87 protein-coding genes and 3 tRNA genes (1 of these 90 running past the window's edge) are annotated in these 115,343 nt (G+C 66.1%); 30 read left to right on the forward strand and 60 right to left on the reverse strand.

What is annotated here, in order from left to right; genetic code table 11:
- From P7F68_RS01645 to P7F68_RS01660, 4 genes are all read right to left on the reverse strand, one after another.
- The coding region (locus tag P7F68_RS01645; protein ID WP_479683680.1) for a GTP-binding protein at window positions 1-265 on the reverse strand (265 nt) is incomplete at its 3' end.
- Window positions 240-314, reverse strand: a tRNA-Thr gene (locus P7F68_RS01650). The genes P7F68_RS01650 and P7F68_RS01645, both read right to left, overlap by 26 nt.
- 27 nt (window positions 315-341) lie before the next feature.
- Window positions 342-415 (reverse strand) — tRNA-Gly (locus P7F68_RS01655).
- An 88-nt stretch (window positions 416-503) separates the two neighbouring features.
- Window positions 504-588: transfer RNA gene (locus P7F68_RS01660), tRNA-Tyr, on the reverse strand.
- A gap of 180 nt (window positions 589-768) precedes the next feature.
- Between P7F68_RS01660 and P7F68_RS01665 the strand changes: the two genes are divergently transcribed.
- A complete protein-coding gene (locus P7F68_RS01665) occupies window positions 769-1,503 on the forward strand; it encodes a class I SAM-dependent methyltransferase (protein ID WP_277830118.1) in 735 nt (244 codons plus the stop codon).
- Window positions 1,504-1,612: 109 nt separating this feature from the next.
- Window positions 1,613-2,320, forward strand: coding sequence for a P-loop NTPase family protein (locus P7F68_RS01670; protein WP_277830120.1), 708 nt, complete (start codon window positions 1,613-1,615; stop codon window positions 2,318-2,320).
- A gap of 12 nt (window positions 2,321-2,332) precedes the next feature.
- On the opposite strand, the gene P7F68_RS01675 is transcribed toward P7F68_RS01670, so the two are convergent.
- Complete coding sequence (locus P7F68_RS01675; RefSeq protein WP_002931542.1) at window positions 2,333-2,965, reverse strand: response regulator transcription factor; 633 nt, start codon at window positions 2,963-2,965, stop codon at window positions 2,333-2,335.
- 219 nt (window positions 2,966-3,184) lie between these two features.
- Here P7F68_RS01675 and P7F68_RS01680 point away from each other — a divergent pair, with 219 nt between their 5' ends.
- From P7F68_RS01680 to P7F68_RS01690, 3 genes are all read left to right on the forward strand, one after another.
- On the forward strand, window positions 3,185-4,177 hold the full coding sequence (locus P7F68_RS01680; RefSeq protein WP_277830123.1) for an ABC transporter substrate-binding protein: 993 nt from the start codon (window positions 3,185-3,187) through the stop codon (window positions 4,175-4,177).
- Window positions 4,177-6,153: a hybrid sensor histidine kinase/response regulator gene (locus tag P7F68_RS01685; protein ID WP_277830559.1), complete on the forward strand. Its 1,977-nt coding sequence runs from the start codon at window positions 4,177-4,179 to the stop codon at window positions 6,151-6,153. Before P7F68_RS01680 ends, P7F68_RS01685 begins: the two co-directional genes overlap by 1 nt.
- Window positions 6,154-6,354: 201 nt before the next feature.
- Window positions 6,355-6,792 (forward strand): PhaM family polyhydroxyalkanoate granule multifunctional regulatory protein, encoded by a 438-nt coding sequence (locus P7F68_RS01690; protein ID WP_277830125.1) that lies wholly within the window; start codon window positions 6,355-6,357, stop codon window positions 6,790-6,792.
- Window positions 6,793-6,804: 12 nt separating this feature from the next.
- On the opposite strand, the gene P7F68_RS01695 is transcribed toward P7F68_RS01690, so the two are convergent.
- The 9 genes from P7F68_RS01695 to P7F68_RS01735 form a co-directional block, all read right to left on the reverse strand.
- Window positions 6,805-7,995 (reverse strand): CaiB/BaiF CoA transferase family protein, encoded by a 1,191-nt coding sequence (locus P7F68_RS01695; RefSeq protein ID WP_277830127.1) that lies wholly within the window; start codon window positions 7,993-7,995, stop codon window positions 6,805-6,807.
- Window positions 7,996-8,296: 301 nt separating this feature from the next.
- Window positions 8,297-9,532 carry a phenylacetate--CoA ligase family protein gene (locus P7F68_RS01700; protein WP_270068348.1) on the reverse strand — a complete coding sequence of 412 codons (1,236 nt, stop codon included), beginning with the start codon at window positions 9,530-9,532 and terminating at the stop codon, window positions 8,297-8,299.
- Between the two features lie 50 nt (window positions 9,533-9,582).
- Window positions 9,583-10,398, reverse strand: coding sequence for an ABC transporter ATP-binding protein (locus P7F68_RS01705; protein WP_002944813.1), 816 nt, complete (start codon window positions 10,396-10,398; stop codon window positions 9,583-9,585).
- A gap of 54 nt (window positions 10,399-10,452) precedes the next feature.
- A complete protein-coding gene (locus P7F68_RS01710) occupies window positions 10,453-11,784 on the reverse strand; it encodes an ABC transporter substrate-binding protein (protein WP_277830133.1) in 1,332 nt (443 codons plus the stop codon).
- A 51-nt stretch (window positions 11,785-11,835) separates the two neighbouring features.
- On the reverse strand, window positions 11,836-12,912 hold the full coding sequence (locus tag P7F68_RS01715) for a branched-chain amino acid ABC transporter permease (RefSeq protein WP_002944810.1): 1,077 nt from the start codon (window positions 12,910-12,912) through the stop codon (window positions 11,836-11,838).
- Between the two features lie 15 nt (window positions 12,913-12,927).
- Window positions 12,928-13,857: a branched-chain amino acid ABC transporter permease gene (locus P7F68_RS01720; protein ID WP_002944809.1), complete on the reverse strand. Its 930-nt coding sequence runs from the start codon at window positions 13,855-13,857 to the stop codon at window positions 12,928-12,930.
- Between the two features lie 12 nt (window positions 13,858-13,869).
- Window positions 13,870-14,691 (reverse strand): ABC transporter ATP-binding protein, encoded by an 822-nt coding sequence (locus P7F68_RS01725; RefSeq protein ID WP_002932911.1) that lies wholly within the window; start codon window positions 14,689-14,691, stop codon window positions 13,870-13,872.
- Between the two features lie 14 nt (window positions 14,692-14,705).
- On the reverse strand, window positions 14,706-16,697 hold the full coding sequence (locus P7F68_RS01730; protein ID WP_002944808.1) for an AMP-dependent synthetase/ligase: 1,992 nt from the start codon (window positions 16,695-16,697) through the stop codon (window positions 14,706-14,708).
- A 213-nt stretch (window positions 16,698-16,910) separates the two neighbouring features.
- A complete protein-coding gene (locus tag P7F68_RS01735; RefSeq protein WP_083491501.1) occupies window positions 16,911-18,521 on the reverse strand; it encodes a diguanylate cyclase domain-containing protein in 1,611 nt (536 codons plus the stop codon).
- Window positions 18,522-18,705: 184 nt separating this feature from the next.
- On the opposite strand from P7F68_RS01735, the gene P7F68_RS01740 reads away from it, so the two are divergent.
- Entirely contained in the window at window positions 18,706-19,785 is a 1,080-nt protein-coding gene (locus tag P7F68_RS01740) for an FUSC family protein (RefSeq protein WP_002944803.1), read from the forward strand.
- A 4-nt stretch (window positions 19,786-19,789) separates the two neighbouring features.
- The gene (locus P7F68_RS01745) at window positions 19,790-20,917 is read left to right on the forward strand and encodes a peptidoglycan -binding protein (RefSeq protein WP_002932898.1); all 1,128 of its coding nucleotides are present in this window, start codon (window positions 19,790-19,792) and stop codon (window positions 20,915-20,917) included.
- Window positions 20,918-20,956: 39 nt separating this feature from the next.
- Here P7F68_RS01745 and P7F68_RS01750 read toward each other — a convergent pair whose 3' ends face one another.
- The 5 genes from P7F68_RS01750 to icmF form a co-directional block, all read right to left on the reverse strand.
- Entirely contained in the window at window positions 20,957-21,382 is a 426-nt protein-coding gene (locus P7F68_RS01750; RefSeq protein WP_002944800.1) for a hypothetical protein, read from the reverse strand.
- A gap of 8 nt (window positions 21,383-21,390) precedes the next feature.
- Window positions 21,391-22,656 (reverse strand): porin, encoded by a 1,266-nt coding sequence (locus P7F68_RS01755; RefSeq protein ID WP_157384732.1) that lies wholly within the window; start codon window positions 22,654-22,656, stop codon window positions 21,391-21,393.
- 23 nt (window positions 22,657-22,679) lie between these two features.
- Entirely contained in the window at window positions 22,680-23,069 is a 390-nt protein-coding gene (locus tag P7F68_RS01760) for a DUF2721 domain-containing protein (RefSeq protein ID WP_002932894.1), read from the reverse strand.
- Window positions 23,070-23,190: 121 nt separating this feature from the next.
- Window positions 23,191-24,069, reverse strand: a complete 879-nt coding sequence (locus P7F68_RS01765) for a PEP-CTERM sorting domain-containing protein (protein WP_277830157.1) — start codon at window positions 24,067-24,069, stop codon at window positions 23,191-23,193.
- Between the two features lie 255 nt (window positions 24,070-24,324).
- Window positions 24,325-27,591 carry a fused isobutyryl-CoA mutase/GTPase IcmF gene (gene icmF / locus P7F68_RS01770; protein WP_002944786.1) on the reverse strand — a complete coding sequence of 1,089 codons (3,267 nt, stop codon included), beginning with the start codon at window positions 27,589-27,591 and terminating at the stop codon, window positions 24,325-24,327.
- Between the two features lie 242 nt (window positions 27,592-27,833).
- Between icmF and P7F68_RS01775 the strand changes: the two genes are divergently transcribed.
- From P7F68_RS01775 to P7F68_RS01830, 12 genes are all read left to right on the forward strand, one after another.
- Window positions 27,834-28,904, forward strand: coding sequence for an AraC family transcriptional regulator (locus P7F68_RS01775; protein ID WP_277830561.1), 1,071 nt, complete (start codon window positions 27,834-27,836; stop codon window positions 28,902-28,904).
- 432 nt (window positions 28,905-29,336) lie between these two features.
- Window positions 29,337-31,439, forward strand: coding sequence for a PAS-domain containing protein (locus tag P7F68_RS01780; protein ID WP_004249046.1), 2,103 nt, complete (start codon window positions 29,337-29,339; stop codon window positions 31,437-31,439).
- Window positions 31,430-32,158, forward strand: a complete 729-nt coding sequence (locus P7F68_RS01785; RefSeq protein ID WP_002934289.1) for a response regulator transcription factor — start codon at window positions 31,430-31,432, stop codon at window positions 32,156-32,158. The genes P7F68_RS01780 and P7F68_RS01785 overlap by 10 nt, the downstream gene beginning before the upstream one ends.
- A gap of 537 nt (window positions 32,159-32,695) precedes the next feature.
- On the forward strand, window positions 32,696-33,172 hold the full coding sequence (locus tag P7F68_RS01790) for a VOC family protein (protein ID WP_277830164.1): 477 nt from the start codon (window positions 32,696-32,698) through the stop codon (window positions 33,170-33,172).
- Between the two features lie 194 nt (window positions 33,173-33,366).
- Complete coding sequence (locus tag P7F68_RS01795; RefSeq protein ID WP_004248851.1) at window positions 33,367-35,364, forward strand: methyl-accepting chemotaxis protein; 1,998 nt, start codon at window positions 33,367-33,369, stop codon at window positions 35,362-35,364.
- Window positions 35,365-35,592: 228 nt separating this feature from the next.
- Window positions 35,593-36,408 carry a PEP-CTERM sorting domain-containing protein gene (locus P7F68_RS01800; RefSeq protein ID WP_277830168.1) on the forward strand — a complete coding sequence of 272 codons (816 nt, stop codon included), beginning with the start codon at window positions 35,593-35,595 and terminating at the stop codon, window positions 36,406-36,408.
- Window positions 36,409-36,477: 69 nt separating this feature from the next.
- On the forward strand, window positions 36,478-36,915 hold the full coding sequence (locus tag P7F68_RS01805; protein WP_277830170.1) for a low molecular weight protein-tyrosine-phosphatase: 438 nt from the start codon (window positions 36,478-36,480) through the stop codon (window positions 36,913-36,915).
- Between the two features lie 243 nt (window positions 36,916-37,158).
- The gene (locus P7F68_RS01810) at window positions 37,159-38,679 is read left to right on the forward strand and encodes a DUF1538 domain-containing protein (protein WP_277830173.1); all 1,521 of its coding nucleotides are present in this window, start codon (window positions 37,159-37,161) and stop codon (window positions 38,677-38,679) included.
- Complete coding sequence (locus tag P7F68_RS01815; RefSeq protein ID WP_004248848.1) at window positions 38,676-39,023, forward strand: hypothetical protein; 348 nt, start codon at window positions 38,676-38,678, stop codon at window positions 39,021-39,023. Before P7F68_RS01810 ends, P7F68_RS01815 begins: the two co-directional genes overlap by 4 nt.
- 8 nt (window positions 39,024-39,031) lie before the next feature.
- Window positions 39,032-39,427 (forward strand): CBS domain-containing protein, encoded by a 396-nt coding sequence (locus P7F68_RS01820; protein WP_002933939.1) that lies wholly within the window; start codon window positions 39,032-39,034, stop codon window positions 39,425-39,427.
- Window positions 39,428-40,140: 713 nt separating this feature from the next.
- Entirely contained in the window at window positions 40,141-41,967 is a 1,827-nt protein-coding gene (locus tag P7F68_RS01825) for a bifunctional metallophosphatase/5'-nucleotidase (protein ID WP_277830178.1), read from the forward strand.
- A 246-nt stretch (window positions 41,968-42,213) separates the two neighbouring features.
- On the forward strand, window positions 42,214-44,088 hold the full coding sequence (locus tag P7F68_RS01830; protein WP_004249017.1) for a methyl-accepting chemotaxis protein: 1,875 nt from the start codon (window positions 42,214-42,216) through the stop codon (window positions 44,086-44,088).
- 339 nt (window positions 44,089-44,427) lie between these two features.
- Here P7F68_RS01830 and P7F68_RS01835 read toward each other — a convergent pair whose 3' ends face one another.
- Complete coding sequence (locus P7F68_RS01835; RefSeq protein ID WP_277830182.1) at window positions 44,428-46,350, reverse strand: TonB-dependent receptor domain-containing protein; 1,923 nt, start codon at window positions 46,348-46,350, stop codon at window positions 44,428-44,430.
- 209 nt (window positions 46,351-46,559) lie between these two features.
- A complete protein-coding gene (locus P7F68_RS01840) occupies window positions 46,560-47,546 on the reverse strand; it encodes a Bug family tripartite tricarboxylate transporter substrate binding protein (RefSeq protein ID WP_277830184.1) in 987 nt (328 codons plus the stop codon).
- A gap of 124 nt (window positions 47,547-47,670) precedes the next feature.
- Between P7F68_RS01840 and P7F68_RS19930 the strand changes: the two genes are divergently transcribed.
- The 4 genes from P7F68_RS19930 to P7F68_RS01855 all read left to right on the forward strand — a co-directional run bounded on the left by P7F68_RS19930 (window position 47,671) and on the right by P7F68_RS01855 (window position 50,468).
- Window positions 47,671-48,138 (forward strand): tripartite tricarboxylate transporter TctB family protein, encoded by a 468-nt coding sequence (locus P7F68_RS19930; protein ID WP_386039799.1) that lies wholly within the window; start codon window positions 47,671-47,673, stop codon window positions 48,136-48,138.
- On the forward strand, window positions 48,135-49,472 hold the full coding sequence (locus P7F68_RS01845) for a tripartite tricarboxylate transporter permease (protein ID WP_277830186.1): 1,338 nt from the start codon (window positions 48,135-48,137) through the stop codon (window positions 49,470-49,472). Before P7F68_RS19930 ends, P7F68_RS01845 begins: the two co-directional genes overlap by 4 nt.
- A 343-nt stretch (window positions 49,473-49,815) precedes the next feature.
- Window positions 49,816-50,106 (forward strand): nucleotidyltransferase family protein, encoded by a 291-nt coding sequence (locus P7F68_RS01850; protein WP_277830188.1) that lies wholly within the window; start codon window positions 49,816-49,818, stop codon window positions 50,104-50,106.
- Window positions 50,103-50,468: a HepT-like ribonuclease domain-containing protein gene (locus tag P7F68_RS01855; RefSeq protein WP_277830190.1), complete on the forward strand. Its 366-nt coding sequence runs from the start codon at window positions 50,103-50,105 to the stop codon at window positions 50,466-50,468. Before P7F68_RS01850 ends, P7F68_RS01855 begins: the two co-directional genes overlap by 4 nt.
- Window positions 50,469-50,648: 180 nt before the next feature.
- Here the strand turns inward: P7F68_RS01855 and P7F68_RS01860 are convergent, their stop codons facing one another.
- The 3 genes from P7F68_RS01860 to P7F68_RS01870 are packed head-to-tail and all read right to left on the reverse strand — an operon-like array spanning window position 50,649 to window position 52,874.
- Window positions 50,649-51,491: a hypothetical protein gene (locus tag P7F68_RS01860; RefSeq protein ID WP_277830191.1), complete on the reverse strand. Its 843-nt coding sequence runs from the start codon at window positions 51,489-51,491 to the stop codon at window positions 50,649-50,651.
- Window positions 51,492-51,504: 13 nt separating this feature from the next.
- The gene (locus P7F68_RS01865) at window positions 51,505-52,083 is read right to left on the reverse strand and encodes a hypothetical protein (protein WP_277830193.1); all 579 of its coding nucleotides are present in this window, start codon (window positions 52,081-52,083) and stop codon (window positions 51,505-51,507) included.
- Window positions 52,074-52,874, reverse strand: a complete 801-nt coding sequence (locus P7F68_RS01870; protein WP_004248972.1) for a TIGR04255 family protein — start codon at window positions 52,872-52,874, stop codon at window positions 52,074-52,076. Before P7F68_RS01870 ends, P7F68_RS01865 begins: the two co-directional genes overlap by 10 nt.
- Before the next feature lie 776 nt (window positions 52,875-53,650).
- On the opposite strand from P7F68_RS01870, the gene P7F68_RS01875 reads away from it, so the two are divergent.
- On the forward strand, window positions 53,651-53,989 hold the full coding sequence (locus P7F68_RS01875) for a type II toxin-antitoxin system RelE/ParE family toxin (protein ID WP_277830197.1): 339 nt from the start codon (window positions 53,651-53,653) through the stop codon (window positions 53,987-53,989).
- Window positions 53,990-53,992: 3 nt separating this feature from the next.
- The gene (locus P7F68_RS01880; RefSeq protein WP_004249309.1) at window positions 53,993-54,313 is read left to right on the forward strand and encodes a helix-turn-helix domain-containing transcriptional regulator; all 321 of its coding nucleotides are present in this window, start codon (window positions 53,993-53,995) and stop codon (window positions 54,311-54,313) included.
- A gap of 251 nt (window positions 54,314-54,564) precedes the next feature.
- Here P7F68_RS01880 and P7F68_RS01885 read toward each other — a convergent pair whose 3' ends face one another.
- The 20 genes from P7F68_RS01885 to scpA form a co-directional block, all read right to left on the reverse strand.
- Entirely contained in the window at window positions 54,565-55,353 is a 789-nt protein-coding gene (locus P7F68_RS01885; protein ID WP_277830200.1) for a DUF2806 domain-containing protein, read from the reverse strand.
- 677 nt (window positions 55,354-56,030) lie between these two features.
- Complete coding sequence (locus tag P7F68_RS01890) at window positions 56,031-57,359, reverse strand: UDP-glucose dehydrogenase family protein (protein ID WP_277830202.1); 1,329 nt, start codon at window positions 57,357-57,359, stop codon at window positions 56,031-56,033.
- A gap of 419 nt (window positions 57,360-57,778) precedes the next feature.
- Complete coding sequence (locus P7F68_RS01895) at window positions 57,779-58,414, reverse strand: hypothetical protein (protein WP_277830204.1); 636 nt, start codon at window positions 58,412-58,414, stop codon at window positions 57,779-57,781.
- A 138-nt stretch (window positions 58,415-58,552) separates the two neighbouring features.
- Window positions 58,553-59,785 carry a glycosyltransferase family 4 protein gene (locus P7F68_RS01900; protein WP_277830206.1) on the reverse strand — a complete coding sequence of 411 codons (1,233 nt, stop codon included), beginning with the start codon at window positions 59,783-59,785 and terminating at the stop codon, window positions 58,553-58,555.
- A 19-nt stretch (window positions 59,786-59,804) separates the two neighbouring features.
- Window positions 59,805-61,283 (reverse strand): heparinase II/III family protein, encoded by a 1,479-nt coding sequence (locus tag P7F68_RS01905; RefSeq protein WP_277830207.1) that lies wholly within the window; start codon window positions 61,281-61,283, stop codon window positions 59,805-59,807.
- Window positions 61,284-61,466: 183 nt separating this feature from the next.
- Window positions 61,467-62,588 carry a non-hydrolyzing UDP-N-acetylglucosamine 2-epimerase gene (gene wecB, locus P7F68_RS01910; RefSeq protein ID WP_277830209.1) on the reverse strand — a complete coding sequence of 374 codons (1,122 nt, stop codon included), beginning with the start codon at window positions 62,586-62,588 and terminating at the stop codon, window positions 61,467-61,469.
- Between the two features lie 27 nt (window positions 62,589-62,615).
- Window positions 62,616-63,689 carry a glycosyltransferase family 4 protein gene (locus tag P7F68_RS01915; RefSeq protein WP_277830211.1) on the reverse strand — a complete coding sequence of 358 codons (1,074 nt, stop codon included), beginning with the start codon at window positions 63,687-63,689 and terminating at the stop codon, window positions 62,616-62,618.
- Window positions 63,690-63,754: 65 nt separating this feature from the next.
- Entirely contained in the window at window positions 63,755-64,642 is an 888-nt protein-coding gene (locus tag P7F68_RS01920) for an ATP-grasp fold amidoligase family protein (RefSeq protein WP_277830213.1), read from the reverse strand.
- Window positions 64,643-64,728: 86 nt separating this feature from the next.
- Window positions 64,729-65,880 carry a hypothetical protein gene (locus tag P7F68_RS01925; RefSeq protein WP_277830215.1) on the reverse strand — a complete coding sequence of 384 codons (1,152 nt, stop codon included), beginning with the start codon at window positions 65,878-65,880 and terminating at the stop codon, window positions 64,729-64,731.
- Window positions 65,874-67,109, reverse strand: a complete 1,236-nt coding sequence (locus tag P7F68_RS01930; protein ID WP_277830217.1) for an O-antigen ligase family protein — start codon at window positions 67,107-67,109, stop codon at window positions 65,874-65,876. The genes P7F68_RS01925 and P7F68_RS01930 overlap by 7 nt, the downstream gene beginning before the upstream one ends.
- Window positions 67,110-67,192: 83 nt before the next feature.
- Window positions 67,193-68,476 (reverse strand): Vi polysaccharide biosynthesis UDP-N-acetylglucosamine C-6 dehydrogenase TviB, encoded by a 1,284-nt coding sequence (gene tviB / locus P7F68_RS01935; RefSeq protein ID WP_277830219.1) that lies wholly within the window; start codon window positions 68,474-68,476, stop codon window positions 67,193-67,195.
- 101 nt (window positions 68,477-68,577) lie between these two features.
- Window positions 68,578-70,152, reverse strand: coding sequence for an MraY family glycosyltransferase (locus P7F68_RS01940; RefSeq protein WP_277830221.1), 1,575 nt, complete (start codon window positions 70,150-70,152; stop codon window positions 68,578-68,580).
- Window positions 70,153-70,477: 325 nt separating this feature from the next.
- Window positions 70,478-72,724: a polysaccharide biosynthesis tyrosine autokinase gene (locus P7F68_RS01945; protein ID WP_277830223.1), complete on the reverse strand. Its 2,247-nt coding sequence runs from the start codon at window positions 72,722-72,724 to the stop codon at window positions 70,478-70,480.
- A 100-nt stretch (window positions 72,725-72,824) separates the two neighbouring features.
- Window positions 72,825-74,057 carry a polysaccharide export protein gene (locus P7F68_RS01950; RefSeq protein ID WP_277830225.1) on the reverse strand — a complete coding sequence of 411 codons (1,233 nt, stop codon included), beginning with the start codon at window positions 74,055-74,057 and terminating at the stop codon, window positions 72,825-72,827.
- Between the two features lie 1,023 nt (window positions 74,058-75,080).
- Entirely contained in the window at window positions 75,081-75,536 is a 456-nt protein-coding gene (locus P7F68_RS01955) for an REP-associated tyrosine transposase (protein ID WP_277830227.1), read from the reverse strand.
- 251 nt (window positions 75,537-75,787) lie between these two features.
- A complete protein-coding gene (locus P7F68_RS01960; protein ID WP_002934479.1) occupies window positions 75,788-77,164 on the reverse strand; it encodes a KamA family radical SAM protein in 1,377 nt (458 codons plus the stop codon).
- Between the two features lie 404 nt (window positions 77,165-77,568).
- Window positions 77,569-79,557 carry an acetyl-CoA carboxylase biotin carboxylase subunit gene (accC, locus tag P7F68_RS01965; RefSeq protein ID WP_277830230.1) on the reverse strand — a complete coding sequence of 663 codons (1,989 nt, stop codon included), beginning with the start codon at window positions 79,555-79,557 and terminating at the stop codon, window positions 77,569-77,571.
- A 23-nt stretch (window positions 79,558-79,580) separates the two neighbouring features.
- A complete protein-coding gene (locus P7F68_RS01970; protein WP_002934186.1) occupies window positions 79,581-81,113 on the reverse strand; it encodes an acyl-CoA carboxylase subunit beta in 1,533 nt (510 codons plus the stop codon).
- A gap of 105 nt (window positions 81,114-81,218) precedes the next feature.
- Window positions 81,219-82,217 carry a methylmalonyl Co-A mutase-associated GTPase MeaB gene (gene meaB, locus P7F68_RS01975; protein WP_277830233.1) on the reverse strand — a complete coding sequence of 333 codons (999 nt, stop codon included), beginning with the start codon at window positions 82,215-82,217 and terminating at the stop codon, window positions 81,219-81,221.
- A gap of 177 nt (window positions 82,218-82,394) precedes the next feature.
- Window positions 82,395-84,566, reverse strand: coding sequence for a methylmalonyl-CoA mutase (gene scpA, locus P7F68_RS01980; RefSeq protein WP_002934063.1), 2,172 nt, complete (start codon window positions 84,564-84,566; stop codon window positions 82,395-82,397).
- 688 nt (window positions 84,567-85,254) lie between these two features.
- On the opposite strand from scpA, the gene P7F68_RS01985 reads away from it, so the two are divergent.
- Window positions 85,255-85,965, forward strand: coding sequence for a GntR family transcriptional regulator (locus tag P7F68_RS01985; RefSeq protein ID WP_051018607.1), 711 nt, complete (start codon window positions 85,255-85,257; stop codon window positions 85,963-85,965).
- 13 nt (window positions 85,966-85,978) lie between these two features.
- Here the strand turns inward: P7F68_RS01985 and P7F68_RS01990 are convergent, their stop codons facing one another.
- The 6 genes from P7F68_RS01990 to P7F68_RS02015 all read right to left on the reverse strand — a co-directional run bounded on the left by P7F68_RS01990 (window position 85,979) and on the right by P7F68_RS02015 (window position 91,307).
- Window positions 85,979-86,290, reverse strand: coding sequence for a hypothetical protein (locus P7F68_RS01990; RefSeq protein WP_002945527.1), 312 nt, complete (start codon window positions 86,288-86,290; stop codon window positions 85,979-85,981).
- Window positions 86,287-86,964 (reverse strand): helix-turn-helix domain-containing protein, encoded by a 678-nt coding sequence (locus P7F68_RS01995; RefSeq protein WP_277830240.1) that lies wholly within the window; start codon window positions 86,962-86,964, stop codon window positions 86,287-86,289. The genes P7F68_RS01990 and P7F68_RS01995 overlap by 4 nt, the downstream gene beginning before the upstream one ends.
- Window positions 86,965-86,974: 10 nt before the next feature.
- Entirely contained in the window at window positions 86,975-87,388 is a 414-nt protein-coding gene (locus P7F68_RS02000; RefSeq protein WP_277830241.1) for a hypothetical protein, read from the reverse strand.
- A gap of 52 nt (window positions 87,389-87,440) precedes the next feature.
- On the reverse strand, window positions 87,441-88,736 hold the full coding sequence (gene paeA, locus P7F68_RS02005; protein ID WP_277830242.1) for a polyamine export protein PaeA: 1,296 nt from the start codon (window positions 88,734-88,736) through the stop codon (window positions 87,441-87,443).
- Between the two features lie 574 nt (window positions 88,737-89,310).
- Window positions 89,311-90,987, reverse strand: coding sequence for a cation acetate symporter (locus tag P7F68_RS02010; RefSeq protein WP_002944434.1), 1,677 nt, complete (start codon window positions 90,985-90,987; stop codon window positions 89,311-89,313).
- On the reverse strand, window positions 90,987-91,307 hold the full coding sequence (locus tag P7F68_RS02015) for a DUF485 domain-containing protein (protein ID WP_386039804.1): 321 nt from the start codon (window positions 91,305-91,307) through the stop codon (window positions 90,987-90,989). The genes P7F68_RS02010 and P7F68_RS02015 overlap by 1 nt, the downstream gene beginning before the upstream one ends.
- 170 nt (window positions 91,308-91,477) lie before the next feature.
- Here P7F68_RS02015 and P7F68_RS02020 point away from each other — a divergent pair, with 170 nt between their 5' ends.
- Window positions 91,478-92,260: an enoyl-CoA hydratase/isomerase family protein gene (locus P7F68_RS02020; protein WP_002931954.1), complete on the forward strand. Its 783-nt coding sequence runs from the start codon at window positions 91,478-91,480 to the stop codon at window positions 92,258-92,260.
- A gap of 36 nt (window positions 92,261-92,296) precedes the next feature.
- Here P7F68_RS02020 and P7F68_RS02025 read toward each other — a convergent pair whose 3' ends face one another.
- The gene (locus P7F68_RS02025; RefSeq protein WP_002944438.1) at window positions 92,297-93,760 is read right to left on the reverse strand and encodes a TolC family outer membrane protein; all 1,464 of its coding nucleotides are present in this window, start codon (window positions 93,758-93,760) and stop codon (window positions 92,297-92,299) included.
- Window positions 93,761-93,986: 226 nt separating this feature from the next.
- On the opposite strand from P7F68_RS02025, the gene P7F68_RS02030 reads away from it, so the two are divergent.
- Both P7F68_RS02030 and P7F68_RS02035 read left to right on the forward strand, forming a co-directional pair.
- Complete coding sequence (locus tag P7F68_RS02030; RefSeq protein ID WP_002931944.1) at window positions 93,987-94,682, forward strand: transglutaminase-like cysteine peptidase; 696 nt, start codon at window positions 93,987-93,989, stop codon at window positions 94,680-94,682.
- Between the two features lie 25 nt (window positions 94,683-94,707).
- Window positions 94,708-96,627, forward strand: a complete 1,920-nt coding sequence (locus P7F68_RS02035) for an EAL domain-containing protein (protein WP_002944439.1) — start codon at window positions 94,708-94,710, stop codon at window positions 96,625-96,627.
- A gap of 48 nt (window positions 96,628-96,675) precedes the next feature.
- Here the strand turns inward: P7F68_RS02035 and P7F68_RS02040 are convergent, their stop codons facing one another.
- From P7F68_RS02040 to P7F68_RS02080, 9 genes are all read right to left on the reverse strand, one after another.
- Window positions 96,676-97,005: a hypothetical protein gene (locus P7F68_RS02040; protein WP_002944440.1), complete on the reverse strand. Its 330-nt coding sequence runs from the start codon at window positions 97,003-97,005 to the stop codon at window positions 96,676-96,678.
- Window positions 97,006-97,061: 56 nt separating this feature from the next.
- The gene (locus P7F68_RS02045; RefSeq protein ID WP_277830251.1) at window positions 97,062-106,925 is read right to left on the reverse strand and encodes a retention module-containing protein; all 9,864 of its coding nucleotides are present in this window, start codon (window positions 106,923-106,925) and stop codon (window positions 97,062-97,064) included.
- 129 nt (window positions 106,926-107,054) lie between these two features.
- Entirely contained in the window at window positions 107,055-107,672 is a 618-nt protein-coding gene (locus tag P7F68_RS02050; RefSeq protein ID WP_002944445.1) for a response regulator transcription factor, read from the reverse strand.
- Between the two features lie 2 nt (window positions 107,673-107,674).
- Window positions 107,675-109,093: an HlyD family type I secretion periplasmic adaptor subunit gene (locus tag P7F68_RS02055; protein ID WP_002944455.1), complete on the reverse strand. Its 1,419-nt coding sequence runs from the start codon at window positions 109,091-109,093 to the stop codon at window positions 107,675-107,677.
- Entirely contained in the window at window positions 109,093-111,288 is a 2,196-nt protein-coding gene (locus P7F68_RS02060) for a type I secretion system permease/ATPase (RefSeq protein WP_002944457.1), read from the reverse strand. The genes P7F68_RS02055 and P7F68_RS02060 overlap by 1 nt, the downstream gene beginning before the upstream one ends.
- 103 nt (window positions 111,289-111,391) lie before the next feature.
- Complete coding sequence (locus P7F68_RS02065) at window positions 111,392-112,012, reverse strand: DUF3299 domain-containing protein (RefSeq protein WP_002931916.1); 621 nt, start codon at window positions 112,010-112,012, stop codon at window positions 111,392-111,394.
- Between the two features lie 43 nt (window positions 112,013-112,055).
- On the reverse strand, window positions 112,056-113,351 hold the full coding sequence (locus P7F68_RS02070; RefSeq protein ID WP_277830257.1) for an ABC transporter permease: 1,296 nt from the start codon (window positions 113,349-113,351) through the stop codon (window positions 112,056-112,058).
- Window positions 113,348-114,079, reverse strand: a complete 732-nt coding sequence (locus tag P7F68_RS02075; protein ID WP_277830259.1) for an ABC transporter ATP-binding protein — start codon at window positions 114,077-114,079, stop codon at window positions 113,348-113,350. The genes P7F68_RS02070 and P7F68_RS02075 overlap by 4 nt, the downstream gene beginning before the upstream one ends.
- Window positions 114,076-114,669 (reverse strand): DUF2796 domain-containing protein, encoded by a 594-nt coding sequence (locus P7F68_RS02080; protein WP_277830261.1) that lies wholly within the window; start codon window positions 114,667-114,669, stop codon window positions 114,076-114,078. Before P7F68_RS02080 ends, P7F68_RS02075 begins: the two co-directional genes overlap by 4 nt.
- Window positions 114,670-115,005: 336 nt before the next feature.
- Here P7F68_RS02080 and P7F68_RS02085 point away from each other — a divergent pair, with 336 nt between their 5' ends.
- On the forward strand, window positions 115,006-115,343 hold the 5' portion of the coding sequence (locus tag P7F68_RS02085) for a Fur family transcriptional regulator (RefSeq protein ID WP_002931908.1). The gene runs 121 nt beyond the window's last position; 338 of the gene's 459 nt are visible here — the first part of the coding sequence; the start codon lies at window positions 115,006-115,008; its stop codon lies off the right edge, out of view.

Below are 115,343 nucleotides of genomic sequence, written 5' to 3' on the forward strand. Positions count from 1 at the left end.
CGTCGATCTGGTCATAGGCCTTCGCTTCACCACCGAACTTCTTCGACAGAATCGTGGTGATCGCAGCGGTCAGCGTGGTCTTGCCGTGGTCAACGTGGCCAATCGTGCCAACGTTCACGTGCGGCTTCGTCCGCTCAAACTTACCCTTAGCCATATCGCTATCCTTAAAATCAGAACCAGAAAAACCAGTGCGGCAGCCAACAATATTGGCCGCCGCGCCAGGCCAGGCAGAAAATGAGTGGTGCCCTTGACGTGGATTGAACACGTGGCCTCTCCCTTACCAAGGGAGTGCTCTACCACTGAGCTACAAGGGCTCCGAAACAGTACAAACGCAGCACATCTGGAGCGGGTGAAGGGAATCGAACCCTCGTCATAAGCTTGGAAGGCTTCTGCTCTACCATTGAGCTACACCCGCACTTACCACGCCGCAGCAAGCTGCAATCGATTCACTACAACCACTTGTGTTGATCAGGACAGAACTTCACCTGGCAACACGATGCATCTGGTGGAGGGAGAAGGATTCGAACCTTCGAAGGCTGAGCCGTCAGATTTACAGTCTGATCCCGTTGACCGCTTGGGTATCCCTCCGTCGGGAAGCCCCGCACTATAGTGCTCACCCCACGAAGTGTCAAACACTTTCTGAAATTTTTTTACCCCAGGCCAGCTCACCCGATCTCTGCGGGCTATGATCCGCGCTCTACCGCCCGCTACCGGGCGCTCACCCAGCCTGCGATCGTGCCCTTCCCCATCAGACACGCACCAGCCCTAATGGCGCTCGTCGCCCAGCTGGCCGGCTGCGCCGGCGCCTACGCCCTTGCCCGGACTGGACTGGTCACCGGCCTGTGGCCGCTGGTGCTGTCCCAGGCCGGTATCGCCGCGCTGGCCTCGGGCATGCTCGGCAGTGCGCGCTGGTGGCTGCTCATCCACCTGCTCTTCCTGCCGATGGCCGTCATGGCGCATCGACTCGCCCTAGATCCCGCTTGGTATCTCGCCGCGTTCGTCGCACTGCTGCTGATCTACTGGACCAGCTTCCGGACACAGGTGCCGCTTTATCTGAGCAACGCCGCCACCGCAGCGGCCGTGCTGCGCCTGCTGCCCGATGAACCTGCACGCGTGCTCGACATTGGCGCCGGTACCGGCACACTGCTGCGGCCGCTTGCGCGCACACGACCCGACTGCAGCTTCGTCGGCGTCGAGCTCGCACCAGCCCCCTGGCTGCTCGGCAGGGCGCTGTGCGCGGGCATGCCCAACGTCACGCTTGAACGCAGCGACCTCTTCGCACACTCATGGGCGCACTACGACGTCGTGTACGCCTTTCTGTCCCCCGTTCCGATGGCGGCGGTATGGCACAAGGCCTGCGCCGAGATGCGCCCGGGCAGCCTGCTGGTGAGCAACAGCTTCCCGGTGCCCGATTGCGAGGCGGACTTCGTCATCGACGTCGACGACCGGCGGCGCACGCGACTGCATGCCTACCGGATCAGCAGCCGCCCACATGCCTCTTAGGCGGAAATGGGGGTACTAAAGCACGCTTTTTCCGGGCTCGGGGGCTGACAGGCGGGCCGATAATCCTGCTCATCCCTTCGCGGGTACTCCGAGTTCAGGATGGACATTCATGGCTGAGATCATTTGCGTCATCGGCAACAAGGGCGGCACAGGCAAGACCACGCTTTCGCACATGCTGTGCCAGGGCCTCGGGCTGCTGGGCCAACGCGCCGCCTGCGTGCTCACAGACACATCGCGCGAACCCCTCGTACCCACCGGCCGCCGCTATGTGATCGCCGACGCACGCACACGCGACGCACTCACGAAGGTCGTCGACAAGCTACGCGGGCTCGAGGACTGGATCGGAGTCATCGACGGCGGCGGCAACCGCACGGAGATGGACCGCAAGCTCTACGCCCTGTCCGACATCGTACTGCTGCCCTTCCGCGAATCGCACGAGGACATCCGCACCGTCGCGCGCGACCTCGAGATGTTTCCGCGCGCCTACGCGGTGCCCACGCAGTGGCCGCACAATGCCTGGCAACGCGAGGCTGCGGACCGCAGCGTGGCGCAGCTCATGGGCGCCTACAAGCATCGCATCCTGCGCCCGGTCAACGCGCTCTCTTCATCCAAGCTGCTGTTGCAGAAGCAGATCCCCGAGCAGTTGCCGACCCCGCTTGCCAATGCATGCCGCGCAATCGCGCGCCAGGTGCTCGAAGTCCTGGAAATCGACTTCGTTGACGACGCCGGACTCTACGATCTCGAACAAGCGTCCGAGCAACTGCCTGCTGCCGACATGCCGCTGCGCCTCGCGCACAGCGACCGCCGCTCGCACTGAACGCAGTCGACGCTAGAGGCGCGTTCCGCTGCGGGCGATCGCCACCAGCGCCTGCGCCCGATTGACCACCCCCAGAGCGCGGAAGATGGCTGTCATGTGCACCTTGACCGTCCCTTCGGACAGGCCCAGCGAGTCGGCGATCTCCCGGTTCGTCGACCCATTCGCGAGCAACTCGAGCACCCTCGCCTGAGCCGTGGTGAGGCCATATTGCTCTGCCAGCGGGCGGGCGCGCCTGGGCGTCGGCGCCGCCGGCGCGAACCGGGGCGGCGTGGGCACGCCGCCGTCCAGCACCTCGCGCACGGCTTGCAGCAGCGTGTCGCCGGAACTCGATTTCGACACGAAACCCGACGCCCCTGCCTTCATGGCGCGACGGACGGACGCCTCGTCATCCATCGCCGACACGACGATGGCCGGCATGTCCGGAAAGCGCTTGCCGAGGATCGCAAGCAGGGAGAACCCGCTCATTTCCGGCAGCATCAGGTCGACAACCGCCAGGTCCACACTGCCCTCCGCATCCAGGCACGCGAGCGCCTCGTCCGCACTGCCCGCCTCGATACAGCGCACACCGGCTCCAAGCCTGCCCAATCCCTGCACCATCGCTTCGCGCACCAGCGCATGGTCTTCCACAATCAGGATCGCAGTCACTTTCCACCCCACACCAAGCGTTACGCCGGCCACGGCCAAGGGCGCCGAGGATAGCACGCCGCATACCGGCAAACCCTATGCCGAACGCGAGAAACGGAGGACAATCGGGAGCTTGCCACCCTACCTGCACAGCCGTCGCCGCACCATGACAGTTTGCCTCAACGCCCCGTCCTGCCCGCGGCACGTGACACCTGCCGCGGGCTCCGAAGGCGGGCGACGATGACGCAAGGCGCAACTCCAGGCGGCTGCGCCATTGATTCCATTCGCATTGCCGGGCGCCCGCTGATGGCGAGCGTCGTCGTTGCCGCGCTTGTCGTGTGCAGCCTGCTGCTATCGGCGCCTGGCTTCGCCGCGGGGCGCATCCTCGTGATCTCGAGCAGCAACGAAGGCATCCACGCGGAAACGCTCGCCGCCCTGCGGCGCACGCTGGTGGCTGCGCCTGCCGCCGTCGACATCGAGACCCGCCTCTCCACCGCCGACAGCCCCGCCGAAGCGCTCCCGCCAGCCGACCTGGTGATCACGATCGGCAGCCGCGCCGCGCAGACTGCGACCGCGCTCGACCCGCCCGCCCCGCTGCTTCACGTCCTGCTGTCCCAGCAGGCATTCGCAGCCTTGCCGGCACGCCCCAGCATGCTGCCGCGCACGGCCATCGTCCTCGACCAACCTGTCGAACGCCAGCTTGGCCTCGTCCGGCTCGCACTCCCCGACTACGATCGCATCGCCCTCATCGCCAGCCCCGACAGCGCACAACTCGCGAAGGCTATCGAACAAGGCGCCCAGGCGCATGCGCTCTCGGTATCCAGCGCCGTGATCGAGGACGACCGTGGTCTCTACACCGCATTGCGCACGACGATGGCCGAACCCGCCGTCCTCATCACCGTGCCGGACCCCCGCATCTATCACATGCACACTGCGCACAACGTGCTGCTGACCGCCTTCCGCCTGCGCTCGCCCGTACTCGGCTACTCGGCTGCCTTCGTGCGAGCGGGCGCGGTCATCGGCCTGTACACGACCCCGGACCAGGTCGGCACCGAGGCCGCCACCCTGGCCCTGCACACGCTTGCCGGCGCAGCGCTGCCACCGCCTGCCAGGCCTGGCCTGTACGAAGTCGAAGTCAACACCACCGTCGCACGCTCCCTGGGGCTCGACCTGCCAAGTGCCGAGGCCCTGCACCACGGACTGAAAGCCATCGAAGCGGGCAATGTGCCATGATGAAGCGGATGCGCAACTGGGGCGTACGCGCCCGCGTCACCTTCGTCGCCCTGATGCCGACGATCGTGCTCGCCACCCTGATGACCGCCACCCACGTCAGCCTGCGGCTGGCGGACCTCGACGAAGCCCTGCTCGCCCGCGCGCAAGCCCACGCCCGCCAACTCGCGGCAGGAAGCGAGTACGCCGTCTTCTCGGGCGACCTGCAATCACTGCAACAGCTGGGCAACGCCCTGCTCACCGCCGATGACGTGCTCGGCGTCGCGATCCTGGCCGCGGACGGCAGGCTGTTGGCCACGGCGGGCAAACCGGCCACCGAATGGCCGCTGGCGCCGGCCGCGCCGGCCCCCTTGATCCATCACAATGGCGCTGGACGCTGGCTGCGCATCGTAGAGCCGATCGCCTCGAGTGCACTGCCCGCTACCGGTGGCATCACCAGCCTGGAGCTCGAACCGGGTAACGCCAGCAGCTGGCAACCACCCCCGATGGGCACCGTCGTGGTCGACCTCTCGCTCGAACGCCTGCAGAAGCGCCAGATCGAACTCCTGTGGATCGGTGCCGGCTGGCTCCTTGTCGTTGCCCTCGGCAGCCTGCTCCTCGTGCGCAGCATGAGCCGCAGCGTCACCGGGCCAATCCGCAGCGTCGCCGAGACGGTGCAGCGCATTGGCCAGGGCCGGCTGCACGAACGGGTACCCGTACAGGGCGGTGGCAGCCTGCGCAGGCTTGCAGAGGGCGTCAATGAGATGGCCGAACGGCTGGCCAACGTGCATGCATCCATGTCGCAGCGCATCGATGACGCCACCGCACAATTGCGCGCACGCAAGGAAGAGGCCGAGCGCGCCAACCTCGCGAAGTCGCGTTTCCTCGCCGCCGCCAGCCACGACTTGCGCCAGCCATTGCATGCGCTGGGGCTGTTCCTCTCCGAACTCCAGCAGCAGGGCCTGGACCAACGCAGCCGGCGGATCACCGAGCGCATCTCGGCGTCGGCAGAGGCCATGGAAAGCCTGCTCGACAGCCTGCTCGACATTTCCCGCCTCGACGCCGGGGTGCTCAACCCCGCCCCCACGCACTTCGACCTCCATGCCTGCCTCGAACGCATCGCACACGGCTATTCGGCCGCAGCCCAGGCACGCGGCCTGCGACTGCGCCTGCACTGCCCGCCGTGCCGTGCCCACACCGACCCCCACCTGCTCGAGCGCATCGTCTCCAACCTGGTCAGCAATGCCATCCGCTACACCGATCAAGGCAGCGTACTGATCGCCTGCCGCCGACGCGGCACCCGCCTGCGCATCGAAATCCGCGACAGCGGACGAGGGATCGCAGCAGATGAGCAGCACATCATCTTTCAGGAGTTCGTCCAACTCGACAACCCGGAACGCGCGCGCGACAAGGGCCTCGGCCTCGGCCTGGCGATCGTACGCCGGCTGACCGACCTGCTCGGGCTCGTGGTCGAATTGCGCTCCGCCCCCGGCCGCGGATCGGTATTCGCCATCGAGGTCCCTGCGGGCACCGCAGCGGAAGCCACCCGGGCGCATGACGACGCCCGCGCACTCGGCCGCCTCGACGGCCTTGTCGTGCTGCTCGTGAGTGAGGACGTCCCCGCCGAGCGCACCCTGACCGATCTGCTGACGCACTGGGGCTGCGACATGATCACCGCACGCCGCGCGGACGACGCACACGCCCTCATCAACGACGGCGTCGGGCCCAATCTGCTTCTGGTCGACCTCGATGGCGCCGCCAGCGGCCTCCAACTGGTCTCCGACATCCGCACCCGCCCCGGCCTCGAGGCGCTCCCAGCCGTGCTGCTGGGCACGGCAGCCCCCGCCGAGACCCTCGCCCGCATCCAGGCCGAAGGCGCGCAGTTCCTGCACAAGCCGGTACGCCCGGCGCGCCTGCGAGCCCTCATGAACAGGCTGCTGTCGACGGCCGAGCCCCCAGGCCAGACACCACCGCACTCCGACCCCGCGCCACCGGCCTGAAGGCCACGACCTCGGCCATGTCGCCTTCAGCCCCTCGCGGCTGGCGCCGCGCCTACGGCGGGAACAGACACCGCGGCGCCCCCCCCGGTAGGCGCGGCGCAAGCCGCGAGCTTTTCGGGGCGGTTGCGTACGGCCGTGCACAGCGCTCCTCATGCATCGGTTAATATTGCTGCATACCTTCAACCCACAGGGAGTGCCGCAATGTCTCAGGATCAGAACGCGCAGGACCCGCTCGATTTCGTTCGCGGCATGTGGAACAGCATGGGCTTCTCGCTGCCCGGCATGGTCACCCCCACGCTGGATGTCGATGAACTCGACAAGCGCATCGCCGACATGAAGGCGGTCGAGGGCTGGCTGAAGATGAACCTCAACATGCTGCAGATGAGCATCCAGGGCCTCGAGATGCAGCGCGCCGCCATCGCCGCCGTGAAGGCAATGAGCCAGCACGCGGCGGGCAGCGACGCACCGGGCCCGGACAACGCCGCAAACGCAGGCAGCAACCCCTTCGCCGCTGCCGCTGCGATGTGGCCCTGGAACATGATGAACAACGCGCAGGCCGACGACGCCCAGGCCGCGGCCGACAGCGCTGCCAAACCCGCGGCCCGGGGCGGCCGCCGCAAGGCGCCCGCCGACAAGTAAGCCGGAACAGCGTCAGATCACGCCCGCCGCACGCAAGCGGGCGCGCTCATCGGCTCCAAGCCCAAGCCCGGCCAGGATCTCATCGGTGTCGGCACCCGCGCGCGCAGGTGCCGGGCTCGCGGTACCCGGCGGCATGCCACCGAGACGGACAGGTGGGCCGAACTGGCGCACACCACCCACCTCCATCACCATACCCCGCGCGCGCAACTGGGCATTCTCCAGGCTCTCCTCCAGCCTGAGCACCGGCGTCACACAACAATCCACACCGTCGAACAGCGCCACCCAGGCCTGCTGGCTACGACTGCGGAAGATCGCCGCCAGTGCGTCCCGCACCCGCTTGCCGTCTTCGCCGACCGCGAGATGGCCGGGCTTCAGGTCCGGGCGCTCGAGGGCATCGCACAACATGTGCCAGAACTTCTCTTCCAGCGCCCCCACCGCCATGTGGCGGCCGTCCGCAGTCTCATACACGCCATAGCAGGGCACGCCGCCGTCCAGCAGATCCTCGCCGCGCGGCCGCACACGTCCGTTGGCCAGCACCTCGGCAAGCGGGAAGATCGCGTGCGCGAAGGCCGCATCGGTCATCGACACATCGACATGACGCCCCTGGCCACGCTGGCGCGCATCGAACAAGGCCACCATGATACCCATCGCCGCCGCCATCGTACCGCCCAGCAGATCGCCGATCTGCAGGTTCGACAACGCGGGCGGACCGCCCGCAACACCGATCTGGTCGAGCACCCCGGCATAGCCGATGTAATTGATGTCATGCCCGGCGCGCTCGGCATACGGACCGGTCTGGCCGTAGCCCGAGATGCTGCACAGGACGATCGCCGGCTTGCGCTCGGCAAGCACCGCATAGCCGAGGCCGAGGCGCTCCATCACCCCGGGCCGAAACCCCTCGACGACGACATCGGCCTCATCGACCAGCCGCAGGAACAGCGCCCTGCCCTCGGCCTGCTTCAGGTCCAGGCGCAAGCTGCGCTTGTTGCGGTTGACCACCTGGTAGAAGAAGCTTGTCTCGCCCCCCATCGCACCCATGGTACGGGCATAGTCACCAGCGCCGGTGTCCTCCACCTTGATCACCTCGGCACCGTAGTCGGACAGATGCTGAGTCGCGAGCGGGCCAGGCAGCAAGCGCGTGAGATCCAGGATGCGCACGCCGGCGAGGGGCGCATGCGTGGCGGGAGAGTGAGCCGGGTTCATGTATCTATCCGTGATGATGTCTTGACAGGCCGGCATTATGCCAACCGGCGCCGCCCCGACGCCCCCCGCACACGCCTCGCCCCCGTAGGAGCGGCGCAAGCCGCGAGGGGTTGAAGGCGATGAGCGCTGGGCGGTGCGACGAAAAGCTCGCGGCTGGCGCCGCTCCTACGGCACCCCTCACACGCCTCGCCCCCCTGTAGGAGCGGCGCGAGCCGCGAGGGGTTGAAGGCGATGGGCGCTGGGCGGGACGGCGAAAAGCTCGCGGCTGGCGCCGCTCCGACACGGGGGCCAGCCAACCGTGTCAGTTGTAGACGCGCACGTCGTCGATGACCTTGCCGTCGTTGGCGAGCGCGCCGGAGGGCAGGAAGGCGACCTCGCCACGCAGCTTGGTGAGCTCGCGAATGCTGCTGGCCACGGCGGCTGCGAGCGCTTCGCTGCCACCACCGGCCACCTCGCACATGAGGGTCATGCGGTCGTTGAGATCGGGGTTGTCCACCACCAGGCGGGCACGGCGAATCTCGGCGTGGCGGCGCACCACATCGGCGATCTGCCCCGGATGGACGAACATGCCCTTGACCTTGGTCGTCTGGTCGGCGCGCCCCATCCAGCCCTTGATGCGCAGATTGGTGCGTCCGCAAGGGGACGCACCCGGCAGCACGGCCGAAAGGTCGCCGGTACCAAAACGGATCAGCGGGTAATCGGGGTTGAAGGTGGTCACAACGACCTCGCCAACCTCGCCCTCGGGCACCGGATCCCCCGTCCCCGGACGCACGATCTCGAGCAGGATGTCCTCGTCGACCACCAGGCCCTCGCGTGCCGGCGTCTCGTAGGCGATCAGGCCGATGTCGGCGGTCGCATACGCCTGGTAGGCCTGGATGCCACGCGCTGCGAAAGCGTCGCGCACGCTCGGCGGAAAGGCTTCACCCGACACGAAGGCCTTGGTGAAGGACGGCCGCAGGCCGGCCTCGTCCGCCTTCTCGAGCAGGATGCGCAGGAAGGACGGCGTACCCACGTAGGCATTGGGCTGCAGGTCGACAATCGCTGCCAGTTGCTGCTCGGTCTGCCCCACCCCGGCCGGAAACACCGTGCACCCCAGCGCATGGGCGGCCGTCTCCATCATCGAACCGGCAGGCGTGAAGTGGTACGAGAAGGTGTTATGCACCAGGTCGCCCGCGCGGAAACCCGCCGCGTGCAATGCGCGCGCGAGCCGATAGTAGTCGGGCCGGGCGCCTTCGGGCTCGTACAAAGGGCCGGGCGAGGCAAACACGCGTCGGCACGCCGCGCCCCAGCCAACCGCCGCAAAGCCGCCGAAGGGCCGCGCCGCCTTCTGCTGCTCCAGCAGTTCGGACTTGCGCGTCACCGGCAGCGTCGCCAGGGCCTCGCGGCTGATGATGGTGTCCGGGTCAACATCCTCGAGCAGGCGGGAAAAGGCGGGCGCGCTCGCCCGCGCGTGGGCGATCTGGCCGGGGAGGCGTGCGAGCAGCGCACGCTCGCGAGCGTCCGCGGGCAGCGTTTCGCGATCGTCGTAAAAAGTCATGTCGGCATCCTTGCGCGATCCGGTATGGAGGAAGTGCGTCGCCCGCAGGCTCAGCTCAGCCAGCGCTTGCGGCGGCGATAGTGCTTGATGTCGCGGAAGCTCTTGCGTCCCTCGCCGGACAGGCCGAGGTAGAACTCCTTGACGTCCTCGTTGGTCGCCAGGTCCTTGGCTGCGCCTTCCATCACGATGCGGCCGTTCTCCATGATGTAGCCGAAGTCCGCATAGCGCAGGGCCACCATGGTGTTCTGTTCGGCGAGCAGGAAGCTCACCCTTTCCTTGGTGTTGAGATCCTTCACGATCTCGAACACTTCTTCCACGATCAGCGGCGCAAGGCCCATCGACGGCTCGTCGAGCAGCACCAGCTTGGGCTTGGCCATCAGCGCACGACCGATCGCGCACATCTGCTGTTCGCCGCCCGAGGTATAGGCCGCCTGGCTGTTGCGGCGCGTCTTCAGGCGTGGGAAATAGTTGTAGACCTTTTCCAGGGTCTCCTCGACCGCGGCCTTGCCGTCGGTGCGGGTATAGGCGCCGGTACGCAGGTTCTCCTCGATGGTCAGGTGGCCGAAGCAGTGGCGACCCTCCATGACCTGCACCACCCCACGCTTGACGAGATCGGCCGGGGTCAGGGCCTCGACGCGCTCGCCCTTGTACTCCACCGAACCCTTGGTCACGTCGCCGCGCTCGCCCTTGAGCAGGTTGCTGACCGCACGCAACGTGGTCGTCTTGCCGGCGCCGTTGCCACCCAGGAGCGCAACGATGCTGCCCTCCTGCACCGACAGCGAGACACCCTTCAGGACGAGGATCACGTGGTTGTAGATCACCTCGATGTTGTTGACGCTGAGGAAGGCTGAATTGGGAGCGTTCATCTTCGATTCCACGGAAAGGCCTCCGCACCCGCGGGTGCGGAGGCACGTTTCAACTTACTGCGCGCACTGCTCGGCGGTACGGCGCTGGATGTTCTTCTCCGCGGCGTACTTGCTCGCCGCGTCGAGCACCATCGGGCGCAGGACCTTGTCGTCGGCCTGGTACCAGTCGGAGCTGAACTCCCACTTGTTGCCGTCCCAGGTGTGGACGCGAACCCACGACGCACCCATGTGGTCGGTGCAGGAGGTCTGCACCGGGCGCATCACGCCGGCAAAGCCCATGCCGTCGAGCTTGTCCTGGTCGAGATTGAGGTTCTCCAGGCCCCAGCGCACCTGCTCGCCGGTCATGACCTTGCCCTTGCCGTAGCGCTCCTGGGCGGCGGCGACGCCTTCGACCCCCAACATGGCCGAGATCAGGCCGCGCATGTACAGCACGGAACCGACTTCGTCCTTCGGACCGGTGCCCTGGCCCTTGTCATGCACCATGGCGAGGATGTCCTTGACCACCTTGGAGTTCGGCTCGGCACCGTGCTGCAGGGTGAGCGCGCTGTAGCCCTTGGCGCCGGCGCCGACGTCCTTGACGTCCGGCTCGGCACCCGCCCACCACACGCCGAGCATCTTCTCGCGCGGATAGCCAGTGGCCTGCGCTTCCTTGAGCGAGGTCGAGTTCATCACGCCCCAGCCCCACAGCAGCACGTGGTCCGGACGGTCGCGGCGGATCTGCAGCCAGGTCGCCTTCTGCTCCACGCCCGGGTGGGCAACCGGCAGCAGTTGCAGGTCGAAGCCGTGCATCTTGGCGCGCTCCTGCAGCAAGGGGATCGGCTCCTTGCCGAACGGGCTGTCGTGATAGACCAGCGCGATCTTCTTGCCCTTCAGGTTATCGACGCCGCCGTAGGACTTGCCGATGTGCTGGATGGCGACGTCGGCCGCAACCCAGTAGGTGCCCAGCAGCGGGAAGTTCCAGGTGAACACCGAGCCGTCCTGCGACTCGCTGCGGCCGTAGCCGGCGGTGATCAGCGGGATCTTGTCCACCGGGGCCTTCTCGGTGAGCGCGAAGGTGATGCCGGTCGACAGCGGCTGGAACACCGTCGCGCCCTTGCCCTTCAGGCGCTCGTAGCACTCCACGCCGCGGTCGGTGGCGTAACCCGTCTCGCACTCCTCGAACGACACCTTGACGCCGTTGATGCCGCCCTTGGCGTTGACCAGCTTCAGGTAATCGACGTAGCCGTTTGCCCACGGGTTGCCGTTGGCGGCATAGGCGCCGGTGCGATACACCAGGATCGGGAAGTACTGCTCGGCTGCCTGGGCGTGGGCCGCGGGGGTGAACACGGCGGACGACAGGCCCACCGAGGCGATGGCGGCCGCGAGGGCCAGGGAACGGAATTTCATGAGTCTCCTCCTTATTTATGCTTCATGGGCACTGCGAAAAGGTGTGCTGCATCAGTGCGGGAACGGCCACAGGCGCAGCTTCTGCTTGGCGATCGACCACAGGCGGGCGAGGCCATGGGGCTCGACGATCAGGAAGAAGATGATCAGCGAACCGAAGATGATGAACTCGGCGTGCGAGATACCGGCAGTCGACACCGTCACCCCCACCAGGCCGCCGAGGAAGGGCAGGAACTGGTTGAGGAAGATCGGCAGGATCACGATGAAGGCGGCGCCGAAGAAGCTGCCCATGATCGAGCCCATGCCGCCGATGATGACCATGAACAGCAGCTGGAACGAGCGATCGACCGAGAACGCCGCCGGCTCCCACGAACCCAGGTGCACGAAGCCCCACAGCGCGCCGGCCACGCCGATGAAGAACGAGCTCACCGCGAACGCCGACAGCTTGGCGTACATCGGGCGGATGCCGATCACCTCCGCGGCCACGTCCATGTCGCGGATCGCCATCCACTGGCGGCCGATGCTGGCGCGGGTCATGTTCTTGGCCAGCAGCGCGAAGAACACCACGAAGATCAGGCAGAACAGGTACTTCTCCACCGGCGTGTTGATCACCCAGCCGAAAGCTTCCAGCTTGGCCACCGACACCGAGCCCGAGGCCGAGTTGTTGGTAAACCAGCCGATGCGCAGGAAGGCCCAGTCGCACAGGAACTGCGCGGCCAGCGTCGCCACTGCCAGGTACAGGCCGCGCACCCGCAGGCTGGGGATGCCGAACAGGATGCCGAAGCCCGCTGCCGCCACACCGCCGAGCAGCATCGCCAGCACCAGCGGCATGCCATCGACCCGCACCATGAAGTTATAGGCTGCGTAGGCACCGATCGCCATGAAGGCACCCGCCCCCAGGGTGATCTGGCCGCAGTAACCCACCAGCAGGTTCACCCCCAGCGCCGCCAGTGCCAGCACCAGGAAGGGGATGAGCACCGCGCGGAACAGGTACTCGTCGGCGAGGAAAGGCACGCCGATGGCTGCGAAGGCGATCAGACCGAGGACGAACCACTTGTCCTGGGCGATCGTGAAGATCTGCTGGTCGGCCAGGTAGCTCGTCTTGAACTGGCCATTCTCACGATAAATCACTGTTCTATCTCCCCGTCAGACGCGGTTGATGATCTTTTCGCCGAACAGACCCTGGGGCCGGAACAGCAGCACGATGAGTGCCATCACGTAGGCGAACCAGATTTCGATGCCGCCGCCGACGTAGGGTCCGAGATAGACCTCGGACAGCTTCTCGCCGACACCGATGATCAGGCCACCGACGATCGCACCCGGCACCGAAGTCAGGCCGCCGAGGATCACCACCGGCAGCGCACGCAGCGCCACGGTGACGAGGGAGAACTGCACGCCCATCTTCGAGCCCCAGATGATGCCCGCCACCAGCGCCACCAGGCCGGCCACGCACCACACGATCACCCAGGTCTTGTTGAGCGGGATGCCCACCGACTGCGCCGCCTGGTGGTCATCGGCCACCGCACGCAGCGCCCGGCCCACCGAGGTCTTCTGGAAGAAGACGGTCAGGCCGCCGACCAGCACCGCCGCCAGCAGCGCAGCGATGAAGTCTTCCTTGTTGATCATGACGCCGCCCTCGATGAGGCCCTCGAACATGATCACCGGGTCCTTCGGCATGCCGACGTTGATCGAGTAGATCTCGCTGCCGAAGAAGGTCTGACCCAGACCCTCGAGCACGTAGGCGATACCCAGGGTCACCATCAGCAGGGTCGCCCCTTCCTGGTTGACCAGCTTGCGCAGCACGAAGCGCTCGACCGTCCACGCCACCACGAACATCACGATACCCGCACCGATGATGCCGATCACGTTGGCCAGGAACAGGCTGTCGCCGCCCAGCGCCGCGTTCGACCACTCGGAAAAGCGCGCCATCGCCAGCGCGGCGACCAGCACCATCGCCCCCTGGGCAAAGTTGAACACCCCGGAAGCCTTGAAGATGAGCACGAAGCCCAGCGCGACCAGCGAATACAGCATGCCGGTCATCAGGCCGCCCAACATCGTTTCGATAAAGAATCCCATGTCCCGCTCCGCTCAGTGACCGCTGCCCAGATAGGCGTTGATGACGTCCTGGTTGTTGCGCACCTCGTCGGGCGTGCCGTCACCGATCTTCTTGCCGTAGTCGAGGACGACCACGCGGTCCGAAATGTCCATCACCACCCCCATGTCGTGCTCGATGAGCACGATCGTGGTGCCGAACTGGTCGCTGATGTCGAGGATGAAGCGGCACATGTCCTGCTTCTCCTCCACGTTCATGCCCGCCATCGGCTCATCCAGGAGCAGGATCTCCGGCTCCATCGCCAGCGCGCGGCCGAGGTCGACGCGCTTTTGCAGGCCGTAGGGCAGCGCCCCCACCGCGGTCTTGCGGATGTGCTGGATCTCGAGGAAGTCGACGATCTCCTCGACCTTCTCGCGGTGTGCGATCTCCTCGTTGCGCGCTGCGCCGATCCACAGCGCCTGCTGGAAGAGGTTGCACTTCATGCGCAGGTTGCGCCCGGTCATGATGTTGTCGAGCACGCTCATGCCCTTGAACAACGCAATGTTCTGGAAGGTGCGCGCGATACCCTGCTTGGCCGCCATGTGCGGCTCCATCTTCTTGCGCTCCTGGCCGCGGAACATGATCTTGCCTTCCTGGGGGTGGTACACCCCGTTGATCACGTTCAGCATCGAGCTCTTGCCCGCGCCGTTGGGGCCGATGATGGCGCGGACCTCGTGCTCGCGGATGTTGAAGCTGATGTCGGTCAGCGCCTTCACCCCCCCGAAGCGCAGCGAGATGTTCTGCAGGTCGAGGATCACGTCGCCGAACTTGCGGCCGCCCTGGGCGGCGGCAGGTGCGGCATTGCTGGCATTCGTCATTATCTCGTCTCTCCTCACGCGGCCCGCTTGCCTGCCTGCTGCGCGAAGGTCTTGACCTCCTCGATGCGCAGATCGGCAGACACCTTGGCCGTGCGGCCGTCTTCGTACTTGACCTGGGTCTCGATGAACTGGCTCTTCCTGCCTTCGAACATGGCTTCGATCAGCTCACCGTACTTCTCGGCGATGAAGTTGCGCCGCACCTTGCGCGTGCGCGTGAGTTCGCCGTCATCCGCATCGAGCTCCTTGTGCAGGATCAGGAAACGCTTGATCTGCGAGCCGCTCATGTTGGGGTCGCTCGCCAGGTCGGCATTGACCTTCTCGATACCGTCGCGGATCAGGTCGTACACCGCCGACTGCTGGGCAAGGTCGGCGTAACCCGAGTAGGCCATGCCCTTCTTCTCGGCCCAGTTGCCCACCGCCTCGAGGTCGATGTTGATGAAGGCGGTGACGAACTCCTTACCGTTACCGAAGGTGACCGCCTCCTTGATGTGCTGGAAGAACTTGAGCTTGTTCTCGATGTAGTTGGGCGCGAACATCGAGCCGTCGGCCATCTTGCCCACGTCCTTGGCACGGTCGATGATCTTGAGGTGGCCGTCCTCGTCGAAGAAGCCGGCATCGCCGGTCATGAAGTAGCCTTCGGCGTTGATCGACTCGGCCGTAGCGTCCGGGCGCTTGTAGTAGGCCTTGAGCAGCATCGGCCCCTTCACCAGGATCTCGCCGTTGTCGGCGAGCTTGACCTCGACGAAGGGCGCCGGCTTGCCCACCGAGTCCAGCTTGATCTGGCCGTCGGGCTGCAGGCACACGTAGGCGCAGGTCTCGGTCTGGCCGTAGAGCTGCTTCAGGTTGATGCCGATCGAACGGTAGAAGCGGAACAGGTCCGGACCGATCGCCGCGCCCGCGGTATAGGCCACGCGGATGCGGCTCATGCCGAGCACGTTCTTGAGCGGGCCGTACACCAGCAGGTTGCCCAGCCAGTACTGGAAGCGGTCGCCGCCCGACACCGGTTTGCCGTCGAGGATGTCGGCACCGCAGCGGCGGGCCACGTCCATGAAATGGTTGAAGACCTTGCGCTTGAGCGCGCTGGCATCCTCCATGCGGATCATCACCTGGGTGAGCAGGTTCTCGAACACGCGCGGCGGTGCGAAATAGTAGGTGGGCCCGATCTCGCGCAGGTCGTTCATGACCGTCTCGCCCGACTCCGGGCAGTTGATCGTGAAGCCCGCCACCATCGCCTGCGCGAACGAGAACAGGTGGTCGCCCACCCACGCCATCGGCAGGTAGGACAGGATGTCCTCGCGATCGGTGAGCTGATCGAACTGCATGCCACCACGCGCCGCGGCAATGAAGGCGCCATGGGTCTGGCACACGCCCTTGGGCTTGCCCGTGGTACCCGAGGTGTACAGCATGATCGAGATGTCGTCGGACGCCCCCTTGTCGATCTCCCCGTTCAGGAAGTCCGACTGGTTGCGGTCGTGGATACGCCCCATTTCCTGCAGCTCATCCAGGCCCATCAGCAGGGTCTGGGTGTAGTGGCGCATGCCGCGCGCATCGTCATAGATCACATGCTCGAGCAGCGGCGCCTCGGGCTGGATCTCGAGCATCTTGTCGACCTGCTCCTGATCCTCGACGATGGCGAACTTGATCTCGGCGTCCTGCAGCACGTAGACCATCTCCTGCGCCACCGCATCCTGGTACATCATCACCGGGATGCCGCCCAGGCACTGGCAGGCCGCAACCGACCAGTACAGACGCGGACGGTTATCGCCAACGATGGCGAGACGGTCGCCACGCTTGAAACCGAGCTGCGCCAGACCGCAGGCGATCGCCCGCACATTCTCGGCCACCTGCGCCCAACTATAGGTCTGCCAGATTCCGTAGGCCTTCTCGCGCATCGCCGGCTGCTGCGGCCGAGCCTTCGCGTGATGCATCAGGTAGCGCGGAAACGTATCCAGCCCACCTGTCGCACCCTGCCCGTGGATATCGGAGCTGCCATTGCCTGCGTCCATTCCACACTCCTCCTTCGGTTTTTGTCCTGTCTGATCCGGCCGCGGGCACCTTGTTATGGTGTATTGCCCGCGGGGCGCGAAGCCGCACCCGTGTCAGTTCAGGATGGAGTGTGACAAGCCACCTTTGCGCAACTGTTTGTGGAATGTACTGAATTGTTGCAGTCGGCCGCCGCCGTGTACAAGCGCCGGCCGCGGCGCCGCGGCCAGTGCTGCTCAGCCCGGCAAGGCCAGGCGGTACTGTGACTTGCCGGCGCGCTTGGCTTCGTACATCGCCCCGTCGGCGCGGCGCAGCAGTTCGCCGATCTGCGCCGGCGGGCAGTGCGTGAAGGCCACCCCGACGCTGACCCCGATCGTCACCCGCGAGACCCCATCGAGCGCGAAGGGCTGGCCCAGCGCCTCCACCAGCTTGCTGGCGATCAGCCGCGCGGTCGAGATCGCATCGAGCCGCGTCAGCAGCACCACGAACTCGTCGCCGCCCAGGCGCGCCACCACATCGGTCCTGCGCACCACCGCCTCCACGCGTCGCGCCACCAGGGCCAGCAAGGCATCGCCGGCGTGGTGGCCGTGCTCGTCGTTGACCGCCTTGAAGCCATCGAGGTCCAGCATCAGCAGGGCAAGGCCGGAGCAATCCTCCTGCCGCGTCACCAGCTCGCCATAGGCCTTGTCGACGCCGCGGCGATTGAGCAACCCGGTCAGCACGTCGCGCTCGGCCTGGGCCTGGGCCAGCGCCTCGGCCCGCCTGCGCTCGGTAACATCGTTCATGATCCCCTGCAGCATGCCGGCCCGGCCCTCGAGCGGATGCAGGACCACATTCACCCAGCGCACACCGCCCAGCGCAACACGGCACTCGAAGTCGCCGCCCTGCACCGGCTCGCCGAGCGCAATCTGGCGCCGCATCTCATCGAAGCGCCGCTCCGGGTCGGCCAGCTGGTCGCCCAGCAGATAGCACTCGGCATGGTCGTCATGGAGCGGCAGGTCGAACATGCGTGCAAGCCACGGATTCCAGTCCGACAGACGGCCATCGGCATCGAGCGTAAACAGACCGGTCTCGGCGTTCTCGAAGATCAGGTGCCACTTGTGCTCCGCCGCCTCATGCAGCGCGCGCGTACGGCGCTCGCTGGCGATCATCGCGCCCATGCGCTCGATCAAGGCATTGATGTCGCCCGCCAGGCGGCCGATCTCATCTCGCCCATGCCCCGTCGGTGTCACCAGACAGGCGCCATGCTCGGCGTCGAGCCGGTGCAGGTCGTCCGACAAGGTACGGATCGGCCGCGTGACGTGGCGGCTCACCACCCAGGCCACACCGCAGGTGATCACGACGACCATGCCCGCCAGCAGCAGGGCGATGAAACGCGAATAGGCACGTGCATCGGCACGCATCGCCGCGTGCTCGGGATGCACCCGCAGCACGCCGACGAGCTCGGCCTCATCAAAGGGCGAGCGCAGCGGCCGGCTCAGCCCGGGCTCGGCCGCCGGCACCTCGCCCCCGGCGGCGGCAAGCTCGCCAGCCTCGCCCTCGATCGCCGCACGAGCGATGCTGCGATTGTGCAAGAGCCCGCTGACCACCTCGCGCGCCAAGTGTTCGTCATGTGCAAAGGCCGCCACGCTGGCCGCGCGCTCCACGGTCAGGAGCTGCTCGCCCAGCTTCGCGTCCAGTCGCGCACGCTCCTCGTTCTCCACCAGGAGTGCGCCGGCCGCACCGACGAGCACGCCGACCAGGGCCCCCAGGACGAGGATCAGCACCGTGGCCCGCGAGGCGATGCTGCGCCGCCAGCCCACGGACTGGAACGGCACACTCGAACCTGAGTTATTTGGCGTTTTCATCAAAATGAAGCCATAACGGCAAACTTAATGATCATTGTCCTGCCGCTCGCGACAGACGAAAATGACCCATGTCACAAGCGGGCACGCAAACCTCAAATTCTGCAGGATTCGCGCTAGACTCACCCGCACCCGATTACCCGAACCGGGCGCCTGCGCGGCGCCCTGCATCCAGGAAAAGCCCTCGATGGAACGCAAGGCCTTCACCAAACCCGTCCATGTCACGACCTGGATGGGCATCTTTCTCGCCCTCGTCGCCGCGCTGGCCGCCGTGCTCGTGCCCCAGCTCAAGCACGCCTTCGTCGCCAACGCCGCCTTCAACGGCGTCATCCTGTTCGTGCTCGCGGTCGGCATCGCGGTCAACCTGCGCCAGGTCTGGCGCCTGCAGCGCGAGGTGCTGTGGATCGAGGACTTCCAGCACGGCGAGGCCGGCCCCGCGCCGGGCGGCCTCAAGCCGGTGCTGCTCGCCCCCATGGCGCGCCTGCTGTCGACCCGCAAGCGCGGCCAGTTCCACCTGTCGCCCACCTCCACCCGCTCCATCCTCGACAGCGTGCAGATCCGCCTCGAGGAACAACGCGACCTGTCGCGCTACCTCATCGGCCTGCTCATCTTCCTCGGCCTGCTCGGCACCTTCTGGGGCCTGCTCGTCACCATCCGCTCGATCGGCGAGATCATCGGCAACATGAGCGTCGGCACCGACCCGGTCGCCATGTTCGAAGCCCTCAAGACCAAGCTCGACGAACCCCTGGGCGGCATGGCGACAAGCTTCTCGACCTCGCTGTTCGGCCTCGCCGGCTCGCTCGTCGTCGGCTTCCTCGACCTGCAGTCCGGCCACGCCCAGAACCGCTTCTACAACGAGCTCGAGGAATGGCTGTCGCACATGACCAAGCTGCCCTCCGGCGTCGGCGCCGAAGGCGAAGGCAACGTGCCCGCCTACGTGCAGGCCTTGCTCGAACAGACCGCCGAGAGCATCGAACGCATGCAGCGCTCGGCGGCGGAGTCCGAACGCGAGCGCCGCGCCACGGCCGAGCACCTGGGCGAGCTCAACAACCAGCTCACCCGCCTCGCCGACCTCATCACCCGCGAATCGCGCGACCTCTCCAACCTGTCGGCCAGCCAGGACGACCTGCGCGCGCTGATCCGCCAGGTGGCCCAGCAACCGGCGCAGGGCGCGCAGTTCTCCGAAGATCTGCGCGCCGAGCTGCGCCTGCTGTCGCGCACCATCGGCGCCGCCCTCGGCGGCCAGGGCGGCAACCGGGCGGAATGACGACATGGCCTTGCTGACCCGCCGCCGCCGGCCGATGGACTTCTGGCCCGGCTTCGTAGATGCCCTCGCCTCGCTGCTGATGGTGATGGTGTTCGTGATCCTGATCTTCGTGATCGGCCAGTTCGTGCTCGCCGACGCCGTCAGCGGCCGCGACCGCGCGCTCGAACGCCTCAACGCAGAACTCGCCACCCTTGCCCAGACCTTGAGCCTGGAGCAATCGGCGCGCGCGCGCGCCGATCTCAAGGTAGGCGAGCTCAGCGCCTCGCTCGCCAGCACCGAAGCCGAGCGCGAAGCCCTGTCCACCGAGCTGTTCGCCGCGCGCGACGAGCTTCATGCGGCCCAGGACGACGCCAAGGCCCAGCGCGAGGAGGCCGCCCGCCTCAGCACCGACATTGCCGCCCTGCAGCGTCTCAAGGCCGAGCTCGAAGCCGAGGCCGCACGCCTTGCCAGCGCGCTCGACACTTCCGAGCGCGGCCTCAAGGAACAGCAGGAGATGTCCGCCGCCGCGATCGCCCAGGTCGAACTGCTCAACCGCCAGCTTGTCGCCGTGCGCGAGCAGCTCGAACAGCTCAATGCCGCACTCGCCTCGGCCGAGGCCGCCACTCGCGACAAGGATCTCAAGATCGAGGAACTCGGCCGCGAGCTCAACCTGGCCCTGGCTGCACGCGTGCAGGAACTGGCACGCTACCGCTCGGAGTTCTTCGGCCGCCTGCAGGCCGTGCTCGGCAGCCGCAAGGACATCCAGATCGTCGGCGACCGTTTCGTGTTCTCCAGCGAGGTGCTGTTCCCCAGCGCCTCCGACGAGGTCAGCGCCGACGGCATGATCCAGCTCACCCGCCTGGCCGAAACGCTCAAGACCCTCGCCAGCGAGATTCCCACCGACCTGCCCTGGGTGTTGCAGGTCGACGGCCACACCGACCGTCGTCCGATCGCCACTGCCCGCTTCCCGTCGAACTGGGAGCTGTCCACCGCGCGTGCGCTCGCCATCGTGAAGTTCCTGCGCAGCCAGGGCATTCCACCGGAACGCCTGGCCGCCACCGGCTACGGCGAGTTCCACCCGCTCGACGCCCGCAGCACCGACGAAGCCTACGCCCGCAACCGCCGCATCGAGCTCAAGCTCACCAGCCGCTGAACCTGCACCGACGGGCAAGGGGCCACGCCCCCTTGCCCGTCACGGCAGCGGCAGGCGGAACACCACCCTGACGCGCTCATCGATATCGGCGCTCGCCACCGCGGCGAGCGCATGCGGCTCAGCGGCCACACGGTCGACCGCGGCCGCCCCATCCTCGAGCAGTTGCGGCGGCTGGGTACGGCCGGAAAAGCGCAGCCGAGCCCAATAGGCATCGACCTCGGCGATCTCCTGGCGCACCAGCTGGCGGTAGAAAGGCGCGCGATACGCATCCACCTCGTAGATCGTGGCACGCTCGCCAAAAGGCAGCGCCCGCGTGCGCCCGAGAAAGAGGTGCACGACCTGGGTACGCTCGAGCGCCACCACCCCGCTCGCCGGATGTGCGATCACGACCAGTTCGTCCGCGAGCACCGCCCCGGCCAGGGCAAGCGATCCGAACAGCATGGACACAAGACGCCGCGTGATCATGCCGGCGCTCAAAAGACGAAATCCAGCGCGGCGGTAAACACGCTCACGCCGCGCGGCCCGACGCTGGTACCGCTGCCATCGAGCAGCATCGACGAGCGTTTGGCCTCGATGCGGTCAAGCTGCAGCTTCAGTGCCGCATTCGGCATCAGGTCGTAGCGCACGCCCACGCCCCAGGAGTACTGGTCGCTGGCGATCAGTCCGGTGGCCCGCCCATACCCATCGCGGACCAGCAAGAGCTCGGCACGGTCCACAGGCAGGTCGAGCGGCCGCGCCTGCGGCGTGAGCTTGCCTCGTGAAGTCGTGACGAATGGCTTCCACGAGCCCGCCCGATAAGCCAGCATCGCGCCCAGTCCCTGGCCCTTGAAGCCAGGAAAGCGATTCATCCGCACATCCACACCGATCAACTGGGCCGACCATGGGCCCTGCCGCCAGTTCAGTGCAAGCCCCAGGTACTTCAGGTCGCTATTGCCGCCCTCCATCTCCGCGGCGCGCTGACGCGCCTGCGCCGCAACCTCAGGTGACAGTGCAGGTGCGACCTCACGCAGCGCTCCGGCCAGGGGCGCAAGCAAGCCATCATCGGGGGTACGCACCTGGCCCCAAGCGAGCCGCACCCCCAGCGCGCTGGACTCCCACTGCAGCGTCGCCCCAAGGGTGCTCGAGCCTTCGCGCTGGAACAGGTGCGCCCCCCGATAGTCCTCGCCACGCGTCCGTCCACCGTATAGCTTCAGGCTCAGTTCGCCCTCGCCCACCAGGGTGCTGGCGCGCAGATCCACGCCATCGAAGTGGTCGAAGGTGAATTGCCCGTACAGGTCGGTATAAGGGCGCACCGTGGTGTAGGCATAGCCGACATGGGGCGAGTCGCCATCCATATAGATGTCCACCCCAAGTCGGCCGGCGCGCAACTCCAGGGCGGGTGTCGGCGAATACTTGACGAAGCCCCAGCTCAGGCGCGGCGCCCACTCCCCTTTGCCGTCCTTGCGCACCACGACCTGCGCCATCGATGACCAGCGTGCGTCGACCTGTACATCGGCCTGCACCCCCAGCACGGAATCGATCCCGGTCTCGAGCCGTCCGGCCTGCGCACCCTCGCGCTGGTCTGCGCGGGCGCGGAACTGGGTGTCCTGCGCATCGTGATAGCTCGCTGCCAGGGTGCCAAAGCCGCTGAAGCGCAAGCCCGTTCCGGCTCCTGTCGCGCCCTCCTGTGCGGCCGGGCTCGCCGCCCCCCAGCACAACAGGCCCGCCGCCACCCAGGCCCGCGCCCCGCGTCCGCGCATGAATGCTCCGCGCTCGAGCCCCCTCATTTGCCCGCCGCCTCCAGATCCTTCACCACCACCGACAAGGCCTCGGTCGAGATCAGCACTTCGACGAGCGAGAGCACCAGCGATAGCGCCAGGGTAAGGATGCTGGCGCCGAACAGCAGCTTGCCCGGCACCTGCGCGTCGAGGAACAGCGCGAACATCGACAATGCACACAGCAAGAAGCTGAACACGCCGAAACCCTGCATGTACTGGGTCAGCGCAATGCGGCGCTTGAGCCCTGGCAACTGGCGCTGCACCAATTCCGCCCCGCGGTCGGCCGAGGCACCGAGCTGGCGCACGACCTGGGCAAGCGTCAGAAAACGGTTGGTATAGGCCAGCAGGAGCAGCGAAATGGCAGGAAACAGCAAGGCGGGTGTCGTGAGGTTCATGCTTGGTCTGGTAAACGTGACTGCGACAGGGATCCAAGCCCCATTCTAGCCCTCGCACACGCCCCAAAAGCAGATCGCCGCGGCATTGCTGCCGCGGCGATCTGCCTTGATGCAATTGGGATCAGCGCATGCGCCGACGGTTCACCGCGCCCAGAGCGAACAGCGCCATGCCCATCAGCAACAGGGTGGGGGGTGCAGGCACCGGAGTCGGTTCGTCGCCGCAACCGCTCGTGCAACCGCCCGCGTAGGCTTCGGTCACGATGGTCACATAACGCCCCTGGAAGCTCCCGGAGTCGTTGATCGACAGATAGCCCGTCGGCACCGAGGTGAAGCCGCTGTGCGACGACGTGCCCCAGTTGCTCAGGCCCGCGGTGGTCAGGCCTTCATTGACCGGGAAGCCGGCCGTCGCCGCCGGGATGACCACCGATTCTTCCTGGAAGTACGCCGTCGTACCGGCCAGTTCGGCCGCCAGGAAGGAGTTGGCGTTCGACCACCACTGGCTGCCCGAGCCGGCCCAGCCGTCGGCCAGCGACACGATGCCCAGACCGGTGCCGCTGCCGGCCCAGTTGACCGCATTGATCAGGAAGCCGCGCGGGCCGTCATCAACTGCGCCCGGGCCGTTGATGTAGTGCCAGTCGGCATCCTGGCCCGACAGGAAGGTGCGCGTGCCGCGCGCCGCCTCGATCTCGGACTTGGCGCCAAGCAGGCGGGTGGCATCGAAGCCCATCCCGAAAGTCTGGCTGGAGCCGATGACCAGCACGTCATACGCGCTGAAGGTGGGCGTGGGGTCGGACGAGTTCCACAGGGTGAAATTCCAGCTCAGGCTGCCATCACCGGCCGGGTCGTAGCTTGCGGCACCCGCGGCCAGATTGGTCATCTGCGTGTTGTAGGCCGAACCCTGGCCGTACCACAGGACGTTGATGGAGGCCGAATGCGCGATGGGCGCAACGCCGATTGCAGCGACGCAGGCCGCGGCGGAAAGAAGATGCTTCAGGGACATGATAGGACCTCATGGGCGTGTTCAAGGAGCTGCTGCACCCCTCCAAGCAAGCCGCATGCCAACACCACAAGCCACTGTTTTATTGCGACTTCCTTACCAGCACCAGGACTGCCTGTAAAAAGAGCCGACACCTTGCCCCCCGGCGGCAGCGCTACCGGCCCCACTCCGACCCCACTCCGGCTCATCCTGCCGGCGCAAAAAAAACGGCGCCGAAGCGCCGGATCCCACAAAGGGAGAGGGAGGGAGCGGGTTGCCTTACATGCTGCGGCGGTACTGGCCGCCGACCTTGTAGAGGGCATCGGTGATCTGGCCCAGCGAGCAGTAGCGCACCGCGTCGACCAGCACCTCGAACACGTTGGTGTTGGCGATCACGGCCTGCTGCAGCTTGGCCTGCCACTTCGGCGCCTCGGCCTTGTTGCGGGCATGGAAGTCGGCCAGACGCTTCAACTGGCCCTGCTTTTCTTCCTCGGTCGAGCGCGCGAGCTCGATCTCCTGCTGGGCCTGACCCTTCGGGTTGAGGAAGGTGTTCACGCCGATGATCGGGTAGGAGCCGTCGTGCTTCTTGTGCTCGTAATAGAGCGACTCCTCCTGGATCTTGCCGCGCTGGTAGCCGGTCTCCATCGCGCCCAGCACGCCGCCGCGGCTGGCGATGGCCTCGAACTCCTTGAGCACCGCCTCCTCGACGAGGTCGGTGAGCTCGTCGATGATGAAGGCGCCCTGGTTCGGGTTCTCGTTCTTGGCCAGGCCCCACTCGCGGTTGATGATGAGCTGGATCGCCATCGCGCGGCGCACGGACTCTTCGGTCGGCGTGGTGATCGCCTCGTCGTAGGCGTTGGTGTGCAGCGAGTTGCAGTTGTCGTAGATCGCGATCAGCGCCTGCAGCGTGGTACGGATGTCGTTGAAGTCCATTTCCTGCGCGTGCAGCGAGCGGCCCGAGGTCTGCACGTGGTACTTCAGCTTCTGGCTGCGCTCATTGGCGCCGTACTTGTTCTTCATCGCCACCGCCCAGATGCGGCGGGCGACGCGGCCGATCACCGAGTATTCCGGGTCCATGCCGTTGCTGAAGAAGAAGGACAGGTTGGGCGCGAAGTCGTCGATGTGCATGCCGCGCGCGAGGTACGACTCCACGTAGGTGAAGCCGTTCGACAGCGTGAAGGCGAGCTGGCTGATCGGGTTCGCGCCGGCCTCGGCGATGTGGTAGCCCGAGATCGACACCGAATAGAAGTTCTGCACCTTGTTATGGACGAAGTACTCCTGGATGTCGCCCATCATCTTGAGCGCGAACTCGGTACTGAAGATGCAGGTGTTCTGGCCCTGGTCTTCCTTCAGGATGTCGGCCTGCACGGTGCCGCGCACGGTCGACAGCGTCCAGGCCTTGATCTTGGCGTACTCGTCCTCGGTCGGGTCGCGGCCGTTGTCGGCCTTGAACTTGGCGACCTGCTGGTCGAGCGCGGTATTGAAGAAGAAAGCCAGAATGATCGGCGCCGGGCCGTTGATCGTCATCGACACCGAGGTCGTCGGCGCGCACAGGTCGAAGCCGTCGTACAGCACCTTCATGTCGTCGAGCGTGGCGATGGACACGCCCGAGTTGCCGATCTTGCCGTAGATGTCCGGACGCGGGTCGGGGTCGCAGCCGTACAGCGTCACCGAGTCGAAGGCGGTCGACAGGCGGTGCGCCGGCATGCCCTCGGAGACCCGCTTGAAGCGGCGGTTGGTACGGAAGGCGTCGCCCTCGCCCGCGAACATGCGGGTCGGGTCCTCGCCCTCGCGCTTGAACGCGAACACACCGGCGGTGTAGGGGAAGGAGCCGGGAACGTTCTCCTTCATCAGGAACTTGAGCGTCTCGCCCTCGTCCTCGAAGTTGGGCAGCGCCACCTTGCGGATCTTGCTGCCGGCCAGCGAGGTGTGGGTGAGCTGGGTGCGGATCTCCTTGTCGCGGATCTTCACCACGTACTCGTCGGCGGCGTACAGCGCCTTCTCGGTCGGCCACTGCTCGAGCAGCTTCTTCGCCTGCGGGGTGAGCTCGCCGTCCTTCCAGTTGATGAGTTCGTCAAACGAACCCGCGTCCTTGCCGCACTGCTCGAACAGCCCCTTGGCGATCTTCAGCGACTGGCGCTCACGCGCCACGCGGGCCTGCTGCTCGACGTGCTTGTGGTAGCCACGGACGGTATCGGCGATTTCGGCCAGGTAGCGGGTGCGGTCGGCGGGGACGATGGCACGGCCTTCCGAGGACGCCTTCACGCTCACCACCGGCAGCTTGCTCTTGGCGACTTTCAGGCCCTTGCCCACCAGCGCCGGCAGCATGGCCTGGTAGAGCGCGGTGACGCCGTCGTCGTTGAAGCGCGCCGCCATGGTGCCGAACACCGGCATCTCTTCCGGGCGCTGGCCGAACAACTCGCGGTTGCGCTGGTATTGCTTGGCGACGTCGCGCAGCGCGTCGAGCGCGCCCTTGCGGTCGAACTTGTTGATGGCGACGAAATCGGCGAAGTCGAGCATGTCGATCTTCTCGAGCTGGCTGGCGGCGCCGAACTCGGGGGTCATCACGTACAGCGACAGGTCGACGAAGGGCACGATCGCGGCATTGCCCTGGCCGATGCCCGAGGTCTCGACCACCACCAGGTCGAAGCCCGCCAGCTTGCACGCGGCGATGACTTCGGGCAGCGCGGCCGACACTTCCGAGCCGGTGTCGCGGGTGGCGAGCGAGCGCATGTAGATGTTGTCGTGCTCGATCGCGTTCATGCGGATACGGTCGCCCAGCAGCGCGCCGCCGGTACGCTTGCGCGAGGGGTCGATCGACACGATCGCGAGCTTGAGCTTGTCGTCCTGGTCGAGACGGAAGCGGCGCACCAGTTCGTCGGTGAGCGAGGACTTGCCCGCGCCGCCGGTGCCGGTGATACCCAGCGTCGGCACCTTGGTCTTGGCCGCAGCCTCGATCAGCGCCTTCCTGACGTCGTCGCCGTAGCCGCCGTTCTCCAGCGCGGTGATGATCTGCGCCAGCGCACGGCGATCGCCGGCGGCCAGCGCCTTCAGCACGGCGTCGGCCTTCTGCGGCGCGGCCTTGGTGATGTCCATGTCGCAGCGCTCGACCACGCTGTTGATCATGCCCTGCAGGCCCATCTTGGCGCCGTCTTCGGGCGAGAAGATGTGGGTGACGCCGTACTCGTGCAGCTCCTTGATCTCGGCCGGCACGATCACGCCGCCGCCGCCGCCGAACACCTTGATGTGCTCGCCGCCGTTGGCCTTGAGCAGGTCGATCATGTACTTGAAGAACTCGACGTGGCCGCCCTGGTAGCTGGTGATGGCGATGCCCTGCACGTCTTCCTGCAGCGCAGCATTGACGATCTCGCCCACCGAGCGGTTATGCCCCAGGTGGATGACCTCGGAGCCGGTCGACTGCAGGATGCGGCGCATGATGTTGATCGAGGCATCGTGGCCGTCGAACAGGGCCGCGGCGGTGACGAAGCGCACCTTGTTCTTCGGCTTGTAGGGCGACAGCTTGTGCGCAACGCTGAGGTCGGTCATTTCGGTCATCTCCAGGTTGGATGAGATCTAACCCTGCAATCTTAGAAGCCCGACACCGCCATTGCCATTGCGCTTGCCGACGCTAATCGTGCAAAATCCGCCAACAACACCCCCGCCGCGCACCGCCCCCCGTAGGCGCGGCGCCCGGCACGCATCGCCCCTCCCCGTAGGAGCGGCGCAAGCCGCGAGGGTTTGAAGGCGACTCGCCCATGGCAATAACGATTCTGTGCGCTCGAACAACCATGCCCGACACCGCCCCCCACTCCACGCTGCCCCCACGCCTGCGCCGCGGCCGCGCCACGGTAGCGCCCGGCTTCGTCAGCGGCATGCTTGCCGGCTACGTGCGCCGCGGCCACGACCCGGCGCCCCTGCTCTCCCGTGCCGGCATCGACCTTGCAGATACAGCCAGCCGCATTCCCGTCGAGCGCTACGCGCTGCTCTACAACCTGTGCATCGAAGCGCTCGACGACGAAGCCTTCGGCCTGCTGCCACAGCCGATGCCGCCGGGCAGCTTCGAATTCCTCTGCCGCGCCATGCTCGGCGCACCAACGCTCGACAAGGCGCTCGGGCGGGCAATCCGCTTTCTGCGCATCGTACTGCCGGGCTTTCGCGTCGAACTGCAGCGTGACGGCGCGCAGGCAAGGCTCCTGATCGACGATGAAGGCCGGCTCGGCCCCCTGGCCGACGACCCCGCCCGCGTGTTCGCGTACGAATGGCTGCTGCGCCTGCTGCATGGCGTGGCAAGCTGGTTCGTCGGCCGCGGCCTCGCCCTCGACGCCGTTCGCTTTCCCTACCCGCGACCAGCGCACGCCGACGACTACGCGCTGGTCTACACCGAACACTCCAGCTTCGACGCGGAACACCTGGTCGCCGAACTGCAGGCCAACCTGCTCGACCTCCCCCTGCGCCGCGACGAGGCCGCGCTCGCCAGCTTCCTCGACGGCGCGCCGGGCAAGATCACCACCCTCTATCGCCGCGACCGCGAGATGGTGTTCCGCGTCCGCGACCTGCTGCGCGACGCCCTGCCCCACAGCCTGTCGCTGGAAAAAGCGGCCGCCCGCCTGCACCTGTCGCCGCGCACGCTGCACCGTCGCCTCGAGGAAGAGGGCTCGAGCTTCCGCGCCATCAAGGACGCCACCCGGCGCGACATCGCCTATGCGCGGCTGACCAAGACCGCCCAGCCCATCGCCCACATCGCCGCCGAACTCGGCTACGCCGACCCCTCCACCTTCTACCGCGCCTTCGTATCGTGGTCGGGCGTGTCACCCGAGCGGTTCCGGCTGCAGCTTGCGCAGGCGGAAAAGACAACGTGACGTTGACGTAAGCGTCAATTCTTGGCCAAACTGCAGGGCTGTGCGCCATGCGGGGGCGGCAAACAAAAAGCTCGCGGCTGGCGCCGCTCCTACGGCAAACCCAACGCGCATCTCCCCCTGTAGGAGCGGCGCCAGCCGCGAGGGGTTGAAGGCGACGTGGGCAGGTGTGGGCCGCAGACCAAAAGCTCGCGGCTGGCGCCGCTCCTACGGCAAACCCAACGCGCATCTCCCCCCTGTAGGAGCGGCGCCAGCCGCGAGGGGTTGAAGGCGATGTGGGCAGGTGGGCGGCCGACGAAAAGCTCGCGGCTGGCGCCGCTCCTACGGCGGCACCGGACAGGGCGCACGGGCACGCGCCATGCAGCAGCCTGTCGCGGCGCACGGCCGATTGTGCAAACATCGCGTGACAGCAACCACGACGGAGAGCGACACAGCATGGCGAAGGCCGACGAGGAGAGCATCACCTATTCCGCGCTGTCGCCCGAACAGCGCCGGCGCTACGACCTGCTGCTCGCCGGCCTCGACCTGCTCGACCAGGCGATCGCGGTGTTCGACGCCACCCCAAAGCTCGTCACCTGGAACAAGGCGCTGCTGCGCCTGCTCGACTTCCCCGAGTCCATGGTGCGCGTGGGCACGCCCTTCGAAGACTTCGTGCGCTTCAATGCCGAGCGCGGCGAGTACGGCCAGGGCGACATCGACACCCTCATCCGCGAACGCGTCGCCGCTGCACGCAGCTTCCAGCCGCACTACGTCGAGCGCGCACGACCCAACGGCCGCATCCTCGCCGTCCGCGGCGTCCCCATCCCCAACCTCGGCTTCGTGTCGCTGTGGACCGACATCACCGAGCAACGCCGCTACGAAGGCGTGATGGAGCAGCAGAACGTACGCCTCGAGGAGCGCGTGCGCGAGCGCACCGCCGAACTCGAGGCCGCCAACAAACGCCTCGCCCGCGCCAACATCGAGATCGACGATATCGCCGAGGCCCTGCGCCGCAGCGAAAACCGCCTGCAGCTCATCATCGACTCCATCCCCGCCCTCATCGCCTACGTCGACCGCGGCGAGATCTACCGCTTCGCCAACAAGGGCTACGCCGACTGGTTCGGCCTGGGCAAGGACGAGATCATCGGCCGCAGCATCCACGAGGTCTTCGGCGAGGACAGCTATACCCAGATCGTCCCCCACCTCGCCCGCGCCCTCGACGGCGAGCGCGTCACCTACGAGTACGCCCGCCGCCTCGCCGATGGCCGCACCGTGCACGCGCGCAGCGTGGTCGTCCCCGAAGCCGACGCCGACGGCACCACGGTCGGCTTCTTCGTGCTGTCGATCGACATCACCGAACAGAAAGCCCACCAGGCCGCACTCATCCAGGCGCAGAAGATGGAAGCCGTCGGCCAACTCACGGGCGGGCTCGCGCACGACTTCAACAACCTGCTCACCATCATCATCGGCAACCTGTCGGTGCTCAACGAGCGCATCGGCGGCGGCGCCGGCTCCGAGTACGTCGCCCCCTCGCTGCAGGCCGCGCGCCGGGGCGCCGAACTCATCCGCCGCCTGCTCACCTTCTCGCGCCGCCAGTCGCTCGAACCGACCTCGGTCGAGGTCAGCGCCCTCGTGCACAACATGACCCACCTGCTGGTGCGCACCCTCGGCGAAACCGTGCGGGTGCGCCTGCGCCTGCCCAGCGACCCGCTGTACGCCCTGGTCGACCCGCACCAGCTCGAGAACGCCATCCTCAACCTCGCCATCAATGCGCGCGACGCCATGCCCGAAGGCGGCGAGCTCACCATCACCGTCAAGCGCCGCACCCTCGAAGGCACCCTCGCCCAGGTCGGCGAGCTCGCCCCCGGCGCCTACGTGCAGATCGACGTCTCCGACACCGGCGCCGGTATCGAGCCCGCCGTGCTGCAGCGCGTGTTCGAGCCCTTCTTCACCACGAAACCTTTTGGTGGCGGCAGCGGTCTCGGCTTGTCGATGGTGTATGGCTTTGTCCGCCAGTCCGGCGGCAACATCCGCATCCGCAGCACCCCTGGCGCGGGCACGCATGTGCGCTTCGTGCTGCCCACGGCCGAGGCCACCCCGGCCGAGAACCGCAAGGCAGCCGAGCCGCCGGCCGCGCGACCGATGCTCGACGGTCCGGTGCTGCTGGTCGAAGACGAACCCGAAGTGCGCAAGGTGATCCGCATGCAACTCACCGCCAACGGCTATCCGGTGATCGAAGCCAGCAATGGCGTCGAGGCCCTGGAGCTGCTGGAGAACATCGACGACATTGCCCTGCTCGTCAGCGACACCGTCATGCCCGGCGGCATCGGCGGGCGCGAGCTCGCCCAGCGCGCCCGCGCGCTGCGCCCCGGGCTGCCGATCCTGCTCGTCACCGGCTACGCCAGCGAACGCGCCATCACCGGTGTCGCCCCCGCCGACGTACCCACGCTGCGCAAGCCTTTCGACCAGGCTACCCTGGCCGCAGCACTCGCCAACCTGCTCGCACCGCAGCCCGCCCCCACAGCGCCCCAACCGGAGCACGGCCAAACATGCCCCTGACCGCGACCGACGCCAACACGCCCGTCATCATGGTGCTCGAGGACGACCCCGAGATCGCCCGCCTCATCTGCATGAGCCTGGGCGAATACGGGTTCCGCTGCGAACACGTCAGCACCGGCCAGCAGTTGCTGGCGCGCGCACGCCGCAGCGCCCCCGACCTGTGCATCGTCGACCTCGGCCTGCCCGACATGGACGGCATGCAGGTCGTGCGCGAACTGCAGGACGGCAGCCCATGCGCGGTGCTCATCCTCACCGGCCGCAACGACGTCACCGACCGCGTGCTCGGACTCGAGCTCGGTGCTGACGACTACATCGTCAAGCCTTTCGAACCGCGTGAGCTGGTCGCCCGCGTGCGTTCTATCCTGCGCCGCTACCAACGCGCAGCCGCCCCCGAGACCCCCACCGAGCGCACCATCGCCCGCTTCGCCGACTGGACCTTCGACGCCAGCCGCCACGCCCTCAGCGCCCCGGACGGGCGCGAGATCAGCCTCTCCGCCGCCGAAGCCAGCCTGCTCGCCACCCTGCTGCGGCGGCCCAACAAGATCCTGTCGCGCGAGCAACTGCTCGGCGAACGCGACGTCGACCCTTTCGACCGCAGCATCGACGTGCGCATCTCCCGCCTGCGCCGCAAGCTCGACGACGACCCGCACAACCCGCGCCTCATCAAGACCGTGTACGGCGCCGGCTACCTCTTCTCCGCCCAGGTCGCCTGGTCCTGATGCAGGCACCGCGGCCTGCTGTAGGCGCGGCCTGCTGTAGGCGCGGCGCAAGCCGCGAGCTCTTCCGGGCGGCTGCGATGAGCCGCGTCGCCTTCAACCCCTCGCGGCTGGCGCCGCTCCTACGGGGGCCGCAACGCGCGTTGGGTTTGCTGTAGGAGCGGCGCAAGCCGCGAGCTTTTCGGGTCCCACCCAACCCCATCGCCTTCAACCCCTCGCGGCTGGCGCCGCTCCTACGGGGGCCGCAACGCGCGTTGGGTTTGCTGTAGGAGCGGCGCAAGCCGCGAGCTTTTCGGGTCCCACCCAGCCCCATCGCCTTCAACCCCTCGCGGCTGGCGCCGCTCCTACGGGGGCCCGCGGCGGTGGTCTTCGCTGTAGGAGCGGCGCAAGCCGCGAGCTTTTTCGGGTCCCACCCAGCCCCATCACCTTCAACCCCCTCGCGGCTGGCGCCGCGCCTACACGAAGGGGCATCCGGGGTGGATTTGTTGCGACTTCCTCTATAATTATGAATTCTTAACTCAACACCTCACTGGAGGCATCATGTCGCAGCGCCCCTTCAAGATCCTCGGTATCCAGCAGATCGCCATCGGCGGCCCGAGCAAGGACAAACTCAAGACGCTGTGGGTCGACATGCTTGGCCTGGAGGTCACCGGCAACTTCGTGTCCGAACGCGAGAACGTGGACGAAGACATCTGCGCGATGGGCGCAGGCCCGTTCAAGGTCGAGGTCGACCTGATGCAGCCGCTGGATCCCGAGAAAAAGCCGGCGGTGCACACCACCCCGCTCAACCACGTCGGCCTGTGGGTGGACGACCTGCCCAAGGCGGTGGCATGGCTCAGCGCCAACGGCGTGCGCTTCGCGCCTGGCGGCATCCGCCGGGGTGCGGCCGGCTTCGACATCACCTTCCTGCACCCCAAGGGCAACGACGAGTTCCCGATCGGTGGCGAGGGCGTGCTCATCGAACTGGTGCAGGCGCCGCCCGAAGTCGTGGACGCCTTCGCGCGCCTGGCGGGCTGACCACGGCCCCGGGGGCGCGCGGCGCGCCCCCGTGCGGCTTCCTGCGTTGCGAGATTGATCGCCGATATGGAATCGATACCGACAAATCCGTAAAGTCGGCGATCCTCGTGTCGATAACTGCAAGACACATCCGCTGAAGATGGTCTCGGACATCGCAGCCAAAGCCCGCTACTCGCCGCAGAAAAGGACCGCAGATGGAACCCGTCAGCCGCCCATCAAGTTCGATCGCCAGCCGCCTTGGCCTGATCGTCGCCCTTCCACTCATCGTCATCATCGTGCTGGCCGTCATGCTCGGACAATCGGCGCTCGAGCGCTCGCGTTCGGCCGAAACCACCGCGCAACTGTCTGGGCTCAGTGCCGCTGTCAGCGAACTGGTGCACCGACTGCAGATCGAGCGCGGCTCGACCGCGGGCTTCATCAGCTCCTCGGGCTCCCAGATGCGTGACGTCCTGCCCGGCTTCCAGCGCGACACCGACACCGCCCTCGCGCAGTTCCGCAGCCGGCACCAGCAGACCATCACCGCCGACACGCCGACCGCCCAGAAGCAGGTCGCCGACGTCGAAAGCCAGCTCGCCCAACTCGCCGACATCCGCAGGCAGGCGCAACAACTGAGCATCGCCATCGGCGAGAGCACGCGCTACTACACCGCCACCATCGACAACCTCATCCAGCTCGCCGCGGGGGCCGCGCATTACAACTCCGACCCCTTGATCGGACAGCGCTCCACTGCGCTCGAAGCGCTCATCCGCGCCAAGGAAGCCGCAGGCCAGGAACGCGCGCTCACCACCGCCGCCTTCAGCGCCGACTGGGTCACGCCCGAGCAGCACCGCACCATCAGCGAACGCATCAACCGCCAGCGCGCCTTCTTCGAGCTGTTCGGCTCGGTGGCGGGCAGCGACGCCCGGGCCGCGCTCAAGCAGATCGAGGCTTCGCCCGAACTCGAAGCCGTCAAGCGCATGCGCGATGTCATGAGCGAGCGCATGACGTATGGCGAATTCGGCATCAAAGGCGCAGACTGGTTCGCGACCAGCACCGCCTACATCGACCGCCTCTATGCCCTGGAGCGCCAGGTCAACGGCGAGATCGCCAAGCTCGCAGGCGAACTGGTCGACAGCAGCACGCGCACCCTCTACATCACCATCGGCCTGTCGGTCCTGGCCATTGGCGCCACGCTGGTGGTGTCGGCCCTGCTCGGGCGCAGCATCAGCCGCCCGCTCAGCCAGGCCGTGCGCATCGCCGAGCAGGTTTCCAGCGAAAAGGACTTCACCCGCAGCATCCCGGTCGAAGGCGTGACCGAAGTGCAGCGCACCGCCCAAGCGTTCAACAACCTCATCGGCACCTTCCGCCACATCCTGTCCGAAGCGCGCACGTCCAGTGAGGGGGTGTCGTCTGCGGCGGCGTCCATCTCGGCATCGAGCACCCAGCTCAGCCGCAGCGCCGACATCCAGGCCGAATCGGCCGCCACCGTGGCCGCTGCCGCCACCGAAGTCTCGAGCAGCGTCAGCGAGACGGCCACGCGCGCCGCCACGGCTGCCGAACTGGTCGACAAGGCCTCGGCCGACACGCACTCGGCGCTGGACATCATGCAAGAGATGGTCGGCCGCGTGGAGCAAGCCGCCAGCCAGGTCACCGCATCGCAGGCCGACGTTCAATCGCTGGCTGCCAGTTCCAAGCAGATCGGCGGCATCGTCGGCGTCATTCGCGAGATCGCCGAGCAGACCAACCTGCTCGCCCTCAACGCCGCCATCGAGGCCGCGCGTGCAGGCGAGCAAGGCCGCGGCTTCGCGGTCGTCGCCGACGAAGTGCGCAAGCTCGCCGAACGCACCGCCTCGTCGACCCGCGAGATCAGCACCCTCATCCACGAGATCCAGCAACACGTCGACAGCACCGTCGACTCGATGCAGGCCGCGGGCGTCAACGTCAGCGGCAGCCTCGAGCTCGTATCGCGCACCGAAGCCGCGCTACGCAGCATCGGCGACAGCTCCGAGCGCGTCGCACAGAGCGTGCAGGGCATGGCCCACACCATCCGCGAGCAGGACATCGCCATCCAGCAGGTCGCATCCAACGCCGAGCGCATCGCCGCCATGACCGAAGAAAACAGCGGCGCCGCACGCACCAGCTCGGACACGGCCGAAGAGCTCGCCCGCGTCGCAAGCGCGCTGTCGAGCCTTGTGGGGCGCTTCCGCACCTGACACCGAGGTCGCGGTACAAGGCTGCCAAACAGCCCCCGAGTGTCGGTTTTTTTTACACCGGGGGCATAAGCACCCCCATCAAATCGCACCATCCACATAAAAATCAATAACTTGTATTTCTGGCATCCGACTTGCTTTGTTGCCACAGCGATTAAGCTCACGCTTGGCACCACCCGGCCAGGCGCAATCTCTTAACCGGTTCAACAACCGATTAAAAGGACCCAGACAATGAAGAAATACGCCCTTCTCGCCGCGACCGCCGCCCTCACCGCCGTGTCGACCGGCGCCTCGGCCGCCTATGTCAGCAACGTCCAGTCGCTGGCTGGCGACTTCGCCATCAGCGGCTTCGCCGACGGCACCCCGCTGACCTACAACGTGGCGCTCACCGGCCTGTCCGGCAGCCTGTCGCTGGCCGCTGCCCCGTCGGGCAGCTACACCGTCAGCGTCGGCCCCGGCCTCGCCGGCGGCACCGGCTACGCCGAAGCCACCTTCTTCGACGGCCCTGGCGGTACCGTCAGCCGCACGATCAGCTCGAACGTCCAGGTGTTCTCGGGCGACCTCAACGTCTCCGGCCTCACCCCGGGCGTGTATCCGTTCGTCTTCGGCATGGGCCTGATCTCCAGCCCGATCTCGTTCGGCTTCAACGGCAGCTATGACGGCGCCACCACCATGGGCGTGCTCGGCCTGCTCAACGGCCTGCTCGGCACCTCGTTCAGCGACCCCACCGGCGCTGGCACCGTCGCCATCACCGGCACCATCACCGACACCAGCGTGACCATGTCCATCACCGAAACGGCCTCCGGCTGGGACGGCGCTGGCGTGCTGCTGGCTGCTGCCGACTACGCTGCCTTCCTGCAGGGCCGTCCGGACTCGCAGGCCGAGCGCATCGCTTACATGCAGAGCCCCACCTACAACCTGACCGACGGCAGCTTCGCCATGCGTAACATCGCCGTCACCGCCGTGCCCGAGCCCGCCTCGCTGGCGCTGCTCGGCCTCGGTCTGGCTGGCCTGGGTGTCATGCGCCGTCGCAAGCAAGCTGCCTGACCTTCCGGTCACGCCGCACCAGCCGACGCCCTCGCAAGGGGGCGTCGGCTTTTTTCTTATAATGCCGCCATGTTCGAAAAGATCCTCACCCTCTGCACCGGCAACATCTGTCGCAGCCCGCTCGCCGAGGCCGTCCTGCGCCAGCGCCTGGCCGATCGTGGCCGCACGGCCACCGTCGCCTCTGCCGGCACCGGCGCCCTGGTCGGCCACGCTGCAGACGCGGACACCCAGGCCATCGCGCTTGCCCGCGGCATCGACCTCTCCGCCCACCGCGCCCGTCAGCTCACCCCCGAGATCAGCCGCTGGGCCGACATCATCCTGGTGATGGAAAAACACCACCTCGAATACGCCACCCACCTCGCCCCCACCGCACGCGGCAAGCTCTTCCTGCTGGGGCACTGGTCCAAGGTCGAAGTCCCCGACCCCTACCGCCTCAGCCAGGACCACCACGCCCTGGCCTGCGACATCATCTGCGCAGCCACCGACGACTGGCTTGCCCGCCTGTAAATCCCGTTGAAAAGCTCGCGGCTGGCGCCGCTCCTACAGCAAACCCAACGCGCGGCGCCCCCTGTAGGAGCGGCGCCAGCCGCGAGGGGTTGAAGGCGACGGGGGTCGGTGGGCGGCCGATGAAAAGCTCGCGGCTGGCGCCGCTCCTACGACAAACCCGGCGCGCGTCGCCATCGACTGGCCCCGATTCCTGGGCGCCATGCGAAAATGTCGGTCGAACATCTCTCCATCAGGTGACCGCGCTTGAACGGCCTCAAGGATTTCCTGCACCTCCTGCAGCACTCCTTCCGCAACCTGCTCCCCATCGTCGTCGTCGTCGCCTTCTTCCAGGCCATCGTCTTGCAGACGGTGCCGGATGGCCTGGGGTCGATGGTTGCGGGGCTGCTGGTGGTGGTGGTGGGCGTGGCCCTGTTCCTGCAAGGGCTGGAGCTGGGCATCTTCCCGATCGGCAAGAACCTCTCCAACGCCTTTGCCAAGCGCGGCTCCCTGCCACTGCTGATGGCGTTCGGGTTCGCGCTCGGTTTCTCCGCGGTGATCGCCGAGCCAGCGCTGATCGCCGTCGCCAGCCAGGCCGAAACGATCAGCGCCGGGCGAGTCGACGGATTCACCCTGCGCCTCCTGGTGGCGACATCGGTCGGCGCGGTGGTTGCGCTCGGCGTGGTGCGCACCATCCTCGGCCATTCGCTGCACTGGTACATGATCATCGGCTACCTGCTGGTGGTCACCGTCACCTTCTTTGCGCCCGAGGAAATCGTCGGCCTCGCCTATGACTCGGGCGGGGTCACCACCAATATCGTCACCGTGCCCCTGATCGCCTCGCTCGGCATCGGCCTGGCGGTATCGATCCGCGGCCGCAACGCGCTCGCACACGGCTTTGGCCTGGTCGCGCTGGCGGTGATGGTGCCGATGATCTCGGTGCAGCTCTACGGCATCTTCGTCTACAGCCTCGGCGCCGGCCCCGCGCTCGCCGCCGCGCAGCCCGCGGCCGGCATCGCCCAGGCCGCTGCGGCCGCTATTCCCGAGCCCGCCGGCATGCTCGGCGCACTCACCGGCATGCTCGTCGACCTGCTCACCATGTTCCGCGACGTGGCGCCGATCATCGTCGTCATCCTGTTCTTCCAGTACGGCGTGATCCGCAAGCCGATCGCCCACCTGCACAAGGTCGTGGGCGGCTTCGTCATGGTCATCGTCGGCCTCTATGCCTTCGTGATCGGGCTCAAGCTCGGGCTCTTCCCGGTCGGGCGCGCCATGGCGGAACAGCTCGTCGCCCTCGACACCTACACCTGGGTATACCTGTTCGCACTGTCGATCGGCTTTGCCACCACCATGGCCGAGCCCGCGCTGATCGCCATCGGCCAGAAGGCCGAAGAAGCCGGCAAGGGGCGGCTCAACGCCAACCACATCCGCATCCTGGTCGCCATCGGCGTGGCCATCGGCATCACCATCGGCGTGCATCGCATCATCACCGGCGACTCGATCCACTACTACATCATGGGCGGCTACGCCCTGGTCATTGCGCTGACCTGGCTGGCGCCCAAGTACATCGTCCCCCTCGCCTTCGACCTCGGCGGCGTCACCACGTCCGAGGTGACCGTACCGCTCGTTACTGCGCTGGGCATCGGGCTGGCCACCAACATCGAGGGGCGCAACGTGCTCATCGACGGCTTCGGCCTCATCGCGTTTGCCTCGATCTTTCCCATCGTAACCGTGATGCTCTATGCTCTTTACGCCGAGCGGTTCAAGCCGACAGGAGAAAAAACGTGAAGTTCTCGGTACTTGTCGCGATCCTCGCCGAGGATCTCGAAGAACAGGCGATCGACATCGCCAAGCGCTCGGGCGCAGGCGGCGTCACACTGCTGGACGGGCGCGGCATCGGCGCCACGGAAAAGAAGACCTTCTTCGGCCTCACCTACGAGGGTAGCCAGTCCGTACTGGTGATGGTGCTCGAGAAGAAGCTCTCGCTCTCCGTGCTCAAGAACCTCAGCCGCGAGCTCGACCTCAAGAACAGCAGCCGTGGCGTGGTGTTCACCATCCCGCTCGAGCACATCGCCGGCATCGACATGCGCCAGATCCAGCAGTTCGAAGAGCACATCAAGCACGACATCTAGGAGCCCCCATGCTGGTCAAGGACATCATGTTGCGCGAAGTGGTGACGGTATCGCCCTTCGCAACCATCCGCGAAGCCATGCGGGTGATGAAGCAGAACAAGGTCAAGTCGCTGGTGGTCGAGAAGCGCGACGCCCATGACGCCTACGGCATCATCACCTACACCAACATCCTCAAGACGATCGTCGCCGAAGAGGGGGACATCGACCTCGTCAATGTCTACGACATCTGCGCAAAGCCAGCGCTGACCATCTCGCGCGAGCTCGACGTCAAGCACGCCGCCCGCCTCATGGTCAATATCGGCGTCCGCCGCCTGCTGGTCACCTCATCCAACGAGCTCGCCGGCATCGTCACCATGTCCGACATCGTCGGCGCCATCCTCAAGCTCGCCGACGAAGAGGCCTGATCGGCCCGAAAAGCTCGCGGCTGGCGCCGCTCCTACAGCAAACCCAACGCGCGTCGCCCCCCTGTAGGAGCGGCGCAAGCCGCGAGGGGTTGAAGGCGACGGGGGTCGGTGGGCAGCCGATTAAAAGCTCGCGGCTGGCGCCGCTCCTACAGCAAACCCAACGCGCGTCGCCCCCCTGTAGGAGCGGCGCAAGCCGCGAGGGGTTGAAGGCGACGGGGGTGGGCGGGCAGCCGATGAAAAGCTCGCGGCTGGCGCCGCTCCTACGGCAAACCCACCGCGCGTCGCCCCCTGTAGGAGCGGCGCCAGCCGCGAGGGGTTGAAGGCGACAGGGGTCGGTGGACGGTCGACTAAAAGCTCGCGGCTGGCGCCGCTCCTACAGCAAACCCAACGCGCGTCGCCCCCTGTAGGAGCGGCGCGAGCCGCGAGGGTTTGAAGGCGACGGGGGTGGGTGGGCAGCCGATTAAAAGCTCGCGGCTGGCGCCGCTCCTACGGCAAACCCAACGCGCGCCGCCCCCCTGTAGGAGCGGCGCAAGCCGCGAGGGTTTGAAGGCGACGGGGGTGGGTGGGCAGCCGATTAAAAGCTCGCGGCTGGCGCCGCTCCTACAGCAAACCCAACGCGCGTCGCGAGGGGGCGTTGGGGCTGGCTTTAACAGGCACTTCATATCACGCAGGGACACTGCCGGGTGTCATTCCCTGTCCATTCGAGGTCCCTCATGAATCACGCCGTCATCCCGGCCGTTGCCGTCCTCGCGGGCGCGCTTGCGCTTGCAGGTTGCATCAGCGATTCGGATACACCCAAGCCCGACTTCCCGCTCGCAATCCTGCACATCAACGACCACCACTCCAATCTCGACGAAGCCAGCGCCACGCTGCGCCTGGCCACCGACGCCAGCGGCACGCGCAGTAACGTCAGCGTCGGCATGGGCGGTTTTCCGCGCGTGGTGACGGCGATCGACGAGCTGGCCACGCGCCACGGCAATGTCCTCAAGCTGCACGCGGGCGATGCCATTACCGGCACGCTCTACTACACCCTCACCGAAGGCAAGTCCGATGCCGACCTGATGAACGAGGTGTGCTTCGACGCCATGGCAGTGGGCAACCACGAATTCGACGCGGGTGATGCCGGTCTGCGCAGCTTCATCGACGACCTGTGGGCGAGCCCCACCTGCCGCACGCCGCTGCTGTCGGCCAACCTGTCGCTGCGCGCGGGCTCGCCGATCGGCAGCGACGGCGTACGCCCCGCCGTGGTGATCGAGCGTGGCGGCGAGCGCATCGGCATCATCGGCCTCACCATCGCCGACAAAACCCAGAACGCATCGCGCCCCGACCCCGGCACCCGCCTGCTCGACGAACGCGAGGCCGCCCAGCGCGAGATCGACCGCCTGCACGCGCAAGGCATCGACAAGATCGTGCTGCTCACCCACATGGGCTATGCACAGGACCAGGCCCTGGCTGCGCAGCTGTCGGGCGTCGACGTCATCGTCGGCGGCGACTCGCACAGCCTGCTCGGCGACGACAGCCTGCGCGACTACGGTCTGTCGCCGGTCGGCGCCTACCCCACGGTCGCTGCCGACAAGGACGGCAACACCGTCTGCATCGCCCAGGCCTGGCAGTACAGCGCCGTCGTCGGCGAGCTGGAGGTCGTCTTCGACGGCCGCGGCAAGGTCAAGTCCTGCGGCGGCCAGCCCCATGTCCTCATCGGCAGCACGCTGGGCACGCTCAGCGGCGACGCCCTCACCTTCGCCCAGGCCGACCTCGCCCGCCAGCCCGCGCTGCGCGTCACCGCGCCCAACGCCCAGGCTGCCAGCGTGCTCGCCGACTACACCCGCCAGGTGACCGACTTCGGCGCCGAGCCCGTCGCCAACGCGCAAACCAACCTCTGCCTGCGCCGCGTGCCCGGCACCGCCCGCGACGGCTCGCGCTCGCGCCTCGCCGGCTGCAACGACGACCCCCATGTCATTGCCCACGGCGGCGACGTCCAGCAACTCGTCGCCGAAGCCTTCCTGCGCCAGGGCCAGCGCTTTGGCGGCGCCGACATTTCGCTGCAGAACGGCGGTGGCGTGCGCGTCGACCTCGCCATGGGCACGGTCACGGTGGGCAACATCTACACCGTGCTGCCGTTCAAGAACACGCTGGTCGCACTCGACATGAGCGGCGCAGAGATCCGCGCCGCACTCGAAGACGCCATGCAGAGCGTGGTCGCCGGCAACACCGGCTCCTACCCCTACGCCGGCGCGCTGCGCTGGCAGGTCGACCTGCGCCAGCCGCGCGGCAGCCGCATCAGCGCCCTGGAGCACCGCAACGCTGGCGGCAGCTGGGTCGCGCTCGACGACAGCGCCCGCTACCGGGTGATCACCAACGACTTCATCGCCGACGGCCAGGACGGCTACACCACGCTGGGCACCATCAGCGGCGAGCGTCGCACCGACACCTTCCTCGCCTACGCCGACGCCTTCCTGCGCTACGCGCTGGACAACCCCGTGCTCGCCCGCCCGGCCACGGCAGACTTCAGCACCCAGGTGTTCATCGACACCCCCTGAGCGCAGGCCTCGCTCAGCCCGCAGCACCGCATGGGGCCGGACCTCGACCACGGGGCCGGCCCCATGCCGTACGCCCGCACGCCTGCACTCCCCCCACGCTTGCTGCTAAGGAATTTCCCTTATATCGCTAAAGATGGCACTTCTGCAGACGATAAATCGGAGCATCATCCACCTGCTGCGCGTTCAACTTCGGCACCCAGGGGCACCCAGCGCGCGGGACCAACCTGACAGCATTCCGGAGCCATCATGCGTTCGATCAAGTTCATGATTGTGGGCCTGCTGCTGACGGTGATCGCGCTCACCGCAGCGGTACTCTCCACGGCATCCTTCTTCCAGCTGCGCGGCCAACTCGTCGGCGCCATGGAAGAATCCACCCGGCTCGCGGCAAACAGCTACGCCGGGCGGATCGCCGAATGGGTGGACACCCGCCGGCGCATGATCGAAGCGCTCGTCCCCATCGCCGTCGACCCCGACGCCCTCACCTTCTTCCAGCGTGCCGCCGAAGGCCTCGCGCTGGACCTGGTCTATGCGGGCTACCCCGACAAGCGCACGGTGTTCTCAACGCCGCAGAACCTGCCGCCCACCTACGACCCCACCGCACGGCCCTGGTACCAGGGCGCGGTCGCCAAGGGCGGCACCATCCTCACCGCCCCCTACGCCGACGCCTCCACCGGCGACCTCATCATCAGCTTTGCCACACCCGTGCGCAGCGGCAGCAGCGTCGCCGCCGTCGTCGCCGCCGACGTCTCCATCCGCAACGTGGTCGACAACGTCCTCTCGGTGCGGCTGCAGGGCGGCTACGCCATGCTGGTGGCGCACGACGGCACCATCATCGCCCACCCCGACGCCAAGCTCGCGCTCAAGAACATCAGCGAGGTCTCGTCCGCACTCGCCGCCAACACCGCACGCCTGGCGAGCGCGCCGGCCGCTCCCATCGAAGCCGCCGTGGGCGGCCAGGACAGCTATGTCACCTGGCAACCGGTCAGCGGCACCGACTGGTCGCTCGTCCTCGTCATCGACCGCGCCGTGGTCGCCGAACCGCTCGGCGCGCTGCTGGCCAAGAGCGTGGGCATCGTCATCGCCGTCGCCCTCGTTCTCGGCGGCATCGCCATCGTGGTGCTGCAGCGCATCCTCGGCGGCCTGTCCAAGATCCGCGACGCCATGCGCTCGATCGCCGGTGGCGGCGGCGATCTCACCCGGCGCATCTCGGTCGACGGCAACAACGAAGTCGGCGAAACCGCCTCCGCGTTCAATGAGTTCATGACCGGCCTGCGCACCACCTTCAATGCCCTGAACGCCGACGCCACCCGCCTCGTCGCCGGCGTCAAGGAGCTCAACGACCGCGTCGACAGCGTCGCCAAGGAGTCGGAAGGCCTCTCCGACATCTCCGCCAGCAACGCCGCCACCGTCGAAGAGATCACCGTCAGCATCGCCCACATCGCCGACAACACCGCCGACGCCGAAAAGCTCGCCGCCGAAACCGGCAAGCTCACCCAGCAGACGGTGGGCCAGGTCATGGCCATCGCAGGCGAAATCGCCACCTCGGCCGGCCAGGTCAAGGACATGGCGGGCGTACTCGAAGGCCTGGCGCGGCGCTCGACCGAGATCGAAGGCATCGTCAACGTCATCCGCGAGATCGCCGACCAGACCAACCTGCTCGCACTCAACGCCGCCATCGAAGCCGCCCGCGCCGGCGAGCAGGGGCGCGGCTTTGCCGTGGTCGCCGACGAAGTGCGCAAGCTCGCCGACCGCACCGGCATCGCCACGCTCGAGATCTCGCAGAAGCTGGGCATCATCCGCAACGAGACCGACGGCGCGGTTCAGCGCATGCACAACACCGTCAGCTCGGTCGAGCACAGCGTCGACCGCAGCGAAGAAGCCAGCCGCCTGGTCGAGGAGATCCGCGGCAAGATCGCCAACGTCTCCGAGCGCATGTCCGAAATCGCCCTCACCATCGCCGAACAGCGCAGCGCCACCACCGCCATGGCGCAAAGCACCGAAGGCATCAGCAGCCGCGTCAGCGAAACCGACATCGCCATCCAGGCCATCCGCGAAACCCTGCACCAGCTCTCCGAAACCGCCCAACGCACCGACACCGTCCTCGGCCGCTTCCACACCTGACGCCCCCCAACCGCAGCGACACCCCCGCACGAGCATCGGCGTCCTGTAGGCGCGGCGCCAGCCGCGAGCCTTTCCGGGCGGCTGCGATGGGCCCCGTCGCCTTCAACCCCTCGCGGCTTGCGCCGCTCCTACGGGGGAGAACTACGCGCAGGCTTTGCTGTAGGAGCGGCGCCAGCCGCGAGCCTTTCCGGGCGGCTGCGATGGGCCGCGTCGCCTTCAACACCTCGCGGCTCGCGCCGCTCCCACGGGGGCCCGCGGCGGTTCGGTTTGCTGTAGGAGCGGCGCAAGCCGCGAGCTTTTTGGGGCCGGGACATGTCGCCTTGAACCGCCTGAAGGCGCTCAGAAGGCGTAGCGCAACCCCACGCGTATGTCGCGACCGGCGTCGAGCGTTGACAACCCGCCTTCGCTCAGCGTGCTGTGCTTGCTATAACGCTTGTCGAGCAGGTTGTGCACTGCGAAGTCCACACTCAGGCCCTTCATACCCGCCGGTTGCCAGTTGACCGACACGTCGTGCGTGGCATAGCCCGACTTCTCGATGTACACGGTCTGCGCCGGAGGCACATCCTTGAGCCCGGCGACGGCGGTCAGCGTGTAGCCCAACTGCAGGTTGTCGGAGAACGCATAGCCGAACCTTAGGACAGCCTTGTCGCCGTGCGGTGCTCCAAAGCGAGCGAGGAACTGCGCCTGGTTCGGCAGGTTCGCAACATCGAGGTGCATGAAGCTGAAATCGGCGTTGAAGGCGCCCGCGGCGTAAGCGGCTCGGAGCTCTACACCCTTGAAGGTAGCCGTGGAGGCGGCGTTGTAGAACTCGGTGACATTGCGCCCACCGAGGCCACCCGACCCGGGCTGACGATACAGAATCGCGTCCTCGATGCGGTTCTCGAACACCAGCCCCTCGAACCGCATGAGGCCGTTGCCCGCCGGACTGCCTTGCTGCCAGCGCACACCAGCCTCGGTCTGGTGCGAGCGCTCCGCCTTCAGCCTGCCGTTGACCCGACCATTGAGCAGCGCCCCGCCTGTCACGACGTTGCCTGCGAAGTGCACCGGAATCGTGCCTGCACCGCTAGCGGCCTCACCATAGCCGCCAAAGACGGACACACCGTGCCCCAGCCTCGCCTCGCCGCCCACATTGAACGACGTCGCATCGCTGCTCGCACGTGTAGAGCCGTCTCGGAAGCTCGAATCGAACTCATCGTGACGCACCCCGAACCACACATCGCCGGCTGCCGCCGTAAGACGGTTCTGCAGATACACGCCTCGACTTTCATTGGCATTGCGACGGTCTGCACGGTCGCTGCGCTTGTTGACCCCCTTGTCTTCGTAACGGTCCACGCCAACGGTCAGCGTTCCGGCAAGGCCACCTACACCGTACCGCATGCGGTTGCGCACATCCGTTCCCCAGCCGTCGCTGACGAAGCGCTCGACCAGCCCGGTCGGCGTCTTGCCGGCCCAGTCGTTGGAAGCCTGATACAGGCGCAGTTCCACGTCCAGCCAGTCCGAATCGGGGTTGAAGCGGTAGTTGAGCGTGTGCTGTTCGCGGACCAGAGTCTGATCGACAGGCGGCCTCACCGCCGGATCGGGCTGGAACTGCCAAGGATAGTCACCGCGCTGCTGGAAATTCAGCCCGCTGGCCTTCTGGCGCTCCGAACCCACACGGAGTTGATGCGCCCCCATCTCGAGCAGGCTGAGCTTGAGAAGATGCCCGTCGTCACGGCCACCTGAGAACGGCGTCCGACGGCCGTCGCCAGTACGCAGATCGTCGTAATGGTCGCGCGAAACATGTGCCAGCACCCCTACGCCCGGCGCAACCAGGCCATAAGCGCTGGCGGACGCGCGCTTGCCGCGGTTGGCACTGGCATAGCCGGCGCGCACCCGCGCCCCGACCTGCTGCCCGGGTGCGAGCAGATCCTGGGCATCGACCGTCTCCATGCGAATGCTCCCACCCAAGGCGCCAGGCCCATCATCGGCCGCAGCCGGGCCAGCATTGACCTCGACCAGCTTCAGGATGTCAGGGTCGATATTGCCCAGACCGCCACGGTGGTTGTAAAGATTCTGTCCCTGGCGCGCACCATCGACCGTGATGTTCACGTTCGACCCCTCCACACCGCGCAGGTACAGGCGCTGCCCCTGGCGCACGCCGCCGCCGATGTCCACGTTGGCCTCACGCCCGAGCACATCCCTCACGTCACGCGCCTGCTCGCGCTGCAAGCGCTCAGCGGTACTGGTGACCGCCTGCCCTTGCACCGTTACCGTCGGCAGCACCGTCGCATCCGCGGCCAGGGCAGCGCCACCCCCCAGGCAACCGGAAGACGCCAGGACCAAGCAAAGCGCGCGCCTTACCGGCGGCACTTCTGCACCAATCGATCTGGACGCCGCAGCGGAGGAGGTTGAGCGGCCTAGGATTCTGATTTGTTTCATGAATGTACACTCAGTCGGGTTGATTGAATCGCATGATCAGTGGCTAAGCGGATTCAGCGGCTGGCCTCGCGCACAAGGGGAATCCACACCCTGCGCTCTTCGGCATAGAAGGCGTCGACATCGGCAGGCGTCATCGCGCCCCCGAACTCCGAGCCGAAGCCCGCCAGCCGCTGCCGGATCTCAGGCATCTGCAGCACCTCGGCCACCACCTGGTTGAAGCGGTCCACCGCCACCTGGGGCAAGCTGCTCGGCGCAGCAAAAGAGTTCCACGTATAGCCGGCGAAGTCCGGGTAGCCGAGCTCGGCCACCGTGGGCACATCGGGCAAGGCTGCAAGGCGCTGACGCCCGGTTACGGCGAGCGCCTTGAGCGCGTTCGACTGGACCTGCGGAATCGCCGTCACGGCGACGTCGAACTGATGCGACAGGCGCCCAGCCTGCAGATCGCGCAGCCCCTCCGAACCCGCGCGGTAGGGAACATGGCGCAGCTCGACGCCGACAGCGTCCGCCCAAAGCATCCCGGTGATGTGGGTCGTCGTGCCGGTAGGGCCAGAGCCGTAGGCCACCTGGCCCGGGCGCGCCTTCAGCGACTCCACGTAGGCCGCCATCGAAGCGGCGGGCTCATCCTTGTTCACCAGCAGCAGCAGTGGAACCTTGTTGATCATGGCCACGCCACGCAGCGCCCCAACGAGGTCGAAGGGCATGGGATCGAATAGCGCAAGGTTGAAGACCAGCTGCGACGACGTCCCCACCAGCAAGGTGTGGTCATCGGTCGCCTTTGCGACCGCCTCGGTGCCCTGCATGCCAGACGAGCCGGGCAGGTTTTCCACCACCACCGGCTGCCTCAGGCGCTTCTCGATCTCGGGCGCAAGCAAGCGCGCGACCACGTCGGCGTTGCCGCCAGCAGACGACGCCACAACCAGGCGCACGGGCTGCGTCGGCCACGTCGTGGCCGTAGCCGGCGTTGCCAGCGCAAAGGACAGGGCTCCGGCCGCAGCAAGGACCAGCAGACGGCGACGGGACAGGCGTGCAGATGACGGCATGCGGATGCTCCAGTAACAGTGGGCCAACAGCGATGGCAAGGCGTGGGGCGGTGACACCGGACCGCCCACCGCATACGAATTGAATCCGATATGATAATCACTTTTATTTACAAAAGGAGCCCCTGTGCCGCAAGAAACGCCCCCCACCTCAGTCCGCACACCCCGCGCATGGATCCGCAGCCCACGCCTTCCAGGCCTGTTGATCATCACACTCGCAGCCTGTGCGGCATGGCTTGCACGCGATCTGGCAGTCATGCATCGGAGCACGGTTGGACCTGGCGCGTTTCCCTTGCTTGCAGCCACAGCGCTCGCGGCCTGTGGGCTGGCCCTGCTGTCGAGGGCGCCAGCTTTGGCAGCGCCAAAGGCCGGCGCCGCAGGCGCCTGGCCCCAACTGGCCAGCATGGCAGTGTTCCCACTGCTGCTCCCGCATCTGGGCACCCTTCCCGCCGCCGCCATCAGTGGCACCATGCTCGCGCGCATCACCTCGGGCAGTTGGCGCCGGGCCCTCATCATCGGGCCCGGACTGGCAGCGCTTCTTCATGCTTTGGTCATGTGGGGACTGGGCACACCGCTACCCTGGTGGTTGTCGTGATCGAACTCGCCTTCACCCTACTCATGCCTGCTGCGCTCGGCGCCCTGCTAGGCACCCTGGTTGGCCTGCTGCCCGGTATCGGCCCGGCAGCAACCATGGCCCTACTGCTGCCGGTTACCTTCACCTGGCCTGCCGAAGCAGCGCTCATCATCATGTGTGCCGTCTATTTCGGCGCCCAATACGGCTCGTCGACCACCGCCATCCTGCTCAACCTGCCGGGCGAAGCATCCGGCCTGGTAACAGCCGAACAAGGCCACCGCATGGCGCTCGATGGACGCGGCGGCGTAGCACTCGTGATTGCCGCAGCCGCATCGCTGCTCGCCGGCCTGGGCACAGCGGCACTCATCGCGTGGAGCACGCCGATCCTGGCGCAAGCGTCGCTCGCGCTCGGACCGCTGCAGATCGCACTGCTGATCCTGCTGGCCGGCGTCGCCGTGGTAGCGGTCGGTCAAGGCGGCCTGCTGCGCAACAGCGCCATGCTGCTGCTTGGCGCTCTCATCGGCCTAATTGGTGCCGACTTCGGCGGCGGCATACCGCGCATGACGATGGGCATTGCCGAACTGCGTGACGGCGTCGGCATGGTGCCGCTCATCGTCGGCCTGTTCGGTGTCGGCGAGGTGCTCGCATCGTGGAGCGGGCGCCATGCCGCCAGCACACTCGCTCCGGTCGGGCGCTTTTGGCCAACCCCCAAAGAATGGCACCACAGCGCTCCTGCTGCCGTACGCGGATCGATGCTTGGCGCCCTGGTCGGCATGCTTCCCGGCGGCAGCACCCTGCTCGCCGCGCTCGGCAGTCAGTCCATCGAACGCCGCCTGTGGCGCGACAAAGGAACGTGGACGACCGGCCACGTCAGTGGAGTCGCCGGCCCCGAAGCGGCCAACAACGCCGCTGCGCAGACCGGACTCATCCCACTGATCGGGCTCGGCATTCCACCCAACCCCGCCATGGCCATCCTGCTCGGCGCCCTGCTCCTGCACGGTGTACCGCCCGGCATGGCGATGTTCGAGCAGCATGCGGCCCTGTTCAACCACCTGATCTGGGGCATCGTCCTCGCGAACCTCATGCTCTTCGTGCTCAACGTGCCGCTGGTTGGCCTCTGGCTCAACATCCTGCGCGTTCCCATGCAGGTACTGATGCCGCTTATCCTCCTCATCAGCCTCATTGGCGTATATGCACACCAACGCTCGCTGTTCGACGTGTGGCTGCTGATGCTATTCGGGGTGATGGGCCTGATCTTCCGCCGCGCGGGTTTCGGTCTTGCACCGGTCGTGTTCGGAGCAGTGCTGGCGCCGCTGTTCGAAGACCACCTGAGACGCTACCTGATGCTGCTCTGAGTGGACCTTGACGGCGCTCGACACGCCGCATCGCCTTCAACCCCTCGCGGCTCGCGCCGCTCCTACGGTGGACACCCGCGGCGGTTCGGTTTGCTGTAGGAGCGGCGCAAGCCGCGAGCTCTTCCGGGCGGCTGCGATGGGCCCCGTCGCCTTCAACCCCTCGCGGCTGGCGCCGCTCCTACGGGGGAGATGCGCGCTGGCTTTGCTGTAGGAGCGGCGCCAGCCGCGAGCTTTTCATCGAGCCCCCACCCAGGCCGTGTCGCCTTCAGAACCTCGAGACCTGCTCCCACCCGCCCCCACGATCGCCTATCATCAAGCTGAGTCCGAACAGGAAAGGATGCCGATGCGCCCCTCCGTAGTCCTCGACATGAAGCGAAGCGCAGTGCGCGAGCTGGTTGGCCGCTTTCGCACGGCTAATCCACGTGTCTTCGGATCGGTGTTGCATGGCACCGATCGCGACGGCAGCGACCTTGATCTGCTCGTCGATGCGCTACCCGGCGCGACCTTGCTCGACCTTGGCGATCTGGAGGACGAGTTGAAATCACTGCTTGGCGTCGAGGTCGATCTTCTGACGCCCGGTGACTTGCCGCCGAAGTTTCGGGCCAAGGTGCTCGCAGAGGCTCAGCCCTTATGAACGAGAACCGCCTGGCCGACTACCTCGAACACATACACCAGGCCGCGACAGACGCGCGCAGTTTCGTCGACGGAATGTCCAAGGAAGCCTTCCTTGACGACAAACGGACCCAGCGTGCCGTCATCATGAGCCTGATCATCATCGGAGAAGCGGCGACGAAGGTGATGGACGGTTACAGCGCGTTCATTCAAGCCCACCCCGAAGTTCCATGGCGCAGCATGCGCAACCGCATGGCGCACGGGTATTTCGACATCAACCTCGATATCGTGTGGGAGACCGTCCAGGCGTGGCTACCCATGCTGCTGGAGCGGCTGCCGACCGTACGCAGGGACGCAGCCGACGATACGCCCGATTGCGAATGACCGCACTGTAGGAGCGGCGCAAGCCGCGAGCTTTTTATCGAGCACACCCAGGCGGTGTCGCCTTCAACACCTCGCGGCTGGCGCCGCTCCCACAAGAGAGAGACCCGCGGCGGTTCGGTTTGCTGTAGGAGCGGCGCAAGCCGCGAGGCTTGTTGAAGCTGACGCCAGCCAGCAGCCACACTACCCGCGTCGTTCACCCGTCGATAACTCCAAAGGCATCGGATCGGGCGAGTCGCCACGCAGCGAGAGGTGTTCAAGAGGAAAACGCCGGAAGGAGCGCACGAAGCCATAAGACACCTCGTCCTCCAGCCTTACACTGCCGCGGGCATCGATACCGGCCGCCCGAATCAGATCAACCAGCGCCTGTACGCTCTTGCCCACGGACGGGAGCGCGTCCCCACGAAATGTCGGCACCAGTGCGAGCAGGTCCAGCGTGTAACGCTCGCCCTCCAGCAGCTCACGATCAGGATTCAAGCGCGCATAAAGCCCCGACACATCGGGCGAAAGACGGGCGTGCAGCTTCTTCTGCTTGCTGCGGGTGGCGTCGAGAAGGCTGTTGAAATCGTCCGGAAAGGCAGCACGCACATAGCGTTGAGCCAACCAGGTGACCAGCAGGTCGAGGTCCGCCTGCAGGACCACGCGCGTATCATCCGGCATGCGGTCGGCCAGCACCGCGCGGTCGACAAAGAGCCGGTCCCACGGCAAGAACTGAAACCAGACCTCGTTGCCCTCCTGCCGAATCGGCATGTGCAAACAGCGAGGATGTTTCCCGGCAGCGCAGTGTCCCCGTCGTTTCAGGGCGGCATCGTCCTCGGCCCGCAATCCGACAAGGATCTCCGCGTACGGCTCGCCCTGAAGCGATTCATGCGTCAGATCGCAGGATTGGCTCACCACCAGGCCGATCAAATCGCCTGCGGGCCGCCCCTCAAGGTAACGCGCGCCCAGCAACGCGTTGTCGTCGCAGCGCAAAACGCTGCCCTGCTGCCAGCCTCTATCCGCAACCTGCCTCCCAAGCGCCGCCATCGATCAACGGCCCTCAGCGAAAAGGGTCGGCAAAGGTGCGCCTGGCCGCCATCTCGCGCTCCATCGCAAGACGGCCGCCTGCAAACTGAATCGCGGCCAGATCCAGTGGGTCGGCACGCAGCAGGTCGAACAGGCTCTTCTCGTAGATCACCGGTGCGGTCATCGCCGTACCCGGCACACCAAACCCCGACCGCTCCCAATCGAGCGCAGCGCGACGCAGCATGTGAATACGGGCCAGCTTCGCCGGCCGGGGTGCCGCACCATCGCGCCACGCATAAACAGTCGGTCGGGTCACAGGGCCGCAAATCTCGGCGATCTGCGCCGTGTTCAATCCGAACACGCGCGCAATCAGTTCAAGATCAGCGGCCACACCCAAGCCCGTCCGGGCCGGGTCACGCGCCAGGTCCGGGCGCGGAAGCGACGGAAGAACGCGCAGCCTGTCGGCCCCGCCCGATGGGTCCGAGAAGAAGCACATCACGACCCCGCCGCTCGGCCGGGTGACGACAGTCGCCCGTCCAAGCTCGGCTCCGCCGGCAACCAACGCCAGAAACCCCTGCGGCGCGCCTGCAAACCCGCTTCGCATCAGTTCCATCGCTGTGTCCTCGCAAACTCCGTCGTCACTTTCCAAAAAGCCTCTCGGGCCGGCTCGTGCAGCCGGTCGAGCCGACTGCGCGCGGCATCGACATCGAAGGGCACGCCTTCGGCCTCTGCCACTTCCCAGTAGTGATCAAAATCCAGCACCGCGACGGGCCGATCGTTGGGCACCTCGACCTTAAGCGGCAGATCGAACTGCCCCAGCAAGTCGGGCATCATGCCCAGCCCGTGCACACCGGCCAGCGCCCGCACCACGAGCGCCCCTGCCGTGGTCTGCACCACCGTCTCGCTCAAGTGCCGCATGACCATGTCACCGTCGGCGGCCAAGGGCGAAAACGGCAGCAAGGGCGCCGCGACATAGTGCTCCAGCAATTCATCCGGCATCGGTACGACGGCGTCATTGTAGCGCAGCCCCACCCGATGCAAGCTCGGCGGGCACAGGGTTTCAACCAACGCCTCCACCACAGCCAGGCAATCTTTCGCAAACCCCTCGAAGCGCGGGTACATCGTCGTGGCGTAGGCAATCCGATCCACCTCCAGATGCACTGCCGCCCCTGCCTCCGGCGCCCGCCAGATCACATACGGCGCCGGCATGATCGTGACCCCCGCGTCGCCAAGCTGCACTTGCTGCGCCACGCCCTCAGTCACGTCCGTAAAGCGTCGCGCCATCCGCTCCTTGAGCGCCACCAACGCAGCCGGCTCGAACGCCACCCGCCCGAAGCGGAACTCCGCCAGCACCAAGGTCAGCGGCTGCCGCTCAAGCTTCGGATAGCCCCCATCGCGCACCATGTCACCCTCCCCTCTGCGAAGCGCTTCTATACACAAAACTATACACACTTCGGCCAAATTTGCCGGGAGAGTTCTTCCAACCCCTCGCGGCTGGCGCCGCTTCTACAGTGCGACCAAGCGCCTGGATTTGCTGTAGGAGCGGCGCCAGCCGCGAGCCTTTCATCGAGCCCACCCAGGCCGTGTCGCCTTCAACACCTCGCGGCTGGCGCCGCTCCCACAAGAGACCCGCGGCGGGGGGCTTGCTGTAGGAGCGGCGCAAGCCGCGAGCTTTTTGGGGCGGCTGCGATAGGCCATGTCGCCTTCAAACCCTCGCGGCTGGCGCCGCTCCCACTGGGGCGGGGGACCCGCGGCGGGGGGGCTTGCTGTGGGAGCGGCGCAAGCCGCGAGCTTTTTGGGCGGCTACGATGGGCGTGTCGCCTTCAACCCCTCGCGGCTGGCGCCGCTCCCACAGGGAGGGGGGAGACCCGCGGCGGTGGGCCTGCTGTGGGAGCGGCGCAAGCCGCGAGCTTTTTTGGGCGGCTGCGATGGGCCGTGTCGCCTTCAACACCTCGCGGCTGGCGCCGCTCCCACGGAAACCTACGCCGCTGGGCTTCGCCGTAGGAGCGGCGCGAGCCGCGAGCTTTTTGGCGTGGCGGACGACGGTTGAGTGCGCTGGCAAGCCGCAGGCGCAGAAAGTCCGTTAGCATAACTCTCAGCGAATCGTCCTCAGCTTGCTGCGCCAATGGGGCCGCTTCGAGGCGCCCACCTATAGCTACTTATATGTTACCTTTCGGCCAATGACCTACCAAGTCAAGGAACTGCTCCTCCCCGACGGCAGCAGTCCATATGCCCGCTGGTTCTCCGCACTCGATCCGATGGCTGCCGCAAAAGTCACCATTGCTGCCGCACGGATTGAACAAGGCAACCTATCCAACGTGGAGTGGTTCCGAGGCATTGGCGAGTACAAGATCGACTGGGGGCCGGGCTACCGCGTCTATCTGGCCAAGGACGGCCTGAGGATCATTGTCCTGCTCGGCGGCGGCAGCAAGAAACGCCAACAACAGGACATCGACGAGGCGGTCGCGTTGTGGGAAGAGTACAAGCGTCGCAAGGCGCAAACGCAGAAAGGAGCATGAACAATGGCATTGACCCGAGACTTCAAGGAAACCGTTGCTGCCCGGGTGCAAAACGATCCGGCCTTTGCCCAGGCACTGCTCGACGAGGCGATCACCCTGTTCATAGACGGCGAGCCCGACACCGCCAGATTGATCCTGCGTGACCTGGTCAACGCAACGATCGGCTTCGAATCGCTGGCCGAAGAAATCCACAAACCGGCCAAGAGCCTGCACCGGATGCTGTCGGCCTCGGGCAATCCGACAATGAGCAACATCTCGGCGATCTTCGCCGCCATCAAACGCGCGCTGAAGGTCGAGGTTCGCACCTACGTGTCGATGGCTTAACCGAAGCCGGCCGTCTCACCTAAACGCCGGGCCACGTCGCCTTCAACCCCTCGCGGCTGGCGCCGCTCCCACTGGGGCGGGGGACCCGCGGCGCTGGGCCTTGCTGTGGGAGCGGCGCGAGCCGCGAGCTTTTTGGGGCGGCTGCGATGGGCCACGTCGCCTTCAACCCCTCGCGGCTGGCGCCGCTCCCACTGGGGGGGGAGAGCCGCGGCGCTGGGCCTTGCTGTGGGAGCGGCGCGAGCCGCGAGCTTCTATGCCTCTTGCAGCACCAGACCACACTGCAAGAGGACCGTCTCAACATAGCCCTCGAAGTAGCGTGACTGCGGGGCCGGATCGTTGAGCGACATTGCTGGCGTGCGGTCTGCAAGCTGCAGCAAGGTCGTTCCGGCGTCGGTGAAAACGTGTGCGCCGACGAGCAGGCCGGTCACCTCGCTTCGCCCATGCTCACCACGCTCGGCGTCCTCGGCCTCGATGCGGAACGTCCGTCCCTGATACCGGACGAGTTCACCGAAGCCCAACTCCACCGCGTGCACCGTGCTCACATTCAACAGGCCAAGGCTCTCCAGCAACACCAGGTCGCGCGTATTCAGGCCGTAGTCTTCCAGTCGGTTGACGAACACCCCCGTCTGGCGCACCGCGCTCAGGCTTACCGGAATGAAGAACACGCCTTCATGCGCCAGCGCCAGGTTGCAGGCGCGCTGGAACACGCCGGCATCGGACGGGCGCATCGTCTTCAACGCAGAAATCGCCGCCAGCGGCACCTGCCCCTCGACGGCCTCGCGGGCCAGCAGCTCGGCCCACAAGGCCTGCAGCGCGTCGCCCTCCTCCATCGAAGCGCCTTCCAGCCACAAAATGCCGAACCTGGTTGCGATGGCGTCGCGCTGTGCTGCACTGATCCCGCGCGCCTGGCAGAGCCGATCGAAACGCGCGGAGATCCGCGAAAGGTTATCCAGGCGCCACCTCAGCCCGAGCTCGGAATTCGACACCAGCGACGCACACCAGCGGCCGAGCGTCTGTGCGATGTTCTCGGACTGCTTCACCGCAGACTGCGTTGCCGCACTGGCGGCGGAATCAAGCAAATCGGATTTATCCATTCGCGTTCATTACCTTGCAGGGGTGTCCAGCCCGGGCGCGCGAGCTTGGGAACAGCCTATCTCGCCACGCCCTCAGCCGGGTCTAGCGCGCCGTCCAAATGGTCCACTGCCGCAACGCGGCGACGTCGGTACGGAAATCGAGCTCGGTGAGCAACAGATGTGTCATCGCCCGCCCGAAATGGAAGGCCCAAACATGACGCCGGACCAGCCGACGCCAGAGGTTTGGGCGCTGTTGCCGCACATTCTAGATTCATGCCCGCTCGAGGCCAACCCAGCTATCGAGCAACATCGTATGCGCCTTGCACGCACCACACATCAAGCGAGCGGTGAGGCGCACGGCGCCGGGCTCTGCTGTAGGAGCGGCGCGAGCCGCGAGCTTTTCATCGGGCCCACCCAGGCGGTGTCGCCTTCAACCCCTCGCGGCTGGCGCCGCTCCCACTGGGGCGGGGGAGACCCGCGGCGGTGGGCCTTGCTGTAGGAGCGGCGCCAGCCGCGAGCTTTTCCGATCACGCACCGGGCCGTGTCGCCTTCAACCCCTCGCGGCTGGCGCCGCTCCTACAAGAGACCCGCGGCGGCTGGCTTTGCTGTAGGAGCGGCGCAAGCCGCGAGCTTTTTGCCGGCGCTTAGCTGCGGCCGACGCTGTAATACGCCCAGCCGTCGGCCTTGAGGCGGTCGGGGTGGTAGAGGTTGCGGCCGTCGACGATCACGCGGGCGGAGAGGCGGCCTTGCATCTCGTCGAAGTCGGGCGCGCGGAACTGCTGCCATTCGGTGCAGATCGCCAGTGCGTCGGCGCCTTCCAGCGCCGCGTACTTGTTGGCCGCCAGGGTGAAGTCGTCGCGCTCGCCGTAGATGCGGCGGGTCTCTTCCATCGCCACCGGGTCAAACGCCTGCACGCGCGCACCCGCAGCCCACAGCGCCTCGATCAGCGTACGGCTGGGGGCTTCGCGCATGTCGTCGGTGTTGGGCTTGAAGGCCAGGCCCCACACCGCCACCGTCTTGCCGGCCAGCTTGTCCGCACCACCAAAGTGGCGCGCCAGCTTGGCAAACAGCACCCCCTTCTGGCGGTTGTTCACCGCCTCCACCGCCTTGAGCAGCGGCGCTTCGTAGCCGATCTGGTCGGCCGTGCGCCCCAGCGCCTGCACATCCTTCGGGAAGCAGCTGCCACCGTAGCCGCAACCCGGGTAGATGAAGTGGTAGCCGATGCGCGGATCCGCGCCGATGCCCTTGCGCACCTCCTCGATGTCCGCCCCCAGAATCTCGGCCATGTTCGCCAGCTCGTTCATGAAGCTGATCTTGGTCGCCAGCATCGCGTTGGCCGCGTACTTGGTCAGCTCGGCGCTGCGCACGTCCATGAACATGGTGCGCTCATGGTTGCGGTTGAAGGGCTCGTACAGCTCGCGCATCAGCGCGCGCGCCTTGTCCGAATCGGTACCGATGATGATGCGGTCGGGCTTGAGGAAGTCGCCCACCGCCGCCCCTTCCTTGAGGAATTCCGGGTTCGACACCACGTCGTAGGGCTGCGCCACCCCGCGCTCGGCCAGCACCGCCGCCACGCGCTCGCGCACCTTGTCGGCCGTGCACACCGGCACCGTCGACTTGTTGATCAGCACCTTGTAGCCCGCCATGTTGCGCGCCACGCTCTCGGCCACCGCCAGCACGTACTGCAGATCGGCCGAACCGTCCTCGTCCGGCGGCGTGCCCACGGCAATGAACTGCACCTGCGCATGCGCCACCCCGCGCGCCACGTCGGTGGTAAAGGCCAGGCGCCCCTCACCCACGTTGCGCGCCACGATCGCATCCAGCCCCGGCTCCCAGATCGGCAGCTCGCCCTGGTTGAGGCGGTCGATCTTGCGCAGATCCAGATCCACGCAGAGCACCGCATGCCCCGCCTCCGCCAGGCACGCCCCAGCCACCAGTCCCACATAGCCCGTGCCGAACACCGTCAAGTTCATCGACCCCGCCCACCCGATCACGCAGCCCGCGCCCGAGGGCACAGCGCACGGCCGCACAGTGCGAGACACCGCGCAGACGCCCGCCCGCGCAATGCGGCAAGCGAAGCCATCCCGACCCTGCGATGCCGCCACCCGAAACACACGGGTGGCGTGGGGCACGATAGGGAGGAGGGGTTACCGAGGGATGAAGCGGAAGTTGCAGAAAAACGCGGGCGGCCAGGGCCACCGCAGGCACGGCGTAGTCAAACACGGCAATCGGCTCCGCTGTAGGAGCGGCGCAAGCCGCGAGCTTTTCCGATCACTCACCGGGCGGTGTCGCCTTCAAACCCTCGCGGCTGGCGCCGCTCCTACAAGGGACGGGCACCGCGGCGGGGTGCTGTAGGAGCGGCGCCAGCCGCGAGCCATTCGCCCCGCCCAGCTCACGCAGGCCAAACCCTGTTGATCACAAACCCGCCAAACGCCACCAGATACACCAGCCCGATCTTGTCCACCGCCGTCGCGCCCGATATGACATCGAGGCTGCGCTTGAGCACACGCGCAACGAAGATCACCACACACAGCGCCATCGCAAGAACGAGCCCAAACAACAGCACGTTGTCGGCGGACAGCACCAAACGCCCGCCCACCAGCCCCCCAAAGGCCATGCGTTCCACCACGAACATCATCACCACATTGGCCAACGCCAACAGCGTTACGCCAAGGTAGTTGGCAAGACGCTCATCACGCCCCAACTCGAAGTACGGGTTGAGCAGCGCCGGATGGATGCGAATGCGCGCCACCAGCGCGCTCCGATCACCCGTATTCGCCACCAGAAAATCGATGGCGCGCACATGCCGGTACTGCTCGAACACCACCACCAGCGCCAGAAAGCTCAGCACCTGGGGCGCGTAGCGGGTGGAGATCGACACGCCGAAAATCTCCACCGCTGCCCCCGCCCCGGTCAGCACCGAAAACGCCAGCGCCAGCACTACGCAGCCAGCCAGCGTCACCTTGCTCAGGCTGGCAAGTAGTTCGTCCGCACGTTGTACCTCGGCCTCTCGGCTCAGATCGCTCATCGTCATCAACCGGCCAACTACCACTGTAGGAGCGGCGCAAGCCGCGAGCCTTTCATCGGTCCAGCGCAGGCCGTGTCGCCTTCAAAAACTCGCGGCTGGCGCCGCTCCTACGGGGCGATGGGTGCATTGCGCCCCTGCTCAAGACCTCTTCACCAACCCTTCCAACATGCCCAGCATCCGCCCCGCCAATACACTGCGGTCGTAGTTGTGTGCACCGGCAAGTGCGCTACTGCGGTACTGGTCGTAAAGCGCACGGTCTTCCGCCAGCCTTGCCAGGCCGTCACACAGCGCGTCGGCATTTTCGGGCTCGAATACGATGCCCGCGCCCTCCTTCTCCACGATGCCCGCCGACTCGCCAGCGACACCGTGCAGAACGGGAATGCCCATGCCCATGCACTCGAACAGCTTCGACGGGATCACGGTGGTGAACAGCTCGGTTTTGCGCAGGTGGATGATCGACACATCCAGCAGCGACCAATAACGCACCACCTGGTCCTTCGACACCGAATCCACGAACAGCACGTTATCAAGGCCCTTCGCCTTGGCCTGCGCGATCAGGTCGGCCTTGCGTGCGCCGTCGCCGAGAAGCAGGATGCGGTAGCGGTCGCCATCCGGGCGCGCCTTCAGCTTGGCCGCGGCCTCCAGCAAGGTCTCAAGCGCATGCGCCATGCCATGCGTGCCGATGTAGCCGGCAACGAACTTGCCGTCCAGCCCCAGCTCGCGCACCAACTCGGCGTCCTTCTCGCGCGGGTTGAAGCGGCTGATATCCACGCCGTTGGTCACCACGTGGATCTTGCCGCCATCAATGCCGCGGCCGATCAGGTTGTCGCGGAAGGCATTCGTCACCGACACCACCGCGTTCGCCTTGCGGTACAGAAACAGCTCCAGCTTCTCGAGCCAGTCGAGCGCCTTCGATTCCTTCATCGCCCCCACAGCGCGGATCGACTCCGGCCACAGGTCGCGCAGCTCAAAGATCCAGGGCACGCGCTTCATGCCCGCGACCACGTAGGCCGCGCAGGCGGTAAAGAACTGCGGCGACGTACCCACCACCACATCCACCCCGCGCACGAAAGGGCTCGCCAGCGTCGCCGTCACCATGAAGCTCTGGTAGTCCAGGATGCGCTTCACAAAACCCTCGTTGGCGGTGATGTACGACCACACCCGGATCACGCGGATGCCATCCATCTCTTCGGTCTGCCACGCCCGGTTGCGGTAGCCGTCGAACACCTTCCCCTTGGGAAAGTTCGGCGCGCACGTCACCACGGTAACCTTGTGCCCCGCCCTCACCCACTCGCGGCAATGCTCGAAAGTGCGGCTGGCCGGAGCATTCACCTCGGGCGGAAAATTGTCGGTCAGGAAAAGAATATGCATATACGCCTTCAGCTATCGCCTACATCCACTTGAAGCGCACGCGTGCGCTCTGCCCTACCAACTTCACGCGCAGCAGCATGCAAGGCTGCGCAACCCCAAAGCGCGGGTGCCACGACGAAGGCGCCAGCTCGCCCGCTCCGCGCTCGATCTGCCACCCAACACGCCGGCCGTCCGCCAGCACGGCCACGCCCTCGCGACCATACGGATCGGCAGAAACCGCCACATCGGGATGAAAGCGGTAATGCGCCACGGCCTCGCCGTAGCCTCCGGACACGTTGTCCTCCACGGCCAGCGAGCCCGCATGCAGGAACCACATCCGCGTATGCACCGGGCGTCCCTTCAGCCAGCGGTAACCATCGTGACTGCAACTCACCTGCAGGCAATTCGCATCCTCCAGCAGCGACAAGCCGGCGGGGTAGGCCCGCCGCGCCACACGAAAGCCGCCCCAAACCTCGGACGAATCCTGCCCGTCCACCGTTACCGTGTTGTGCGCAGCCGTGCCGCGCTGGCGCAGCCGCTCGGCGCTCGTGCCGTAGCACGAAGTCCCCCCATTCACCAGGACACGCTGCCCGAACAGAGACAGCTCGAAGCTCAGCGTATCCGCATGCGCATGCCCCGGCAGGTAATCCGGCCCCACCCGCGCCACGTCCAGCAAGGCCACCGCGTCGCCCGACTGCAGGCGCACATAGCCGCTGTCCGGCAGGCGCTCCACGGCCAGCAAGGGCAGCGGCACCGCATTGGGAAGGCAGCGCGCAAAGTAGCCCTCCAACTCGGCTACCGACGGCGCAATACCAATCGCCGCATCGTTGAACAGCGCAATCTCGCCATCCGGGTGACACATCACCTGCAGCCAGCGCCGCATGGCCGGGAGGCGAGGTATCAGCCAACCGCGCACCCGTGCGCCATCTTCAGCAGGCGCCGTGCCCGCGTAGCGGGCCGCCACGTTGATCAGGTCCAGCGCATCCTCCAGCGCCAGTGCGTGGTACATCGTGCTCAGCTCGAACTGCCCGCCATCGGGCAGAAACTGCTCGGGGATCTCCCGCGCCAGAATCTTCAGCGCCGTCCTGCGCCAGCCGTCCGCCTCTTCCCCATCGAAGAACAGCCCGGCAAACAGCAGCGCCTTGGCGTTGGCAAAAAGATGGTTGCCCAGCAGGTGGATCTCGAGCCGCCCCGTCAGCCAGCGCGCCTGCACGGCCAGGCTGTGCAGCGCCGCCGCCGACAGCTCGCTGCCCGACAGCGCCCACTTCACCCAGTTAACAATGCGCAGCGACAGCGGATACGGCTCCCAGCCATTGCCCTGCCCCGGCGGGTTGTGAGCAATCCAGTCCTCGATCAGCGCCACATGCCATGCGTGGCGTTCCGTAGCGCCGATCGCGTTGAGGTCGTCGAAGTAATGCTGGTTGTAGCGCCACAGCTTTTCGCGCTGCTCGCCGTCCCAACCAATCTCATCCAGCGCGCCGGGTTCGTTCAGGAAGACGAAGCTGCGCGGCCCGGTCATGCTGGGCAGCCGCCGCGCCGGCGCCTGCCACGTACCCGACCGCGCGCGCAGCGCGGGCGCCGCGCGCAGGTCGGGCCTAGGCCGCGAATACCGGAACCACACCCGGCCATAAAACTGCACCGGCCGCAAATGCCGCAGGGTGTGCCAATAGCGCCCCGCCTTGTTCAATAAACCCATCTTCGCTCAGTTCGTCCCGCGCTTACTGCCCAGCAGCTCTTCCAGAATCCCCACGATCCGCTCGCCGGTCCTGCCGTCCCACATCGCCGGGATGCCGCCCTTCTTCCACTGGCCCGCGAACAGCTTTTCCAGCGCAGGCGCCAGCGCAGCCGGGTCGGTCCCAATCAGCTCGTTGGTGCCGGTGGTCACCGTCTCGGGGCGCTCGGTGCTGTCGCGCAGCGTCAGGCAGGGCACGCCCATCACGGTGGTTTCCTCGGTGATGCCGCCCGAATCCGTGATCACCGCCTTGGCGTTCTTCACCAGATAGTTGAATTCCAGATACGGCTGCGGATCCACCAGGCGGAAGCTATCCGGCACCTCGTTGAGATCGCGCAGCGTCTTGGCCGTGCGCGGATGCACCGGGAACACCACCGGCAGGCCGCGCGTGCCCTCGGCAATCGCGCGCAGCAGGCGGGCAAAGCCATCGCCCTTGTCCACGTTGGCCGGGCGGTGCAGCGTCACCACAAAGTATTCGCCCTCCTGCAAGCCCAGCCCGTCCCAAAAGTCCGGCTTTTGCAGCCGGTCGATATTGGCGAGCAAGGTGTCGATCATCGTGTTGCCGACGAAGAAGATGCGGTCGTCGCCCACCCCGGACTTGCGCAGGTTGGCGTTGGCCACCTCGCTGGTGGTGAAGAACCAGTTGGTAATGGCGTCCGTCACCATGCGGTTGATCTCTTCGGGCATGGTCCAGTCGCCCGAGCGGATGCCCGCCTCCACATGCGCTACCGGCACATGCAGCTTTTGCGCGGCAATTGCACACGCCATGGTCGAGGTCACGTCGCCCACCACCAGGCACAGATCGCTGGGCGATTCGAGCAGCAGGCGCTCGTAGCGGCTCATGATTGCGCCGGTCTGTTCGGCCTGCGTGCCCGAACCCACCTCCAGATTGACGTCCGGCTCGGGAATGCCGAGCTGGCGGAAAAATTCGCCTGACATGCGCGGGTCGTAATGCTGCCCGGTGTGGATCAGCCGATAGCGCAGCACGCCGCCCGCAGCCTTGCGCGCCTCGAAGGCACAAATGATCGGGGCGATCTTCATGAAGTTCGGGCGAGCGCCCGCGATGATGTCAACCATCAGCTGTGTTGTCACGTGAGCTCCCTGCAATGACAAAAAAAATTAAGACTTGAACCTTTCGTACGACTCGCGCAAAAGCTTGTCGAAGCGCTCCGCATACTGGCTCATCTGTAAGTTCTGGCAGTAAAAGTCGTAGGCGTTATTTCCTAAGCGAATACGTTCCTCTGCATTGCCCCCTACCCGCTGCAACACAGCCAACAACTCATCCTCAGTCTCGAACAAGAAACCGTTCTCGCCATCCTTGATCGAGAGGTACTCGCCTCCGCTTATGGGGTTCCGATGAGTAACGTATGGAACACCGAAAGAAAAACTCTCCGCTACGCTCAGTCCCGCTTGTAAAGGCGACACAGTGACCGCGGCGGATGCAAAAAACGCCTTTTTCCGCTCGGCATCCGTCACCGCCCCTTCGAAACGCACAGAACTCGAGATCTTCAAGTCTTCGGCAAGTGCTTCCAACTCACCCCTCACAGCCCCATCTCCCACTATGCGAAGCAGGCGCACGTCCGAACTCGCCGGCAACGTTTTCTGATAGCGAGCAAACGCTCTTAAGAGCAAGGGCAGTCCCTTCCGGGCATCCAGCGTACCGATAAAGAGAATGCTGTCTTTCGGATGATCTGCTGTGTTCTCAGCGGTAGGCGACTCAACGGAGTTACCAACAACAACTGCCTTCTCAATCGCTCGACGCGGGTAAAAATCGAGCGGATAGCTCGAGTAGAAGCCAATCCCGTCCGCGAAAGAGCTACAGAACCCGCGGATGCGCGAAAGCAAGCTCTTCTTCTTAGCAAGCCCACCTGCGGATGAGACACCAATGCCCCAGAAAACGAGGGCATAACGCCGCCAGAACATGAAAGGCAGAAACCAATACTGAATCAGCCGGAGGTTCTGCATTACAACAAGGACATCCACTCCGGATGCCACCGAAGCACCTACCAGATCAAAGGGCCCCGCTTTCCTGTAAGGCACCACTTTCTGTTTAAAAGACCACTCGCCACCAAGAGCCGGACCTCTATGAACGACCACCACGTCATGCCAATTCGACAACCGCTCAAAAAGGGGCGCCCGATAGTGCATCAAGCGGTGATCTAAGACAAACAACACTCTAAAACGATTACCCATGAACGATCGCACTCAGCGTAGCAGAACAAATATAAACGACCGCATCCACTTTGATTTCAAAAAATTCAGCTCAAGCACGGCAGCCGCCAGTGTGCCCCCAGCATCTTATTAACCGAGGCATCTCTACTGCTTCTCATCATCGACGGATAGGGAGTCAACTCCGAAAACCAGATCTCATCGTCTTCGTAATACAAGTCTATACGCATGAAATCGAAATCCTCCCCAAGCTTCTCCGCAACCCCGAGCATCTCCACAAACCTTTTTGGACGCGCAGGCAGGTGACTTCCGTCGGGGTCTTCCGCCGAATATTGCAGCACCCAGTTCCGATCAAGAATGTAGCGACGCTTAATACCCCTTCGACCAGTAATTACCTGTAGCAACGGGCAGTTACCCTCAAATACATAAAACTTATAGTCAGTAAGATCCGAGGTGCCGCTACCTACGAGCTCCTCTAGGAGGATAGCCTTCTGCGCTCTCGAATACGCCCACCCCCCCCAACCCGCTGTACCAATCGCTCCATAGGTTCTCCACCAATCAGACAACGGCGCACTAGTGAGATCCGGCACACCCTTTCCAACAAGACAAAACCCACTACTGTGATTCGGCTTTAGTGCCCATCCTTTATCCAAGCATTCACTTGGTAGATCAAGCAAACCGCCTATCTGATCCGGCTCAAAACCCACCCAGATATTCTTCGGCACCCTAATAGACGGCACCTTCGAAGCAGCAAACTCTTTCATTTTCAGCTTATCGCAGGTAAATGCAATAGCTTCTCGACGATCAAAAATCAGGCGCCAGAGCATTTTCTCCGAATAAAGATTTGGATTATCAAGATCCGGCCAGCTCTTCTGCCTTATAAGGTGATCAATCGACATTCTAACCCTATAAGGCAAAGGAAGTCCTTTAATTACATCAACATACAACCTTTTTAAATCCGCTTTTAATTCACTCATCTTAAATACCGAATTATGCATTCAAACCTTTAAAGGACGCATTTGAGGCGCCACACACCGCATCTATAGAAGCCACTAACATGCCTTCACACTCGCCTCGCAGCCACAAAGAAGCCTGACGTTAATGCGATCACCAGTGCTAGATGCCCAGCGACCATCGTTGCCGCAAAAACTTTAAGATCAAGGCTACTCCACATATAGGCAATCAAAAGAGCCTGAACTACCAATGAAATCATCGTAGCCACGAGGCTCATAAACCGGCCACCCGCTGCGATCAAGACCGGCGTTAACGCAAGAACAAATGCCTGAAGCAGGTAGAAAACAGCAAATATAAGAACAAGCGTCTGGTCAGCATCCTTAAAAATCAGAGCCACTACCTCTAGACCACTTCTCCAAAATCCAAACAAAATAGCGAGATAGACCAACAACGTCACAGCCATTATTGCTAAAACAAAAAGCGCTCTGCGTAATCGTTCAGAAATTTTCTCTGCACCCAACTCCCTAGCAAGCCCCTTCTCGTATTTAATCATTATCGCCGCATATACGAACGACACACCACTCGCCAACATATAAGACTTAACAAACACCCCAACATCAGAGACTGCTAGCGCGGCACCAACAACAAAACGATTACCTTGCAAGCTTAGCTGCGTCAAAAGCGACTTTGAGCCAAATATTAACCAACCTCGAAATTGATCTCGAATTAAAAAAGGAGAGAAAATATTCACATCACCTGGCAACTTACGAACCGCCAGAACAAGAACAAGGCAATAGATCGCCGACGACAATGGAAGCAAGTTTGGATCAAAAGGCAAGACACCCATAAAAACAGCCGTACTTAGCACAGCCGCCACAACCTTTGCCTTGTTATAAAAATCGGCGCTTGCAACCCGCAAGAGATACAAAGCAGTTTGAGCACCAGAAAAAAATAGAACAGAAAGCACAACAACAAGGACTGACACATAGTTATTAAAATATGCGTAAGCCGCTATCGCAATGAATGGAAAACACAAAATATAAAAATATGCGGTACCAACAAAATGCCGACAGTCAATTCTCTGCCGAACTAGAATCTCTTTTACCTGTGGATATGAAATTAGAGTACCGAAAATAGCCTCTGCGCTTATCAGAAGCAGGAGATAGCCATAACTATCAGCACTCAAAAAAACGCCAATTAAAATGACTCTAAGCCAGAGTAGGCCACGTGAAAATAGCTCGGATAGCACTATTTTCAACATCTCTCGTACCTATTAGAGCCCATCAACGAAGCACTTCTCTGCAACGAATCATAATCTGCAGGAGCGAGCAACAGGCCGACAGTGATCCAGAAAGGTGCTGTAGCAAAGTAATTACCAAAAACACCCGTAGGCTCAAAGAGGCTCGGCACCAACCCTGCAGCCAACACCATATAAATAGCAGAACGTGGAAGCGCTGTTCTTTTAAAGACTGCTGCAAACAGCCCCAAGCTAAAGACAAGTAGACTCAAAAACCCGAGAAACCCTTGCTCGGCAAGAGTACGCAACCAAACGTTATGAACCTTTTCGACATCTTGACCGTAGTCCTTCAGATTTATCTCCCCAACCCCAATTAATGGAGATTCTACGTAGAGCCTAATTGCCACCCAGAATCCATCAGTACGCCCTGTTGTCACTCCGCTACGAAGCTCCTCTGGCGCAAAAATAGAAAGATAGGTTCTAGAGCTAATCAATCGCTCCCCAAACTCAGCAGCTATTAGCACACCTCCTAGCCAGAAAACCATCAACAGAAAGAAAGCCTTCACTCTTGAGTTTGCCGCGAGATGCAGAAGATAGATGGAAAGAACAAAAACCCCTGTTATTAGACCGCCTCGAGAATCAACCACAACAAGATTAAGAAGCAGAACAACTGAGGATGTAATTAGGGCGCCTCGCGTGAGACCAGGTTTGCTGACAATTAAACCAAAGAGGGAGATTGCCAAGAAGACATTGCAGATTGCGGTCCACCCAGTTCGACCACCATGAAGCCCGGTCTGGTAGAGATACAGCCGAACCGAATGCATTGGGTTTATAAAGATCCCACCTGCAGCAAAATCAATGACGACCAGCATGGCAATTAAAGAAAAAACCACAACCGCCATGAAAAGGGAATTCAGAGCGCGCTCAGTTCCGTAGCAGCACGAGAGTGTATATCCAATCGCAACAAGGAATAAGATCGCAAACAGCCCAATAAAATCAAAGCTCAAATGAGCTATTGCAGATGGAATTGCAAGCGCAACTGAAAAACCTAACAGAGGTGTAATGAATTTTGGCAGCGCATAGACACCATCCTTGAAACGAAGAAACGGATAAAAAACCACCACTCCCAAAAGCATCACTTTTATTGTCAACAGCAAAGAGAAAGGGAGCAGCGGAAGCCAATAAATAGGGCTTAACCCCAAAAAGAGCGCAACGAACACAAGCTCTATTGAAACACGCTGCACCGTTTGCATTTTCATTAGACTCGTTCGAAAAGCCTCAATAGCGAGGCATCGCCTCTTTAAGCGCTACCGTAGAGGCGATGCCCATTAGTCCGTTAAAGCCTAAGATCCGCCGCGTCGCGCGGCATCACGTACTTCAGGTCATAAACCACGTGCTCCTTCTTACCGAGCGCGCGGATGCCTTCAGCCCCCATCGCTTTGAACTGCTCGTGCGCCACACCGACGATGATGGCGTCGTAGGCGCCCTGCTCCGGTTTGGCGATCGGGGTGAGGCCGTATTCGTGCTGTGCTTCGGCCACATCCACCCAGGGGTCGTACACGTCGGCCTGGATGTTGTACTCGCCCAGTTCCTTGACGATGTCGACGATGCGGGTGTTGCGCAGATCCGGGCAGTTCTCCTTGAAGGTGAGGCCCATGACGAGCACGCGCGCGCCTTCGACGGTGATGCGGCGCTTGAGCATGGCCTTGACCAGCTGCGACACCACGTAGGCGCCCATGCCGTCGTTGAGGCGGCGGCCGGCGAGGATGATCTCGGGGTGGTAGCCGATGGATTGCGCCTTGTGGGTGAGGTAGTACGGATCCACGCCGATGCAGTGGCCGCCGACCAGGCCGGGGCGGAAGGGCAGGAAGTTCCACTTGCTGCCGGCGGCCTGCAGCACGGCCTCGGTGTCGATACCCATCTTGTTGAAGATGATGGCCAGCTCGTTGATGAGGGCGATGTTGACGTCGCGCTGGGTGTTCTCGATGACCTTGGCGGCCTCGGCCACCTTGATGCTCTCGGCCTTGTGGGTGCCGACGACGATGATCTGGCGGTAGAGCTGGTCGACCAGCTCGGCCACTTCGGGCGTGGAGCCGGCGGTGACCTTCTTGATGGTGGAGACGCGGTGTTCCTTGTCGCCCGGGTTGATGCGCTCGGGGCTGTAGCCGGCGTAGAAGTCGACGTTGAACTTGAGGCCGGACACCTTCTCCAGCACCGGCACGCAGTCTTCTTCGGTGGCGCCGGGGTAGACGGTGGATTCGTAAATGACGATGTCGCCCTTCTTGAGCACCTTGCCGATGGTCTCGCTGGCCTTGACCAGCGGGGTGAGGTCGGGCTGCTTGTGCTCGTCGATGGGGGTGGGGACGGTGACGATGAAGGTGTTGCAGGCGGCCAGGTCTTGCAGGCTGGCGGTGTAGCTGAGGCCGGTGGCTTCGGCGAGCTCTTCGTCCGAGACTTCGAGCGTGGCGTCGTGGCCGCTGCGCAGGGCGTCGATGCGAGCCTGGTTGATGTCGAAGCCGACAACGCTGCGCTGCTTGGCGAATTCCACGGCGAGCGGCAGGCCGACGTAGCCCAGGCCGATGATGGCGAGTTTGATGGAGTCCAGGGTATGCGTAGTCATGATGGTAGGCGTGTTACGGATTGAAGGAGTTTGAATGCGGTGTGTTTCGAGACGATGGTAAGCAGGCTGCAGTGCGGCAGGCGGTGTCGGCAACGGGGCCGTCAGCGCAGCTCGCGCGCCAGGTCGGCTCTTGGGGCTGCAGCGTCATTGTGCCCTTGGGGATGGGCGCGCTGGTTGACCTGCTCGTCGACGATGCGGCCGTTTTGCACATAGGTGAATGACTCTTCCAGCAGTTCGCACCGGCCCACGCGGCGTTCGCCGCGGCGCTCGTCGGCGTGCGGGGTGCGGTGCTCTGCGCGGCGCTCGTTGGCGGGGTCACGAGTGACATAGCCGCGCACGAAGGCGTTGCGGTCGGGGCGCATGACGCGCTGCAGCAGGCGCATGTAGAGACTCTGGTAGGCGAGCGGGGCGATGTCTTCGTCCACCACGATCTGCACCACGGCGTAGCGGCGGCCGGCATGCTCGGGGTCGCCACGGTATTCGTACAGGCGGGTGCGGAAGACGGTGTTGTCCTTGAGTTCGGGGGCGACCAGGGCGTTGATCTGCTCCACATGCTCGAGGCTGGAATTGCCGAAGAACACGCCGCAGTTGAGCGCCGGGGTGAGATGCAGGCTGCGGTGCAGGCGGCGCAGCATGGGCACGAAGCGCCACGGCCGGGCGGTAAAGCGCAGATACACCGCAAACACGCCGACAAAGCCGGCAAACATGAGCGCGTCGGGCACGCCCAGCCAGGCGCCGAGCAGGCCGAACAGGCCCAGGCCCAGGTGCAGGCTACCGATGATGGTGACGGTGTGCTCGACCCGGAAGCCGGCGCGCTGCAGCAGGTGGTGCAGGTGGTGGCGGTCGGGGCTGAAGGGCGACTTGCCCAGCCACACGCGCCGGGCCATGACGGCCAGGGTGTCGATGAGCGGCACGGCAAACATCCACAGCGCCACCACCGGGGGCACCAGGGGCTGCTCGCCCTGGGTGATGTCGATGAGCTGCCAGGCGATGAGCAGGCCGAGCATCATGCTGCCGTTGTCGCCCATGAAGACGCGGGCGCGGTGCTGGCTGCCGAAGCGCAGGTTGAACCACAGGAAGCCGGCCACGCCACCGAGCAAGGCCATGGCCAGCAGGTGGCCGCTGCCGTCGCCCGCACCCAGGGTGACGAGCGCGACCAGGGCAAGCGTGCCGGCCGCCACGGTACCGGACAGGCCGTCGATGCCGTCGACCATGTTGAGGGCGTTGATGCAGCCGACCACGCCGAACACGGTGAAGGGCACGGCGATGATGCCGAGCGACAGCGCGCCGATGAGCAAGGGGTCGCCGAGGTCGACCAGCACGATGCCGCCGCCATAGACCATGAGCAAAGCCAGCCCGGCCTGGATGACGAGGCGGATGCGGGCGCTGAGCTTCCAGCGGTCGTCAGCGAGGCCCACGCCCCACATGACCAGCGCGCACACTGCGAGCGAGGCCCAGGCCAGGGACTGCGCGGGCAGCAGCCACAGCAGCATGCCCACGGCCAGCAGCAGCGCAGCGAGCACGCCAAAGCCACCCACGAAGGGGGTGCTGTGCACATGCTGCTTGTGTTCGCCCGGGTGGTCGATGAGACCGACATGGGGAGCGAGGCGCAGCATGCCGCGGATGACGGCGGCGGACAGCGCCGTGGCCAGGATGAGTGTTAACAGGCCCCACATGGTGATACCTCGCTCAAAAAACGTTGTGCCTTGGTGGCACGGCGGGCAGCGGCTGGTAAGGCGGCCACCGCGTTGCAGCAATTCATTGGGCATGTGCCCGGGGCGCAGCTTGCCTCGCCGGCTAGCGCGCCCCTGTCTCGTGCGCCCTGTCGCGCGCCTGTAGGAGCGGCGCAAGCCGCGATTTTTTCTGGGTCCGGCGACGAGGGCCCACGGTTTCAAAAGCTCGCGGCTGGCGCCGCTCCTACAGCGAACCCCAACGGCGCGGTTGGTCGCGTTGCAGGCGCGGCTCAAGCCGCGTGATCTTGTTCAACAAATCCGGCGGCAGTCAGGACTTGTACTTGTATTGATAGTGGTAGCCCTCGTAACCGAAGCGGTGACGTTGGCGGCGGGTGTCGAAGCCATTGAAGACGAAGCCCTTGACCGCGGCGCCGCCGTGTTCGAAGCGCTTGACGGCCTGTTCCAGCTCGCGGATGGGGTGGCGGCCGGCGCGGGCGACGAGCAGCGTGGCACCGACCATGCGGCCGATGATGGCGGCGTCGGACACGGCCAGGATGGGGGGCGCGTCGACCAGCAGCACGTCGCAACGGTCTTCGAGCGCTGCGAGCATGTTGGCAAACTGCGGGTGCATGAGCAGTTCGGACGGGTTGGGCGGGATGAGGCCGGTGGTGACCATGTGCAGGTTCTCTACCGCCGTGGGCTTGACGATGACCTCGAGCGTGGCCTTGCCCATGATGTAGTCCGACACGCCGAGGCCGCGCGGCACGCCGAAGGCCTTGTTGATGTGGCCCTTGCGCAAGTCGGCATCGACGATGATGACGCGCTTGCCGGCCTGGGCGAGCACGGCACCGAGGTTTTTGGTGACGAAGCTCTTGCCGACGCCGGGGGCGGGGCCGGTGATGAGGACGGAGCCGCTCTCGGCGCCGAGCAGGGCAAAGTGGAGCGTGGTGCGCAGGCTGCGCAGGCTTTCCATGGCGTCGTCGTCGGGGCTGACGAGGGCGAGCAGTTCGCCCTTGCCGCCCCTGCCGCGCAGGATGCGGCGTTCGATACCCTCCTCGGCCTTGCTGGCCGGCACGGTGGCGTACACCGGCAGGGCGAGCTCGCGTTCGATGGTCTGCGGGTCTTCCACCACCACGCGCAGGGCGCGGATGGCCCATACGGTGCCGAGCGCGCCGAGCAGGCCGAGTACGCCCGACAGCAGCAGGATGAGGGCCTTGCGCGGGGCAACGGGCCGTTGCGCGGTGACGGCCGAGTCGATGACGCGGACGTCGCCCACGGTGCCGGCGCGGGCGACGCGCAGCTGCTGGGCGCTGTTGAGCAGGTTGGTATAGAGCGCGGTGGCGACTTCGACGTCGCGGCGCAGCTGCAGGGCGACCTGCTGGGTTTCGGGCAGGCGCGAGACGTTGCCTTCGAAGCTGGCGCGGCGGTTGCGCAGGCGGCTGATCTGGGCGTCGACGGCGATGACCTGGGGGTGCTCGGAGGTGAAGCGCTGGCGCAGTTCTTCGCGCTTTTGCTGGAGGGCGACGATTTCGTTGTCGGCTTCGACCACCGAGCGCAGCACGGACTGCGTCTCGAGGGTGAGGTCGACCGAGCCGCGCGACTGGCGGTATTCGTTGTAGGCGGCCTCGGCGGTGTCGAGCTGGCCCTTGAGCTCGGGGAGCTGGGCTTCGAGGAAGGCGAGCGTGGATTCTGCCTCGGCCGAGCGGTACTCGACGTTCTGGCGCACGTAGGCGTTGAGGACTTCGTTGAGGATGGATGCGGCCAGAGCGCGGTCGGGGCCGCTGAAGGCGGCTTCGATGACGTTGGACTGGCGGGCGCGTTCGCGCACTTCGAGGTTTTCGCGCAGGGCGGCGATGGCGCTGGTGTGGGCGATGCGGCTGAGGATGAAGCGGGTGTCGGGGCGGGCGACGAGCTCGGCGACGAAGACGCTGACATGCTCGGCGCTGGCGGGCTCGCCTACGCGGCCGCTGACGAGCAGGGTGCCGGCGTCGTCGAACACGCTGTAGCTGCCGTTGTCGCCCGCGACGAGGGTGAGCGGTTCGCTCATGAGGTAGGGGGCGACTTCGAGGCTTTGCACGGCGATGCGCTCACCGCCCCAGGCGTAGCCGGACAGGCCGAACAGCGGCGCGGCGGGCTCGACCCCGGCATGGCGGCGGGCGAGCGCGCGGCCAAACACCGGCAAGTGATGCGGCTGGGCGCGCACGGTGAGGTTGAGGCGGTCGACGACGCGGCCGAGGATCATGCGCGAACGCAGGATCTCGAGCTCGGCGGCGACGGAGGTGGTGTCGCCGAGCACGGCTTCGACGTCGCGCAGCGCGGCGAGGCCGCCCTTGGCGCTCTTCTTGTCTTCGACCTGGACGAGGGCGTCGGCGCGGTAGATGGGCGTGGAGACGAAGGCGACGACCCCGCCCACCAGCACGGCAAAGGTGCCGATGGCGAGGATGAGCCACTTGTATTCGAGCAGCACGGCGATGATTTCGCCGAGGTTGATGAAGTCGTCGTTACCGCGCGCGGCTGCGCTGCGGGTGTTGGGGCCGGCTTCGGGCTGGGCGGTGGTGGCGGGATCGCGGCGCAACGGGGTCTTCCTGTCGTATTTGGGTTGATGCGGTGGTCACGGTGACGGCACCGTGCGCGCGGCACGGCGGCGGCCCGCACGCGGCGGGCCGGCCCAGGCCTTACTGGCGGCCGCCGAACAGCGGGTAGCGCACGTCGCTGGTGAAGTTGAGCATCTGCGAGGTGGGCAGGATGTTGCTGACGACACGGTTCCAGCGTGCCACCGGGGCGACGTCGACATAGACCACGTCGCGCGGCAGCAGCGGGAAGCTCTCGGCCAGCAACAGGGCGTCGGGGGTGCGGGCGTTGAGGTGGAAGAGCTCGGAAGTGCCGTTGTCGCTGCGCATCACGTAGACCCAGGCGGGGTCGGAGGTGACCTGGTTGACGAAGCCGGCGTCGGCCAGGGCTTCGGCCAGGGTGGTGCGGCGCTTGTTCATGACCATGGAGCCGGGGCGCTGCACTTCGCCGAGCACGAACACCTTGTTGCGGCTGCGGTCGAGCACGTTGACGATGTCGCCGGGCTGCAGCAGCACGTTCTGGCTGGTGTCGCCTTCTTCGTACAGGGCCTGGAGGTCGACGCGGTAGGTTTCGCCGTTGCGGGTGAGCAGCACGTTGCCGTGGTCGGCGTGTTCAGTGATGCCACCGGCACGGTTGACGGCTTCGACCAGCGTCATGCGGATGTCGTCGATGGCGAGCAGACCGGGCTTGGCGACTTCGCCGACGAGGTACACGCGCTTGCTGCGGAAAGAGACGATGCGGACGTCGAGCTGGACGTTTTCGATGACCTTGGCGAGGCGCTTGGCGAGCAGTTCGCGCACTTCGCGCGGGGTGAGGCCAGCGACCTTGACCACCCCGGCGTAGGGGAAAAAGATGGTGCCGTCGTCGGCCACCAGGGTGCCGGACTGCTCGGCCGAGCGGTAGGAGCCGGCAGGGATGGTGATTTCGGGGTGGTCCCAGACGATGACGTTGATGATGTCGCCGGGGCCGAGGCGGTAGTCCTGGTGGGTGAGGCCGGGATCGGGCGCGGTGTTGTCGCCCCGGGTGGCGGTCTGCCCGCCGGCGTTGCCGGTGCGGAAGCGCGAATCGCCCGACGCCTGACTGGCCTTGAAGTGCTGGATGATGAGTTCGGCCGTGATGGGGGTGATGCTGACCGTGGCCGGCACCTGCTCGCCGCCCTGGGTGACGGGCAACTCGACACGCGATTCGTCGCGCATGAAGCTGCCGCTGACGCCCGGGATGAGCGTGCAGCCACTCAGCGCAGTGGCCGCGGCAACCAGGACAAGCCCGCGCAACGCACCCACGGGGTGTGCGGCAGTCGCGCGGCGGGCTGGCAGGTTGGTGCTGGGTGTGTTCATCGGATACCCCGTCTGTATGTTCTCGGTATGTGGCGGTTGCCCATGCTGCTGCGCCACAAGGGCAAGGTGCGTGCATCAACCGAGTGCTTTAGCAAGAAGCACACCTGTCATGCCGCACAGCACAAAAGCCGACATTCTATCAGTGCTTTGGCAGTAGCCTAAGACCGTCATGTTACGGCAATGAAACGCCCTCCGTGACGAACTGTAAAGAATTCCGACACTTTTTTTGATGAGGAAAGGGTATCCCCTTTGCAAACAAAGGCAGACCGGGCATTCAAGCCATTGGCATCGCCAGATGCCAGACGCGCACCCGCCGGATTCCGTAGGCGCGGCGCGAGCCGCGAGGGGTTGGGGCGACGGGCGTGGGTGGGGGTGATGAAAGGCTCGCGGCTGGCGCCGCTCCTACAGCAGGCCGTGGCGCGCCTCCCCCGTGGGAGCGGCGCCAGCCGCGAGGGGTTGAAGGCGACGGGCGTGGGCGGGTGCGACGAAAAGCTCGCGGCTGGCGCCGCTCCTACAGCGGCCGTGGCGCGCCTCCCCCGTGGGAGCGGCGCGAGCCGCGAGGGGTTGAAGGCGACGGGCGTGGGCGGGGGTGATGAAAGGCTCGCGGCTGGCGCCGCTCCTACAGCGGCCGTGGCGCGCCTCCCCCGTAGGAGCGGCGCAAGCCGCGAGGGGTTGAAGGCGGCGGGCGTGGGTGGGTGCGACGAAAGGCTCGCGGCTGGCGCCGCTCCTACAGCGGACCGTGGCGCGCCTCCCCCGTGGGAGCGGCGCAAGCCGCGAGGGGTTGAAGGCGACGGGCGTGGGTGGGTGCGACGAAAGGCTCGCGGCTGGCGCCGCTCCTACAGCGGCCGTGGCGCGCCTCCCCCGTGGGAGCGGCGCGAGCCGCGAGGGGTTGAAGGCGATGGGGCTGGATGGCCGCCGAAAAAGCTCGCGGCTGGCGCCGCTCCTACAGCGGAGCCAGCCGCGGCGCGTGTCGTCCCGGTGGGAGCGGCGCCAGCCGCGAGGGGTTGAAGGCGGCGGGCTGCGCTAGAGCCACACGGCATCCCAATGGGGGTACATCCGCACGCTGGGGACCAGGCCTGCGCGCAGGGGGTTGGCGACGACGTAGCGTGCGAGGGCGTGGAGGTCTTCTTCCTTGCGCAGGGCGTGGTCGTGGAAGCCGGCTGCCCATCGGCGCGTTGCGGGGGTCTGCAGGCTTCGGTTGATCGCGGCCGAAGACCCGGCCTTGAAGGCGCCGACGAGGGCCGAGAGGGTGCCGGCTTCGAGGCGCACGAGCCAGTGCAGGTGATCGGGCATGAGCACCCAGGCGAGTGTGGCGGCGTGGCCAAGTTGGTCGGCGCGGCGCAGGTGGGCGATGGTCAGGCGGGCGAGGTGGAAGTCGTCGAAGAGCCGTGCGCGGCGGTGGGTGACGGTGGTGATGAGGAAGACGCGGCCGGGTTCGGAGACGCGGCCGCGGCGCAGGTCGATGGAGTGTGGAGGCATCGGCGATGCGGGCCCCGTTCAGTTGAATGTCATTGAGCGGGGGATATTAGCGCGGCGCGGGGTTATGCGATTGGGTTTTTTTGGGGAAAAGCTCGCGGCTGGCGCCGCTCCTACAGCGGGGCGGACCGCCGTGGGGGGCTCCGGTGGGAGCGGCGCGAGCCGCGAGGGGTTGGGTGGGAGGGTGCGATGAAAGGCTCGCGGCTGGCGCCGCTCCTACAGTGGCGCTGCTCCCACAGCGGCGCCGGCGCGCGTCAGGTGGCGAGCTTTTGGGCGCGGATGGACTGGTATTCGTCTTGCCAGAACCATTTCTCTTCTCCGAAGGCGGGGACGAGCTGGTCGAGCCAGGTGGCTTTGTCGTCGTACTTGGCGAAGAAGGGGCGCTGGACCCAGTCGGGGTTGCGGCCCTGGATGAAGCGCAGCACGAAGACCTTTTCGCCGGCGATCTCGGTGACGCCCTGGATTTCGACCTTGCCGGGGCTGGCGCTCATGCTGGGGCCGCGGGCGGTGCGGGCGAGGCCGGAGACTTGCTGGATGGCTTGCTGGTAGATCTCCCAGGCGCGCACGAGGGGGACTTCGAAGTAGTTGCGGGCGCCGGTGTCGCGTTCGACGAACATGTAGTAGGGAACGATGCCGAGCTTGACTTCCATTTTCCACAGCTTGGCCCATACGGCGGGATCGTCGTTGATGTGGGCGATGAGCGGGCCCTGGGCGCGGATGACGACGCCGGTGGCGCGCACGCGGCGGATGGCGGCCTGGGCGGCGTCGGTGTCGAGTTCCTTCCAGTGGTTGTAGTGCGCCATGAGGGCGACGTGCTTGCCGGATTCGACGAGCTGGGCGAGCAGGCGCATGAGGTCGTCCGCGTCGTCGGCGCCGAGGAAGCGGTGCGGCCAGAAGGTGAGCGCCTTGGAGCCGATGCGGATGGTCTGGATGTGGTCGAATTCGGGCTGCAGAAGGGGTTCGAGGTAGTCGCGCAGGTGGCGCGTCTTCATGACCATGGGGTCGCCGCCGGTGACGAGCAGGTCGGTGACTTCGGTGTGCTGGCGCAGGTAGGCGTGCAGCGCGCTGGCTTCGGACGATGCGATGCGCAGGTCCTTGTCGCCGACGAACTGCGCCCAGCGGAAGCAGAAGGTGCAGTAGGCGTGACAGGTCTGGCCCTGGCTGGGGAAGAAGAGGACGGTTTCGCGGTACTTGTGCTGCATGCCGTCGAGGCGGTGGCCTTCGTCGTCGACCGGCATGTTCATCTGCATCTGGTCGGCGGGGTGCGGGTTGAGGGCGTGGCGGACTTCGTCGATGGCGCGTTCGAGTTCGTCCTTGGGGGCTTCGGCACGCAGCAAGGCGGCGATGCGGTCGTAGTGCTCGGGGGCGAGCATGCCGCGCTGCGGGAAGGTGAGCTGGAAGATGGGGTCGTCGGGGACCTGGCGCCAGTCGATGAGCTCGTCGATGACGTATTGGTTGACGCGGAACGGCAGCACCGAGGAGACGACCTTCATTTCGAAGCGCTGTTCGGGCGACAGGCGGGCCAGCGGGGCGATGCGGTCGAGGTCGCGCTGGGTGTAGACCTTGAAGGGCACGGGGTCGAACAGGCTGGCGCCGTCGAGGGGCTTGAGGGCGTGGACTTGCGCGTTCATGTGTTGTCCTCCAGTTGTGTCGGGGGCGGTCCCCGTTTTTTTACGGCTGGCAATGCTACGGCGCAAAGTGAATTGGCGCAAATGTGACTAAAGGACGGGGGGATTGGTTCCGTGGGGAAAGGGGCGCGGCGCTTGGTCTTGCTGTGGGAGCGGCGCGAGCCGCGAGGGGTTGGGGGTGGCTGCGATGGGCGGGGTCGCCTTCAGACCCTCGCGGCTGGCGCCGCTCCCACGAGGGGCGCGGCGCTTGGTCTTGCTGTGGGAGCGGCGCGAGCCGCGAGGGGTTGGGGGGCGTGGCGAGGCAGGCGAAAAAAAAGGGCCTGCTTGCGCAGGCCCTCGCCGACAGGCACCCGGGCGCGTGGCCCGGGTCTCCCTCCCCATCGATCAAAACGGTTGTGTGGCGGTGCTCACTCGAATTCGATGATGACTTCGTCGACCGAGAGGCTGGCGCCGGGCTTGGCGACGATCTTCTTGACCTTGCCGTCCTGCTCGGCCTTGAGCACGTTTTCCATCTTCATGGCTTCGATGATGGCGAGCTTTTCGCCGGCCTTGACCTCCTGGCCTTCGGCCACGGCAACTTCGCGCAGCAGGCCGGGCATGGGCGAGAGCAGGAACTTGGAGAGGTCGGGCGGCAGCTTCTCGGGCATCAGCGACAGCAGGTGGGCGGCGCGCACGGTCATGACCATGGGCTCGACCTGCAGGCCGAAGTGGGCGATGCGGTAGCGCAGGCCGCGGCGTTCGATCTGCAGGCAGATCGGGGCGCCGTTGACGGTGCCGGTGAGCAGCAGGTCGCCGAACTTCCAGTCGGAGACGATGTTGTAGGTGCGGCCTTCGTGGGTGACGGCGAGGCCACCTTCGATGGGCTGCGTCTGCACCGGGTACTGCTTGCCGGCCATGACGACGACCCAGTTGGCGGCGACCTTGCGGCCGTGGCCGGCGAGCTGGCCTTCGATCTGCACGGCGCGCTCGATGTAGCGGCTGCGGGCGAAGGTGGCGACGGCGGCGAGCAGCGCAGGGTCGTCGTGCGGGACCATGGAGGCGTCGAAGCCCTGCGGGTACTCCTCGGCGATGAAGCCGGTGTTGAAGTTGCCCGAGCAGAAGCGCGGGTGCTGCAGCAGCGCGGCCTGGAAGGGGATGTTGGAGCTGATGCCGCGGATGACGAAGGCGTTGAGGGCGTCGCGCATGCGCTCGATGGCGTCCTGGCGGTCCTTGCCGTGCACGATGAGCTTGGCGATCATCGAGTCGTAGTACATGGAGATTTCGCCGCCTTCGTACACGCCGGTGTCGACGCGCACGCCGTTGCCTTCGGCCGGGGCCTGGAACTTGACCAGGCGGCCGGTGGAGGGCAGGAAGCCGCGGAAGGGGTCTTCGGCGTTGATGCGGCATTCCATCGACCAGCCGTTGATGCCGACATCGGCCTGGGCGAGCGGGAGTTTTTCGCCGTAGGCGACGCGGATCATCTGCTCGACGAGGTCCAGCCCGGTGATGAGCTCGGTGACCGGGTGCTCGACCTGCAGGCGGGTGTTCATCTCGAGGAAGTAGAACTCCTTGGTGGCGCCGGAGACGACGAACTCGACCGTGCCGGCCGATTCGTAGTTCACCGCGCGCGCCAGGGCGACGGCCTGCTCGCCCATGGCACGGCGCATCTCGGGGTCGACGAAGGGGCTGGGGGCTTCTTCGATGACCTTCTGGTGGCGGCGCTGGATGGAGCAGTCGCGCTCGTTGAGGTACACGTAGTTGCCATGCGAGTCGCCGAGCACCTGGATTTCGATGTGGCGGGGCTCGAGGACGTACTTCTCGATGAAGACGCGGTCGTCGCCGAAGGCGTTGCGGGCTTCGTTGACGCAGGAGGCGAAGCCTTCGTGCGCTTCCTTGTCGTTGAAGGCGACGCGCAGGCCCTTGCCGCCACCGCCGGCGGAGGCCTTGATCATGACCGGGTAGCCGATCTTCTTGGCGATCTCGACCGCTTCGTCGGGGCCGGCAATGGCGTCGTTATAGCCGGGGATGGTGTTGACGCCGGCTTCGATGGCGAGCTTCTTGGACTCGATCTTGTCGCCCATCTTGGCGACCGAGTAGTGCTTCGGGCCGATGAACTTGATGCCTTCTTCTTCGAGGCGGCGCGAGAACTCGGCGTTCTCGGACAGGAAGCCGTAGCCCGGGTGGACGGCCTCGGCGCCGGTCTGCTTGCAGGCGGCGATGATCTTGTCGATGACGAGATAGGATTCCTTGGATGGCGCCGGGCCGATGCAGACGGCTTCGTCGGCCATTTCGACGAAGAGGGCGTCCTTGTCGGCCTCGGAGTGCACGGCGACGGTGGCGATGCCCATCTTGCGGGCGGTCTTGATGACGCGGCAGGCGATTTCACCGCGGTTGGCAATCAGGATCTTCTTGAACATTTAACGTATTCCTCGTGCGCGGATCAGAGCGGGATGTTGCCGTGCTTGCGCCACGGGTTCTCGAGCTGCTTGTCCTTGAGCATCGACAGCGAGCGGCAGATGCGCTTGCGGGTTTCGTGCGGCATGATCACGTCGTCGATGAAGCCGCGCGCGCCGGCCACGAAGGGGTTGGCGAAGCGCTGCTTGTACATGGCTTCGCGCTCGGCGATCTTCTCGGGGTCGTTCTTTTCTTCGCGGAAGATGATCTCGACCGCGCCCTTGGGGCCCATGACGGCGATTTCGGCGCTGGGCCAGGCGAAGTTGACGTCGCCGCGCAGGTGCTTGGACGACATGACGTCGTAGGCGCCGCCGTAGGCCTTGCGGGTGATGAGGGTGACCTTGGGCACGGTGCATTCGGCGTAGGCGTAGAGCAGCTTGGCGCCGTGCTTGATGATGCCGCCGTATTCCTGCGCGGTGCCGGGCATGAAGCCGGGGACATCGACCAGGGTGACGACCGGGATGTTGAAGGCGTCGCAGAAGCGGACGAAGCGCGCGGCCTTGATCGAGCTCTTGATGTCGAGGCAGCCGGCGAGCACCAGCGGCTGGTTGGCGACGATGCCGACCGGGGCGCCTTCCATGCGCGCGAAGCCGATGATGATGTTCTTGGCGTAGTCGGGCTGGAGCTCGAAGAAGTCGCCGTCGTCGACCATCTTGACGATCAGTTCCTTCATGTCATACGGCTGGTTGGCGTTGCTCGGCACGAGGGTGTCGAGCGAGTAGTCGAGGCGGTCGGCGGGGTCGACCGAGGGCACGACCGGCGGCTTGTCGCGGTTGCTGCCAGGGATGTAGCCGACCAGGCGGCGGGTCATCATGAGCGCTTCGACGTCGTTCTCGAAGGCGAGGTCGGCCACGCCGGACTTGCTGGTGTGGGTGACGGCGCCACCGAGCTCTTCGGCGGTGACTTCTTCGTGGGTAACGGTCTTCACGACTTCGGGACCGGTCACGAACATGTAGGACGAGTCCTTGACCATGAAGATGAAGTCGGTCATCGACGGCGAGTACACCGCACCGCCTGCGCAGGGGCCCATGATGAGCGAGATCTGCGGCACGACGCCGGAGGCGAGCACGTTGCGCTGGAACACGTCGGCGTAGCCGCCGAGCGAGTCGACGCCTTCCTGGATGCGGGCGCCGCCCGAGTCGTTGAGGCCGATGACCGGGGCGCCGACCTTCATGGCGTGGTCCATGACCTTGCAGATCTTTTCGGCGTGGGTTTCGGACAGCGAGCCGCCGAAGACGGTGAAGTCCTGCGAGAACACGAACACGAGGCGGCCGTTGACGGTGCCGTAGCCGGTGACGACGCCGTCGCCCGGGATGTGGTCGGCGTTCATGCCGAACTCGGCGCAGCGGTGCTCCTTGAACATGTCCCACTCTTCGAAGCTGTCGTCGTCGAGCAGCAGCAGGATGCGTTCGCGGGCGGTCAGCTTGCCCTTGGCGTGCTGGGCGTCGATGCGCTTCTGGCCACCGCCGAGGCGGGCCTTCTCGCGCTTTTCCTCCAGCTGGCGAATGATTTCTTGCATTGATGACCTCCTGTCAGATCTCTGTGTTGCGTCGTGCCGGCCGGGAAAGCCGGTGGGTGTGTGTCAGGCTTGGGACTGAATACGTGTAACGGCAGACTTGCGGTTTCAGCTTTGCAGATGGCCGAGCAGGCGCAGCGCGGCGAGCGAGGGGGTGGTACCGCCCTCTTCCACCGCGCGCGCCAGCGCCGGCAGTTCTTCCTTGACCCGGGGGTGGCTGCGGAAACGGCTGCGCAGCCCGGAGTCGATCATGTCCCACATCCAGGCCAGGGCCTGGTGGCGGCGCTTGGCGTCGAGTTCGCCGGTGGCGGTGAGCGCCTTGCGGTAGTCCATCACCGTGGTCCAGAACTCGGCCACGCCTTCCTTGCGCAGCGCCGACAGGGTGAGCACCGGTACCGTCCAGTTGGGGCTGGCCGGACGCAGCATGTGCAGCGCGGTCTTGATCTGCGACTTGGCGCGCATGGCGGCGGCGGGGTCGATGTCGGCCTTGTTGATGACGATCAGGTCGGCGATCTCCATGATGCCTTTCTTGATCGCCTGCAGGTCGTCGCCCGCGTTGGGCAGCTGCAGCAGGCAGAAGATGTCGGTCATGCCGGCGACGGCGGTTTCGGACTGGCCGACGCCGACGGTCTCGACAATGATGACGTCGAAGCCGGCGGCTTCGCAGACCAGCATGGTCTCGCGCGTTTTCTCGGCCACGCCGCCCAGGCTGCAGGCCGAGGGGCTGGGGCGGATGAAGGCGGCGGTGTTCTGGCTGAGCAGTTCCATGCGCGTCTTGTCGCCGAGGATGGAGCCGCCGGTGACCGAGGACGAGGGGTCGACCGCCAGCACGGCGACACGCAGCCCCTGCTCGATGAGGTAGAGGCCGAGCGCTTCGATGAAGGTGGATTTGCCCACGCCCGGCACGCCCGAAATGCCCACCCGCATCGCCCCGCCGGTGCTCGGCAGCAGGGCCTCGAGCACGTGGCGGGCCCGCTCCTTGTGGTCCTCGCGCTGGGATTCGATGAGCGTGATGGTCTTGGCGAGCGGCCGCAGCTGCCCCGCCAGAACGCCGTCGACGAGGGCTTGGTCCGTGGGATCGAGGGGGTGGGACGTGGGCGAAAGCATGGTCGGTGGGGTGGTCGTGGCCTTTGCGGTGCGGGTGTGGCGGTTTTTTGGGGAAAAGCTCGCGGCTGGCGCCGCTCCTACAGTGTGCCGATACGCCCGGCGGTGCTGCTGTGGGAGCGGCGCGAGCCGCGAGCTTTTGTTCAATTGCTCCGGCGGTAACGCCGCTGCTGTTCGCCCTTATGCCTTGCGCGCTGCGCGGATCTGCTTGAGCACTTCGCGCGCGGCGGTGGGGATGGGGGTGCCGGGGCCGAAGATGCCCTTGGCGCCGGCGGCGTAGAGCGCGTCGTAGTCCTGCGCGGGGATGACGCCGCCGACAAAGGTGATGATGTCGTCGGCGCCGAGGCGCTTGAGCTCGTTGACGATCTGCGGCACGAGCGTCTTGTGGCCGGCGGCGAGGCTGGAGCAGCCGACGGCGTGGACGTCGTTCTCGACCGCGTGGCGGGCGGCTTCTTCCGGGGTCTGGAAGAGCGGGCCGATGTCGATGTCGAAGCCGAGGTCGGCGAAGGCCGAGGCGACGACCTTGGCGCCGCGGTCGTGGCCGTCCTGGCCGAGCTTGGCGATCATGACGCGCGGGCGGCGGCCTTCTTCGGCGATGAAGGCTTCGATGTCGGCCTTGAGGGCTTTCCAGTCTTCCTGTTCTTCCACGACGGCTCCATAGACGCCGGACACGGCTTGCGGGTTGGCGCGGTAGCGGCCGAAGACCTTTTCGAGCGCGTCGGACACTTCGCCGACGGTGGCGCGCAGGCGGATGGCCTTGACGGTGAGGTCGAGCAGGTTGCCGTCGCCGGTTTCGGCGCACTTGGTGAGGGCGTCGAGCGCGGCCTGCACGGCGGCGGTGTCGCGGTTGGCGCGCACCTGGGCGAGGCGGGCGATCTGCGACTCGCGCACGGCGTGGTTGTCGATGTCGAGGATCTCGATCGGGTCTTCCTTGGCAAGTTTGTACTTGTTGACGCCGACGATGACGTCCTTGCCGGAGTCGATGCGGGCCTGCTTGTCGGCGGCGCATTCCTCGACCTTCATCTTGGCCCAGCCGGATTCGACGGCCTTGGTCATGCCGCCCATGGACTCGATCTCTTCGATCAGCGCCCAGGCCTTGTCGGCCATGTCCTGGGTGAGCTTTTCCATCATGTAGGAGCCGGCCCAGGGGTCGACGACGTTACAGATGTGGGTCTCTTCCTGGATGATGATCTGGGTGTTGCGCGCGATGCGGGCGGAGAACTCGGTGGGCAGGGCGATGGCTTCGTCGAGCGCGTTGGTGTGCAGCGACTGGGTGCCGCCGAACACCGCGGCCATGGCCTCGATGGTGGTGCGCACGACGTTGTTGTACGGGTCCTGCTCGGTGAGCGACCAGCCGGAGGTCTGCGAGTGGGTGCGCAGCATCATCGACTTGGGGCTCTTGGGGTTGAACTGCTTCATGATGCGCCACCACAGCAGACGCGCGGCGCGCATCTTGGCGATCTCGAGGTAGAAGTTCATGCCCACTGCCCAGAAGAAGGACAGGCGGCCGGCGAAGGTGTCGACGTCCATGCCGCTGGCGATGCCGGTGCGTACGTACTCGAGGCCGTCGGCCAGGGTGAAGGCGAGCTCGATGGCCTGGTTGGCGCCCGCTTCCTGGATGTGGTAGCCCGAGATCGAGATGCTGTTGAACTTGGGCATGTTGGCCGACGTGTACTGGAAGATGTCGGCGATGATCTTCATCGACGGCGTCGGCGGGTAGATGTAGGTGTTGCGGACCATGAACTCCTTGAGGATGTCGTTCTGGATGGTCCCGGAGAGCTTGTCCTGCGACACGCCCTGCTCTTCGGCGGCGATGATGTAGCCGGCGAGAATGGGGAGCACGGCGCCGTTCATGGTCATGGAGACGGAGATCTTGTCGAGCGGAATGCCGTCGAACAGGATCTTCATGTCTTCGACCGAGTCGATGGCCACACCGGCCTTGCCGACGTCGCCGGTGACGCGCGGGTGGTCGGAATCGTAGCCGCGGTGGGTGGCGAGGTCGAAGGCGACCGACACGCCCTGGCCGCCGGCAGCGAGCGCCTTGCGGTAGAAGGCGTTGGAGGCTTCGGCGGTGGAGAAGCCCGCGTACTGGCGGATGGTCCACGGCTTGACGGCGTACATGGTGGGCTGCGGGCCGCGCAGGAAGGGTTCGAAGCCGGGCAGCGTGTCGGCGTGCTTGAGGTCGGCGGTGTCGGCCTTGGTGTACAGCGGCTTGACGACCAGCCCTTCGGGCGTGACCCAGTTGAGCTTGGTGACGTCGCCGCCCGGGGCGTGTTTGGCGGCGGCCTTGTTCCAGGCCTCGATGTCGGCCTGGTTGTAGGTGGGCTCGTTGGACTGGTTGCTTTGCGACATGGGAAACCTCTCTGCTTCGGCAGCTCGCGGAGCTGCTGGACGATATCGGATCAGACACAACCCGCGCCGCAACAAGTGCGGCACGTAGGCGACGAACCGGCCACCCGCAGCCCTGCTGCGGGTGGCCGTCGACGCTTCTGGCGCAACGCGGCCCCCCTTTTGTCACCAGGCTTTGGCCTGGCGCCTCCCTGCCGCGTCGCACACGGGAAGTTGACTTGTTCTACCAGCGGAATAATACTTTATCCATAATTATGAACGCAATGGCCTCTCTAGCCGACGCACGAACAGCTCGCGGCTGGTCTCGCAGGCGCGGCGCAAGCCGCGAGGGGTTGAAGGCGTTGAGGCCGGATAACCGCCGGAAAGGCTCGCGGCTGGCGCCGCTCCTACGGGGCGCGCGGCGCTTGGTGTTGCGGTAGGAGCGGCGCGAGCCGCGAGGTTTTGGGGGCGGCTGCGATGGGCGGGGTCGCCTTCAGACCCTCGCGGCTGGCGCCGCTCCTACAGCGGAACATGCGCCATGGCCTTTGTAGGAGCGGCGCCAGCCGCGAGGTTTTGAAGGCGACGGAGGGTCGGACCCGCTGCAATTCGCTCGCGGCCGGCGCTGGTCCTACGGCAAAATCCACTGCGGCGCTATTGCCCTGTGGGCGCGCCGGCCTTTGCATCTGAGAAGTCGGAGACCGCACAAAGCAACATGAACGCTTCGAGAATCGCGCCCATGGCGCTGTACCAGGAAGTCGCCGAGCGCCTTCGGCAGCGCATCTATTCGCACGAGCTGGCGCCGGGCACCTGGGTGGACGAGCAGGCGCTGGCCGAACACTACGGCATCTCGCGCACACCGCTGCGCGAGGCGCTGAAGGTGCTCGCCTCCGAAGGGCTGGTGACGCTCAAGCCGCGCCGCGGCTGTTACGTGACCGAGATCTCCGAGCGTGACCTGGACGAGGTGTTCAGCGTGATGTCGATGCTCGAGGGCGAGTGCGCACGGGCCTCGGCCATGCGCGCCACCGACGGCGACCTGACGCGCCTGCGCGCGATCCACGCCGACCTGGAGAAGGCGGCGGCGGCGGACGACATCGACGGCTTCTTCGAGGCCAACCAGAACTTCCACCGCAGCCTGCAGGAGATCGCCGACAACCGCTGGTTGCTGCACGTGATCGAAGACCTGCGCAAGGTGATCAAGCTGTCGCGCCACCATTCGCTGTTCTCGGACGGGCGGCTGGAGCAGTCGCTGGAAGAGCACCGCGACATCCTCGGCGCCCTCCTCGCCCGCGACGGCGAGCGCGCCGAGCAGCTCATGCGCCACCACATCCGCAGCGGCCGCGCCGCGCTGGCCCGCATCGCCGTGGCCAAGGCCGACGACGCTCCGCTTGCCGCGCCGGAGACCGAGGCGCAGGCAGAGGCCTGAGCGGCCGTCGGGTTCAGCCTGCGGCCAGGGCGACCGCCGCCGCAAGGTAGAGCTTGATGGCCGACGCGGCCGCAAACAGCCCGATTGCCCAGATGAGCATGCGCTGGTCGCGGCGCGACCATTCGGGGATCTTTGCGCGCTCGAGCTGCGGCTTGAGCTCGCGGGCGATGCTGCGCGTCAGCTTGGTACGCGGCGCTGCAAGCTGGTCCTGCGCGGTCTTGATGGCGCGAAGGTGCCGGTTGAGCGCGATGACCGGGGCGATGAGCAGTAGCCCGCTGAGGACGCTGAGAAGCTCGGCGATGGCGCCGGCAAGCGCGACCGTCATTTCTTGAGCGTTGCCGGCCTTGCACTGCTGCGCGCCAGCGTCGCCCGGCGCCGGCGCTTGGCGAAGGCTGCGCGCCACTCTCGATCGAGCGCTGCCTTGAAGACGGCGTCTTCGAGTACGCCTGCGAGGGCGTTCCTGAGCGCGCCCGGGGCAAGGTCCTGCGGCGCGTCGTCCGGCACTTCCTCGATCCAGGGCGGAAGGCCTGTGCGGGCACCCGCGCTCGCATCCAGCCGCTGCCCCTGCGGAGCCAGTTCGACCCAGGGCGGGGCTTCGCCCCCCTGCGCTACCTGACCCGACGCCTGCTCGATCGGCACGATGCTGAACTCCAGGCGATGCCCCAGTTCGGCGAGGATGCGCTCCATCGTGAGCACGCTGATGCCACGCTTGCCCCAGACGCCGTTCTCGATTCTGCTGAGGTCGGCCTGGTCGATGCCGGTGCGCTCGGACAGCGCTTTTTGCGTCATGCCATGCGCTTCGCGCAAGGTCCGCAGGGCGCGACCGAACGCGAGGTAGCGCTGCGCAGCCTGGTAGCCGGCGTGAAACTCGGGGGCATCGCCGGCGGCCTCGGCAAGCGCCGCGGTGAGGTCATTCGCGCCGCCCTTGCGTGCGGCGGCAACGCGGAAGGTTCGGCCGCCGGTGCGCGTTACCGAATACCTCGTGTCACTCTCGCTCATTCTTCACCCTTCATAGATCCACGCTGCGCGCCCGCGCCAGCCTGAGTGCAGCGTCCACGGCACGGGTCTTGTCGCCATGACCCGCGGCTCCAGGCAAGCCAAAACCCGTCATGGCCATGAACACGGGGCGGCCGAAGTCTGCCTGGCACAGCGCTGCCACCAGCCCGCACGCGTCGCTACCCCAGAAAACCCGGTAAAAAACGGTGACGGCTCCGGCCCGGTGCTGTTCGTCGAAGACGCTTTCGATGCCGTAGCTCGCGCCGAGGTAGGGGGCGTTCGGAAACTGCACACCGTCGCAGAGGCTGTCGAACACGGCCGCAAACTGCGACAGCGCGAGCAGGTGGGGGCCGGGACCCAGCCGTGCGATGGCAAGCGCCTCTCTCCTGGCTCGCGGGTGGTGCAGGTCCGTACTGGCGAGCTTCACACGCCCTGCCCCATTATGGTCTTTTTCCCATGAATGACAAGGGCGCCTCGACTCATGGCTCGCTCGTCTCGCTGCGTGTGACCAGCACCTGATCGATGCGGTAGTTGTCGATGTCGACGACCTCGAACTTGTAACCGGCATAGACCACGAAGTCGGTGCACTTGGGGACCTTGCGCAGGCGGTACATGAGGAAGCCGGCGACCGTTTCGTAGTTCTGGAAGCCCTCGAAGACTTCGATGTCGAGCGCCTGCATGACGTCTTCGATCGGGGTGACGCCGTCGATGAGCCAGGAGTTGTCATCGCGGCGGACGATGAGCTCTTCCTGGAAGGCGCTGACGAGGTCGCCCATGACCGTGTTCATGACGTCCTGCAAGGACAGCAGCCCCACGACCAGGGCGTATTCGTTGAGTACGAGCGCGAAGTCCTCCTTGGCGTCGCGAAAGCGCTCGAGGGCTTCGAACAGGCTGAGCGTGTCGGGCAGCATGAGGACCTTGCGCACGATGGGCTGGGTGCGCAGCGAGAGGTCCTGGCCATTGACGATGCGCGGCAGGATGTCCTTGGCGTCGACATAGCCGATGACGCTGTCGATGCCGTCCTCGCACACCGGGAACTTGCCGTGCGGGTGCGCGGAGATCTTGCGCCGGATGCTCTCTTCGGATTCGCTGAGGGTGAGAAAGACGATGCTCTCGCGCGAGGTCATGGCCGAGGGCACGATGCGCGAGTCGAGCTCGAAGACGTTGCTGATGAGGTGCTGCTCCTGGCGCAGCAGCGCGCCGGCCTGGGCGCCGGCATCGGCCATGGCGACGATGTCGTCGGCGGTAATGTCTTCGGTGCGCTTGCTCGGCACCTTGAACCAGCGGAACAGGATGTTGGCGAGCCCGTTGAACACCCACACCAGGGGCGCAAAAACCCAGATGCAGGCCTGCATGGGCCGCACCAGGCCGACCGCGATGCGCTCGGGCTCGACCATGGCCAGGCGCTTGGGCATGAGGTCGGCGAACAGCACGAACAACGAGGTGACGAAGACGAAGGACACCACGAAGCTGAGGGTGTGAAGCCGCGGCCCGTCGTACACCAGGCCGATGGCAGCGGCGACATGGGGCGACAGGGCCTGCTCGCCGACGATACCGCCGAGGATGGCGACGGCATTGAGGCCGATCTGCACGACGGTGAAGAAGTTGCCTGGGTTGTCCTGCAGCGCGAGTACGCGCTGGGCATTGACGTGGCCACCTTCGGCCATGAGGCGGAGCTTGATCTTGCGCGAAGCGGCGAGCGAGATCTCGGACATCGAGAAGAAAGCACTCGCGATGATGAGCAAAAAGATGATGAACAGATCGTTGGACAGCACGACGACTCCTTTGGGAGATGACTCTCGGTCAAGAGGCCCCGCCGGAAGGCAAAACCAGGTTGGGTAGGTCCTGAAGTCTATCACCAGCAGCCCACGCCCCCCTGTAGGAGCGGCGCAAGCCGCGAGGGGTTGAAGGCGATGGGCGTTGGGTGGGTGCGATGAAAAGCTCGCGGCTGGCGCCGCTCCCACAGGAGAGCGCCGCAGCGTGTGTTCCCACCGTAGGAGCGGCGCCAGCCGCGAGGGGTTGAAGGCGATGGGCGTTGGGTGAGTGCGATGAAAGGCTCGCGGCTGGCGCCGCTCCTACGGCGGAACCAACCGCGGCGCGTGTAACCCCGGTAGGAGCGGCGCGAGCCGCGAGGGGTTGAAGGCGATGGGCGTTGGGGGGGTGCGATGAAAAGGCTCGCGGCTGGCGCCGCTCCCACAGGAGAGCGCCGCAGCGTGTGTTCCCACCGTAGGAGCGGCGCGAGCCGCGAGGGGTTGGGGCGATGGGCGTTGGGTGGGCCCCAAAAAGCTCGCGGCTGGCGCCGCTCCTACGGGAGCGGGGCCAGCCGCGAGGGCTTGGAGCGCGTGCGGCTTAGTGCGCGGCGGCCGTGGCAGCGCCGACGCCGGTCTGGGCGCGCACGTACTGGTCTTCGAAGGCTTCCTTCTCGTCCTTGGCTTCCTGGCTCTTGTCGAGCGTGGAGAACAGCCAGGTCATGAAGAAGGCGATGGGCATCGAGAACAGGGCGGGCTGGGTGTAGGGGAAGATGGCCGACTCGAAGTGCAGCACGTCGACCCACACCGACTTGGACAGCAGCACGAACAGCACCGCGCTGATGAGGCCGGAGTAGCCACCCATGAGGGCGCCGCGCGTGGTGAGGCCCTTCCAGTACATCGACAGGATGAGCACCGGGAAGTTGGCCGATGCGGCAACGCCGAAGGCGAGCGCGACCATGAACGCGATGTTCATCTTCTCGAAGGCCATGCCGAGCAGGATGGCGACGATGCCCAGGCCGATGGTGGCGTACTTGGACACCTTGAGCTCGGTGGCTTCGTTGGCCTTGCCCTTCATGATGACGCGCGAGTAGATGTCGTGCGAGATCGCCGACGCGCCAGCCAGCGCCAGGCCGGCCACCACCGCGAGGATGGTTGCGAAGGCCACTGCCGACAGGAAGCCGAGCAGCAGGTTGCCGCCGACGGCCTGGGCCAGGTGCATGGCGATCATGTTGCCGCCGCCGACGACCTTGCCGCCGATCTCACCGCCCTCGAAGAACTCGGGGTTGGTGCCGACGATGAGGATGGCGCACAGGCCCATGATGGCGATGACGTTGAAGAAGTAGGCGACGATGCCCGAGGCGTAGAGCACGGACTTGCGCGCTTCCTTGGCGTCGGTGACGGTGAAGAAGCGCATCAGGATGTGCGGCAGGCCGGCGGTACCGAACATCAGGCCCAGGCCGAGCGAGATGGCGGTGATGGGGTCGGCGAGCAGGCTGCCCGGGGACAGCAGCTTGGCGCCCAGCTTGTGCACTTCCATCGCACGGGTGGTGAGCTCGTCGAAGCTGAAGCCGAACTGGCTGAAGGCGAGCACGCCGACGGTGGTGCCGCCGATGAGCAGCATGACGGCCTTGATGATCTGCACCCAGGTGGTGGCGACCATGCCGCCGAAGGTGACGTAGATCATCATGAGCGCGCCGACGACGACGAGCGCGATGTTGTAGTCGAGGCCGAACAGCAGCTTGATGAGCTGGCCGGCGCCGACCATCTGCGCGACGAGGTAGAAGCACACCACGGTGAGCGAGCTGACCGCGGCCATGGTGCGCACCTTGCCCTGGTTGAGGCGGTAGGCGGTGATGTCGGCGAAGGTGAACTTGCCGAGGTTGCGCAGGCGTTCGGCCATCAGGAACAGGATGATGGGCCAGCCGACGAAAAAGGACAGCATGTAGATGTAGGCGTCGACGCCCTGCATGTACATCATGGCGGTGAGGCCGAGCAGCGTGGCCGCGGACATGTAGTCACCAGCGATCGCCAGGCCGTTCTGGAAGCCGGTGATGCCGCCGCCCGCGGTGTAGAAGTCGGCAGTCGACTTGGTGCGGCTGGCCGCCCAGTAGGTGATGCCCAGGGTGAGCATCACGAACACGAAGAACATGCCGATGGCGTGGAAATTGAGGGCCTGCTTCTCCATCTGGCCCATGTCGCCCTTGGCGAGCGCGAGCGCAGGGAGGGCGAGGACGAGGAGACCGGCGCCGAGGCGCGACAGGAAGGTGGCGTTCATCATTTCTCGTCCTTCCATGCTGCTTTTACGATTTCTTTGTTGATGTCGTCGAATTCGCCGTTGGCGCGACGGACATACACCCAGGTGAGCACCCAGAAGAAGACGAACTGGAACAGGCCGGCAACGATGCCGAAGGTGATGTTGCTGCCCTCGGAGAGGCGCATGCCGATGAGCCCGGGCGCGAACGCGACGAGCAGGACGAAGCCATAGAACATGGCCAGAACGATGACCGCGAGGATGCCCGCAAAACGGGTCCGCTTGGCTACCAGCTCCTTGAAGCGTGGGTTGCGCCGAATATGCGCATACATTGAGACAGACACTTCTCCCTCCTCATGGATAAGCAACGTAGAACTGCATTGCCCTCCACCCTCCTTTTTGCCGAGCGCTCCGTCTGACGCGGGGTTATCAGCAGCGGCGGATGATATATCATCCATAAGATCCCATACTACCCCGTATGGAAAATTTTGATCGACGATAGTCAGGCTTGCCGATGAACCCAGGAATCGATTGTGAAATCAGCGCAGGCGTCGCCACCGTGACGCTGTGCAACCCGTCCAAGCTCAATGCGGTGAATGCCGCAATGTGGCGCGGTCTTTCCGCCGCAATGGCGCGCGTTGCGGCCGACGATGGCGTGCGTTGCGTGATTGTGCGTGGCGCGGGCGAGAAGGCCTTCGCCGCTGGCGGCGACATCGAGGAGTTCGTGACCGTGCGTGCGACGGTGGATGACGCGATGCACTACCACGAGGATCTGGTGGCGAGCGCGCTCAACGCGCTGCGCGACTGTGCGGTGCCGACGGTGGCGGCGATCCGCGGTGCGTGCGTGGGCGGCGGGCTGGAGATTGCCGGCTGCTGCGACATCCGTATCGCTGGCGAGTCGTCACGCTTTGGTGCGCCGATCAACCGCCTGGGGTTCTCGATGTACCCGGGGGAGATGGCCGGGCTGCTGGCGCTGGTGGGGCCGGCGGTGGTGCTGGAGATCCTGCTCGAGGGCCGTATCCTGGATGCACGCGAGGCCTTGCAGAAGGGCCTGCTGAGCCGGGTGGTGGATGACGAGCGCGTGTTCGAGGAGGCGGCGCTGAGCGCTGAGCGTATCTGCGCAGGGGCACCGCTGGTGGCGCGCTGGCACAAGCAGTGGGTGCGCCGGCTGATGACTGGCGCGCCGCTGGATGAGGCCGAGCGGCGCGCTGCGTTCGACTTTCTGGCGACCGAGGATTACCGCGAAGGCCTGGATGCTTTCCTGAACAAGCGCGCGCCGGTGTTCAAAGGGCGCTGAGGGAGCACTCGAGGCGCCCCCCCGCGCCGAGTGGGATCAGGGCCTGCGGGCGCCGGCCTCGCGCAGGGCCTCGGCAAACAGCGCGTCCTTGTCGACCTGCAGCATGGACGGGGCGTCCGGCGGGCAGAGCTCGGCGGGGTCGATGCCGTCGCGGTCCTGACCAAGTTCGGCAGCCGAGGGCAAGCCTTCGCGGGCAACTTGCAGCCTGGGCAGCAACTGCCCCATGCCGGCGAGGGTGCGCGCCTGGGCGGTGAGGAGGTCGAAGCGGGCGCCGGTGTAGGCGCGGCGAGCCTGGAAGTACTCGTTCTCGGTATCGAGCAGGTCGAGCAGCGTGCGCTGGCCGATGTCGAACTGCTGGCGATAGGCTTCGCGCGCCTTGGCAATGGCCAGCTGGTGCTGGTCGAGGTAGCCGAGCTGCTCGCGCAGGCGGGCGCTGTCGTTGTAGGCGATGGACAGGGTCTGGCGCAGGTCGCGGCAGGCCTTTTCGCGCAGGTCGCGGGACTGGTTGAGCGTTTCTGCCGCCTGGCGGATGCGGGCCTGGTCGGCGCCACCGCGGAACAGGTTGTAGTTGAGCACGACTTCGACCACGCCTTCGCGCGTGCTACCGCTGACGCCGTCGAGGTTGTTGTCGAGCGACTGGCGGGCGCGCAAGTCGATACGCGGCTGGTTGGCGCTGCGGCGAGCCTGGACTTCTGCCTGGCCGGCGCGCACGTTCTCGACCGCGGCGTTGATGGCGGGGCTGGAGACGAGCGCGGCACGCACGGCGTCGGAGGCGGTGGCAGGCAGGCCTTCGCTGCCGGCGAGGGTGTCGGGAAGCGCGGTGAGGCGCTCGGCAGGCTCTTCGCCGACCAGGCGCAGGTAGCGCGCGCTGACGTCGTGCAGGTTGCTGACCTCGGTGAGGAGGTTGGATTCGGCAAGCGCGAGGCGGCCGCTGGCCTGCTCGAGATCTACGCGGCGGCCCACGCCGGCGGCGGCGCGCTCGGCGATCTGGTCGTACACGCGGCGGTGCTCGACGTAGTTGTCCTTGGCCAGCTGCACGAGTTCGCGGTAGCGGAGCACGTCGGCGTAGGTGCGCACCGTGTCGAGCGCGGCAGTTTCGGCCGCATCGACAACTTCGTAGTAGCGGGCGAGACGAGCGTAGCCAAGGCGGGACACTTCACTGCGGGTGAGAAAGCCGTCGTACAGCATCTGGTTGAGCGACAGGGTGGCGCCGCGGCGGGTGTAGCTGTCAACGGGTTCGCGGGGACGGTCGACACGTTCGCGGCCAATGCCGGCGTTGAGGTCGACCTGCGGCAGGTAGCCGCCGCGCGCAACGTCCTGCTCGGCGCCGGCGGCGCGGAAAGCGTGCCAGCGTGCCTGCACGTCGGGGTTGGTGGCGACGACCTTGAGCACGGCGTCGCGCAGCGCGTCGGGGACTGGGGCGGAAGCTGCCTGTGCAGTGCCATGCACCGCAAGGAGTGCGATCATGCCGAGCGTGCGGCGAAGAGCTTTATTGTTCATTTATTAGAACCTTGGTTTCGAACGGAGAGCGATTCGGAGTACGTGCGCATTAGACCCAATCCGGGTCGTGCGTTGTGGGTAGATCGACGGCAATCGGTGACGCAATGCACAAGCCATGCGCATTTACCGGCTCCGGCGTGTCCTGGGTCACGTCGTGGCGCGGCCAGCGCTGTGCCGCATCACGGCCGATCCCGCATAATCGTGAGCACCCGGCCAGCATTATGTCATGCCCCTGACCCTCGTCGCCCTTTCCAGGACGGTTTGTTACCTGCTCGCCATACTGGCGCTGGCGGGCGGCTTGTCGCGCGTGCTGGCCGAGGCCGACTTCGAGCACATGGAGCGCATCGCCCTCGCCCGCCACGGCGACGCAGTGGCCGAGCAGGTGCGCGACTGGCGTGCGATGCTGGGCGAGGCGGCGGCGCTGGAGACGGCGGACCAGTTGGCGCGCGTGAATGGGTTCTTCAACCGCCGGGTGCGCTTCGAGGATGACATCGTGGTTTGGCGGCAAGCGGACTACTGGGCGACGCCGCTTGAGATGCTTGCGCGCGGCGCAGGCGATTGCGAGGATTTTGCAATCGCCAAGTACGCCAGCCTGATTGCGCTGGGCATGCCGGCCGAACGGCTGCGCCTGATCTATGTGCGAGCCCGCATCGGCGGGCCGCAAAGCACGGTGTCGCAGGCCCATATGGTGGTGGGCTATTTCGAATCGGCCGACGCCGAGCCGCTGATCCTGGACAACCTGGTGGGCGAGATTCGCCCGGCCAGCCGCCGCCCCGACCTGTTTCCGATTTTCAGCTTCACCAGCGAAGGCCTGTGGGTACAGGGCGCGAGCACCTCGTCCGCAGACCCGACGGCGCGCCTGTCGCGCTGGCGCAGCGTGCTGGAGCGCATGGCGAGCGAAGGGCTCGAACTGAGAAAATGAAGATCTCTGCAAGGATGCACCCATCATGTCCCTGATCAAGAAGCTGTGGATCGCAACCGTCTGCCTGACCGTGCTCGCCCTGGGAGGAAGCCTGGTCGTGGGCACCCTGTCGGCGCGGGCTTACCTGGTGCAGGCGATGACGGTGAAGAACATCGACAACGCAGGGGCGCTGGCGCTGGTGCTGTCGCATCTGCCGAAGGACCCGGTGAGCATCGAGCTGCAGATGTCGGCGCGCATGGACACCGGCCACTACCGGTTGATCCGGCTTACCGCGCCCAATGGAGAGACGATCGCCGAGCTGAGCGACGCGGGCGAGGCGGGGACTGTGCCGGCCTGGTTCCGGGCGCTGGTGCCGATGCAGGCGGGTGCGGGGGTGGCGCAGGTGCAGGATGGCTGGCACCAGTTCGGTACGCTGCAGGTGCTGAGCCATGACCGCTATGCCTATGAGTCGCTGTGGCAATCGACGCTGGACCTGTTGCTGTGGTTTGCGCTTGGTGGCCTGGCCTGTGGCGCGCTGGGTACGGCTCTGCTCAAGCGCATCCTGCGCCCGCTCGACGATGTGGTCGCGCAGGCGAGCGCGATTGGCGAGCGCCGCTTCGTCACCACCGCCGAACCGGGGACGCTGGAGTTCCGCCGCGTGGTGGGGGCGATGAACGCCTTGTCAGGCAGGGTGCGGCAAATGCTGAGTGAGGAGGCCGAGCGCCTGGAGGCGCTGCGTTTCCAGAGCCAGCATGACGCACTGACCTGCCTGATGACCCGTGCCCAGTTCCTGCGCCAGGTGGAGAGTGCCCTGGAGCGTGAGGATGCGCGTGCCGGCGGCACGCTGGCGATCGCGCGCATTGCCGACATGGCTGCGCTGAACCGCCGCCTGGGACGACCGGCGGTCGATGCCCTGCTGCGCACGCTCGGCCATCACCTGCTGCACCTGGCGTCGTCGCAGCCGGGCTGGGAGGCAGGACGACTGAACGGTACCGATTTTGCGCTGCTGGCCTGCGGCGAGGAGGATGCCGCCGCAGTCGCTCAGCGCATGCAGGTGGAGATCGACCGCGCGATCGCCCACGCTGGCGAAGGCGAGCCCTTGGAGGTGGCCTTTGCGCTGGGGGCATGCGCGTTTGCACCAGGCACGGCGCTGAAGGCGCTGCTCGCCCATACCGACGGGGCGCTGGCGGGGGCCGAGCAGGACGGCGCGCGCATGATCCGCATCGCCGACCCCGGCCGGCCGCCCCTGCCGCATACCGACCTGCATGGTTGGCGCTGTGCGATCGAGGATGCCGTGCTGAAGTCGCGGATGATGCTGGCACGCTTCCCGGTGCTGTCGACAGGCGGCGCCGTGTTGCACCAGGAGGCGCCGGTGCGCCTGGAGATGGGTGGCGAGTGGCAGAGCGCGGGCTATTTCATGCCGTGGGCGGCGCGCCTCGGGCTGGTGAGCCGGATCGACGCCGAGGTTGTGCGACGTGCGTTGCTGGACGTGGAACAGGAACCGTCGGCGCTGGGCATCAACATATCGGCCGAGTCGCTGTGCGATGCAGCCTTCCGTAACCATCTGCAGACGCTGCTCGACAGCCGACCCGAGGCTGCACGCAAGCTGTGGGTCGAGGTACCGGAGTACGGCGTGGTGCAGCACCCTGCGGAGTTCCGCGAGCTGTGCCAGATGCTCAAGCCGCTTGGCTGCCGGATCGGTATCGAGCATTGCGGCCGTGAGCTCAAGCGCATCGGTGACTTGCACGACCTGGGCCTGGACTACATCAAGGTGGATGCGTCCATGGTGCGCAGCATCGACACCGAGCCCGGCAACCAGAACGTACTGCGCAGCCTGTGCATGCTGGCGCACAGCATCGGCGTGCAGGTCATTGCCGAGGGCGTGAGCACGGCACAGGAGCAAGCGGCGCTGACACGCCTGGGGGTGGACGGGGTGACCGGACCAGGCGTGCAGGCGCAAGCATGAGCGCCCGGGCCTGCGGACAGCGGGCCAGGGCGCGGCGGACGCGGTAGGTCAGAGCACCACCTGTCCGTCAGCGTCGTCGAGCAGGTGCAGGCTGCGCATCGAGACCCGTGCGCTGCGCCGTGCGCTGAGCTTCTCCTGGGCCGCGGGCGGCAGGTCGGTAAAGCGGATCACCGCGCGTTCGACGAGCAGGTCGATGAGATCCTCGAGCACGCGGACCATGTGCAGATCCGTCTCGGCGAGCCCGGGGGTGGCGCTGAGCTTGTGCAGGAAGACCCGCAGCTGTGGGTCTTCGGCGTCGACGAGGTGACGGTGGATCGCGTCTTCGGTGGCGCTGACGGCGACAATGTCTCCAGCGGCGTTGCGTTCTACGTAAGGCATGCCTGAGCCTCTTGCGGTGGCCTGCCGGGTTGCCCCGGCAGGCCATTGGGACATGGTCAGTCGGTGATCAACCGGCCGCTGCTGAGCAGGTTCTGGATGATCTGATTGTCGTCGGCCAGGCCGCCCAGCAGGTCGACACCTTCGAGGCGGATGATCTGGTCCGGCCCCGTCATTGCCGCCCCCTGGGTCTTGACCGCGATGACGGTCGTCCCGGCGGCGGAGCCCGCGCCCGGCTCGAAGCTGAAGTCGAGGTAGTCGGCGAGGTTGCCGGCGTCGATGCCCTGGTGGGATTCGCCGATCAGCAGGTCGCGCAGGTCGAGCACGTCGCCCTGGCTCACGCTGAAGTCCTTGACCACGTCGACCGCGGGCGCGCTGGTGCTGCCCTGGTCGCCGAACTGCCACTTGAACACGTCGGCTCCGGCACCACCATACAGGGTATCGTTACCCGCACCGCCGACGAGGACGTCGTTGCCGGCATCGCCGTACAGGGTGTCGTTGCCCTGCCCGCCATACAGCCAGTCGTTACCCGTCCCGCCACGCAGGGTGTCATTGTCGGCACCGCCGAAGATGAGGTCGTCGCCGGCACCGCCGTTGATGGTGTCGTCGCCCGCATAGCCGCGGATGAGATCGTCGCCGCCGGTGCCGTTGAGCGTCTGGCCCGCACCGGTGCTGTTGGTGACGGTGGAGTCGGTCTGGTTGAAGGTGATGTTGACGGTCTGCTGGCTGACCGCGGTGTCGTCATTCGCGGTCTCACGTGCGATCGCAGTGACGGTGAGCGCCATCGAGCCGGAGAAGCCTGCAGGCGGCATCAGCAGCAGGTTGCCGAGCTCGGCCGCGGTGAAGGTCCAGGTGCCGTCGCCGTTGTCGGTACCCGAGGTGAAGCGGGCGCCGGCAGGAACGCCGGAGACGACGACGGTGAGCACCTCGGACCCGCTCTTGTCAGCCAGTTCGGCAAACACGGGCAGGCGCACGGGCGCACCGTAGGCCGCAGCATCGCCCGGCGCGCCAAAGCGCGGCGCAGACAGCTGCAGCGACGAGTCCTTGAGGCGGTCGCCACCGTTGAGCACCAGCCACTGGAAGCTGTACTGGCCATCGGCGCTGGCGGTGAAGGTGAAGCTGTCGCTGACGCTGCTTTGCGGGAACTTGACCTCGGAGGCGTTGACCAGGATCGACTGCTTGGCGCCGGAGGGATCGGTCACGATGAGCACGACCAGGTCGTTGAAGCCATTCGCAACCTCGGACGCGAGGTTCTCGCCGTTGGTGAAGATGTAGTTCCAGCTCACCGTGGAGCCGGCCGTCATTGCGTGATGCGATTCGGTGACCTTGCCGTCGAGCACGGTGACGTTGCCGTTGTGGGTGACGTTTTCGCCCACAGGGTTGAAACGGTTGCTCAGGTAGCCGCTGGGCAGGCCAAGCTCGCGCTCGAGATCCGCCCTCAAGACACCATTGCCGGAGTTGTTGTCGCCCGGCGTGACCACCGTGTCGCTACCACCCGTAGAGATGACGGTGCTGCCGGGAGTGAGGATGAAGATGTCGTTGATGGGCGCGAGGTTGGGCGTGTCGGCGATGGCCTTCACCCCGTTGTCGCTATCCACAGCCGTGTTGCCGGCAAGGTCGGTAACCGTGGCGGTGACCGTGAGCGGACCATCGGTGAGCGCGCTGAGGTTGGCCGTGGTGCCGTAGCTGCCGTCGGCATTGACCGTGGTCGTGACCGTCACATCCGGCGTGGCGGGGGCGTTGTCGCTGATGACGAGCGTAACCGTCTGGCCGGGCTCCACACTGGTGGTGGTGCCGGTGATCGGCACCGCGGTGACATTGGCACTACCGACGTTATTAAGACTGACGGTAATCGCCGCGCTGGTATCGATCAGCGTGCTGTCGCTATCGCCGCTACCGGCGTTGCCGGCCACGTCGGTATAGCTACCGGCGGGGACTTCGACGGTCACCGTGCCTTCAAAGCCGGCGGCCGGGGTCAGGTCGGCGGTCCAGCGGGTCGGGTCGGTCGGGTCCTGGACGAGGTTGCTGATACTGCCGTTGGTCACAACGACGTCGCTCGCCTCGAAGCCCACCGGGGCTTCGCTGAAGACGAAACTGACGGTGCCGTCCGGGTTGATCGTGACATTGACGCTCGGCGCGAGCGTGTCGACTGCCGTGCTGTCGCTATCGCCGCTACCGGCATTGCCGGCGACGTCGGTGTAGCTGCCGGCGGGGACTTCGACGGTCACCGTGCCTTCAAAGCCGGCCGCCGGCGTGAGGTCGGCGGTCCAGCGCGTCGGGTCGGTCGGATCCTGCACCAGGTTCGAAATCGAACCGTTGGTGACGACGATGTCGCTCGCCTCGAAGCCCACCGGGGCTTCGCTGAAGACGAAGCTGACGGTGCCATCTGGGTTGATCGTGACATTGACGCTCGGCGCGAGCGTGTCGACCGCGGTGCTGTCGCTATCGCCGCTACCGGCGTTGCCGGCCACGTCGGTGTAACTGCCAGCCGGGACTTCGACAGTCACCGTGCCTTCAAAGCCGGCGGCCGGCGTGAGGTCGGCGGTCCAGCGCGTCGGGTCGGTCGGATCTTGCACCAGGTTCGAAATCGAACCGTTGGTGACGACCACGTCTGCAGCCTCGAAGCCCACCGGGGCTTCGCTGAACACGAAGCTGACCGTGCCGTCCGGGTTGATCGTGACATTGACGCTCGGGGCGAGCGTGTCGACCGCCGTGCTGTCGCTATCGCCACTGCCAGCATTGCCGGCCACGTCGGTGTAGCTACCGGCCGGGACTTCGACCGTGACATTGCCCTCGAAACCAGCGGCCGGCGTGAGGTCGGCCGTCCAGCGCGTCGGGTCGGTCGGATCTTGCACCAGGTTCGAGATCGAACCGTTGGTGACGACAACATCGGCAGCCTCGAAGCCCACCGGGGCTTCGCTGAACACGAAGCTGACCGTGCCATCCGGGTTGATCGTGACATTGACGCTCGGGGCCAAGGTATCGACCGCGGTGCTGTCGCTATCGCCACTGCCAGCATTGCCGGCCACGTCGGTGTAGCTGCCGGCGGGGACTTCAACGGTCACGGTGCCTTCAAAGCCCGCGGCCGGGGTCAGATCGGCGGTCCAGCGCGTCGGGTCGGTCGGATCTTGCACCAGGTTCGAAATCGAACCGTTGGTGACAACAACGTCGCTCGCCTCGAAGCCCACCGGGGCTTCGCTGAACACGAAGCTGACCGTGCCGTCCGGGTTGATCGTGACATTGACGCTCGGGGCGAGCGTGTCGACCGCCGTGCTGTCGCTATCGCCACTGCCAGCATTGCCGGCCACGTCGGTGTAGCTACCGGCCGGGACTTCGACCGTGACATTGCCCTCGAAACCAGCGGCCGGCGTGAGGTCGGCCGTCCAGCGCGTCGGGTCGGTCGGATCTTGCACCAGGTTCGAGATCGAACCATTGGTCACAACGACGTCGCTCGCCTCGAAGCCCACCGGGGCTTCGCTGAAGACGAAACTGACGGTGCCGTCCGGGTTGATCGTGACATTGACGCTCGGCGCGAGCGTGTCGACTGCCGTACTGTCGCTATCGCCACTGCCGGCATTGCCGGCCACGTCGGTGTAACTGCCCGCAGGGACTTCGACAGTCACCGTGCCTTCAAAGCCTGCGGCCGGGGTCAGATCGGCGGTCCAGCGGGTCGGGTCGGTCGGATCTTGCACCAGGTTCGAGATCGAACCGTTGGTGACGACCACATCTGCAGCCTCGAAGCCCACCGGCGCCTCGCTGAACACGAAGCTGACCGTGCCGTCCGGGTTGATCGTGACATTGACGCTCGGCGCGAGCGTGTCGACTGCCGTACTGTCGCTATCGCCGCTACCGGCGTTGCCGGCCACGTCGGTGTAACTGCCGGCGGGGACTTCGACGGTCACCGTGCCTTCAAAGCCCGCGGCCGGGGTCAGATCAGCCGTCCAGCGCGTCGGATCGGTCGGATCCTGCACCAGGTTCGAAATCGAACCGTTGGTGACAACAACGTCGCTCGCCTCGAAGCCCACCGGGGCTTCGCTGAACACGAAGCTGACCGTGCCGTCCGGGTTGATCGTGACATTGACGCTCGGGGCGAGCGTGTCGACCGCGGTGCTGTCGCTATCGCCGCTACCGGCGTTGCCGGCCACGTCGGTATAGCTGCCGGCGGGGACTTCAACGGTCACGGTGCCTTCAAAGCCGGCAGCCGGGGTCAGATCGGCGGTCCAGCGCGTCGGGTCGGTCGGATCTTGCACCAGGTTCGAGATCGAACCATTGGTCACAACGACGTCGCTCGCCTCGAAGCCCACCGGCGGCTCGCTGAAGACGAAGCTGACGGTGCCGTCCGGGTTGATCGTGACATTGACGCTCGGGGCCAAGGTATCCACCGCGGTGCTGTCGCTATCGCCACTGCCAGCATTGCCGGCCACATCGGTATAGCTGCCGGCGGGGACTTCAACCGTAACGTTGCCCTCGAAACCAGCGGCCGGCGTGAGGTCGGCCGTCCAGCGCGTCGGGTCGGTCGGATCCTGGACGAGGTTGCTGATGCTGCCATTGGTCACAACGACGTCTGCAGCCTCGAAGCCCACGGGGGCTTCGCTGAAGACGAAGTTCACCGTGCCGTCCGGGTTGATCGTGACATTGACGCTCGGCGCGAGCGTGTCGACTGCCGTGCTGTCGCTATCGCCGCTACCGGCATTGCCGGCCACGTCGGTATAGCTGCCAGCCGGGACTTCGACCGTGACGTTGCCTTCAAAGCCGGCGGCCGGGGTCAGGTCGGCCGTCCAGCGGGTCGGGTCGGTCGGATCCTGGACGAGGTTGCTGATGCTGCCGTTCGTCACGACAACGTCTGCAGCCTCGAAGCCCACCGGGGCTTCGCTGAACACGAAGCTCACCGTGCCATCCGGGTTGATCGTGACATTGACGCTCGGAGCCAAGGTATCCACCGCGGTGCTGTCGCTATCGCCACTGCCGGCGTTGCCGGCGACGTCGGTGTAGCTGCCGGCGGGGACTTCGACGGTCACCGTGCCTTCAAAGCCCGCGGCCGGGGTCAGATCGGCGGTCCAGCGCGTCGGGTCGGTCGGATCCTGCACCAGGTTCGAAATCGAACCGTTGGTCACAACAACGTCGCTCGCCTCGAAGCCCACCGGGGCTTCGCTGAACACGAAGCTCACCGTGCCGTCCGGGTTGATCGTGACATTGACGCTCGGCGCGAGCGTGTCGACCGCGGTGCTGTCGCTATCGCCACTGCCAGCATTGCCGGCGACGTCGGTGTAGCTACCGGCGGGGACTTCGACCGTGACATTGCCCTCGAAACCCGCGGCCGGGGTCAGATCGGCCGTCCAGCGCGTCGGGTCGGTCGGATCCTGCACCAGGTTCGAAATCGAACCGTTGGTCACAACAACGTCTGCAGCCTCGAAGCCCACCGGGGCTTCGCTGAACACGAAGCTGACGGTACCGTCCGGGTTGATCGTGACATTGACGCTCGGCGCGAGCGTGTCGACTGCCGTGCTGTCGCTATCGCCACTGCCGGCATTGCCGGCGACGTCGGTATAGCTGCCAGCCGGGACTTCGACCGTGACGTTGCCTTCAAAGCCGGCGGCCGGGGTCAGGTCGGCCGTCCAGCGCGTCGGGTCGGTCGGATCCTGCACCAGGTTGCTGATGCTGCCGTTCGTCACGACAACGTCTGCAGCCTCGAAGCCCACCGGGGCTTCGCTGAACACGAAGCTCACCGTGCCGTCCGGGTTGATCGTGACATTGACGCTCGGCGCGAGCGTGTCGACTGCCGTGCTGTCGCTATCGCCGCTACCGGCATTGCCGGCGACGTCGGTGTAACTGCCGGCGGGGACTTCGACGGTGACGTTGCCCTCGAAACCCGCGGCCGGGGTCAGATCGGCCGTCCAGCGCGTCGGGTCGGTCGGGTCCTGGACGAGGTTGCTGATGCTGCCGTTGGTCACAACGACGTCTGCAGCCTCGAAGCCCACCGGGGCTTCGCTGAACACGAAGCTGACGGTGCCGTTGGGGTTGATGGTGACGTTGACGCTCGGTGCGAGCGTGTCGACCGCGGTGCTGTCGCTATCGCCACTGCCGGCATTGCCAGCCACGTCGGTGTAGCTGCCGGCGGGGACTTCGACGGTCACCGTGCCTTCAAAGCCCGCGGCCGGGGTCAGATCAGCCGTCCAGCGCGTCGGATCGGTCGGATCCTGGACGAGGTTGCTGATGCTGCCATTGGTCACAACGACGTCTGCAGCCTCGAAGCCCACCGGGGCTTCGCTGAACACGAAGCTCACCGTGCCGTCCGGGTTGATCGTGACATTGACGCTCGGGGCCAAGGTATCCACCGCGGTGCTGTCGCTATCGCCACTGCCAGCATTGCCGGCCACGTCGGTGTAGCTGCCGGCGGGGACTTCAACGGTCACGGTGCCTTCAAAGCCGGCAGCCGGGGTCAGATCGGCGGCCCAGCGCGTCGGGTCGGTCGGATCTTGCACCAGGTTCGAGATCGAACCGTTGGTGACGACCACATCGGCAGCTTCAAAGCCCACCGGGGCTTCGCTGAAGACGAAGCTGACGGTGCCGTCCGGGTTGATCGTGACGTTGACGCTCGGGGCCAAGGTATCCACCGCGGTGCTGTCGCTATCGCCACTGCCGACATTGCCGGCGACGTCGGTGTAACTGCCTGCCGGGACTTCGACGGTCACCGTGCCTTCAAAGCCCGCGGCCGGGGTCAGATCAGCCGTCCAGCGCGTCGGATCGGTCGGATCTTGAACCAGGTTCGAGATCGAACCATTGGTCACAACGACGTCGCTCGCCTCGAAGCCCACCGGCGGCTCGCTGAAGACGAAGCTGACCGTGCCGTCCGGGTTGATCGTGACATTGACGCTCGGGGCCAAGGTATCCACCGCGGTGCTGTCGCTATCGCCACTGCCAGCATTGCCGGCCACATCGGTATAGCTGCCGGCGGGGACTTCGACGGTCACCGTGCCTTCAAAGCCCGCGGCCGGGGTCAGATCGGCCGTCCAGCGCGTCGGGTCGGTCGGATCCTGGACGAGGTTGCTGATGCTGCCGTTGGTCACAACGACGTCGCTCGCCTCGAAGCCCACCGGCGCTTCGCTGAACACGAAACTGACGGTGCCGTCCGGGTTAATCGTGACATTGACGCTCGGCGCGAGCGTGTCGACTGCCGTGCTGTCGCTATCGCCGCTACCGGCATTGCCAGCCACGTCGGTATAGCTGCCGGCGGGGACTTCGACGGTCACCGTGCCCTCGAAGCCAGCGGCCGGAGTCAGGTCAGCCGTCCAGCGCGTCGGGTCGGTCGGGTCCTGGACGAGGTTGCTGATGCTGCCGTTGGTCACAACAACGTCTGCAGCCTCGAAGCCCACCGGGGCTTCGCTGAACACGAAGCTCACCGTGCCGTCCGGGTTGATCGTGACATTGACGCTCGGCGCGAGCGTGTCGACCGCGGTGCTGTCGCTATCGCCACTGCCGGCATTGCCAGCCACGTCGGTGTAGCTGCCGGCGGGGACTTCGACGGTCACCGTGCCTTCAAAGCCCGCGGCCGGGGTCAGATCAGCCGTCCAGCGCGTCGGATCGGTCGGATCCTGCACCAAGTTCGAGATCGAGCCGTTGGTGACGACGATGTCGCTCGCCTCGAAGCCCACCGGGGCTTCGCTGAACACGAAGCTCACCGTGCCGTCCGGGTTGATCGTGACATTGACGCTCGGCGCGAGCGTGTCGACCGCGGCGCTGTCGCTATCGCCACTGCCGGCATTGCCAGCCACGTCGGTGTAGCTGCCGGCGGGGACTTCGACGGTCACCGTGCCTTCAAAGCCCGCGGCCGGGGTCAGATCAGCCGTCCAGTGCGTCGGATCGGTCGGATCTTGAACCAGGTTCGAGATCGAACCATTGGTCACAACGACGTCGCTCGCCTCGAAGCCCACCGGCGCTTCGCTGAAGACGAAGTTCACCGTGCCGTCCGGGTTGATCGTGACATTGACGCTCGGCGCGAGCGTGTCGACTGCCGTGCTGTCGCTATCGCCGCTACCGGCATTGCCGGCCACGTCGGTATAGCTGCCAGCCGGGACTTCGACCGTGACGTTGCCTTCAAAGCCGGCGGCCGGGGTCAGGTCGGCCGTCCAGCGGGTCGGGTCGGTCGGATCCTGGACGAGGTTGCTGATGCTGCCGTTGGTGACGACCACGTCGCTCGCCTCGAAGCCCACCGGCGGCTCGCTGAAGACGAAGCTGACGGTGCCGTCCGGGTTGATCGTGACATTGACGCTCGGCGCGAGCGTGTCGACCGCGGTGCTGTCGCTATCGCCGCTACCGGCGTTGCCGGCCACGTCGGTATAGCTACCGGCGGGGACTTCGACGGTCACCGTGCCTTCAAAGCCCGCGGCCGGGGTCAGATCAGCCGTCCAGCGCGTCGGATCGGTCGGATCCTGCACCAGGTTCGAGATCGAACCGTTGGTGACGACCACATCGGCAGCCTCGAAGCCCACCGGGGCTTCGCTGAACACGAAGCTCACCGTGCCGTCCGGGTTGATCGTGACATTGACGCTCGGGGCCAAGGTATCCACCGCGGTGCTGTCGCTATCGCCACTGCCAGCATTGCCGGCCACGTCGGTGTAGCTGCCGGCGGGGACTTCAACGGTCACGGTGCCTTCAAAGCCCGCGGCCGGGGTCAGATCGGCCGTCCAGCGCGTCGGGTCGGTCGGATCTTGCACCAGGTTCGAAATCGAACCGTTGGTCACAACAACGTCTGCAGCCTCGAAGGCCACCGGGGCTTCGCTGAACACGAAGCTGACGGTACCGTCCGGGTTGATCGTGACATTGACGCTCGGCGCGAGCGTGTCGACTGCCGTGCTGTCGCTATCGCCGCTACCGGCATTGCCGGCGACGTCGGTGTAACTGCCGGCGGGGACTTCGACGGTGACGTTGCCCTCGAAACCCGCGGCCGGGGTCAGATCGGCCGTCCAGCGCGTCGGGTCGGTCGGGTCCTGGACGAGGTTGCTGATGCTGCCGTTGGTCACAACGACGTCTGCAGCCTCGAAGCCCACCGGGGCTTCGCTGAACACGAAGCTGACGGTGCCGTTGGGGTTGATGGTGACGTTGACGCTCGGTGCGAGCGTGTCAACCACGGTGCTGTCGCTGCCGCCGCCGCCCGAATTACCCGCCGCATCGGTGTAGCTACCGGCGGGAATCTCGACCGTGACCGTACCTTCAAAACCAGCGGCCGGGGTCAGGTCGGCGGTCCAACGGGTCGGATCGGTCGGATCCTGCACCAGGTTGGAAATCGAACCGTTGGTCACAACGACGTCGCTCGCCTCGAAGCCCACCGGCGGCTCGCTGAAGACGATACTGACAGTCCCGTCCGGATTGATCGTCACCACGACGCTCGGAGCCAGGGTGTCGACGGGGGCGCCGTCGTCATCAGCCGCAGCGCCCGCCCGCCCATCGACTGCACCTGCGGTGAACTCGAGACGATCGCCCTCAGCATTGCCATCGACGACCGGCCCCGCACCTTCCAGGTCCTCGCTGATGCGCAGCAGCCGCACGAAGCTGCTGCCTTCGCCCGCGCCGCCGCCAGCCAGGCCGGCTGCCGGGTCCTCGAGCACTTCGCCCAGGTCCTGCCCGGCTTCGATGGCCTGGATGACCTGGGCGATGGTGGCGTCTTCGACAGCAGCTGCACGGGCGTCGGCACGACCGGCCTCGCCCATGTCGGCGGCTACGAGGACGCTGCTGTCTTCGGGGACGAGGGTGGTGGCGCCGTCGGCGTGGGAGAATTCGACGCGGGCGCCGGGGCCGGTGATGATGACCTCGCCTTCGAGGACGGTGTCGCCGACCTTGAGCACGCGCAGTTCGCCATCGGCGTTGCGGGCGAGAACCTGACCACTGACGTAGACGACGTTTCCAACCACCTGGGCTTCAGCCATTTCGTTCGCTCTCCGTTATGCGCCGCTTGGCCGCGTGATGCGACCGGGCACCAAGAATCATGATGCTGGCAAGCGTACGGAGGCATCGGCGCAGGCGCTATTGTCCAGGTGGACAGGCTGCGAACTACGTCACGCTTGGGCTTGAGCGCCGACGCGGGAGACGAGCAAGGCGAGCTGCAGGCGGTCGGGGACGCCGAGCTTGTCGAAGACCGCAGCCAGGTGCGCCTTGACCGTGCGTTCGGAGATGTCGAGACGCAGGGCGACCTGCTTGTTGGTGAGCCCTTCGGCAACGGCGATCGTCACCTCACGCTCGCGCGGGCTGAGCTCATCGAGCGCGGGTGCAGCGGGCGCCTCGGGTGCCTGGGCGAGTTGCGGCGCCAGCCCGGTTATCAAGCGCGCCAATAGCTGCGGACCGACCCACAGACCACCATGGCGCACGACGAGCGCCACCTCGTGGAACAAGCCGGCGGCCGCGAATGCATGGCAGTAGCCGCGCGCGCCGCTGTCGAGCGCACGCAGGGCCTGCTCGTCCGCGGGCAGGGCCGACACGACGACCACGCGCACGCCCCTCGCGGTCAGACTGCGCACCGTGCCGGCCCAATCGTCGAGTTCGACATCGACCCAGACGAGGTCATCCGCGGCCAGTGCCGGCAGCTGTTCGGCGGAACCAAGCACCACCGCGCTCGAGAAAGCCTTGCGCCAGGCGTCGAGCGCCCGCGCGCTGGGGCTGATGAAGTATTCGGTCATGCTCAGCGCTCCGTCAGTGCTTTGGCCTTGGCGCGCAGCACGGGTTTGGCGAGGTAGGCGAGCACGCTCTTCTTGCCGGTGAGGATGTCGACGTCGGCGACCATGCCGGGGATGATCGGCATGCCCTCGCCGAGCTCGTTCTGCAGTGTGCGCACGCGCACGATGTAGAAGGCGTTGCCCTTGTCATCGAGCACGGTATCGGCCGAGATGTGCTCGACGACGGCGTCGAGCCCACCGTAGATGGCGAAGTCGTAGGCGCTGAACTTGACCACGGCCGGCTGCTCGGGGCGCAGGAAGCCGATGTCCCTGGGCTTGATGCGCGCCTCGAGCAGCAGGGCGTCGTCGAGCGGGACGATCTCGACCACCTCGCGGCCGGGCTGTACCACGCCGCCCACGGTATTGACGAGCAGGCGCTTGACGGTGCCACGCATCGGCGAGCGGATCTCGGCGTGCTTGACGCGGTCCTCGAGCCCACGGGCGCCCTCGGACAGGCTGCCGAGCTTGCTCATGGTGTCGGAGAGCTCGGCACGCCACTGGTTGCGCACCGCCAGCTCGACCTCCTGGATCTTGCCTTCGGCTTCGGTGATTGCGGCCTGCACGCGCGAGATCTGCGCCGCGGCCTGGTCGCGCTCGCCGCGCATGCGTGCGACATCGCGCTCGAGACGCAGGATGTCGACGTCGGACACCGCGCCGGAACGCACCAGCGGCCGGGTGACGTCAAGCTCGCGCACCGCAAGATCGAGGCCGCGTGCAGCCTGATCGCGGCGTGCGCGCACTTCGTTGAGTTCCTGCTGGCGCTGGCTGAGCTGCTGGCGGGCAATGGCGATCTGGGCGTTGATACCCTCACGACTGGTCTCGAACATGCGGCGTTCGTGGGCGACGATGTCGGGGATCTCGCGCTCGAGCTCTGCGGCGACGGCAAACTCGCCGCCGCGCGTGAGCGCCTCCAGGCGGGCTGCCCTGGCCTGCAGCGCCTGCGCGGTGGCGCGGCTTTCGAGCAGGGTCGAGACGAAGCGCGTGGGGTCGATGCGCAACAGCAGCTCGCCGGTGTCGACGACCTGGCCTTCGCGGACGGCGATCTCCTCGACCACGCCACCATCGAAGGACTGCACCACCTGCAGCTGCGACGACGGAATGACACGCGCCTCGCCGCGCGTGACCTCATCGAGTTCGGCCAGCGCCGCCCACGCGACCAGCGCGACCAGCACGAGGGCGATGATCCACAGCAGGCCGCGTGCGCGCAGCGGCTCCTGCTGCAGGCGGGCCCAGTCGGCCTCGCCCATCCAGTCATCGGCGCCCGGGCGGTCGCCACGGGCGGCGCTGCGCACCAGGCGGTCGAGCGCACCACCGCCGAGCTGCGTCGAGCCCTGCGACACCTCGCCAACCTTGTCGAACAGCGAACGCTGCATGCGCGGCAACATCAGCCTGCCCTCCCGATACGGCCCTGGCGCAGGGCGTCGACCACCTGGGCCTTGGGCCCGTCGGCGACGATGCGACCGGCGTCGATGACGATGATGCGGTCGACCAGATCGAGCAGCGAGGTTCGGTGCGTGATCACGATCAGCGTCTTGCCGGCGCCGTGCGCGCGCAGCTGCTGCTTGAGCGCCTCCTCGCTGGCGTGGTCCATCGAGGCAGAAGGCTCGTCGAGCAGCAGGATGGGCGGGTCGGCGACCAGCGCACGGGCGATGGCCACGCCCTGGCGCTGCCCGCCCGAGAGCGATTCGCCACGTTCGCCGACGAGCATGCCGTAACCGTGCGGGTGGGCGTCGACGAAGTCGGCGATGCCCGCAATGCGCGCGGCACGCAACACCTTGTCGTCGCCCGCCTCCGGCATGCCGATGACGATGTTGTCACGCAGGGAGCCGTAGAACAGGGTGACATCCTGCGGCACATAGCCGATGTTGCGGCGCAGCTCGGCGGGGTCGAGCTGGCGCAGGTCGATGCCGTCGACCAGCACGGCGCCGCCGGTGGGCTGGTAGAGCCCGAGGATGAGCTTCTCGAGCGTGGTCTTGCCTGAGCCCACACGGCCCAGGATGCCCACGCGCTCGCCGGCACGGATGGTGAAGGAGACCTCGCGCAGGGCCGGCATTTCGCCCTCGCCGTAGGCGAAGCTGACGTTGCGGAACTCGATGTCGCCGCGCAGCAGCGGACGGCTCAGGAAGCGCTTGTCCTGCGGACGCTCGACCGGGCGCTGCATCAGCTCCTCGAGCGATTCGAAGGCGGTCGCTGCGGAGTGGTACTGCACCAGCAGCCCGGCGACCTGGCCGATCGGCGCCATCGCGCGCGAGGACAGCAGGTAGCAGGCGATGAGGCCGCCCATGGTGAGCTCGCCCTCGCTGATCAGGTAGACGCCGATGATGACTGTCGACAGGCTCACCATCTGCTGCACCCACAGGGCGCCGTTCGAGCTCGTGGCGGCGAGCAGGCGCAGGCGTGCGCCGACGCTTGCGACCAGCGCTGCGCTTTTCTCCCACTTGCCCTGGATGACCGCCTCGGCCCCCATCGCCTTCACCGTCTCCATGCCGACCAGGCCCTCGACCAGGGTGGCGTTACGCTGCGCGCTGGCGCGGTAAGTGGTTTCGGCCAGCGCATGCATGCGGCGCTGGACGGTGAGCGAGTAGAGCAGCAGCAGCGTGATGCCGACGACGAAGGGGATCACCATCGGCCAGCCGATCCAGCCGATGACGATGACGAAGAGCAGCGCGAACGGCAGGTCGATGAAGGCGGTGACCGTCGCCGAGCTGATGAAGTCGCGCACCGACTCGAAGGCACGCAGGTTGGAGGCGAAGGAGCCGGCCGAGTCGGGCCGGGCCTCCATGCGCAGGCCAAGCACCTTCTCCATGATCACCGCCGACAGCTTGACGTCGGCACGGCTACCGGCAAGATCGACGAAGTAGCCGCGCAGCATGCGCAGCACGAAGTCGCCGCAGATGACGATCATGACGCCAATGGCGAGCGCCCACAGGGTCTCGATGGCATTGTTGGGGACGACGCGGTCATACACGTTCATCGAGAACAAGGGCAGCGCGAGCGCGAACACGTTGATGACCAGCGCCGCGAGCAGCACGTCGCGGTAGAGCGCCCGGTTCTCGGCCATCACGCTCCAGAACCAGTGCCCGGCGCGCGTACCGCGGACCTCGGGCGTACGCGCGTCGAAGCGGTGGCGCGGGCGCGCGTACAGGGTGACGCCGACATAGCGCGCGCGCAGCTCGGCGAGCGCGATCGTCACCACACTGTCGCCGAGCTCGGGGAACACCACCTCGGCCACGGCGGCGGCTGCGTCCACGCGCATGAGCACGCAGGCCTGGCCGTCCTCGAGCAGCAGCACTGCGGGCAGCAGCGCGGGTTCGACGTGCTCGAGGGCCTGGCGCACGATGCGGCTCGACAGCCCGGCCCGGCTTGCCGCGCGTTCGAACAGCGCCGGGCCGAGCCGCCCGCCCTCGAGCGGCAGGCCGGCGAGCACGGCTTCGCGGGTGACGGACAAGCCATGCGCCTGGGCCACGACCAGCAGGCAAGCGAGCAGTGCATCCGTGCCGCGCGGCGACGGTTCCGGGGTCGATGCCGGCTCAGCGCCTGGCGCCAGGGTGATCGAGGCTTGCTGCACGCAGAAGGTCATCCATGATGAACAATTGGACGCATTCTATGGGCAACTGCCCAAACTGAGTCAAACCCGCGGCTTGCAGCGTTAATTCGGTCACATTGGCGCCTGCCGCTGCGGTTCAGTCCGGCAGCGGCTCGGTGTCGATGTACTCCTCGACCTTCATCCCCCTCAGCTGGTAGCCGGCCACCCCCATGTCGGAATCGATCCGCCCCACCGCCATCACCCCCTCGACCCATACCGGCAGCATGTTGTAGCCGGCCGGCACCGCCTTGTCGGGGATGACGTGGATGAGCTGGTTGGCCGGCGGCGGCGGCACATGCACGCAGGCGCCGAAGTACGGCACGAGCAGGAACTCGCTGATCTGTTCGCCGTTGGTCTCGAGCGGGACGAGAAAGCCGGGGATGCGCACACGCTCGCCGGCAAGCCGCTCGACGACCGGCGCGCGGTCCCATTCCTCGCGGATGCGTTGCAGCACCTCCATGGCGCGCGGGTCGTTGTCGCCGAGCTCGTCGAGGTTGATGTCGGCAAACAGTGCTTCGGGCTTCCAGTCGGCGGGCATCAGCTCATCCCAGCTGAGTTCGCGGAACGGCCCGCTCGCGCTGCCGGCAGGCGCCGCCAGGCGGTCGCCCACCTGGTACTGCGGCGCACCAGCAGCCTGGCTCTGCGCCTGAACCTGCGGCACCGCCGCCAACAGGAGGAAGGAGGCGCCGACCACGGCGCACAGCTTGGATGCAGTCATCGATCGTAGAACCCATTCACATCGTGAGGACGCTCGCCGGCAGTCAGACGCGGATGCTCATGCCGTCGGCAAGCGAATAGCGGTAGGCGCGCAAGGCCGGCACCAGGCTCGCCATCAGGCTGGCCCCCAGCACCGCCGCGAGCAGGCGCCATTCGCCAGAGGTCGGCCAGCCGAGCGTCAGTTGCAGGCCATGATTGGCACTCAACCACGGCGCCAACGCCGCGCTCGCACCATACAGCAGCGCCAGGCCAAGCGCGATACCCGCCAGCGCCAGCATCACGCTCTCGCTTGCAAGCAGCTCGAACACCTGGCGCGGGCTGGCCCCGAGCGCGCGCAGGATGGCGAGCTCGCGGCGACGCTCGCCCAGGCTGGCGACCACGACCGCCACCATGCCGGCCAGCCCCACTGCCACCACCAGCGCCGACACCGCGAGCAGCGCCTTCTCGGCAATGCCGACCAGCCCCCACAGCTCCTGCAGCGTGGCGCCGGGCAGGATGGCGGTGAGCGCCTCGTCGCCATGGCCGTTGATCTGGCGCTGCACGCGGAACACCGCAGTACGGCTGTGCAGGCCGACGAGGGCAGCGGTGACCGATTTGGGTTGGAGATCGAACTTGCGCACATGCTCGGCGGCAATGCGCAGACCGGGGATGGGCGCGCCGCCATGCCAGTCGATGTGAATGGCCTCGATGCCCTCCAGGCTCACCAGCAGCGCACGATCGACCGGCGTGCCGCTGCGCGCCAGGATGCCGACGACGGTGAAGGGCTTGTCGTCGTGGTCGGCAAAGCGCGGGCCGCCCTGCCCGCCCAGCGTGCCGTGGCTGAGCACGATCTGCTGGCCGAGCCGGTAGCCGAAGCGCGCTGCCACTTCGGCACCGAGCACGACCTCGAAGATGCCGGCAACCTCGGCGGGCGCATCGGCAAAGGCACGCCCCTGTTCGAAACGCAGCGCGCGCCGGTCGCCATGGCGGTAATGCTCGAAGAAGCCCACGGTGGTGCCGATGACACGGTGGCCGCGATGGGAATCACCGAGCGAGATCGGTACCAGCCAGCTGACCTGGGGCATGGCGGCAATGTGCTCGATGCTCGCCCACGACACGTTGTTGGTGGCGTTGCCGAGGTGAAAGACCGAGTACAACAGCAGCTGTACCGGGCCACTGCGAGCACCGACCACGAGGTCGGTGCCCGAGATGGTCTGCGCAAAGCCGGCGCGGGCGTCGTTGCGCAGGCGTTCGACACCGAGCAGAAGCGCGACCGCGAGCGCCACCGCGACCACCGTGAGGCCGACCGACAGACGGCGGTTGGCGATGCTGCGCAGGCTGAGGCCGAGCACGGTGCTCATGCGCCGCCCTCCGCCGCGCACGCTGCCGAGGCGCGGTTCATGTGGTCGAGTTCGAGCACGCGGTCGAAGTGGGCCGCCAGGCGCTGGTCGTGGCTCACGAAGAGCAAGGCAGCACCGGCTGCTGCGCACTCCTCGAGCAGGAGCGCAATGAAGGCCTGCTGGCGGTCGGCATCGAGCGCGGATGTAGGCTCATCGGCCACCACCAGGCCGGGACGGCCGATGAGTGCGCGTGCGGCGGCCACGCGCTGCTGCTGGCCGACCGACAGCTGCGCCGCCGGGCGTGCGAGCAGGCCGGGGTCGAGATCGAGCCGCGCCGCCAGGCGTGCTGCCTCGGCCGCCGGCGTACTGCCAGCGGCCGCCACCCGCGCACGGCGCTGGGGCGAAAAGCGGCAGGCAAGCAGGATGTTGTCGAGGGCGGACAGCCAGGGCAGCAGGTTGAAGAGCTGGAACACGAAGCCGACATGGTCGGCACGGAAGCGGTCGCGCGCACCCGACGACAGCGCCGCCAGCACCTGCCCGGACACCTCGACAGAGCCGGCCTGGGGGAGGATCACGCCGCCGACCAGCGACAGCAGCGTGGTCTTGCCGCTGCCGCTCGGCCCGCGCAGGAAGACGCGCTCGCCACTGGCGATGTCGAGGCGCTCGATGTCGAGGCAGTCGGCTTGCGCGCCCGGCCAGCGATAGCGCAGCCCGGCGAGGCGGACCGCAGGCGCAGCGATGACGCTCACAGTTTCAGGGCAGCGGCGCCGGGCTTGAGCACCGCCGAACCCTGGCCGCGGCCGGAGGCGTGCGCCGCGCGCAACTCGCGCAGGCGCGGGAAGGCGTCGAAGAGGGCGGTGTCGATACGCTCGAGTGCGGCCGGGGCCGAGCACTCGAAGCGGTAGCTGGCGACGAGGTCGGCATGGCCATCATCACCGTGGTCATGATCGTGCTTGTGGTCGTGTTTGTGGTCGTGTTTGTGACCGTCCGCCTGCTCCCCGCCTTGCGGCCAGGGCGATTCGACGCTGACCTCCCGCAGCGCGCAACCGGCCGCGGTCGATGGTGCGAACAGCGCCCCACCGTCGCGCAGACGCTGCTCGGCAGCAGCCATGGCCTTGCGCTGGACGGCCGTGCGCGGCGCGTGCTCGAAGCCGACCAGGTTGTCGAGCGGGGTCGTCAGCTCGATCACCAGTTCGCCACCATCGCTTGCCACGCTCAGGTGGGCGACGCCGTGCTCATGGGCGCCGTGGGCATGCTGCGCCTGGGCCAGCGGCGACAATGCCAACAGGGCTGCGCAGCCAAACGCGGACAAGGTACTGCGGGCGGGGATTCGGGTCATGGTGTTGCGCCTCCGGGCTCGAAAGGTTGTCTGGAACGGGTTTCTGAGGGCAGTTGGTCAATGAAAGGCTCGCGGCTGGCGCCGCTCCTACAGCAAGGCCAGGCGCCGCGGGTGCCCCCGTAGGAGCGGCGCCAGCCGCGAGGGGTTGAAGGCGACATGCCCCACGGGTGGTACGAAAAGCTCGCGGCTGGCGCCGCTCCTACGGCGGAACCAGGCGCAGCGCATCTCCCGCCTTGGATGCGCGTGAATGCTACGGGTTCATCTAATGCTACAATGTTGCATCAAATACAGCACCAGATCCAGACCGAAGCGCCCGCAAACCGTTCCGGATACACCATGCCCCAGCACACTGCCCACAGCCACACACCCGTGCCGGCTCGCGAACTGATCGCGGCCCACGGCGGTCGCGTCACACGCACCCGCATCGCGGTCATCGAGGTGCTGCAGGCGGCGAGCCATCCGCTATCGCACGACGAGGTCGCCGCTGCGCTCGACGCGGGCGGCATCGCCCATGACCGGGTCACGCTGTATCGTGCGCTCGAGTGGCTGGTGGAACAGGGCATTGCACGCCGCATCGCCAGCGGCGAGCGCGCCTGGCACTTCGAGATCCGCCGCGGCGACGATCACCGCCATGCACACTTCCACTGCGACCGCTGCGGGCAGGTGCTGTGCCT

Source organism: Thauera mechernichensis (assembly GCF_029588855.1).
In the GTDB taxonomy this organism is placed as follows: Bacteria; Pseudomonadota; Gammaproteobacteria; order Burkholderiales; family Rhodocyclaceae; genus Thauera; species Thauera mechernichensis.

Excerpts from the sequence above, each read along its gene's own strand:
- P7F68_RS01890 (WP_277830202.1), bottom strand. The coding sequence starts at position 57,359 with ATGAACTTGACGGTGTTCGGCACGGGCTATGTGGGACTGGTGGCTGGG.
- P7F68_RS01840 (WP_277830184.1), bottom strand. The coding sequence starts at position 47,546 with ATGCCGTCATCTGCACGCCTGTCCCGTCGCCGTCTGCTGGTCCTTGCT.
- tviB (WP_277830219.1), bottom strand. The coding sequence starts at position 68,476 with ATGACTACGCATACCCTGGACTCCATCAAACTCGCCATCATCGGCCTG.
- P7F68_RS01970 (WP_002934186.1), bottom strand. The coding sequence starts at position 81,113 with ATGCAAGAAATCATTCGCCAGCTGGAGGAAAAGCGCGAGAAGGCCCGC.
- P7F68_RS01905 (WP_277830207.1), bottom strand. The coding sequence starts at position 61,283 with ATGACCGGGCCGCGCAGCTTCGTCTTCCTGAACGAACCCGGCGCGCTG.
- P7F68_RS02040 (WP_002944440.1), bottom strand. The coding sequence starts at position 97,005 with ATGCCTTACGTAGAACGCAACGCCGCTGGAGACATTGTCGCCGTCAGC.
- accC (WP_277830230.1), bottom strand. The coding sequence starts at position 79,557 with ATGTTCAAGAAGATCCTGATTGCCAACCGCGGTGAAATCGCCTGCCGC.
- P7F68_RS01785 (WP_002934289.1), top strand. The coding sequence starts at position 31,430 with ATGCCCCTGACCGCGACCGACGCCAACACGCCCGTCATCATGGTGCTC.
- P7F68_RS01750 (WP_002944800.1), bottom strand. The coding sequence starts at position 21,382 with ATGATCACGCGGCGTCTTGTGTCCATGCTGTTCGGATCGCTTGCCCTG.
- P7F68_RS01875 (WP_277830197.1), top strand. The coding sequence starts at position 53,651 with ATGACCTACCAAGTCAAGGAACTGCTCCTCCCCGACGGCAGCAGTCCA.
- P7F68_RS01795 (WP_004248851.1), top strand. The coding sequence starts at position 33,367 with ATGGAACCCGTCAGCCGCCCATCAAGTTCGATCGCCAGCCGCCTTGGC.
- P7F68_RS01830 (WP_004249017.1), top strand. The coding sequence starts at position 42,214 with ATGCGTTCGATCAAGTTCATGATTGTGGGCCTGCTGCTGACGGTGATC.
- P7F68_RS01755 (WP_157384732.1), bottom strand. The coding sequence starts at position 22,656 with ATGCGCGGACGCGGGGCGCGGGCCTGGGTGGCGGCGGGCCTGTTGTGC.
- P7F68_RS01995 (WP_277830240.1), bottom strand. The coding sequence starts at position 86,964 with ATGAGCGAGAGTGACACGAGGTATTCGGTAACGCGCACCGGCGGCCGA.
- P7F68_RS01825 (WP_277830178.1), top strand. The coding sequence starts at position 40,141 with ATGAATCACGCCGTCATCCCGGCCGTTGCCGTCCTCGCGGGCGCGCTT.
- P7F68_RS01700 (WP_270068348.1), bottom strand. The coding sequence starts at position 9,532 with ATGACTTTTTACGACGATCGCGAAACGCTGCCCGCGGACGCTCGCGAG.
- P7F68_RS01880 (WP_004249309.1), top strand. The coding sequence starts at position 53,993 with ATGGCATTGACCCGAGACTTCAAGGAAACCGTTGCTGCCCGGGTGCAA.
- P7F68_RS01780 (WP_004249046.1), top strand. The coding sequence starts at position 29,337 with ATGGCGAAGGCCGACGAGGAGAGCATCACCTATTCCGCGCTGTCGCCC.
- P7F68_RS02035 (WP_002944439.1), top strand. The coding sequence starts at position 94,708 with ATGTCCCTGATCAAGAAGCTGTGGATCGCAACCGTCTGCCTGACCGTG.
- P7F68_RS01710 (WP_277830133.1), bottom strand. The coding sequence starts at position 11,784 with ATGAAATTCCGTTCCCTGGCCCTCGCGGCCGCCATCGCCTCGGTGGGC.
- P7F68_RS01850 (WP_277830188.1), top strand. The coding sequence starts at position 49,816 with ATGCGCCCCTCCGTAGTCCTCGACATGAAGCGAAGCGCAGTGCGCGAG.
- scpA (WP_002934063.1), bottom strand. The coding sequence starts at position 84,566 with ATGTCGCAAAGCAACCAGTCCAACGAGCCCACCTACAACCAGGCCGAC.
- P7F68_RS01940 (WP_277830221.1), bottom strand. The coding sequence starts at position 70,152 with ATGTGGGGCCTGTTAACACTCATCCTGGCCACGGCGCTGTCCGCCGCC.
- P7F68_RS02070 (WP_277830257.1), bottom strand. The coding sequence starts at position 113,351 with ATGAGCACCGTGCTCGGCCTCAGCCTGCGCAGCATCGCCAACCGCCGT.
- P7F68_RS01705 (WP_002944813.1), bottom strand. The coding sequence starts at position 10,398 with ATGAACGCTCCCAATTCAGCCTTCCTCAGCGTCAACAACATCGAGGTG.
- P7F68_RS01790 (WP_277830164.1), top strand. The coding sequence starts at position 32,696 with ATGTCGCAGCGCCCCTTCAAGATCCTCGGTATCCAGCAGATCGCCATC.
- P7F68_RS01855 (WP_277830190.1), top strand. The coding sequence starts at position 50,103 with ATGAACGAGAACCGCCTGGCCGACTACCTCGAACACATACACCAGGCC.
- P7F68_RS02045 (WP_277830251.1), bottom strand. The coding sequence starts at position 106,925 with ATGGCTGAAGCCCAGGTGGTTGGAAACGTCGTCTACGTCAGTGGTCAG.
- P7F68_RS01740 (WP_002944803.1), top strand. The coding sequence starts at position 18,706 with ATGGAACGCAAGGCCTTCACCAAACCCGTCCATGTCACGACCTGGATG.
- P7F68_RS01955 (WP_277830227.1), bottom strand. The coding sequence starts at position 75,536 with ATGCCTCCACACTCCATCGACCTGCGCCGCGGCCGCGTCTCCGAACCC.
- P7F68_RS02080 (WP_277830261.1), bottom strand. The coding sequence starts at position 114,669 with ATGACCCGAATCCCCGCCCGCAGTACCTTGTCCGCGTTTGGCTGCGCA.
- P7F68_RS01960 (WP_002934479.1), bottom strand. The coding sequence starts at position 77,164 with ATGAACGCGCAAGTCCACGCCCTCAAGCCCCTCGACGGCGCCAGCCTG.
- P7F68_RS01690 (WP_277830125.1), top strand. The coding sequence starts at position 6,355 with ATGTCTCAGGATCAGAACGCGCAGGACCCGCTCGATTTCGTTCGCGGC.
- P7F68_RS01760 (WP_002932894.1), bottom strand. The coding sequence starts at position 23,069 with ATGAACCTCACGACACCCGCCTTGCTGTTTCCTGCCATTTCGCTGCTC.
- P7F68_RS01735 (WP_083491501.1), bottom strand. The coding sequence starts at position 18,521 with ATGAAAACGCCAAATAACTCAGGTTCGAGTGTGCCGTTCCAGTCCGTG.
- P7F68_RS02030 (WP_002931944.1), top strand. The coding sequence starts at position 93,987 with ATGCCCCTGACCCTCGTCGCCCTTTCCAGGACGGTTTGTTACCTGCTC.
- P7F68_RS01775 (WP_277830561.1), top strand. The coding sequence starts at position 27,834 with ATGCCCGACACCGCCCCCCACTCCACGCTGCCCCCACGCCTGCGCCGC.
- P7F68_RS02010 (WP_002944434.1), bottom strand. The coding sequence starts at position 90,987 with ATGAACGCCACCTTCCTGTCGCGCCTCGGCGCCGGTCTCCTCGTCCTC.
- P7F68_RS01950 (WP_277830225.1), bottom strand. The coding sequence starts at position 74,057 with ATGAACACACCCAGCACCAACCTGCCAGCCCGCCGCGCGACTGCCGCA.
- P7F68_RS01800 (WP_277830168.1), top strand. The coding sequence starts at position 35,593 with ATGAAGAAATACGCCCTTCTCGCCGCGACCGCCGCCCTCACCGCCGTG.
- P7F68_RS02050 (WP_002944445.1), bottom strand. The coding sequence starts at position 107,672 with ATGACCGAATACTTCATCAGCCCCAGCGCGCGGGCGCTCGACGCCTGG.
- P7F68_RS01915 (WP_277830211.1), bottom strand. The coding sequence starts at position 63,689 with ATGGGTAATCGTTTTAGAGTGTTGTTTGTCTTAGATCACCGCTTGATG.
- P7F68_RS01695 (WP_277830127.1), bottom strand. The coding sequence starts at position 7,995 with ATGAACCCGGCTCACTCTCCCGCCACGCATGCGCCCCTCGCCGGCGTG.
- P7F68_RS01765 (WP_277830157.1), bottom strand. The coding sequence starts at position 24,069 with ATGTCCCTGAAGCATCTTCTTTCCGCCGCGGCCTGCGTCGCTGCAATC.
- P7F68_RS01985 (WP_051018607.1), top strand. The coding sequence starts at position 85,255 with ATGAACGCTTCGAGAATCGCGCCCATGGCGCTGTACCAGGAAGTCGCC.
- P7F68_RS01665 (WP_277830118.1), top strand. The coding sequence starts at position 769 with ATGGCGCTCGTCGCCCAGCTGGCCGGCTGCGCCGGCGCCTACGCCCTT.
- icmF (WP_002944786.1), bottom strand. The coding sequence starts at position 27,591 with ATGACCGACCTCAGCGTTGCGCACAAGCTGTCGCCCTACAAGCCGAAG.
- P7F68_RS02065 (WP_002931916.1), bottom strand. The coding sequence starts at position 112,012 with ATGACTGCATCCAAGCTGTGCGCCGTGGTCGGCGCCTCCTTCCTCCTG.
- P7F68_RS01865 (WP_277830193.1), bottom strand. The coding sequence starts at position 52,083 with ATGGAACTGATGCGAAGCGGGTTTGCAGGCGCGCCGCAGGGGTTTCTG.
- P7F68_RS01925 (WP_277830215.1), bottom strand. The coding sequence starts at position 65,880 with ATGTTGAAAATAGTGCTATCCGAGCTATTTTCACGTGGCCTACTCTGG.
- P7F68_RS01990 (WP_002945527.1), bottom strand. The coding sequence starts at position 86,290 with ATGACGGTCGCGCTTGCCGGCGCCATCGCCGAGCTTCTCAGCGTCCTC.
- P7F68_RS01745 (WP_002932898.1), top strand. The coding sequence starts at position 19,790 with ATGGCCTTGCTGACCCGCCGCCGCCGGCCGATGGACTTCTGGCCCGGC.
- P7F68_RS02025 (WP_002944438.1), bottom strand. The coding sequence starts at position 93,760 with ATGAACAATAAAGCTCTTCGCCGCACGCTCGGCATGATCGCACTCCTT.
- P7F68_RS01670 (WP_277830120.1), top strand. The coding sequence starts at position 1,613 with ATGGCTGAGATCATTTGCGTCATCGGCAACAAGGGCGGCACAGGCAAG.
- P7F68_RS01895 (WP_277830204.1), bottom strand. The coding sequence starts at position 58,414 with ATGAGCGATCTGAGCCGAGAGGCCGAGGTACAACGTGCGGACGAACTA.
- meaB (WP_277830233.1), bottom strand. The coding sequence starts at position 82,217 with ATGCTTTCGCCCACGTCCCACCCCCTCGATCCCACGGACCAAGCCCTC.
- P7F68_RS01860 (WP_277830191.1), bottom strand. The coding sequence starts at position 51,491 with ATGGCGGCGCTTGGGAGGCAGGTTGCGGATAGAGGCTGGCAGCAGGGC.
- P7F68_RS01730 (WP_002944808.1), bottom strand. The coding sequence starts at position 16,697 with ATGGACGCAGGCAATGGCAGCTCCGATATCCACGGGCAGGGTGCGACA.
- P7F68_RS01720 (WP_002944809.1), bottom strand. The coding sequence starts at position 13,857 with ATGGGATTCTTTATCGAAACGATGTTGGGCGGCCTGATGACCGGCATG.
- P7F68_RS01680 (WP_277830123.1), top strand. The coding sequence starts at position 3,185 with ATGACGCAAGGCGCAACTCCAGGCGGCTGCGCCATTGATTCCATTCGC.
- P7F68_RS01900 (WP_277830206.1), bottom strand. The coding sequence starts at position 59,785 with ATGCATATTCTTTTCCTGACCGACAATTTTCCGCCCGAGGTGAATGCT.
- P7F68_RS01685 (WP_277830559.1), top strand. The coding sequence starts at position 4,177 with ATGAAGCGGATGCGCAACTGGGGCGTACGCGCCCGCGTCACCTTCGTC.
- P7F68_RS01870 (WP_004248972.1), bottom strand. The coding sequence starts at position 52,874 with ATGGTGCGCGATGGGGGCTATCCGAAGCTTGAGCGGCAGCCGCTGACC.
- P7F68_RS01725 (WP_002932911.1), bottom strand. The coding sequence starts at position 14,691 with ATGACGAATGCCAGCAATGCCGCACCTGCCGCCGCCCAGGGCGGCCGC.
- P7F68_RS02055 (WP_002944455.1), bottom strand. The coding sequence starts at position 109,093 with ATGTTGCCGCGCATGCAGCGTTCGCTGTTCGACAAGGTTGGCGAGGTG.
- P7F68_RS02060 (WP_002944457.1), bottom strand. The coding sequence starts at position 111,288 with ATGACCTTCTGCGTGCAGCAAGCCTCGATCACCCTGGCGCCAGGCGCT.
- P7F68_RS01920 (WP_277830213.1), bottom strand. The coding sequence starts at position 64,642 with ATGAGTGAATTAAAAGCGGATTTAAAAAGGTTGTATGTTGATGTAATT.
- P7F68_RS01930 (WP_277830217.1), bottom strand. The coding sequence starts at position 67,109 with ATGCAAACGGTGCAGCGTGTTTCAATAGAGCTTGTGTTCGTTGCGCTC.
- P7F68_RS01805 (WP_277830170.1), top strand. The coding sequence starts at position 36,478 with ATGTTCGAAAAGATCCTCACCCTCTGCACCGGCAACATCTGTCGCAGC.
- P7F68_RS02020 (WP_002931954.1), top strand. The coding sequence starts at position 91,478 with ATGAACCCAGGAATCGATTGTGAAATCAGCGCAGGCGTCGCCACCGTG.
- P7F68_RS01820 (WP_002933939.1), top strand. The coding sequence starts at position 39,032 with ATGCTGGTCAAGGACATCATGTTGCGCGAAGTGGTGACGGTATCGCCC.